100 protein-coding genes, 6 tRNA genes and 1 pseudogene (1 of these 107 running past the window's edge) are annotated in these 110,619 nt (G+C 24.8%); 62 read left to right on the top strand and 45 right to left on the bottom strand.

The annotated features are described in order from the left end of the window. The first annotated feature begins 163 nt into the window (after positions 1-163). The 15 genes from H0H50_RS03075 (at position 164) to H0H50_RS03005 (ending at position 12,679) form a co-directional block, all read left to right on the top strand. A complete protein-coding gene (locus tag H0H50_RS03075; RefSeq protein WP_185867145.1) occupies positions 164-1,441 on the top strand; it encodes a mechanosensitive ion channel family protein in 1,278 nt (425 codons plus the stop codon). Further along, on the top strand, positions 1,435-2,166 hold the full coding sequence (locus H0H50_RS03070; RefSeq protein ID WP_185867144.1) for a pyridoxine 5'-phosphate synthase: 732 nt from the start codon (positions 1,435-1,437) through the stop codon (positions 2,164-2,166). Before H0H50_RS03075 ends, H0H50_RS03070 begins: the two co-directional genes overlap by 7 nt. Continuing rightward, positions 2,163-2,933: an alpha/beta fold hydrolase gene (locus H0H50_RS03065; RefSeq protein WP_185867143.1), complete on the top strand. Its 771-nt coding sequence runs from the start codon at positions 2,163-2,165 to the stop codon at positions 2,931-2,933. Before H0H50_RS03070 ends, H0H50_RS03065 begins: the two co-directional genes overlap by 4 nt. Before the next feature lie 12 nt (positions 2,934-2,945). Next, positions 2,946-5,213, top strand: coding sequence for an aconitate hydratase (locus H0H50_RS03060; protein ID WP_185867142.1), 2,268 nt, complete (start codon positions 2,946-2,948; stop codon positions 5,211-5,213). A 1-nt stretch (position 5,214) separates the two neighbouring features. Beyond that, on the top strand, positions 5,215-5,424 hold the full coding sequence (gene yidD / locus H0H50_RS03055) for a membrane protein insertion efficiency factor YidD (RefSeq protein ID WP_185867141.1): 210 nt from the start codon (positions 5,215-5,217) through the stop codon (positions 5,422-5,424). 11 nt (positions 5,425-5,435) lie between these two features. Further along, positions 5,436-6,323: a prolipoprotein diacylglyceryl transferase gene (gene lgt, locus H0H50_RS03050; protein ID WP_185867140.1), complete on the top strand. Its 888-nt coding sequence runs from the start codon at positions 5,436-5,438 to the stop codon at positions 6,321-6,323. Next, on the top strand, positions 6,320-6,835 hold the full coding sequence (locus H0H50_RS03045; RefSeq protein WP_185867139.1) for a DUF192 domain-containing protein: 516 nt from the start codon (positions 6,320-6,322) through the stop codon (positions 6,833-6,835). The genes lgt and H0H50_RS03045 overlap by 4 nt, the downstream gene beginning before the upstream one ends. Before the next feature lie 62 nt (positions 6,836-6,897). Continuing rightward, positions 6,898-7,227: a HesB/IscA family protein gene (locus H0H50_RS03040; protein WP_185867138.1), complete on the top strand. Its 330-nt coding sequence runs from the start codon at positions 6,898-6,900 to the stop codon at positions 7,225-7,227. Then, entirely contained in the window at positions 7,227-8,669 is a 1,443-nt protein-coding gene (gene sufB, locus H0H50_RS03035; protein ID WP_185867137.1) for a Fe-S cluster assembly protein SufB, read from the top strand. Before H0H50_RS03040 ends, sufB begins: the two co-directional genes overlap by 1 nt. 15 nt (positions 8,670-8,684) lie before the next feature. Further along, on the top strand, positions 8,685-9,437 hold the full coding sequence (gene sufC / locus H0H50_RS03030) for a Fe-S cluster assembly ATPase SufC (protein ID WP_185867136.1): 753 nt from the start codon (positions 8,685-8,687) through the stop codon (positions 9,435-9,437). A gap of 32 nt (positions 9,438-9,469) precedes the next feature. Further along, on the top strand, positions 9,470-10,768 hold the full coding sequence (sufD, locus tag H0H50_RS03025; protein WP_185867135.1) for a Fe-S cluster assembly protein SufD: 1,299 nt from the start codon (positions 9,470-9,472) through the stop codon (positions 10,766-10,768). A gap of 5 nt (positions 10,769-10,773) precedes the next feature. Further along, complete coding sequence (locus H0H50_RS03020; protein WP_185867448.1) at positions 10,774-12,009, top strand: aminotransferase class V-fold PLP-dependent enzyme; 1,236 nt, start codon at positions 10,774-10,776, stop codon at positions 12,007-12,009. A 14-nt stretch (positions 12,010-12,023) separates the two neighbouring features. Further along, positions 12,024-12,344: a 50S ribosomal protein L21 gene (gene rplU, locus H0H50_RS03015; RefSeq protein ID WP_185867134.1), complete on the top strand. Its 321-nt coding sequence runs from the start codon at positions 12,024-12,026 to the stop codon at positions 12,342-12,344. A gap of 6 nt (positions 12,345-12,350) precedes the next feature. After that, positions 12,351-12,614 carry a 50S ribosomal protein L27 gene (rpmA, locus tag H0H50_RS03010; protein WP_185867133.1) on the top strand — a complete coding sequence of 88 codons (264 nt, stop codon included), beginning with the start codon at positions 12,351-12,353 and terminating at the stop codon, positions 12,612-12,614. Continuing rightward, positions 12,605-12,679 (top strand) — tRNA-Arg (locus H0H50_RS03005). Before rpmA ends, H0H50_RS03005 begins: the two co-directional genes overlap by 10 nt. Positions 12,680-12,690: 11 nt before the next feature. Here H0H50_RS03005 and H0H50_RS03000 read toward each other — a convergent pair. Next, a tRNA-Ile gene (locus H0H50_RS03000) sits at positions 12,691-12,764 on the bottom strand. 140 nt (positions 12,765-12,904) lie between these two features. On the opposite strand from H0H50_RS03000, the gene H0H50_RS02995 reads away from it, so the two are divergent. Further along, the gene (locus H0H50_RS02995; protein WP_238784198.1) at positions 12,905-13,204 is read left to right on the top strand and encodes a ribosome-binding factor A; all 300 of its coding nucleotides are present in this window, start codon (positions 12,905-12,907) and stop codon (positions 13,202-13,204) included. A 13-nt stretch (positions 13,205-13,217) separates the two neighbouring features. Beyond that, entirely contained in the window at positions 13,218-14,414 is a 1,197-nt protein-coding gene (locus H0H50_RS02990) for an ABC transporter permease (RefSeq protein WP_185867131.1), read from the top strand. Here the strand turns inward: H0H50_RS02990 and H0H50_RS02985 are convergent. Together H0H50_RS02985 and H0H50_RS02980 are read right to left on the bottom strand one after the other, a co-directional pair. Then, complete coding sequence (locus H0H50_RS02985; protein WP_185867447.1) at positions 14,405-15,325, bottom strand: ribonuclease Z; 921 nt, start codon at positions 15,323-15,325, stop codon at positions 14,405-14,407. The two genes, H0H50_RS02990 and H0H50_RS02985, sit on opposite strands and share 10 nt — an antisense overlap. 77 nt (positions 15,326-15,402) lie before the next feature. Continuing rightward, positions 15,403-16,194 (bottom strand): CPBP family intramembrane glutamic endopeptidase, encoded by a 792-nt coding sequence (locus H0H50_RS02980; RefSeq protein WP_185867130.1) that lies wholly within the window; start codon positions 16,192-16,194, stop codon positions 15,403-15,405. Positions 16,195-16,380: 186 nt separating this feature from the next. Here H0H50_RS02980 and H0H50_RS02975 point away from each other — a divergent pair, with 186 nt between their 5' ends. Beyond that, positions 16,381-17,559: a M14 family zinc carboxypeptidase gene (locus H0H50_RS02975; protein ID WP_185867129.1), complete on the top strand. Its 1,179-nt coding sequence runs from the start codon at positions 16,381-16,383 to the stop codon at positions 17,557-17,559. Between the two features lie 9 nt (positions 17,560-17,568). Here the strand turns inward: H0H50_RS02975 and rpmH are convergent, their stop codons facing one another. After that, complete coding sequence (gene rpmH / locus H0H50_RS02970; protein ID WP_185867128.1) at positions 17,569-17,718, bottom strand: 50S ribosomal protein L34; 150 nt, start codon at positions 17,716-17,718, stop codon at positions 17,569-17,571. A 337-nt stretch (positions 17,719-18,055) separates the two neighbouring features. Between rpmH and fabZ the strand changes: the two genes are divergently transcribed. From fabZ to gap, 7 genes are all read left to right on the top strand, one after another. Further along, a complete protein-coding gene (gene fabZ, locus H0H50_RS02965; protein WP_185867446.1) occupies positions 18,056-19,345 on the top strand; it encodes a 3-hydroxyacyl-ACP dehydratase FabZ in 1,290 nt (429 codons plus the stop codon). Between the two features lie 37 nt (positions 19,346-19,382). Beyond that, complete coding sequence (locus H0H50_RS02960; RefSeq protein ID WP_185867127.1) at positions 19,383-19,952, top strand: elongation factor P; 570 nt, start codon at positions 19,383-19,385, stop codon at positions 19,950-19,952. Between the two features lie 39 nt (positions 19,953-19,991). After that, complete coding sequence (gene sucD, locus H0H50_RS02955) at positions 19,992-20,873, top strand: succinate--CoA ligase subunit alpha (RefSeq protein ID WP_185867126.1); 882 nt, start codon at positions 19,992-19,994, stop codon at positions 20,871-20,873. Between the two features lie 5 nt (positions 20,874-20,878). Beyond that, positions 20,879-21,475 carry an aminoacyl-tRNA hydrolase gene (gene pth, locus H0H50_RS02950; protein WP_185867125.1) on the top strand — a complete coding sequence of 199 codons (597 nt, stop codon included), beginning with the start codon at positions 20,879-20,881 and terminating at the stop codon, positions 21,473-21,475. Positions 21,476-21,483: 8 nt separating this feature from the next. Beyond that, positions 21,484-21,556 (top strand) — tRNA-Arg (locus H0H50_RS02945). A 32-nt stretch (positions 21,557-21,588) separates the two neighbouring features. Continuing rightward, the gene (gene lepA / locus H0H50_RS02940) at positions 21,589-23,385 is read left to right on the top strand and encodes a translation elongation factor 4 (RefSeq protein WP_185867445.1); all 1,797 of its coding nucleotides are present in this window, start codon (positions 21,589-21,591) and stop codon (positions 23,383-23,385) included. Between the two features lie 26 nt (positions 23,386-23,411). Next, positions 23,412-24,422: a type I glyceraldehyde-3-phosphate dehydrogenase gene (gene gap, locus H0H50_RS02935; protein ID WP_185867124.1), complete on the top strand. Its 1,011-nt coding sequence runs from the start codon at positions 23,412-23,414 to the stop codon at positions 24,420-24,422. Between the two features lie 29 nt (positions 24,423-24,451). Here gap and H0H50_RS02930 read toward each other — a convergent pair whose 3' ends face one another. Next, positions 24,452-24,886, bottom strand: coding sequence for a type I restriction enzyme HsdR N-terminal domain-containing protein (locus H0H50_RS02930; protein WP_185867123.1), 435 nt, complete (start codon positions 24,884-24,886; stop codon positions 24,452-24,454). A gap of 69 nt (positions 24,887-24,955) precedes the next feature. Here H0H50_RS02930 and trxB point away from each other — a divergent pair, with 69 nt between their 5' ends. Together trxB and H0H50_RS02920 are read left to right on the top strand one after the other, a co-directional pair. Then, positions 24,956-25,897, top strand: a complete 942-nt coding sequence (gene trxB / locus H0H50_RS02925) for a thioredoxin-disulfide reductase (RefSeq protein WP_185867122.1) — start codon at positions 24,956-24,958, stop codon at positions 25,895-25,897. A 9-nt stretch (positions 25,898-25,906) separates the two neighbouring features. Then, on the top strand, positions 25,907-27,358 hold the full coding sequence (locus tag H0H50_RS02920; protein ID WP_185867121.1) for a glycine--tRNA ligase: 1,452 nt from the start codon (positions 25,907-25,909) through the stop codon (positions 27,356-27,358). A gap of 10 nt (positions 27,359-27,368) precedes the next feature. On the opposite strand, the gene pheT is transcribed toward H0H50_RS02920, so the two are convergent. The 3 genes from pheT to H0H50_RS02905 all read right to left on the bottom strand — a co-directional run bounded on the left by pheT (position 27,369) and on the right by H0H50_RS02905 (position 30,674). Further along, positions 27,369-29,423, bottom strand: coding sequence for a phenylalanine--tRNA ligase subunit beta (gene pheT, locus H0H50_RS02915; protein ID WP_185867120.1), 2,055 nt, complete (start codon positions 29,421-29,423; stop codon positions 27,369-27,371). After that, a complete protein-coding gene (locus H0H50_RS02910; protein ID WP_185867119.1) occupies positions 29,420-30,565 on the bottom strand; it encodes a DNA polymerase III subunit beta in 1,146 nt (381 codons plus the stop codon). Before H0H50_RS02910 ends, pheT begins: the two co-directional genes overlap by 4 nt. A 32-nt stretch (positions 30,566-30,597) precedes the next feature. Continuing rightward, positions 30,598-30,674, bottom strand: a tRNA-Met gene (locus H0H50_RS02905). A gap of 64 nt (positions 30,675-30,738) precedes the next feature. Here H0H50_RS02905 and pdxH point away from each other — a divergent pair. Next, positions 30,739-31,395 (top strand): pyridoxamine 5'-phosphate oxidase, encoded by a 657-nt coding sequence (pdxH, locus tag H0H50_RS02900; RefSeq protein ID WP_185867118.1) that lies wholly within the window; start codon positions 30,739-30,741, stop codon positions 31,393-31,395. 54 nt (positions 31,396-31,449) lie between these two features. Here the strand turns inward: pdxH and H0H50_RS02895 are convergent, their stop codons facing one another. Both H0H50_RS02895 and fmt read right to left on the bottom strand, forming a co-directional pair. Next, positions 31,450-31,716, bottom strand: coding sequence for an HU family DNA-binding protein (locus H0H50_RS02895; protein WP_185867117.1), 267 nt, complete (start codon positions 31,714-31,716; stop codon positions 31,450-31,452). 106 nt (positions 31,717-31,822) lie between these two features. After that, on the bottom strand, positions 31,823-32,797 hold the full coding sequence (fmt, locus tag H0H50_RS02890; protein ID WP_185867116.1) for a methionyl-tRNA formyltransferase: 975 nt from the start codon (positions 32,795-32,797) through the stop codon (positions 31,823-31,825). A gap of 136 nt (positions 32,798-32,933) precedes the next feature. On the opposite strand from fmt, the gene H0H50_RS02885 reads away from it, so the two are divergent. The 3 genes from H0H50_RS02885 to H0H50_RS02875 all read left to right on the top strand — a co-directional run bounded on the left by H0H50_RS02885 (position 32,934) and on the right by H0H50_RS02875 (position 37,109). Continuing rightward, on the top strand, positions 32,934-33,167 hold the full coding sequence (locus H0H50_RS02885) for a DUF2795 domain-containing protein (protein WP_012821710.1): 234 nt from the start codon (positions 32,934-32,936) through the stop codon (positions 33,165-33,167). A gap of 50 nt (positions 33,168-33,217) precedes the next feature. Continuing rightward, positions 33,218-36,511 (top strand): preprotein translocase subunit SecA, encoded by a 3,294-nt coding sequence (gene secA, locus H0H50_RS02880; RefSeq protein WP_185867115.1) that lies wholly within the window; start codon positions 33,218-33,220, stop codon positions 36,509-36,511. 160 nt (positions 36,512-36,671) lie between these two features. Continuing rightward, positions 36,672-37,109 (top strand): SanA/YdcF family protein, encoded by a 438-nt coding sequence (locus tag H0H50_RS02875; protein WP_238784197.1) that lies wholly within the window; start codon positions 36,672-36,674, stop codon positions 37,107-37,109. Here the strand turns inward: H0H50_RS02875 and menD are convergent. The 6 genes from menD to prfB are packed head-to-tail and all read right to left on the bottom strand — an operon-like array spanning position 37,106 to position 43,624. Continuing rightward, positions 37,106-38,764, bottom strand: coding sequence for a 2-succinyl-5-enolpyruvyl-6-hydroxy-3-cyclohexene-1-carboxylic-acid synthase (gene menD / locus H0H50_RS02870; RefSeq protein ID WP_238784196.1), 1,659 nt, complete (start codon positions 38,762-38,764; stop codon positions 37,106-37,108). The two genes, H0H50_RS02875 and menD, sit on opposite strands and share 4 nt — an antisense overlap. A gap of 37 nt (positions 38,765-38,801) precedes the next feature. Further along, positions 38,802-39,536, bottom strand: a complete 735-nt coding sequence (fabG, locus tag H0H50_RS02865; protein WP_185867113.1) for a 3-oxoacyl-[acyl-carrier-protein] reductase — start codon at positions 39,534-39,536, stop codon at positions 38,802-38,804. Next, positions 39,533-40,234 (bottom strand): (d)CMP kinase, encoded by a 702-nt coding sequence (cmk, locus tag H0H50_RS02860; RefSeq protein WP_185867112.1) that lies wholly within the window; start codon positions 40,232-40,234, stop codon positions 39,533-39,535. The genes fabG and cmk overlap by 4 nt, the downstream gene beginning before the upstream one ends. Before the next feature lie 16 nt (positions 40,235-40,250). Then, on the bottom strand, positions 40,251-41,123 hold the full coding sequence (gene speB / locus H0H50_RS02855) for an agmatinase (protein ID WP_185867111.1): 873 nt from the start codon (positions 41,121-41,123) through the stop codon (positions 40,251-40,253). Continuing rightward, a complete protein-coding gene (locus H0H50_RS02850; RefSeq protein ID WP_185867110.1) occupies positions 41,120-42,511 on the bottom strand; it encodes a type III PLP-dependent enzyme domain-containing protein in 1,392 nt (463 codons plus the stop codon). The genes speB and H0H50_RS02850 overlap by 4 nt, the downstream gene beginning before the upstream one ends. A gap of 12 nt (positions 42,512-42,523) precedes the next feature. Further along, positions 42,524-43,624: a peptide chain release factor 2 gene (gene prfB / locus H0H50_RS02845; RefSeq protein ID WP_185867109.1), complete on the bottom strand. Its 1,101-nt coding sequence runs from the start codon at positions 43,622-43,624 to the stop codon at positions 42,524-42,526. An 86-nt stretch (positions 43,625-43,710) separates the two neighbouring features. Here prfB and clpB point away from each other — a divergent pair, with 86 nt between their 5' ends. Then, positions 43,711-46,317 (top strand): ATP-dependent chaperone ClpB, encoded by a 2,607-nt coding sequence (gene clpB, locus H0H50_RS02840; RefSeq protein WP_185867108.1) that lies wholly within the window; start codon positions 43,711-43,713, stop codon positions 46,315-46,317. Between the two features lie 67 nt (positions 46,318-46,384). Here the strand turns inward: clpB and tyrS are convergent, their stop codons facing one another. Further along, positions 46,385-47,659, bottom strand: a complete 1,275-nt coding sequence (tyrS, locus tag H0H50_RS02835) for a tyrosine--tRNA ligase (protein WP_185867107.1) — start codon at positions 47,657-47,659, stop codon at positions 46,385-46,387. Positions 47,660-48,076: 417 nt separating this feature from the next. Continuing rightward, entirely contained in the window at positions 48,077-49,636 is a 1,560-nt protein-coding gene (locus tag H0H50_RS02830) for a hypothetical protein (protein WP_185867106.1), read from the bottom strand. A gap of 145 nt (positions 49,637-49,781) precedes the next feature. Between H0H50_RS02830 and H0H50_RS02825 the strand changes: the two genes are divergently transcribed. From H0H50_RS02825 to leuB, 4 genes are read left to right on the top strand one after another with little or no spacing between them, the layout of a single operon-like run. After that, on the top strand, positions 49,782-51,002 hold the full coding sequence (locus tag H0H50_RS02825) for a 2-isopropylmalate synthase (RefSeq protein WP_185867443.1): 1,221 nt from the start codon (positions 49,782-49,784) through the stop codon (positions 51,000-51,002). A 2-nt stretch (positions 51,003-51,004) separates the two neighbouring features. Continuing rightward, positions 51,005-52,411, top strand: a complete 1,407-nt coding sequence (gene leuC, locus H0H50_RS02820; RefSeq protein ID WP_185867105.1) for a 3-isopropylmalate dehydratase large subunit — start codon at positions 51,005-51,007, stop codon at positions 52,409-52,411. After that, the gene (gene leuD, locus H0H50_RS02815; protein WP_185867104.1) at positions 52,386-52,979 is read left to right on the top strand and encodes a 3-isopropylmalate dehydratase small subunit; all 594 of its coding nucleotides are present in this window, start codon (positions 52,386-52,388) and stop codon (positions 52,977-52,979) included. The genes leuC and leuD overlap by 26 nt, the downstream gene beginning before the upstream one ends. Next, the gene (leuB, locus tag H0H50_RS02810) at positions 52,976-54,034 is read left to right on the top strand and encodes a 3-isopropylmalate dehydrogenase (RefSeq protein ID WP_185867103.1); all 1,059 of its coding nucleotides are present in this window, start codon (positions 52,976-52,978) and stop codon (positions 54,032-54,034) included. Before leuD ends, leuB begins: the two co-directional genes overlap by 4 nt. Here the strand turns inward: leuB and H0H50_RS02805 are convergent. After that, entirely contained in the window at positions 54,028-56,679 is a 2,652-nt protein-coding gene (locus tag H0H50_RS02805; protein WP_185867102.1) for a PD-(D/E)XK nuclease family protein, read from the bottom strand. The genes leuB and H0H50_RS02805 overlap by 7 nt on opposite strands. Next, positions 56,663-57,613, bottom strand: a complete 951-nt coding sequence (locus H0H50_RS02800) for a bifunctional riboflavin kinase/FAD synthetase (RefSeq protein ID WP_185867101.1) — start codon at positions 57,611-57,613, stop codon at positions 56,663-56,665. Before H0H50_RS02800 ends, H0H50_RS02805 begins: the two co-directional genes overlap by 17 nt. A gap of 81 nt (positions 57,614-57,694) precedes the next feature. Here H0H50_RS02800 and atpD point away from each other — a divergent pair, with 81 nt between their 5' ends. Next, on the top strand, positions 57,695-59,197 hold the full coding sequence (atpD, locus tag H0H50_RS02795) for a F0F1 ATP synthase subunit beta (protein WP_185867100.1): 1,503 nt from the start codon (positions 57,695-57,697) through the stop codon (positions 59,195-59,197). Positions 59,198-59,205: 8 nt separating this feature from the next. Further along, complete coding sequence (locus H0H50_RS02790) at positions 59,206-59,442, top strand: FoF1 ATP synthase subunit delta/epsilon (protein WP_185867099.1); 237 nt, start codon at positions 59,206-59,208, stop codon at positions 59,440-59,442. On the opposite strand, the gene pdxA is transcribed toward H0H50_RS02790, so the two are convergent. Then, positions 59,434-60,480: a 4-hydroxythreonine-4-phosphate dehydrogenase PdxA gene (gene pdxA / locus H0H50_RS02785; RefSeq protein ID WP_185867098.1), complete on the bottom strand. Its 1,047-nt coding sequence runs from the start codon at positions 60,478-60,480 to the stop codon at positions 59,434-59,436. The two genes, H0H50_RS02790 and pdxA, sit on opposite strands and share 9 nt — an antisense overlap. Before the next feature lie 48 nt (positions 60,481-60,528). Here pdxA and H0H50_RS02780 point away from each other — a divergent pair, with 48 nt between their 5' ends. Next, positions 60,529-61,146 carry a riboflavin synthase gene (locus H0H50_RS02780; RefSeq protein ID WP_185867097.1) on the top strand — a complete coding sequence of 206 codons (618 nt, stop codon included), beginning with the start codon at positions 60,529-60,531 and terminating at the stop codon, positions 61,144-61,146. Here H0H50_RS02780 and H0H50_RS02775 read toward each other — a convergent pair. Beyond that, on the bottom strand, positions 61,138-62,721 hold the full coding sequence (locus H0H50_RS02775; RefSeq protein WP_185867096.1) for a phosphoenolpyruvate carboxykinase (ATP): 1,584 nt from the start codon (positions 62,719-62,721) through the stop codon (positions 61,138-61,140). The two genes, H0H50_RS02780 and H0H50_RS02775, sit on opposite strands and share 9 nt — an antisense overlap. A 90-nt stretch (positions 62,722-62,811) precedes the next feature. Between H0H50_RS02775 and H0H50_RS02770 the strand changes: the two genes are divergently transcribed. The 5 genes from H0H50_RS02770 to yihA are packed head-to-tail and all read left to right on the top strand — an operon-like array spanning position 62,812 to position 66,528. Continuing rightward, on the top strand, positions 62,812-63,081 hold the full coding sequence (locus H0H50_RS02770) for an acyl carrier protein (RefSeq protein WP_185867095.1): 270 nt from the start codon (positions 62,812-62,814) through the stop codon (positions 63,079-63,081). A 23-nt stretch (positions 63,082-63,104) separates the two neighbouring features. Further along, positions 63,105-64,364, top strand: a complete 1,260-nt coding sequence (gene fabF, locus H0H50_RS02765; protein ID WP_185867442.1) for a beta-ketoacyl-ACP synthase II — start codon at positions 63,105-63,107, stop codon at positions 64,362-64,364. After that, positions 64,354-65,097: a ribonuclease III family protein gene (locus tag H0H50_RS02760; protein ID WP_185867094.1), complete on the top strand. Its 744-nt coding sequence runs from the start codon at positions 64,354-64,356 to the stop codon at positions 65,095-65,097. The genes fabF and H0H50_RS02760 overlap by 11 nt, the downstream gene beginning before the upstream one ends. 32 nt (positions 65,098-65,129) lie before the next feature. Beyond that, positions 65,130-65,924 (top strand): alpha/beta fold hydrolase, encoded by a 795-nt coding sequence (locus H0H50_RS02755; RefSeq protein WP_185867093.1) that lies wholly within the window; start codon positions 65,130-65,132, stop codon positions 65,922-65,924. Then, complete coding sequence (yihA, locus tag H0H50_RS02750) at positions 65,899-66,528, top strand: ribosome biogenesis GTP-binding protein YihA/YsxC (RefSeq protein WP_185867092.1); 630 nt, start codon at positions 65,899-65,901, stop codon at positions 66,526-66,528. Before H0H50_RS02755 ends, yihA begins: the two co-directional genes overlap by 26 nt. Here yihA and H0H50_RS02745 read toward each other — a convergent pair. The 3 genes and pseudogenes from H0H50_RS02745 to H0H50_RS02735 all read right to left on the bottom strand — a co-directional run bounded on the left by H0H50_RS02745 (position 66,495) and on the right by H0H50_RS02735 (position 68,579). Next, positions 66,495-66,917, bottom strand: a complete 423-nt coding sequence (locus tag H0H50_RS02745; protein WP_185867091.1) for a type II 3-dehydroquinate dehydratase — start codon at positions 66,915-66,917, stop codon at positions 66,495-66,497. The two genes, yihA and H0H50_RS02745, sit on opposite strands and share 34 nt — an antisense overlap. A 4-nt stretch (positions 66,918-66,921) precedes the next feature. Continuing rightward, positions 66,922-67,641, bottom strand: a complete 720-nt coding sequence (locus H0H50_RS02740; RefSeq protein ID WP_185867090.1) for a pseudouridine synthase — start codon at positions 67,639-67,641, stop codon at positions 66,922-66,924. Between the two features lie 12 nt (positions 67,642-67,653). Then, positions 67,654-68,579: pseudogene (locus H0H50_RS02735) on the bottom strand (GHMP family kinase ATP-binding protein). A gap of 145 nt (positions 68,580-68,724) precedes the next feature. On the opposite strand from H0H50_RS02735, the gene H0H50_RS02730 reads away from it, so the two are divergent. From H0H50_RS02730 to H0H50_RS02715, 4 genes are all read left to right on the top strand, one after another. Continuing rightward, positions 68,725-69,609, top strand: a complete 885-nt coding sequence (locus tag H0H50_RS02730; protein WP_185867089.1) for an NAD kinase — start codon at positions 68,725-68,727, stop codon at positions 69,607-69,609. Between the two features lie 57 nt (positions 69,610-69,666). Beyond that, positions 69,667-70,398, top strand: a complete 732-nt coding sequence (locus H0H50_RS02725; RefSeq protein ID WP_185867088.1) for an isoprenyl transferase — start codon at positions 69,667-69,669, stop codon at positions 70,396-70,398. Positions 70,399-70,467: 69 nt separating this feature from the next. Continuing rightward, on the top strand, positions 70,468-72,939 hold the full coding sequence (locus H0H50_RS02720; protein WP_238784195.1) for a BamA/OMP85 family outer membrane protein: 2,472 nt from the start codon (positions 70,468-70,470) through the stop codon (positions 72,937-72,939). Between the two features lie 34 nt (positions 72,940-72,973). Next, the gene (locus H0H50_RS02715) at positions 72,974-73,486 is read left to right on the top strand and encodes an OmpH family outer membrane protein (protein WP_185867086.1); all 513 of its coding nucleotides are present in this window, start codon (positions 72,974-72,976) and stop codon (positions 73,484-73,486) included. Between the two features lie 12 nt (positions 73,487-73,498). Here H0H50_RS02715 and H0H50_RS02710 read toward each other — a convergent pair. Then, positions 73,499-73,571 (bottom strand) — tRNA-Phe (locus tag H0H50_RS02710). A gap of 123 nt (positions 73,572-73,694) precedes the next feature. Between H0H50_RS02710 and H0H50_RS02705 the strand changes: the two genes are divergently transcribed. From H0H50_RS02705 to H0H50_RS02695, 3 genes are read left to right on the top strand one after another with little or no spacing between them, the layout of a single operon-like run. Next, entirely contained in the window at positions 73,695-74,123 is a 429-nt protein-coding gene (locus H0H50_RS02705; protein ID WP_238784194.1) for a hypothetical protein, read from the top strand. Position 74,124: 1 nt separating this feature from the next. After that, positions 74,125-75,396, top strand: coding sequence for a hemolysin family protein (locus tag H0H50_RS02700; protein ID WP_185867440.1), 1,272 nt, complete (start codon positions 74,125-74,127; stop codon positions 75,394-75,396). 1 nt (position 75,397) lies between these two features. Then, positions 75,398-77,515, top strand: a complete 2,118-nt coding sequence (locus H0H50_RS02695) for a SurA N-terminal domain-containing protein (protein WP_185867085.1) — start codon at positions 75,398-75,400, stop codon at positions 77,513-77,515. A gap of 7 nt (positions 77,516-77,522) precedes the next feature. Here H0H50_RS02695 and H0H50_RS02690 read toward each other — a convergent pair whose 3' ends face one another. Both H0H50_RS02690 and secD read right to left on the bottom strand, forming a co-directional pair. Beyond that, positions 77,523-77,789 carry a Sec-independent protein translocase subunit TatA/TatB gene (locus H0H50_RS02690; RefSeq protein ID WP_185867084.1) on the bottom strand — a complete coding sequence of 89 codons (267 nt, stop codon included), beginning with the start codon at positions 77,787-77,789 and terminating at the stop codon, positions 77,523-77,525. Next, positions 77,786-80,539, bottom strand: a complete 2,754-nt coding sequence (gene secD, locus H0H50_RS02685) for a protein translocase subunit SecD (RefSeq protein ID WP_185867083.1) — start codon at positions 80,537-80,539, stop codon at positions 77,786-77,788. Before secD ends, H0H50_RS02690 begins: the two co-directional genes overlap by 4 nt. 113 nt (positions 80,540-80,652) lie before the next feature. On the opposite strand from secD, the gene H0H50_RS02680 reads away from it, so the two are divergent. Continuing rightward, positions 80,653-82,485, top strand: coding sequence for an ABC transporter ATP-binding protein (locus H0H50_RS02680; protein WP_185867082.1), 1,833 nt, complete (start codon positions 80,653-80,655; stop codon positions 82,483-82,485). Positions 82,486-82,489: 4 nt separating this feature from the next. Further along, positions 82,490-83,209 (top strand): DUF475 domain-containing protein, encoded by a 720-nt coding sequence (locus tag H0H50_RS02675; protein ID WP_185867081.1) that lies wholly within the window; start codon positions 82,490-82,492, stop codon positions 83,207-83,209. On the opposite strand, the gene H0H50_RS02670 is transcribed toward H0H50_RS02675, so the two are convergent. The 6 genes from H0H50_RS02670 to folP all read right to left on the bottom strand — a co-directional run bounded on the left by H0H50_RS02670 (position 83,206) and on the right by folP (position 88,418). After that, entirely contained in the window at positions 83,206-84,360 is a 1,155-nt protein-coding gene (locus H0H50_RS02670) for a dihydrolipoamide acetyltransferase family protein (RefSeq protein WP_185867080.1), read from the bottom strand. The genes H0H50_RS02675 and H0H50_RS02670 overlap by 4 nt on opposite strands. An 18-nt stretch (positions 84,361-84,378) precedes the next feature. After that, entirely contained in the window at positions 84,379-85,383 is a 1,005-nt protein-coding gene (pdhA, locus tag H0H50_RS02665) for a pyruvate dehydrogenase (acetyl-transferring) E1 component subunit alpha (protein ID WP_185867079.1), read from the bottom strand. Between the two features lie 79 nt (positions 85,384-85,462). After that, positions 85,463-85,840 carry a glutamate ligase domain-containing protein gene (locus H0H50_RS03095; RefSeq protein WP_238784193.1) on the bottom strand — a complete coding sequence of 126 codons (378 nt, stop codon included), beginning with the start codon at positions 85,838-85,840 and terminating at the stop codon, positions 85,463-85,465. 203 nt (positions 85,841-86,043) lie between these two features. Then, a complete protein-coding gene (locus H0H50_RS03090; RefSeq protein ID WP_238784192.1) occupies positions 86,044-86,757 on the bottom strand; it encodes a UDP-N-acetylmuramoyl-tripeptide--D-alanyl-D-alanine ligase in 714 nt (237 codons plus the stop codon). Between the two features lie 13 nt (positions 86,758-86,770). After that, positions 86,771-87,529, bottom strand: a complete 759-nt coding sequence (locus H0H50_RS02655) for a diadenylate cyclase (RefSeq protein ID WP_394798959.1) — start codon at positions 87,527-87,529, stop codon at positions 86,771-86,773. Between the two features lie 55 nt (positions 87,530-87,584). Next, positions 87,585-88,418 carry a dihydropteroate synthase gene (gene folP / locus H0H50_RS02650; protein ID WP_185867077.1) on the bottom strand — a complete coding sequence of 278 codons (834 nt, stop codon included), beginning with the start codon at positions 88,416-88,418 and terminating at the stop codon, positions 87,585-87,587. Between the two features lie 47 nt (positions 88,419-88,465). Here folP and H0H50_RS02645 point away from each other — a divergent pair, with 47 nt between their 5' ends. The 3 genes from H0H50_RS02645 to H0H50_RS02635 all read left to right on the top strand — a co-directional run bounded on the left by H0H50_RS02645 (position 88,466) and on the right by H0H50_RS02635 (position 89,846). Continuing rightward, positions 88,466-88,969, top strand: a complete 504-nt coding sequence (locus tag H0H50_RS02645) for a nucleotide modification associated domain-containing protein (RefSeq protein WP_185867076.1) — start codon at positions 88,466-88,468, stop codon at positions 88,967-88,969. 34 nt (positions 88,970-89,003) lie between these two features. After that, entirely contained in the window at positions 89,004-89,762 is a 759-nt protein-coding gene (gene tpiA / locus H0H50_RS02640; protein ID WP_185867075.1) for a triose-phosphate isomerase, read from the top strand. 10 nt (positions 89,763-89,772) lie between these two features. Then, positions 89,773-89,846 (top strand) — tRNA-Arg (locus tag H0H50_RS02635). 2 nt (positions 89,847-89,848) lie between these two features. On the opposite strand, the gene H0H50_RS02630 is transcribed toward H0H50_RS02635, so the two are convergent. From H0H50_RS02630 to ubiE, 5 genes are read right to left on the bottom strand one after another with little or no spacing between them, the layout of a single operon-like run. Continuing rightward, positions 89,849-90,712, bottom strand: a complete 864-nt coding sequence (locus H0H50_RS02630; protein ID WP_185867074.1) for a sigma-70 family RNA polymerase sigma factor — start codon at positions 90,710-90,712, stop codon at positions 89,849-89,851. Continuing rightward, positions 90,709-92,856: a polyribonucleotide nucleotidyltransferase gene (locus H0H50_RS02625; RefSeq protein WP_185867073.1), complete on the bottom strand. Its 2,148-nt coding sequence runs from the start codon at positions 92,854-92,856 to the stop codon at positions 90,709-90,711. The genes H0H50_RS02630 and H0H50_RS02625 overlap by 4 nt, the downstream gene beginning before the upstream one ends. 46 nt (positions 92,857-92,902) lie before the next feature. Then, positions 92,903-93,166, bottom strand: a complete 264-nt coding sequence (rpsO, locus tag H0H50_RS02620; RefSeq protein WP_185867072.1) for a 30S ribosomal protein S15 — start codon at positions 93,164-93,166, stop codon at positions 92,903-92,905. Positions 93,167-93,201: 35 nt separating this feature from the next. After that, positions 93,202-94,722, bottom strand: coding sequence for a GH3 auxin-responsive promoter family protein (locus H0H50_RS02615; protein WP_185867071.1), 1,521 nt, complete (start codon positions 94,720-94,722; stop codon positions 93,202-93,204). Between the two features lie 38 nt (positions 94,723-94,760). Next, entirely contained in the window at positions 94,761-95,495 is a 735-nt protein-coding gene (ubiE, locus tag H0H50_RS02610; protein ID WP_185867070.1) for a bifunctional demethylmenaquinone methyltransferase/2-methoxy-6-polyprenyl-1,4-benzoquinol methylase UbiE, read from the bottom strand. A gap of 115 nt (positions 95,496-95,610) precedes the next feature. Here ubiE and H0H50_RS02605 point away from each other — a divergent pair, with 115 nt between their 5' ends. The 6 genes from H0H50_RS02605 (at position 95,611) to H0H50_RS02580 (ending at position 102,395) form a co-directional block, all read left to right on the top strand. Then, on the top strand, positions 95,611-96,753 hold the full coding sequence (locus H0H50_RS02605) for a 3-oxoacyl-ACP synthase III family protein (RefSeq protein ID WP_185867069.1): 1,143 nt from the start codon (positions 95,611-95,613) through the stop codon (positions 96,751-96,753). Beyond that, positions 96,722-96,976: a type B 50S ribosomal protein L31 gene (locus H0H50_RS02600; RefSeq protein WP_185867068.1), complete on the top strand. Its 255-nt coding sequence runs from the start codon at positions 96,722-96,724 to the stop codon at positions 96,974-96,976. Before H0H50_RS02605 ends, H0H50_RS02600 begins: the two co-directional genes overlap by 32 nt. Before the next feature lie 9 nt (positions 96,977-96,985). Further along, positions 96,986-98,176 (top strand): putative sugar nucleotidyl transferase, encoded by a 1,191-nt coding sequence (locus H0H50_RS02595; protein ID WP_185867067.1) that lies wholly within the window; start codon positions 96,986-96,988, stop codon positions 98,174-98,176. A gap of 61 nt (positions 98,177-98,237) precedes the next feature. Further along, complete coding sequence (gene metE, locus H0H50_RS02590) at positions 98,238-100,535, top strand: 5-methyltetrahydropteroyltriglutamate--homocysteine S-methyltransferase (RefSeq protein WP_185867066.1); 2,298 nt, start codon at positions 98,238-98,240, stop codon at positions 100,533-100,535. Between the two features lie 52 nt (positions 100,536-100,587). Then, the gene (locus tag H0H50_RS02585) at positions 100,588-101,031 is read left to right on the top strand and encodes a SufE family protein (protein ID WP_185867065.1); all 444 of its coding nucleotides are present in this window, start codon (positions 100,588-100,590) and stop codon (positions 101,029-101,031) included. Between the two features lie 11 nt (positions 101,032-101,042). Continuing rightward, positions 101,043-102,395, top strand: coding sequence for an aldehyde dehydrogenase family protein (locus H0H50_RS02580; RefSeq protein ID WP_185867064.1), 1,353 nt, complete (start codon positions 101,043-101,045; stop codon positions 102,393-102,395). Here the strand turns inward: H0H50_RS02580 and rpoN are convergent, their stop codons facing one another. The 6 genes from rpoN to leuS all read right to left on the bottom strand — a co-directional run. Beyond that, entirely contained in the window at positions 102,396-103,856 is a 1,461-nt protein-coding gene (gene rpoN, locus H0H50_RS02575) for an RNA polymerase factor sigma-54 (protein WP_185867063.1), read from the bottom strand. A 3-nt stretch (positions 103,857-103,859) separates the two neighbouring features. Beyond that, on the bottom strand, positions 103,860-105,269 hold the full coding sequence (gene asnS, locus H0H50_RS02570; protein WP_185867062.1) for an asparagine--tRNA ligase: 1,410 nt from the start codon (positions 105,267-105,269) through the stop codon (positions 103,860-103,862). 1 nt (position 105,270) lies between these two features. Continuing rightward, the gene (locus H0H50_RS02565; RefSeq protein ID WP_185867061.1) at positions 105,271-105,825 is read right to left on the bottom strand and encodes a ribosome-recycling factor; all 555 of its coding nucleotides are present in this window, start codon (positions 105,823-105,825) and stop codon (positions 105,271-105,273) included. Between the two features lie 4 nt (positions 105,826-105,829). After that, entirely contained in the window at positions 105,830-106,546 is a 717-nt protein-coding gene (pyrH, locus tag H0H50_RS02560; protein ID WP_185867060.1) for a UMP kinase, read from the bottom strand. A gap of 44 nt (positions 106,547-106,590) precedes the next feature. Further along, positions 106,591-108,012 (bottom strand): Glu/Leu/Phe/Val family dehydrogenase, encoded by a 1,422-nt coding sequence (locus tag H0H50_RS02555; protein WP_185867059.1) that lies wholly within the window; start codon positions 108,010-108,012, stop codon positions 106,591-106,593. A gap of 152 nt (positions 108,013-108,164) precedes the next feature. Next, positions 108,165-110,619 carry the 3' portion of a leucine--tRNA ligase gene (gene leuS / locus H0H50_RS02550; RefSeq protein ID WP_185867439.1) on the bottom strand. The gene runs 347 nt beyond the window's last position, so only the last 2,455 of its 2,802 coding nucleotides appear in the window; its start codon lies beyond the right edge, outside the window — the gene reads right to left on this strand; it ends in the stop codon at positions 108,165-108,167.

Here is a 110,619-nt window from a genome sequence, read left to right as displayed (position 1 = left end):
AAATATAAAATTTAAAAAATTGAGTCAAAATTTTTATCTTTCTATTTTTATAAATAAACTCAATATCTATTATATTATTCAATCTACAAAACGTAAGAAATAAAAATCTAAAAAATTATTGAAAATAACTTAAAATACAGTTAATTATTCGATTAATAATAATATGTATCATAATATTTTTTTTGAAAAAATAGTAGCATTTCAAATTCAAGGGATTTATGAGTTTATCCATAATTTAGATCTTAAAAAATGGGGGACTATAACTCTTATTATAATTGGTAAAATGTTGTTTTTTACCGTTTTGTTAATCATTTTAGAATTCATTTTTAATAGAGGAGTTCGTTTTATAGGTAGAAGAATAGTAAGTTCTACTCATTTTGTTTGGGATAACATATTATATGAAAATAAAGTTTTCGATAGTTTAGCACATTTTTTTCCATTGTCTATTGGTTTAATATTGATTAAACCATTTTTTAAAAACTATTATACCATTACCATTTATTTGGAAAAAATATTTGATATATTATTCGTTTTAATTGTTTTACAATTTTTAATTAGAGTAGTGAATTCTATCATGAGAATAGCTACAAGCGAAAATAATCATCAAACAATAGCAGTTCGTTCTTTCTCACAATTACTGAAAATCATATCCATAATATTTTGTATTTTAGTTATTATTGCTATCTTAACAAAAAACGATCTTATTACTGTTCTAACTAGTTTAGGAGCTATAACAGCTTTTGTTATATTGGTTTTTAGAGATACAATACTCGGATTTGTTTCAGGAGTACAAATGGCTTCCACAAAAATGATAAAAGTGGGGGATTGGATCAGAATACCTAAATACAATATAGAAGGAACAGTTATTGAGATAAATTTAACTTCTGCAAAAATAGAAAATTTTGATAAAACTATTACTAGTGTTCCTACTTATGATTTAATTTCTACAGCTGTGACCAATTTTGAGTTTATGCGTCAAAAAAATATACGTCGAATTAAAAGATCTATATTATTTAATATACAATCTTTTCATTTTTGTAATTCAGATCAATTAAAGAAATTTCAGCATGTTTATTTAATAAAAAAATATATACAGAAAAAACAAAAAGAAATAGATATTTTTAATAAAGAAAAAAATATTGATATGAGCGTAAATATTAATGGTAGAAGATTAACAAATATAGGTCTTTTTCGTCAATATGCATTAGCATATTTATCACAACATCCAAAAATATCGCAGTCAGAAACTTTAATGATTAGACATTTGGAGCCAACTCCTTATGGTTTACCTGTGGAATTATATTGCTTTACGAACACCTCTGAATCTATTAAATACGAACAAATACAAGCTAGTGTTTTTGATCATTTGTTAACAGCATCTAAAGAATTTGATTTAGAGGTGACACAAGTCACTAAAAAAGAAGTTTTAAAACAATGGTAAAATTAAGTGTAAATTTAAATAAAATAGCTACATTGCGAAATGCAAGAGGAGGGAATACACCTAATGTTTTACAGGTAGCAATAGATGTTCAAAAATTTGGATCTCAAGGGGTTACAATACATCCACGTCCTGATGAAAGACATATAACATATAAGGATGTTTATGAGATTAGTTCTGTTATTACAACAGAATTGAATATTGAAGGAAATCCTACAGATCAATTTATGAAATTAGTATTAGATGTTAAACCAACACAAGTCACTTTAGTTCCTGATTCTGAAGATGCAATAACATCAAATTCTGGATGGAATACTTTTTTATATCAAGATTTTTTGACTGATAAAATTAAAAAATTAAAAGATTGTGGAATTCGTACTTCCGTTTTTTTAGATCCAAAACCGGAATTGGTTTCATCTGTTGCTAAAACGGGAGCTGATAGAATAGAATTATATACTGGATATTTCGCTATAGAATATGCATTAAAAAAATGGAATTGTATCTATCCTTATGTTCATACAGCAAAAGCTGCCATGAATCATCATATGTTAGTAAATGCTGGACATGACTTGAATTTAGATAATATTTCTTTTCTAATTGAAAAAATACCAAATATATCAGAAGTATCAATTGGACATGCTTTAATTAACGAATCTATATATATGGGATTGGAAAATACAATACAAAGTTATTTAAAAAAAATTGACAAAGTAAGTATAAGGAAATGATACTAAATTCTAAGATTTATGGGTTAGGTCCCCCTATTTTAGTTCTTCATGGTTTGTTTGGAAATGGAGAAAATTGGATTTCTTTTGCTAAAGAATTTAAAAAATTTTATCAGATTCATTTATTGGATATAAGAAATCATGGAAAGAGTTTTTTTTCAGATAAAATGAATTATGATATCATATCGGAAGATATATTAAAATATATTAATTATTATGGATTAAATCATCCTATATTATTAGGACATTCTATGGGAGGAAGGGCCGTTATTAAATTTTCTATAAAATATCCTGTTATTCCAAAAAAAGTTATAATTGTGGATATTAGCCCTAAAGCTTATCTTAATACAGATCAAGAAAAATTAATTCATATTTTAAAAAAAGTAGATTTCAATATTATTAACACTAGAAAAGATCTTGACTCTTTTTTAAAAACATGGATTTCTGATATAAAAATCAGATCGTTTTTCTCTAAATGTACTCAAAGAAAAAAAAATGGGAAACTACGTTTTTCTTTTTCTTTATTAAACATTGAAAAAAATTATAGTTTTTTAATTCATAAAGAAATAAAAAATGGTTTGTATCATGGTCCTACATTGTTCTTACGAGGAGAATTTTCTAATTATATTATTCCTGAAGATTATAATTCTATACGTAAATTATTTCCAAAATTTAAAATTTGTACGGTAAAAAAATCTGATCATTGGGTTCATATAGATAACCCTATTGATTTTTATAAAAAAATCAGTATTTTCTTAAATAAAACATAATTTCAAAAATTTATGGTTTTTGATCTTGATATCATTCGAAATTTTTATTCAAATTTTCCGGATCGAATTGAAAAAATTCGAAATGTGATAGATCATCCTATGACTTATTCGGAAAAAATTTTGTATTCTCATTTAGGTAAAAATATAGAAACTAATTCTATAAATTTTATAAAAAAATCTTATATGAATTTTTTACCCGATCGGATTGTGATGCAAGATGCTACAGCTCAAATGAGCTTACTTCAATTTATGCAAACTCAAAAAACTAAAACGTTTGTTCCCACTTCTGTTCATTGTGATCATCTTATATCTGCTGAATATGGATCTAATTTAGATTTAAAAAATGCGATAGCTAAAAATGAAGAAATATATAATTTTTTGAAATCAGCATCTCATAAATATGGAATAGATTTTTGGGGACCTGGATCGGGAATCATTCATCAGGTTTTTTTAGAAAACTACGCATTTCCTGGAGGTATGATTATAGGAACAGATTCTCATACTCCTAATGCTGGAGGTTTGGGAATGTTAGCGATAGGGATTGGAGGATCTGATGCAGCTGAAGTAATGTCTGGATCATTTTTAGAATTGAAATTTCCTAAAATAATTGGAGTAAATTTAATAGGTAAAATTAATGGATGGACTTCTCCTAAAGATGTGATATTGAAATTATCTGGCATGATTGGAGTATCAGGAGCTACAAATCATATTATTGAATATTTTGGAGAAGGAACGGATAGTATTTCTTGTGCTGGAAAAGCTACCATATGTAATATGGGTGCAGAAATAGGTGCTACAGCATCCTTGTTCCCTTATGATGTTCAAATGCAATATTTTTTGAATAAAAATGGGAGAAGTAAAATTTCAACCATGGCAGAAAAAATAAAATACTTTTTGAAAGCGGATCCAGAAGTTTATCAAAAACCATGTAACTTTTATGATAAAGTAATAAAAATAGATTTAAATATTTTAGAACCATATATTAATGGTCCTTTTACTCCAGATAAAGCTATACCTATTTCTCAAATGAAAAAGGAAGCAGCTAAAAATAATTGGCCAACTCAAATTGAGGTTGGACTAATTGGTTCATGCACTAATTCTTCTTATGAAGATTTATCAAAAGCAATATCAATAATTCAACAAGCAAGAAAGAAAAAATTGAAAATTCAATCAGAATATATGGTATCTCCAGGATCCAAAAAAGTTTATTCTCTTATGAAAGAGAGTAGATTTTTATCTATTTTTAAGGACATTGGAGGGAAAATTTTTTCTAATGCTTGTGGTCCTTGTATTGGACAATGGGTTAGAAAGGAAAATAAAAAAAACGTAAAAAATACAATTATTCACAGTTTTAATAGAAATTTTTCATCTCGCAATGATGGAAATCCAAAAACACATGCTTTTATAGCTTCTCCAGAAATTGTCACAGCTTTAGTTTTTTCTGGAAATTTGACTTTTGATCCTAGAAAAGATATGTTAAAAAATGAAATAGGTGAGTATGTAAAATTTGAGGTTCCTAAATCAATGGAAATTCCTAATAAAAATTTTAGTCTAGAAGAATTAGGCTTTGAAAGTTTTTCAAAAAAAGAAAATAAAAAAAATTTATCTGTTATTATAAAAAAAAATTCTGAAAGATTACAAGTTCTATCTCCATTTTTAGCATGGGATGAAAATCATTTGTTTAATGTTAGGCTTTTGATGAAAACTAAAGGAAAATGTACTACAGATCATATTTCAATGGCTGGTCCATGGTTAAAATATCGAGGACATCTTGAAAAGATATCTGAAAATTTATTAATGGGTGCTATAAATGCTTTTAATCATGAAAAGAATAAGATAAAAAATCTTATAACAGGAAATTATGAAACGGTTTATAATGTTGCTAAATTTTATAAATCAAAAAATATACAATCTCTTATTGTAGGAGAGGATAATTATGGAGAAGGTTCTTCAAGAGAACATGCAGCTATGGAACCTCGTTTTTTAGGAGTTCGTGTAGTGCTTGTTAAATCTTTTTCTAGAATACACGAAACTAATTTGAAAAAACAAGGAATTTTAGCTTTAACTTTTTTAAATTCTGATGATTATTACAAAATTCAAGAAGAAGATATATTTCACTTTTATATAAAAAATATATGTTCTGGTAAAAATATAAAAGTAGAGTTAATTCATAAAAATGGAAATAAAGAAAAAATTATAGTTAATCATTCTTATAATGAAAAGCATATTCAATGGTTCAAAGCAGGTTCTTCCTTAAATTTTATAAAAAATCAAATATAGTATGAAAATTATATTGATAAATATTATCATATTATATCAAATAGGAATATCTCCATGGATAGGAAATAATTGTAGATATATACCAACTTGTTCAAATTATATGATTATTTCATTGAAAAAATGGAATATTTTTAAAGCTATTTACATAAGTATAAAAAGAATCATCAGATGTAATCCTTGGGGTTCATCGGGTTATGATCCTGTAAAATAAGTAAATAAATTATGAAAATATTAGCATATATTAATTGGAATCCTGTTCATAAATTCAGTTTATGGAAAGGTTTTTTTATTCATATTTATAGTCTAATGTTTGTTATTTCTTTTTTACTAGGATGGTATATCATGAAATATATTTATAAAAACGATGATATACATAAAAAATATTTGGATCCCTTATTCATATACACTTTTTTTGGTACTCTTGTAGGTGCGAGATTAGGACAAGTTTTATTTTATGATTTTTCATATTTTTCAAACCATTGGATTGAAATTTTACTTCCTATAAGAGAAAATAAGCATAATTTTTTATTAGGATTTATAAAAGGTTATGAATTTATTGGTTATAGAGGTTTATCTAGTCATGGTGCAACTATAGGAATTATTTTATCTAATTTTTTTTACTGTAAAAAAATATTACAGGAAAAATCTTTTATTTGGTTATGTGATAGACTATGTATTCCCGTGTCAATATCTGCTGTTTTTATTAGAATAGGAAATTTTTTTAATTCTGAAATAGTAGGAAAACCATGTAATGAAAAATTGCCTTGGGCAGTAAAATTTGTACAAATGGATACAGAATATGGAGAAATAATCCCTAGGCATCCTACACAAATTTATGAATCTATTAGTTATCTAATAATTTTTTTATTGCTTTGGTATTTATATAATAAAATAGGAGCAAAAAATTACGATGGGTTTTTATCTGGAATTTTTTTTATTTTACTTTGGTCTGTACGTTTTTTGGTCGAATTCATGAAAGAACCACAAGGAGAAGAGTTTATAAACTTTTTATCTATAAATACAGGACAATGGCTCAGTATTCCCTTTATTATTTTTGGATTTTTACTTATTAATCTATCAAAAATTAAAAAATACTTTTTTTCATTATGAAAAAAATAAACATTTTTTTTTATTTGATAATAATAATAATATGTTTTTTTATAAACTCTTCTGAAAGAATTTATTATAATTCAGATATATTTTTCGATATTGGAAATCTACTAGAAATAGAATTTCTGAAAGATGGAGAACTATATTTAAAAAATAATAATGATATCATAAAAAAAATAGAAATTGAATTAGCACACAGGGACACAGAAAAAAGAAATGGATTAAAATATAGGACCCTTCTAAAAGAAAATAGAGGTATGTTATTTATCTTGACAAATCAAGAAGAGTATAGACAAATCAATATGAGGGATGTACGTATTCCTTTAGATATTGTATATATAAATCAATTGGATACTGTTGTTTTTGTGAATAAATATGTGAGTCCTATGAAAGATATAGATACAATAAATTTACCTTCAACAATAAAATATATATTAGAAATTAATGCTGGTATGTCTGATAAATGGAGGATAAAAGAAGGATTAACAAAAATTACTTGGTTTTTGAAATGAAATAATTAATTCCGAAAAAAAATTATCTTTATCTTGCCTGTATAATTAAAATTGTAAATATCATGGTTTTTATATCTGAAAAAGCTAAAAATCAATTAATTTCTCTTATGGAAAGAGAAGGTCTTACACATGATGTTTCTTTCGTTAGATTTGGAGTAAAAACTGGAGGGTGTACAGGGATGTCTTATGAACTTACTTTTGATCAAAAAAAACAAGAAGGGGATCAACTTTTTCAACATAAAGAAATGAAAATACTTGTAGATCAAAATAGCATTCCTTATTTGGAAGGAACAACCTTAGAATATTCAGATGAATTAAATGGAAAAGGATTTTATTTTAATAATCCTAAAGCAAAACATACTTGTGGTTGCGGGAAAAGTTTTTCATCATAATGAAAAAAAATAATAAAATTCTTGAAAATTTTGCTAAATCTGAATATAAATACGGATTTTATACTCCAATAGAATCAGATAAAATTCCAGTAGGTTTAAATGAGAATATTATTCGTAAAATAACAGAAAAAAAAAAGGAACCTAAATGGATGTTGAATTGGAGATTAGAATCTTTTCAGATATGGAAAAAAATGATACCCCCAAAATGGGGGAATATTAAATATAAAATTCCAGATTTTCAAGAAATAAGTTATTATTCTGCTCCAAAAAAAAGAATAGATTTAAATAATTTGGAAAAATCAGATCCAGAATTAATAGATACGTTCAATAAATTAGGAGTTCCTATAGAAGAAAAAAAACTCTTTTCAGGAGTAGCTACAGATATAGTATTAGACTCCGTTTCTTTAATCACTACATTTCAGAAAAAATTGAAAGATCAAGGCATAATATTTTGTTCAATCAACGATGCTTTGAAGGAATATCCCGATATTGTAAAAAAATATTTAGGTTCAGTCGTTTCAAAAAAAGATAATTTTTATGCAGCTTTAAATTCAGCTGTATTTTCAGATGGATCTTTCTGTTATATTCCAAAAGGAGTACGTTGTCCTATGGAATTATCTACATACTTTCGTATTAATGAAAATAATACAGGTCAATTTGAAAGGACCTTAATTGTTGCAGATAAAGAATCCTACGTAAGTTATTTGGAAGGGTGTACCGCTCCACAAAGAAAAGAGAATCAATTACATGCAGCTGTTGTAGAAATTATAGCTTTGGAAGATTCTGAAATCAAATATTCCACCGTTCAAAATTGGTTTCCTGGAAATAAAAAAGGAGAAGGAGGTGTTTTTAATTTTGTAACAAAACGTGGTTTATGTGAAAAAGGAGCAAAAATATCTTGGATACAAGTGGAAACTGGTTCTTCAATCACCTGGAAATATCCATCTTGTATTCTCAAAGGAGATTTTTCCATGGGGCAATTTTATTCTTTAGCTTTAACTAAAGATTTTCAACAAGCAGATACAGGGACTAAAATGATACATATAGGAAAACATACTAAAAGTGTTATTATATCGAAAGGAATATCCGCTGGAAAAGCACAAAATAGCTATAGAGGATTGGTTAAAATTACTTCTCAAGCTGTTCATTCACGTAATTTTTCTCAATGCGATTCTTTATTAATTGGAAATCAATGTGGGGCACATACTTTTCCATATATTCATGTATATAATTCTAATTCTAAAGTTGAACATGAAGCAACAACTTCAAAAATTGGAGAGAATCAAATTTTTTATTGTAATCAAAGAGGAATAAATACAGAAAAAGCAATTTCTTTAATTGTATATGGTTTTAGTAATGAAATTTTGAAAAAGCTTCCCATGGAATTTGCTGTAGAAGCTAAAAAACTTTTAGAAATTTCTTTAGAAGGATCTGTAGGATAATAATAAAATTATGTTATGTTAAGTATAGAAAATTTACATGCTTCTATAGAAAATAAAAAGATTCTTAAAGGAATTAATTTAAAAATAAATATAGGAGAGTGTCATGTTGTAATGGGACCTAATGGTTCTGGAAAAAGTACTCTGGCTTCTATAATAGCAGGGAAAAAAGAGTATACAATAAATGAGGGAAATATTTATTTCTTAAATCAAAATTTAAGAAATTTTTCACCAGAAGAACGGGCTCATTTGGGAATTTTTCTTTCTTTTCAACATCCAATAGAAATCCCAGGAGTTTCTATTATGAATTTCATAAAAACAGCGATTAATTCAATTCGTGAAGCAAAAAATATAAATAAAATGTCAGCTAAAGATATTTTATTAAAAATAAAAGAAAAGTCTTCTTTATTAAAGATTGAAAAAAATTTTTTTTATCGTTCTTTGAATGAAGGTTTTTCGGGAGGAGAAAAAAAACGTAATGAAATATTTCAAATGATGATGTTAGATCCTTTATTATCTGTTTTAGATGAAGTTGATTCAGGATTAGATATAGATGCTTTACGTATAGTTGCTCAAGGAATTAATACTTTTAGAAACAAAAAAAATTCTGTTTTAATTATTACTCATTATAAAAGATTATTAGATTATATTTTTTCAGACTATATCATCCACATCCTATACAATGGAAAAATCATTCAGTCAGGAGATCAAAAATTAGCTGAAAAATTAGAAAAGGAAGGATATGATTGGATCGTGAAAAACAAAGTATAAAAATTGTTTAACTAACATATATAATTAATTAAATGCAGTTAAGAGAAAAAATAACTTTATTAATTAATAAATTTTCTTATGCAAGAAAAGAAGACACTTATATATCTTATTTGAAACGAAAACACTCTGATTCTTTCCATGAAAAAGGATTTCCTTCTTCTATAAATGAGGAATGGAAAAATACGGATATTGATTCAATTATTAATCAAGATTATAATGTTATCTCAAAAAGCGGAAAAATAAAGAATATAGAATATAGAAAAATAAAAGAATTAACTTTTCTTAAGAAAAAGAAATCTTTGATTTTGATTTTTATAGATGGGAAATACAACCCTGATCTTTCTTATGTTCATGCAAAAAATATTATTTTATCAAATATAATATCATTAAAAGAAAATGAAATTAAAAACTATTATGATAAACTATCACATCAATATGATGCTTTTTATACTTTAAATACGTTTTTATCAAAAGATGGGGCATATATTTATATTCCTAATAATATCATTTTAGATGATCCCATAGAAATATTGCATGTTTCTACAGGTGTAAAATCTAAAATTATGTTAAATAACAGAAATTTGATTGTAGTAGGGGAACATTCCTATGTTAAAATTATAGAACATTATAAATGTTTAAAAAAACATTTAGCTTTTATAAATTCTGTAAGCGAAATTTATGCTATGAATCATAGTATAATTGATTATTATAAAATGCAAAATGATTTAGAAGAAACTTCTGTAGTAGACAATACATTTTTTCAACAAAAAAAGAATAGTAAATGTACCGTTTATACTTTATCTTTTAAAGGAAATTTTATAAGAAATAATTTAAAATTTTATTCTGTAGGAGAAAAAACTTATTCTTATTTATATGGTATTTCTCTTTTGTCAGGAAAACAATTTGTAGATCATCATACTTATATAAAACATTTATTTTCAAACTCTTATAGTTTTCAATGGTATAAAAATATTTTATGTGAAAAGTCAAGAGGAATTTTTAATGGAAGAATAAATATTAATGAATCTATAAAAAACATAAATGCTTTCCAAAAAAATCAGAATATTCTTCTTTCTGATGAAGCATATATATATGCCAAACCTCAATTAGAGATTTATTCTGAATCTGTAAAATGTTCACATGGTTGTACCGTAGGTAATATTCAAGAATCTGAGTTATTTTATCTTCAATCAAGAGGAATTCCTGAAAAAAAAGCTAAGATTTTATTATTATTATCATTTTTAGAGGAAATGTTGGTTTCTATTCATATTTTTGAATTGAAACAATTTATATATAAAAAAATGAAGGAAAAATTAGTTAAACATTTATGAAATATATGTTTTCAGAAAAAGAAATACAAAAAATAAGAAGTCAATTTCCTATCTTGAAAAAAAAAATATATTCCAATCCTTTAGTTTATGTGGATAATGCAGCAACTACTCAGAAACCTATAGAGGTTATTCAAGCATCCCAAAACTATTACTATACTATGAATTCAAATGTTCATAGAGGATTACATTACCTTAGTCATAAAGCTACTCTACATGTAGAAAATGTAAGAAAAAAAATTCAAAAATTTATTAATGCAAAACATTCTTCTGAAATTATATTTACAAAAGGAACTACGGAATCGATTAATTTGGTAGCTTCTAGTATGGACGCTTTTATAAAAAAAGGAGATGAAATTATTATTTCTCAGATAGAACATCACTCAAACATAGTTCCATGGCAGATTCTATGTAAAAAAAAAGGAGCTATTTTAAAAATAATACCCATTTACGAAAATGGTTTTTTGAAATTAAAAGATTTTGAATTTTTAATTTCAAAAAAAACAAAAATAGTATCTATCAGCCATATATCTAATGTTTTAGGTATTATTAATCCTGTTAAAAACATTATTGACAAATCTCATGAGTATGGAGCTATAGTTCTAATTGATGGAGCTCAAGTTCCTTCTAATTTAGATTTAGATGTACAAGATTTAAATGTAGATTTTTATGTTTTTTCTGCGCATAAGATGTATGGCCCTACTGGAATTGGTATATTATATGGAAAAAATCAAATATTAAATAAATTAGATCCTTATCAATTTGGAGGCGAAATGATTAAAAATGTAAGTTTTAATAAAACAACTTATTCAGATTTACCATTTAAATTTGAAGCAGGAACACCAAATATAGAAGGAATTATTGTATGGGGATATGCTATAGATTTTATAAAAAAAATAGGAGTATCAAATATTCAATCTTACAAAAAAAAACTTTTAATGTATGCTATTCAACGTTTAAGTTCAATAGATGGAATTCAATTATATGGAGAGACCAAAGATCTTTCAAAAAGATCTGGTATTATTTCATTTAACTTAAATCAGTTACATTGTTTTGATGTAGGTAGCGTTTTAGATCGTTTAGGAATTGCGGTAAGAACAGGACATTTATGCGCACAACCTCTTATGAATTTTTTTAAAGTTTCAGGAATGATTCGTGTTAGTTTTTCTGTATATAATACTTTTAAAGAAATAGATTATTTATTTGAAGGAATCTTAAAAGCAAAAAAAATATTATTAAATTAAAGTAAATTATATATATGATATATGCTATTGTTAATATAAATGATAAACAATTTAAACTTATTGAAAATAAATATATTTATGTTCCTCATGTTTCTGCGAATGTGGGAGAAAAAATATTATTAAATCAAGTTTATTTCTTTTATAAAGAAGGAAAAATTTTTTTAGGAAATCCTTATTTAGAAAAAATAAATGTCAAAATAGAAATTTTACAACATATAAAAGGGAAAAAGATTTTTATTTTTAAGAAAAAAAGAAGAAAAGGATATAAAGTAAAAAATGGATTTAGACCTTTATTTTCTAAAATAAAAATAATTTCTTTTTTGGAAAAAAAATAAAATAATATGGCTCATAAAAAGGGTTCTGGAAGTTCTAGAAATGGAAGAGATTCAGTAGGAAGAAGATTAGGAATTAAAATATACGGAAACCAATACGCAAATTCTGGTAATATCATAGTTCGTCAAAGAGGAACAAAACATCATCCTGGTAAAAATGTGGGAATAGGAAAAGATCATACCTTGTACGCTATAAAAAATGGCTATGTTTCTTTTAAAAAGATAAGAAATAATAAATCTATTGTTTCTATTATAGAAACTCAGACTGGGTAGTTCAAATAGGATAGAACAACAGTTTCCTAAACTGTAAGTTGTGGGTTCGAATCCCTCCCCGGTTACTAAATTTGAATGGTCCCAGCTGGATTTGAACCAGCGACACCCTGATTATGAGTCAGGTGCTCTAACCAACTGAGCTATGGGACCTATAAAAAATGGAAACTGTGCAAGTTTACAACATTATTTTTCCTATTACAAATTTTTTTATAAAATTTTTTGCATTTTATATTTGCAAAATAAATAAAAGTTGTTTTTAATTTAATTGACGAAATTATGATATGAAAAAAATGAGTTTAATTAAAAATGATAAATTATCTTCAATATTTTTTGTAGAAATAGCAGAAATACTTAATGAAGAAATCCGTTATAGTCAAAGGAAAAATAAATTTTTAGTTACTTTGATTAAAGTGTGTATTACTCCTAATATGAACTTAATAAAAGCATATATTAGTATTTATCCTTTTTCGGATAAAAATATATTGAGATTTATCCGTTCTAAATCTAAATTTTATAGAAAATTACTCTCTGAGAGATTGAGATATCGTGTTAAAAAAATTCCAAAATTGGATTTTTGTGCTGCTATATAAAATTTAATAATTTTTGAGTACTTCTTTTTATATATCTATACGTTATTTTTTTTATAAAAAAAAAAATAATATTGTTAATTTTATTGTTTTTTTATCAATTTTATCCATTGGGGTATCCACTTTTTCTTTATCCACAATTTTATTTATTTTTTCTGGATTAGAAGATTTAAATAAAAAATTTTATAAAATTCATTATCCTGATATTACTATTTCCTATTTAAATGAAAAAAATTTTTTTATTGATAATAATATCATAATAAAAAAAATAAAATCTATACAAGGAATTAAAGCCTTTTCTAAGACCATGGAAAAAAAAGTTTTTTTACGTTATAAAAATCATGAATATTTTATTTTTTTAAAAGGAGTGGATTTAGAATATGAAAAAGTGATGAAAAAATTTAAAAAAACAAATTTAAAAAACAGTAAGATTGATTATTTAAATATATATGTAGGATGGTCTTATATAGCTTCATATTTTCCAATATTACTATATCATGTAATAAATATGCCTTTGCAAATATTTATTTTCGATTATAAAAAGAATAATAAAAATACTTTGAGTTTATTTTTTATGAAAAAAAAGGCATTTGTACAAGGAATTTTTAATTTTAGTCCTAAAGTGGATAGAGAATATTTTTTTTGTGATTTATCTGAACTTCAGAATGTCATGAAAAAAAAAATTTTTCATGCATTGGAAATAAAAGTTCATGATAAAATGAACATAAACAATATGAAAAATATTTTAGTAAAAAAATTAGGTCCCAAATTTAATATAAAAACACGGATAGAAAAAGAAAAAATTTTCTATAAAATTCTGAATACAGAAAAAATATTTGTATATTTTTTGTTTGTTTTAATGACATTAATTACTGGATTTAATTTATTTAGTGCTATTTATATTTTACAATTAGATAAATTTAAAGAACTTTTTACATTATGGAGTATAGGTTTTTCTTTACATAGAATTAAAATAGTATTTTTATATATTGGATTTTTAATTACTATTTTTGGATGCTTAAGTGGTTTATTGATGTCTTATACTATTTCTTTGATACAAGAAAAATATAAAATATTTAAGGTGGCAAAAAAAATTCCTTTTCCTGTTAAAATTACAGGAAAAGATTCTTATATAGTTATATGTATTATTTTAATCATAGGATCCATCATATCTTTTTATTCTTTAAAAAGAATCAATAATATTTATAAATAATATGTTTTTAAAGATTCAGATGCTTCTACATTAAAGAATATTTCTTTTGCTTCTTTTTCAAATTCTTTAATATTAGGAAATCTGTTGGAATAGTGTCCTAATAACAATTTTTTGACTTGAGCTTTTTTAGCTATATATGCCGCTTGATTTGCTGTAGAATGTCCTGTATTAATAGCTCTCTTTTCTTCCGTTTTTAAAAAAGTGGATTCGTGATACAATAAATCTACATATTTTATATGCTCAATTATAGGTAAATAGAAAGAAGTATCTGAACAAAAAGCATAAGATAATATTTTGGGAGGATCAAATGTTAATTGGGAATTAGGAATAATTTTTCCATCATTGGTTTGAAAATCTTTTCCTAATTTTAAATTTTTAAAATACCCGATATTAATATCGGGTATTTTTTTAATTTCTTCCATATTTAATTTTCTATGACTAGGTTTTTCTTTAAAAAGAAATCCATTTGTATAAATTCTATGTTTTAATGGAATAGAAAAAACTTCTATTTTTTTATTATCCATGATTTTTTCTAATTTTTTAGATGATAATTCAATGTGATCTATGCAATATTTAAGTTTGGTATAAGACCATTTAAAATGAATATCTATTATCTCTTTTAATCCTTTTGGGGCGTAAATACTCACTGATTTTTCTCTACCTAATAGATGAAACGTAGATAACAATCCAATCAATCCAAAAAAATGATCTCCATGTAAATGAGATATAAATATGTGTATTATTTTATTAAACTTTATTTTTGCTTTTCTTAATTGAACTTGCGTTCCTTCACCACAATCAATGAGAAAAGAATATCCTTTCATTTCCAATATTTGAGCAGTGGGATGAAACTTTTTATTGTTAGGTATAGAAGAATGACATCCCAAAATAGTTAATGAAGGCTTTTTCATCATGAAAAGTTTTTTTCAAAAAAATTTTTAATTCATGTGTATAATCAATATTCTTTTTAGTAAAAAATTGAATTCATTTATGTTTTCTTTCTTTTTTTTAAAAGAAAAATACCACCAATAACTATTATAATAAAAGCTATTATTAAGATGAATTCAATATTCATATTTACTTTTTTTGTAGTATTTCCATTTTTCATAAAGAAAAACATCGTTAAAATAGCGAAAGCATTATTAAAAATATGTAACAATATACAATCTATAATAGAAGAAGTTATAAAATAAATGAATCCTATAAAACTTCCAATGATAATCCCCCCTACAAATTGCCATGGATTCATATGAGTTAATCCAAATAAAAATGAAGAGAATAAAATAGCTTTTATAGGATGTATTTTATTTTTTAACATTCCATTCAAAATAATACCTCTAAAAAGAACTTCTTCACATATAGGAGCTAGCAATACTGTAGTGGAAAAAAAAGGAATTGGATTTTTAATTTCTTCTTTTAGAAATTCTTCGATTTCTTTGTACATATTTCCTAATATAGGTCCTTCTCTAGGAACCAATGAAGAAATATATTCATTGAGAATAATCATGCAAAACATCATACAAAAAATAATAAAATAAGTATACCATGTAGATAATTTCATGGATAAATCTATAATGAGATTTTTTTTTTGAGCTTGATGAGATATAAAAATAAATAAAAAAATGAAGGGAAGAGTATATGATATGGAAAATATCATGCCTTCAGGAACATTAATAGAAATTAATAATTTTCTAAGAATTGCATTCAAAAAATTTAAAGTAGTAAATGCCACTATTAATAAGATAGATTCTATATAATTTATTTTAAAATAATTCTTCATAATAAATGTTAAAAATTCGTATTTTATTTTTATGTTTAATATGATTCTGTTATTGCTTCCTACATTATAAAAATATTTAATTTAGTGAAAGTTGATTTTATTTTTTACATGTTTTTGAAAGATAAAAACAATTTTGTTATTAATCATGAATAGTAGAATGCTTTGTAATAAAAAATTAAAATTATTATGTTGTATTTAGATATCATATCTCTATTTCAGAATTATGAATCTTTTAAAGATAGTAGTATCAGTTATTCAAAAATTTTTAGATATTCTGAATTATTACAAGTTATAAATAAGTACAAAGATATATGTTCTGTTGTTCCTATAGGATTCTCTATAGAGAAAAGAAAAATTTTCAAAATAAAATGGGGTATAGGAAAAATAAAAATATTAATTTGGTCTCAAATGCATGGAAATGAAACTACAGGAACAAAATCTATGTTTGATATTTTTCATTTATTCTTAATAAAAAAAAATAGTGATTTAGTTCAATTTTTAAATAAAAATTTGACTATTTTATTTATTCCTATGTTAAATCCTGATGGATCTGAAATATTTAAAAGAAGAAACGCTATAAATATAGACTTAAATAGAGACGCGATTCGTTTACAATCTCCAGAAATACAAATTTTATTTCAGGAAATAGAAAAAAGTAAACCTGATATTTTATTTAATTTACATGATCAAAGAAGTATTTATAACGTTGGTCATAAAAATTTTAATCCTGCTATTTTATCTTTTTTATCTCCTTCTGTATCTACAAAAAAAGATGTTTACTCTATGAGTAGAAAAAAATCTATGGGAGTTATAAATTTTATAGCAAAAAAACTTCATAAAATTTTACCTAAAATCGGATCTATAGGAAGATTTTCTGATAAATTGTATCCTACGGCAACTGGAGATAGGTTACAAAAATTAGGTTATCCTTGTATTTTAATTGAATCAGGAAATTATCCTAAAGATTATCAAAAAAGAACTGTTAGAAAATATAGTGTATTATCTATTCTTACAGGAATTTATTTTATTTCTTATAAAAATTATAAAGGAGAATATATTGAAAAAAATTATAAATCTTACTTTTCCATTCCAGAAAATGAAGACATCTTATTTGATAAGATATATAGAAAAGTGCAAATAGAAAAAAATAAAAAAAAATTTTTTGTAGATATAGGATTAATGAATTTTGAAAAATTTGATTCAATAAAACAAAATATTTCTATTTATACTAAAATAGTAGATATAGGTGACTTATCCAATTTTTTTGCCTATGAAGAATCTATTGTCATAGGTAAAAATTTTTATGGAGAAAAAGGAGAAAATTTTCCTGAAATTGGAAATGTAGAATATTTTAAAATTTTATAATTGATTTTTTTATTTTTTAAAAATAGATACTGTAAGTCTTTTTCTTCCTTTTTTTCTTCTTCTGGATATAATTGTGCGACCTGTTTTTGTTTTCATTCGTTTAATGAATCCATGAACGTTAACTTTTTTTCTATTCGAAGGTTGATAAGTTCTTTTCATATTATTTAAATAAAGTACATTTTTTTCTAATATTTAGAACATTAGAAAAAATATTTTTCATCTTTTTTTTTCTACTATTTTTTTCTTTTTTATATTCAGTAATCTTTTTTGAAAGGTATGAGAAAAAAAAAGTAATATCAAAACACCAATAATAAAACCTGTAAAAAAGAAAATCATACGTCTTGAAAAACTCATGAATATAATATAATAAGAAACATTCGTATAGAACATAAATTACGTAAAGTTTTTGATTTTTTTGTATTTTTTTTCTGAAAATTTATATCCAATATGATTTCTAATTTATAAAAAATTAAGTCTTTAATATATATATATGGATATGCTTGAAAAGCAAAAAACTATTGCAGGAAAAATTTCCTTACAAGGATTTGGTTTATATACTAAAAAAAAAGTAACTGTTACTTTCAAACCAGCTCCAACTCATACAGGATTTATTTTTATTAGAACAGATATAAAAGAAAAACCTCATATCAAAGCTCATTATTCTTTTTTGATAAAGGAAAGTATAGATAAAGGTATTATTTTGGAAAAAAATGGATTAAAAATTTATACTATTGAACATGTTTTAGCTGCTTTGACAGGTATGGATTTAGATAATGTAATCATAGAATTAGATAATATTGAAATTCCTATCATGGATGGTTCTTCTAAATTTTTTGTAGAAGCAATTCAAAAAGTGGGAATTATAGAACAAAACGAAAAAAGAAAATATTGTTCAATAACGGAAATTATTTCTTATGAAAATATGAATACGGGAGGAGAAATTATTGCATTACCTGCTAACAAATTTGAGATTATGACCGTTATAGATTTTAATTCTAAATATACAAAAAATGCTATTTTTAAACATCTGTATCAATTTCATAAAATCGCAAATTCAAAAATTTTTTGTATTCTTTGCGAAAAAAAAAAATTTAAGGAAGTTAGAAAAAATTCTATATATTCTTTTTTTCATGATACATTTATCTATCCAGATCAAGCCTTTAATGAAATAGCTCAACATATTCTTTTAGATATTATAGGTTTCATAACTTTAATGGGAACTAAGTTAAAAGGTAAATTCATTTTTTATAATCCAGATAATTATATTATTATGCAATTTTTAAAGGAATTAATGAATAAAATTCAAACATTAAAAAAAAATGATATTCCTGAATTTGATTTAAAAAAGAAACCTTTTTTAGATATAAAAAGTATTATGAAAATTTTACCTCATAAACCTCCGTTTCTTTTAGTAGATAAAATTATCGATTTAACAGAAAATAGTGTTGTAGGAGTGAAAAATGTAACTATGAATGAATATTTTTTTATAGGACATTTTCCTAGAGAACCAATAATGCCCGGAGTATTACAAATAGAAGCTATAGCACAAGTTGGAGGTATCCTAGTATTAAATAAACTAAGTCATCCTGAATTATATTCTACCTATTTTTTAAAAATAGATAAAGTAAAATTTAAACAAAAAATAGTTCCTGGAGATATAATTGTTTTCCAAGTTTGTTTGTTAAAACCTATGAAAAGAGGAATAGTTCATATGCAGGGGAAAGGTTATGTTAATAACAAACTTGTAGTAGAAGCAGAAGTTGTAGCCAAAATAGTTAAAAATTAAATGATGATAAATCCTTAAAATTTTAATTTTAAATCAAATGAATATCAAAAAGGGCTTATATATACAATGGAATAAAGAAATATATAAAATTATTGATTTTCTTCATGTAAAACCAGGAAAAGGATATGCTTTTGTTAGAACAAAATTGAAAAATTTGATAACAGGTCATATATTAGAAAACAATTTTTCAGCAAAACATAAATTGAAAGAGGTAACAATAGAATCTAGTTTATATAGATATTTGTATAAAGAAAGAAATATTTTCTGTTTTATGAGTGAGAATACTTATGAACAAATACAAATAGAAGAAAGGTTAATAAAAAATATAAATATAGAATTTTTAAAAGAAGGCATGAAAATAACTATTTTTTTTCATGTTATAAATGAAAAAGAAAAAATTTTTTTATTTTTAAAAATGCATTCCACTATTATTTTAAAAGTGGAACATACAGAATATGTAAAAAAAGGAGATACTATTAATAATTCCAATAAAATTGCTGTTTTAGAAACAGGAGCTAGATTATTGGTTCCTTCTTTTATCGATATAGGAGAACTTATTAAAATAAACACAGAAAATAGATCTTATATAGAAAGAGTAAGAAAATAAAATTCAAATTATTTTACATAAAAACTAATTCAGAATTATATGAGTATTTTGATAGATAAAAACATTAAAGTTCTTGTCCAAGGATTAACAGGTAAAGAAGGATTATTTCATACTGAACAAATGATAAATTATGGAACTAGTATAGTAGGAGGAATTACTCCAGGAAAAGGAGGGCAGATTTATTTAGGAGTTCCTATTTTTAACACTATAGAAGAAGCTGTAAATAATACAGGAGGAAATGTAAGTGTAATTTTTGTTCCTTCTGCTTTTGCTTCGGATGCTATTTTAGAATCCATTTATATGAACATACAAGTTATTGTATGTATAACAGAAGGAATTCCAGTTTCAGACATGATTAGAGTTAAACATTTCTTAAAAGGAAAAAAATCTCGTTTAATAGGACCAAATTGTCCTGGGATTATTTCTCCAAAAGAGTCTAAAGTAGGAATAATGCCTAATTCAGTTTTTAATAAAAAAGGAAATGTGGGTATAGTTTCTAGATCAGGAACACTCACTTATGAAGCCGCAGATCAAATTGTAAAGTTTGGTTATGGAATTTCGACTGCTGTTGGTATAGGAGGTGATTCCATTATAGGAATGAATATAAAGGAAATTATGAAACTCTTTTTAGATGATTCAGAAACTGAATGCATTGTTATGATTGGAGAGATAGGGGGTAGATTGGAGATTGAGGCTGCTGAATGGATGAAAAATATTGAAAATAAAAAACCGGTAATAGGTTTTATAGCAGGACAAGCTGCTCCAAAAGGCAAAACAATGGGACATGCTGGAGCTATTATAGAAAAAAAAATAGAAACAGCACAAGAAAAAATGAGAATAATGGAACAAACTGGAATACATATTGTTAAATCGCCGGACGATATAGGAAAAATGGTATATGAAGTTCTTTATGAATCATAATCAATATGATTCATTTACATCCCATAGAAAAATTTTTGATTATCGGATTAGGAAATCCAGGATATTTATACAAAAGAAATAGACATAATTTAGGATTTATGGTTTTGGATCAAATATCAAAAAAATATCTTTTTTCTTTTTCAAAAAAAAAATTAGGCTTCATTTCTCAATTTATCTATAATAATAAACTACTTTTTTTTTTAAAACCTTCTACTTATATGAATCGCAGTGGTTTAGCTGTTAAATATTGGATGATCAAAGAAAAAATTATATTAGAAAATATTCTTATAGTATCTGATGATATTTATTTGAATTTTGGGAATTTACGTTTAAGAGGTAAAGGAGGAAATGGAGGACATAATGGATTAAAAAATATAGAAAAAGAAATAGGAACATCTTGTTACGCACGTCTACGTTTTGGGATTAAACCAAATCATTTTGATAGAAATAATCAAAGGATAGATTCTTATGTATTAGAAAATTGGAAAAATGAAGAAATAGATTATCTATTTACAAAATTAGATATAGGTATAAAAATAATATTATCATTTGTAACAAATGGACTACAAAAAACGATGAATATGTTCAATTGTCATCCTTAATAAATTATAGCCTTGTAGTTTAATAGGATAGAATATAGGATTCCGATTCCTATGGTATGGGTTCGATTCCCTTCAAGGTTATTATTATTATTTTTTAAACTTAATTAATTATGATTCATTATATTCGTAATTTCTGTATTATAGCACATATAGATCACGGGAAAAGCACATTAGCTGATCGTTTATTAGAATTTACAAAAACAGTTTCAGAAGGAAAAAAAAAACGAAATCAGTTATTGGATGATATGGATTTAGAAAGAGAACGTGGAATAACGATCAAGAGTCATGCTGTTCAAATGGAATATCAACATAAGAATCAAATATATATTCTAAATTTGATAGATACACCTGGACATGTAGATTTTTCATATGAAGTATCACGTTCCATTGCAGCTTGTGAAGGAGCACTACTTGTTGTAGATTGTACAAAAAGTGTACAAGCACAAACAATATCCAATCTTTCTTTAGCATTAAAAAATCATCTGGTCATTATTCCTATTTTAAATAAAATTGATTTGTCGGATTCCATTCCCGAAGATGTAATGAAAGAAATCATGGAATTAGTAGGATGTAAAATGAAAGATATTATTCCTGTTAGCGCCAAAAATGGATTAGGAATTAATAATGTTTTAGATCAAATAGTAACACGTATTCCTGCTCCAAAAGGAGATCCAAAAGCCCCTTTACAAGCCATTATTTTTGATTCTTTATATAATCCATTTACAGGTATTGAAGTATTATTTAGAATAAAAAATGGTTATATACGAAAAGGACAAAAATTACGATTTATGTCCACAGGAAAAATTTATTCAGCTTATGATATAGGAACTTTGAAGCTAAAACATATTTCAAAGAATCAAATCAATACAGGAGATGTTGGGTATGTTATTTCTGGTATAAAGAATACAAGTGAAGTAAAAGTAGGAGATACCATAACAGATGCGAAAAAACCAGCTAAAAAAGCGATACAAAAATTTGAAGAATTTAAACCTATGGTTTTCGCCAGTATTTATCCAATTAATTCTGATAAATACGAAGAATTACGTTCTTCTATAGAAAAATTACAGTTAAATGATGCTGCACTTTCTTTCAGTCCTGAGTCTTCTCCCGCATTAGGGTTTGGTTTTCATTGTGGATTTTTAGGATTTCTTCATATGGAAGTAGTAAAAGATCGTCTGGAACGTGAATATGGCATTTCTGTAATACTTACGATCCCTAATGTTTCTTATAGAGTTTACAAAAAAAATGATCAAAAAGTTTTAATTAATAATCCTTCAGATTTTCCAGAAATGGAAAAATTAAAAAAAGTAGAAGAACCATATGTTTTAGTTTCTATTATTACTAAAGATAACTATATAGGAAATGTAATGTCGTTATGTATTGAAAAAAGAGGAAACATGATTGGAAATCATAATTATTTAACTTCAAAAAGAATCAAGCTTATATTTGAAATGCCTTTATCGGAAATTATATTTGATTTTTATGATAAATTAAAAACCATTTCTAATGGATACGCTTCTTTTGATTACAATTTTATCGGTTATAGAAATTCGGATTTACAAAAAATTACTGTATTGATTAATCACGAAAAAATAGAACCTTTATCTCTTTTAGCTCATAAAACCAAAGTTTTTTTTTTAGCGAGAAAAATATGTCAAGAATTATCTGTTTTAATTCCAAAACATCAATTTAGTATTCCTATTCAAATTTCTGTATCTGGAAAAATTATAGCAAGAGAAACTATTAAAGCTTTCAGAAAAAATGTTACAGATAAATGTTATGGAGGAGATGTTTCTAGAAAAAGAAAACTTTTGGAAAAACAAAAAAAAGGAAAGAAGAAAATGCGTAAAATAGGAAAAGTTGAAATTCCATCATCTGCTTTTATAACTTTTCTCAAAATCAAAAATTAATTTTATAACAAAAAAAATTATTAAATATGTCTATCAAAATAGGAATTAATGGAATTGGAAGAATAGGAAAGCTAGTTTTATTAGCTGCTTTAAATAGAAATAATGTTAAAATAATATCTATTAATGATTTGGTCTCTATAGAATATTTAGCATATATATTAAAATATGATTCCATTCATGGTTTTTTTCCAGGAAATGTTCGCATAGAAGATAAAAATTATCTAATATTGGATGAAAAACGGATAAAGGTTACTAATGAAAAAGACCCTGAAAAATTAAATTGGGGAGATTTGGATGTAGAATACGTTGTTGAATCTACTGGACTTTTTTTAACTAAAAATTTAGCTAGTGCTCATATAAAATCAGGTGCTAAAAAAGTGATATTATCAGCACCTCCTAAAGATGATATTCCTATGTTTGTTATGGGAGTAAATCATAAAAATATGAGACAAGATCAAATTATTGTATCTAATGCTTCCTGTACTACAAATTGTTTATCTCCAATAGTTAAAGTTTTAAATGATAATTTTGGTATATCTGAGGGTTTGATGACTACTATACATGCCTCTACTGCCACTCAAAAAGTGGTTGATTCTGTTTCCGCTAGAGATTGGAGAGGAGGAAGATCTTCATTGGTTAATATCATACCAGCATCAACAGGTGCAGCTAATGCAGTAGGTAAAATTATTCCTAGTTTAAACGGAAAATTAACAGGAATGGCTTTTAGAGTCCCTGTAGCAGATGTTTCCGTTTTAGATTTTACGGTTTATCTGAAAAAAAATACCAATTTTGATAAAATTAAATACTGTATGAAGCAGGCTTCTGAAACTACATTAAAAGGTATATTAGGATACACGGAAGATCCTGTAGTTTCATCTGATTTTATAGGAGACAAAAGAATTTCTATTTTTGATGCAAATTCTAGTATTATGTTAAATTCAAATTTTTTAAAAATAGTTTCATGGTACGATAATGAAGTTGGTTATTCTACAAAATTATTAGATCTTATTGATTATATGCATTCTTTATCATCATAATTAGTATTCAGTTAATAGTTCTGTTTATGTTATGGAATATACTTTAAAAAAGTAAATTTTTTTTTTTTCTTGTCAACTTTAAAAATAAAATTTTTTATTCCATTACTAATCATTAAAAATGGAGCTTTTATTACCTTATTATATATGGAAATTTGATCAAAAGTTTTTTGTGTGATAGAAATTTTAGGCGGTTTACATTCGATGAGTATATGTGGTTTTCTGTTAAATTGAACTAAAATATCTAGTCGTTTATTTAACATATTTATTTTCATAGGATGTTCTACCCATATGTTAGAGCATTTATAATTTTTTACTTCTTTTAATAAAAAAATTATATATTGACGTATTACTTCTTCTTGAGTAAAGAGATAAAATTTTTTTCTTATTACACAAAATATATGAATTTTATTTTTTATTTTTTTCAAATGTAAATATTTTCTTATAAAAAAGTTTAAATAATACATAATTTATTAAATAATAAAATATTTTTACAAAATATTAATATATAATTCTTTATAAGAAAAAAATATTTTATGTTAAAAAAAATATATAATTGTGTAATTATTGGATCTGGTCCTGCTGGTTATTCTGCTGCTATATATGCAGCCAGAGCTGATATGAATCCTATTCTTTTTAGTGGATTTCAACCAGGAGGGCAATTGACTACCACAAGTATTGTGGATAATTATCTTGGATTTCCCGAAGGAGTTAATGGGATAGATTTGATGAATGATTGTAAAAAACAAGCAGAACGTTTTAATACTCAAATAATCAATGAATCAGTCAATCAAGTTATTTTAACTGATAAAAAAGGAGGAATACATAAAATTTTTTTTGAAGAAAAAAAATATATACAAAGTAAAGGATTGATTATTGCTACAGGTTCTAGGCCTAAATTTTTAGGAATTAATAAAGAAAAAAAATTTATAGGATTAGGAATTTCTTTTTGTGCTACTTGTGATGGTTTTTTTCATAAAGATAAAAATGTAGCTGTAATAGGAGGCGGAGATACAGCTTTAGAAGAAGCAAATTATTTGGCAAAAATTTGCAAAAAAGTATATTTAATAGTTAGAAAAGATTATTTTAAAGCATCCAAAATTTTGCAATATCATATTTCAAAAAAAAATAATATCAATATTTTATTTTGTTCTCATGTTACAGAAATTATTGGAGATAATTTTTTGGAAGGAATTAGAATTTTTAATCATAAAAATGAAACAAGTAGAATTCTTTTCATTAATGGTTTATTTATTGCTATAGGTCATATTCCTAATACAGAAATTTTTAAAAATGAATTAGATTTGGATAAAAGAGGATATATTCTTGTAAAAGAAGGAAGAACTATAACTAGTAAACCTGGAGTATTTGCTGCAGGAGATGTACAAGATCCTGATTATCGTCAAGCTATTACATCTGCTGGTACCGGATGTATGGCTGCATTAGATTTGGAAAAATATTTATCTTTATGTGTATAAAATAATAGAATGAAATGCAGTCATTTTTTTGATTTTTTAATTTCTCACGCAAAAATTTATGGTTTTATTTTTCCTTCTAGTGAAATTTATGGAGGATTAAATGCCGTTTATGATTATGGGCCACATGGAGTAGAATTAAAAAATAATATAAAAGAATTTTGGTGGAAATCAATGACACAACTTCATGAAAATATAGTAGGAGTGGATTCTTCTATACTTATGCATTCTGATGTTTGGCGTGCATCCGGTCATATTGATGAATTTAACGAGTTATTAATTGATAATAAAGATTCTAAAAAAAGATATCGTCCGGAAATTTTAATTCAAGAGTATGTAGAAAAAAATTTTTCTAATGATCCTAAAAAAAAAGAAAAAATATTATCTCGTTTACATCAATCTTTAAAAAAAAAAGATTGGATAGATCTCAAAACTTTAATTGATGAATTAAGTATTTGTGATCCTATTTGTAAAACAAAAAATTGGACAAAAATTCGTCATTTTAATATGATGTTCAGAATTAAAAATAAAAAAGATTTATTTCTTCGTCCTGAAACAGCTCAAGGAATATTTTCAAATTTTCAGAATATAATAAAATCTACTAGAATGAAAATTCCATTCGGAATTGCACAAATCGGAAAATCATTTAGAAATGAAATTTTTGCAAGAAAATTTATATTTAGAATGCGGGAATTTGAACAAATGGAAATGCAATTTTTTATTCTTCCTGAAGAAGAAATAAAATGGTATGAATATTGGAAAAAAATTCGTTTAAAGTGGCATTTAGAATTAAATTTAGGATATAGAGAACACTATAAATTATGTAATCATAACCATTTGGCTCATTATGCTAGTGCAGGATCAGATATAGAATTTCATTTTCCCTTTGGATTTCAAGAAATAGAAGGGATTCATTCTCGTAGAGATTTTGATTTAAAAAATCATGAATTTTTTTCGAAAAAGAAGTTAAGAGTTTTTGAGTCTTTTTTTGAATCAGAAAGGAATTATATTCCTTATGTTATAGAAACATCTTTAGGATTAGATCGTCTTTTTTTAGCTATACTTTCTTCTTCCTTAAAAAAGGAAAAATTAAAAAATGATAAAACTCGTGTGGTATTAAAACTTCCCTATCATTTATCTCCGATTAAAGCTGCTATATTGCCTTTAGTTAAAAAAGATGGATTGCCAGAAATAGCAAAAAAAATATTTAATGATATTAGAATTCATCATAGACTAGTTTACGATCAAAAAGCAACTATTGGAAAATTGTATAGAAGACAAGACGCTATAGGAACGCCATTTTGCTTTACTGTAGATTACGATACTATAGAAACTGATACAGTAACTATGAGGAATAGAGATAGCATGGAACAGAAAAGAATTCACATTAAAGAAATATCACAAATTATAGAAAAAGAAACTGGATTAAAAAAAGTTTTAAAAAAATTATCTTATTTCATTTAATCAAATAATTTTATTTTTCTCTTATTTCAGCTTTTAATTCTTTTTTCAAAAAGAATTCAATTTCTTTCATTGAATTATTAATAATTTTATCGGTTAATGTTTCTTTTTGACTTTCAAAAAAGAAACTTATAGTATAAGATTTTTTGGAAGCAGGGAAATTTATATCTTCATATAAATCATATATTTTAATTCTTTTAATTATATAATTTTCTTTTCTTTTAATTAATTGATTTATTTTTTCAAATGAAAGAGATTTATCTACTAATATAGATAAATCTCTTTTCGAAGAGGGATACTTAGAAAACGGAACATAAATCATTTTTTTTTCTTGAATAATAGAAACTAAGTACTTCCAATCAATTTCTGCATAAAATATTTCATTTTTTTTTAAAACATTATTTTTTAATTTTCCTATTTCGACTAAACTTTTATGATTATATAATATAGAAATACTATTTTCTAATAAAGGATGATTGGAAAGAATTTGTGTATAATTATATATTCCACTTCTTTGAAAAATTTGTTCAATAATTCCTTTCAAATAAAGAAAAGGATAATTTTTAGATTCAATTTTTTCTTTTTGTGAGATAGCTAATCCAAGATAAGTTTTTTCAAAAAATTTATGATTATTTTTATAATATATTTTTCCTAATTCAAAAAATTTTATATTGTAGTCAATTCGGTTCTTGTTATAATTAGATTTTATGCAATCTATCATACTGAATAATAAGCTAGAGCGCATAAATTTACAATTTTGGTTCACAGGATTGACAATTTGAATTTCTTTTCTTTTAAAAAAAGAATTGAGTAAAAAAGAATATTTATCTTCATTTCTCATAGTAGAAGAAATAATTTCTTGAAATCCATAATTAATTAATTGTTCAAAAAGTATTTTTTGTATTTCATATTCTGTTTTATAGTAAAATTTAGGAATTGTATAAATTTTTATTTGATTATATATTGGAATATTATGAATTCCATAAATTCTGAATATTTCTTCAATTACATCTATCTCTCTTTGCACATCTATTCTATAAGTAGGTATATGAATCAATAAATATTGATCATTTTCATAGTAAATCATTATTTCTAATAATGATAAAATTTTTTTAATTTCTTTTTTTGATATTTTTTTTCCTATAACATTTGTAATTTTATTATAACGAAGTTTTATTTTTGAAAAAGATATAGGATTAGGATAACAATCTACAATATCAGAACATATTGTTTTACTTTTTATTATATCTTTTATAAGAAATGCTGTTCTTTGTAAAGCATATATAGTCTGATTAGGATCCGTTTCTTTTTCAAAAAAATGTAAAGGTTCTATTTTTATTGAATGTTTTTTTCTTATATTTCGGATAATATTGGAATTAAAACAAGCACTTCCAATAAAAATATTTTCGGTTTTAACATTTATATTGGATTGAACATGATTTATCATTCCAGCTATAGATAATGGTTTAACAGCATCATATATAACTAAATCTTCTTCATTAAGTTTTATTATCACGTTATCTGAAAACTGAAATTTTGTGTTTTTTTCCGCATTTTTTATTATAATCTTTCCATCCTCTATTTGATCCATATCAAAAATATGTATAGGTTGTCCTAACTCATACATGACAAAATTCTTTATATCTATAATATTATTTATAGATTTTATCCCTACAGATTTTAATATAGAAATTAACCAACATGGTGAGGGGCCTACTTTTATTTTAAAAATAAACATTCCGGAATATCTTATACATTTTTCATGTGTTTTTACAAAGATTTGAATATTAGATTTATTAGAATTTATCCTTTCATATATTACTGGTTTTAATAAATGAACTTTATATCCACGAAATTTTAAAACAGCATGTAAATCACGTGCTACTCCATAATGACTCATAGCATCTGTACGATTAGGTGTAATTTCCAGATCCAAAATAAAATCCTTATTTGTATTATTAATTTCTTTTACTGTTAGTCCAATATCAGTTAATATATTAGATATTTCGTTTTCATCCATGTTAAGAGGAAATACATATTTTTTAAGCCAATTCAATGATATTTTCATATTTTTATTGTGGACATAATTAATATAAAAATTGATTCTTCTTTTTTTTTATTATATAAAGGTTTTAAAATTCCCATTCTATTATAATAAAGTTCAAAATAAACAAAATCTTCATTTAAAGAAGACAAAACTTCAATTAAAAATTGAGAGTTAAAACCTATTTTCATATTTTTTATATTGTTAAAAATAACTTTACACTTAATTTCTGAAATAGAATTATTAATATCAATCGTATTTTGATTACAAATTTTTAACTTATTATGACTAAAATGAAAATCAATAAAACTTTTTTTATTTTCTTTAGAAAAAATAGAAACTCTTTTAATAGTGTTCAATAAAAGAAATTTGTTAATAATGAAAGATATATTACATTTATTATGGGGAACAACAGAAAGATAATTTGGATATTTTTCATTTATTGGTTCACATGAAAAAATATAATTTTTTGTTTTAAAAATTATATTTTTATTTTCATTATATTTAATAAAAATATTACTTTCTTTATCATTTTTTATAATTTCTTTAACTATATTTAGATATTTTTTAGATATAGTAAATTGTACCCTTCTATTTATTTTAAAATTTTTTATAGTATATTTAACTAGTTTATAAGTATCTGTTGCTACAATATTTGCTTCATGAGAAAAAAATTGAAAAAAGACACCATTTAATATAGGTTTCGATTCTTCATTTCCGGTAACAAATAAAGTTTTATTCAAGATTTTTAGAAGAACATTTGAATATAAGGATATTTTTACGGAATAAAATTTTCTTAATATATTAATATTCTCATGATTATGATTTGAATCATAAAAAATAGGAATTTTATAAATTCCCTGCTTAGAATAAATATTGAGTGTATTTTTTTTCTTCTCTATGAAAAGTTCTTCATTTGAAAATGTGGTTAAAATATCTACCATAAATTTGGTAGATACTGTGACTTTGTCTTGGGTATATTTTTTTACATTTATTTTAACATATGTATGAATTATACTTTTTGAATCTAATCTCCATATGATTTTTAATTGATTTTTTTTAAAAATTGTAAAAGTAATTGAATTCGATAAATTATTAATATTTATAATTTTATATAAAGTATGTAATTTTCTTAATAGAAAATAACTAGAAACAGAAAAATACATATTTTGTAATAATGATAATTCATTTTTATAGATGGTAGCGTGAGGGGGATTTGAACCCCCGACCTCTGGGTTATGAATCCAACGCTCTAACCAACTGAGCTATCACGCCTAAATATTGTATTAGATAAAGTTAAAGTTAGTATATTTTTATTTTATATTAATATCATAATATTATGACAGTTGATTTGAGTAATTTTAGAAAAAATTATACAAAAAATTCATTACTGGAATCTGAAGTTCCACAAGAACCTTTTCAATTATTTGATAACTGGTTTAAACAGGAAAAATCCTTTTATAAAGAAAAAAATAATGAAGAAATTAACGCTATGTCTATTTCTACTATAGGAACAGATGGAGGCCCAGAAACTAGAGTCGTTTTATTAAAAGAGTACTCAAAAGATGGATTCGTTTTTTATACAAATTATTATAGTATAAAAGGAAGATCTATTCAAAATAGACCAAAAGTATGTCTTTCTTTTTATTGGAGAAATACGGAAAGACAAATTATTGTTAAGGGAATTACATCAAAAATTAAAAGAAAAAAGTCAGATGAATATTTTTCTAATAGACCTAGAGGAAATCAAATTGGAAGTTGGGTTTCTCGACAAAGTAGGATTATTCCATCTAAACAATATTTGCTTAAACAATATAATAAATGGAATAATTTTTTTAATAAAAAAAAAATAAAACGTCCTTTTGATTGGGGAGGATATATTGTAAAACCTTACCAAATAGAATTTTGGCAAGGACAACCTAATAGACTTCATGATAGATTAGTTTATCATTCAGAAAAAGAAAATAAATGGATTTTATATAGACTATCTCCATAAAAAAAGAACAGATAGAACTTAAACTTTTTAAGTTCTATCTGTTCTTTTGAAAGATCACAATTTTGTCAATTCTGCCCCTATCTTAAATTTAGCTACTTTTTTTCCTGGAATATGTATTTTTTTTCCTGTTCTAGGATTTACTCCACTTCTAGGATGTCTTTCTACCACAGAAAAGGTTCCAAATCCTACTAAGGTCACCTTATCTCCTCTTTTTAAAGATTCAATGACTGTTTCAATAAATGCATCGGTTACGTTTCTAGCTTTTATTTTTGTTATTCCAGTTTTTTCAGCTATTGAATTAACTAATTCTGTTTTGTTCATGAATAATTAATTTAGTTTTTAGTTAACTATAAAATAATCTTATAATTAACAACAGCAATAGCAAATATATAATATATATCCATAAAGGATAAATAACTAAATTTTTTTATCTAACAAAAAGATTTTTTCTTATTTTCAATCCGTTAATCAAATTTTTTACATCCATTCTTTTTTTTCCTTCTACTTGCCCTTCAACAATAGATATAAAACCTTCTTTAACGGAAATTCTCATTTCATATTCATACGATGAAACTATGAAGATAAAACCAATTGGAAAAGTATGTGTTTCTCTTATTTTTTTAGTGAAAAAAATTTTAAATCTAACGAATCTTTTATTATTAAAAAATAACAAAGTCCATGCTGTAGGATAAGGACTCAATCCTATTATTTTATTATGAATAGATTCTATAGATGGATTTTCCCATTGTATTCTACAATCTTTAGTAGATATTTTTGGAGCATATTTTAATAAAGAAAAATCAACATTTTTTTGGGAAATAGGTTTTATTTTATTTTTTATAATACTTTCTAAAGTTTGAATAACCATATAGCCACTAATTTTTTTTAACTTATTCTCTAATTCCCCTGCAGTTTCTCCTTTTTTTATTTTAATTTCTTTTTGTAAAAGAATTTTTCCAGAATCTATTTTTTCTTCTATGAAAAAAGTGGTTAATCCAGTTTTATTCTCTCCATTAATAATTACCCAATTAATAGGAGCAGCTCCTCTATATTGTGGAAGAAGAGAAGCATGTAAATTAAAAGATCCCATTTTAGGAAAATTCCACACTTCTTTAGGTAGAACTCGAAAAGAAACAACAATTTGTATGTCTGCATTCCATATTTTTAAAGTTTCTAAAAAAGAATGATTCAGAAGATTTTTAGGTTGTAAAAAAGGAATATTTTTTTCTAATGCATATGTTTTAACAGGAGAAAATGCTTTTTCTCCTTTATTTTTAAAAAAAGGGTTATCAGGACTTGTGATTATTCCTACAATGTTGTATTGTTTAACATATAATTCTTTTAAAGAATAAAGAGAAAAATGATTTGAACCTATAAACACAATTTTTGGAAACTTTTTCATGTAATTTATTTGTAATTTAAATTCACTAATTTTATCTTGTGATTTTTATTGAAAAAGTTCATTGATTTTTGAAAATCAAATATATAAAAATAAAATGTCATTTTTTTGATTTTTTAATAATTAAAAATATCAATATATGTATTGGACTTTAGAATTAGCTTCTCATTTAGAAGATGCTCCTTGGCCTGCAACAAAAGAAGAATTGATTGATTTTGCTATTCGTACTGGAGCTCCTTTAGAAGTCGTTGAAAATCTTCAACAATTAGAAAATGGAGAAGGAGAAGTTTTTGAATCTATAGAAGACATATGGGCAGATTATCCACGTGATGATGAAGATTTTTATTGGAATAGAGATGAATATGAGCTTTAAGTTATCTATTTTTTTTTTGTGTATGACCGATTAATATATTTTTTACTTTAATGAGTTTTATAAAAAACATTTTAAATAAATTATTAGTAAATAAAAATGATAGAGACCTTAAAGAGGTTAGAAAATATTTGATTCAAATCAAAAAAGAAGAGGAAAAAATACTTTTATTATCTGACGATGAATTAAGAAATCAAACTCAGTATTTAAAAAATATTATAAAAAAGTCTACAAAAAAATTTCATGAAGAGGAAAAAAAATTATTGAAAAGAATACAAGAAAAATTTTATTCTATTAGCGTTTTAGAAAAAATATATTCAAATGTAGAAAATGTTCAAAAAGAATGTTATAAAATAGAACAAAAAGTATTAATAGATATTTTACCTAGAGCTTTTGCTATAATTAAAGAAACAGCCAAACGTTTAAAAGAAAAAAAAGAACTTATAGTAACTTCTACTTTTTTTGATGAAGAATTATCAAAGATAAAGCCTTATGTACACTTAAACGGAAATCAAGCGATTTGGAAAAATGAATGGGATGCATATGGAAAAAATATAATTTGGGATATGGTTCATTATGATGTTCAACTTATGGGAGGAGTGGTCTTACATCAAGGAAAAATAGCTGAAATGGCTACAGGGGAAGGAAAAACTTTTGTAGCCACTTTATCTGCTTATTTAAACGCTTTATCTGGAAGAGGTGTACATATTGTTACAGTGAATAATTATTTATCTAGAAGAGATACAGGTTGGATGGCCCCTTTAATGGAATTTCATGGATTAAAAGTGGATTGTATTGATAATTATTCATCTTCTGATGTAAAAAAACGTAAGAAAGCTTATCAAGCAGATATTACTTATGGAACTAATAATGAATTTGGTTTTGATTACTTACGTGATAATATGGCTTGTTCCAAAGAAGAGTTGGTTCAAAGAGAATTGAATTATGCTATTATAGATGAAATAGATTCTGTATTAATAGATGAAGCACGGACTCCTTTAATTATATCGGGACCTGTTGATTTAAAAAAAGATAATAAAGAAGAATTTGAATTATTTAAAGGAAAAGTAAAAACTTTAGTAAACAAGCAAAATATAATCGTTAATAATTTTTTACAAGAAGCAAAGAATTTAATAAAGAATGGAGATAAAAAATTGGGGGGATTAAAATTATTTCAATCCTATCGTGGATTACCTAAAAAAAAATCTCTAATAAAATTTTTAAGTGAAGACAATATTCGTTTAATTTTACAAAAAACTGAAAGTCAGTATTTACAAGATTATGGGAGAGAAATGTATAAAGTGGATAAAGATCTTTATTTTGTTATTGATGAAAAAAATAATACTGTAGAATTAACAGATAAGGGAATTGAATTTTTATCAAAAAATGTGGAAGATATAGGTTTTTTTGTTTTACCAGATGTCAATCTAGAACTAACTGAATTAGAGAAAAATAATTTATCTAAAGAAAAAGAAAGAAAGGAAAAGGAAAAACTTTTGAAAAATTTTTCTATAAAATCACAAAGAATTCACACTATAAATCAATTACTTAAAGCTTTTACTTTATTTGAGATAGATGTAGATTATGTAGTTCTAGTAGGGAAAGTTAAAATAGTAGATGAACAAACTGGTCGAATCATGGAAGGGAGACGTTATTCTGATGGCTTACATCAAGCTATAGAAGCGAAAGAAAATGTTCAAATAGAATCTTCCAGTCAAACTTTTGCTACAATAACTTTACAAAATTACTTTAGAATGTATAGAAAAATATCTGGAATGACAGGAACGGCAGAAACAGAATCTGGAGAATTTTGGCATATCTATAAATTAGATGTGGTAGTAATCCCTACACATAAAAAAATACAAAGAAAAGATTTGCAAGATCTTGTTTTTAAAACAAAACGAGAAAAATATAATGCTATTATAGAAAAAATTATTTTTTTATCTAAAAATGAAAAACGTCCCGTTCTTGTTGGAACAACTTCTGTTGAAATTTCAGAATTTCTAAGTAGAGCATTGAAATTTAAAAAAATACCACATAATGTTTTAAATGCTAAATTACATGAAAAAGAAGCAGAAATCATAGCAAAAGCAGGATTACCTGGATCTGTTACTATAGCAACTAATATGGCAGGTCGTGGAACAGATATAAAACTATCAAAAGAAGTCATTAAAAATAGAGGATTAGCAGTATTAGGAACTGAAAGACACGATTCTAGGAGAGTAGATAATCAATTAAGAGGAAGGGCAGGACGTCAAGGAGATCCGGGAAGTTCTCAGTTTTATGTATCTCTAGAAGATAATTTAATTCGTTTATTTATTGATTCTGAAAGACTTTCTAAATTAATGGATAGATTTGGGCATAAAGAAGGAGATATAATACAACATCCTTTATTGACAAAGTCTATTGAAAAAGCACAAAAAAAAATAGAGGATAATAATTTTAGTATACGAAAACGCTTATTAGATTATGATGATGTTATTAATCAACAAAGAGAATTTATTTACAAAAAACGAAGAAATGCATTGTGTGGAAACGAATTAAGTTTAGATATTTCTAATATGATCTATATTTTATTAGATGTAATGATTACTGTAAATAAATCTATCAATGATTTTAAAAATTTGGAATATGAATTTTTTCAAATTTTTGGTATTAAATTTCCTATGCAAGAAAATGAATTTTTTTATTATAAAGAATGTGATTGTGTTAACAAATTTCATGATATGATTATGAATTTTTATGATAAAAAGAAGAAAAAAATGATTGATTACGACATAAAACCCATTATATCTAACATATTAGATAAAAAAAATCATGAATTGTATCAAATACGAGTTGCTTTAACTGATGGATATCAAAATATAGTGTCTATATTAGATTTGAAAGAATTGTATAAAACAAAAGGAAAATCTTTATTATCCATGTTTGAAAAAAAGACTATATTGTGTTTTATGGATGAAAAATGGAAAGAACATTTACGTGAGATGGATAGTTTACGTTATTCAGTACAAAATGCTGTTTTTGAACAAAAAGATCCTCTTATTGTTTATAAGCAAAATGCTTTTAATTTGTTTCAAGAAAAAGTTTATGATATCAATAAAAAAACTGTTTCTTTTTTACTCAAATCCGTCATCATAACAGGAGATATTTTATGCTTTCCAAAAGAAAAAAATAATTTTAGAACGAATCTTTTTATGAAAGGAAAAGATAAGAAAAAATTAGGAAGAAACAATAGAATTAATATTCGTCATTTAATTACAGGAGAAACTAAAAATATTAAATTCAAACATATAGAATTTTTTTTAGAAAAAGGAGAATGGGTCATAGAAGATGAATCTTTTTAGATTGTGTTAATTAAAAATAAAACATATATTTTTCATCATAATTTCATTTATTATATTCTGTTATATTGGAATAAGTTTCTGGTCAATAAGAAAAAGTTATGATTCTGCTGACTATATTCCATATAATACATTTGGCGTAGTTTTAGGTACTTCTAAATATTTGCATGGAGGAGGAATTAACGCTTATTTTAAGTATAGAATAGATGCAGCTTGTTCTCTTTTTCGTCATAAAAAAATACGTTATATCATTGTGAGTGGAGATAATAGAGAAAAAAATTATAATGAACCAAAAATGATGAAAAAGGAATTGATTAAAAAAGGGATCCCTTCTAATTTTATATATGAAGATTTTTATGGAATTAGTACTTTACATTCTATTGTTAGGGTTCATCAAATTTTTAAACAAAAAAAATTTACAATTATATCTCAAAAATTTCATAATGAAAGAGCTATTTTTATTGGAAATTGTTTGGGTTTAGATGTAATAGGCTTTAATGCTAAAAACATTACTTTTGATAGTAAGATACAAATTCGCGAAATTTTTGCAAGAATTAAAGCTTTATGGAATATTGTTTTATATTCTATACAAACAAATTAGGATAGATAAGATAAATATTTTCTTAAAATTTTAGCGTTATTATATTTTTTGGTATCTATTTCTAGCAAACAAGGTTTTTTTGATCTTTTCCAAAAAAATGATAAACTTTTTTTTAAAGTATATTGATCGTATACTCTTTCGTATTTCCAATTATACATTTCGCATATCTTTTCTGCATTAAAAATATGCTTTGTTTCAAAAAAATTGAATATTTTTTCAGGAAGCTTTTTTTCTGAAATAAATCTAAAAATATTTCCTCCTCCATTATTAATCAGTATAATACGAAAGTTTTTTGGAATATAATTGTTCCACAATGCATTACTGTCATAAAAAAAACTTATATCTCCAACAATTAATGTTACAGTTTTTTTTATAGTTATAGCAGAACCTATAGCAGTTGAAACACATCCATCTATTCCTGAAGTTCCGCGGTTACAATATGATTTAATAGAATATTTTTTTTCATAAAAAAGTTGATAATATCTTACAATCATACTATTTCCTAATTGTAGGATAGTATTATTGGGTATGCTTTTGAATACAAAAAATAAAACTTTTAAATCTGAAAAACTTTTTTCTTTTTTTAAAAAAAATTTATGTTTTTTAATTCTTTCTTTTCTCAATTTTTCCCATTTTTTTCTGTAATCTGAAGTGGATATCAATATATTATTAGAATTATAAAAAATTTCAAAAAACGATTCTGGATCAATTGGCCAATAAGTCGTTAACTTATAATAAGTATCCGGATAATTTTCGTAATTTGTTCCTATATGCCAATGATATATTGGAGGATATTTTCTTAAAAGAAATTTTATTTTTTTGGATATAATATTTGTTCCAACAGTCAATAAAATATGAGGTTTAAAACTTATCCATTTTTTAGGGTTCATATTAAAAATAAGAACATCTATATTTGAGAAAAAAAATTGTCCATATACATGAGATGTAGTTTCTGTAAAAATTACGATAGAAGGATCCAAGCTTAATTTTCTTAAAACTTTTTCCATATTTTTTTCCGGATAATATAATCCTAACAAAATCATTTTTTTTTCATATTTTTTCCATATATCCTGTTCTTTTTTATAATTACATGTTTCAATATAATTTTTGACAGGTACAGTTTTTATAATTTTTGGCTTTACTTGTAAATGATCTATGGTATTATAAAGTGGTTCTGAAAATGGAATATTAATATGTATAGGTTTATTTTTTAAAATACACTTGTTAATAGATTCATTGATTAATCGATCGTTATACCATATTCCTAATTCAGAATCATCTTCTGTCAATTGAACAGAAACTTCTACATGTTTTTGAAAAATATTTTCCTGTTTAATTGATTGTCCTTCAAATACATCTATAATTTTTTTGGGTCTATCTGCCGTTACTAAAATAAGTGGAATATTTTGAAAAAAAGCTTCCGTAATTGCGGGATAATAATTTACAACAGCAGATCCAGAAGTGCAACTAATCACTACAGGTTTTCTTATTTGTTGAGCTATTCCTAAAGCAAAAAAACCAGCACATCGTTCATCTACAATACTGTAAGTTTTAAAGTTTTTATATTGAGTAAAATGTATAATAATTGGTGCATTCCTAGATCCTGGAGATATGATTATGTTAAATATAGATTTTGCTTTTAAAATCTCCCCCAAACTTTGTACAATTTTTTTATTTGAATACATTTATAATTTAAATTAATCCTCCATTTACATTTAATACAGTACCAGTAATATAGTTTGATAAATCTGAAGCGAGAAATAAAGTGGAATTAGCTATATCTTGAGGCGTTCCTGGTCTTTTTAATGGAATATTTCTTATCCAATTTTCTTTTATTTGAGATTTAAAATGAGAATTCATTTTTGTTACGATATATCCAGGAGCTATAGCATTACAACGGATATTTTTTTTTCCTAATTCCCTTGCTATTGATTTTGTAAATCCTATAATTCCTGCTTTAGATGCTGCGTAATTGGACTGTCCAATGTTTCCTGTTAATCCTACAATAGAACTCATATTAATAATACTTCCTTTTTTTTGTTTCATCATAGGAGGAATAGTATGTTTAGTTAAATTAAATATAGAATATAAATTAGTTTTTATAACATCATCCCAATCTTTTTTAGATATTTTAAGTAAAAAATTATCTTTTATAATACCTGCGTTATTCACTAATATATCTATACGATTATATTTTTTTATAACTTCTCGCACTAAATTCTCTGATGAATAAAAATCTGAAAGATCTATTTTATATGCTTCTACTAAATTTTTAAATTCAAATTCCAATTTTGTTGCTTCCTTTTTTGAGGAAAAAAATGTAAAAATAACATTAGCTCCATGCTGTACAAAAGTTTTTACTATAGATTGACCGATATCACCTGATCCTCCTGTAACTACAGCTATTTTTCCATTTAATAGTTTCATATAATAATATGATTATTTTTTTTATTTATCAATTGATAAATAAAATTTAATTGTTTTTCTATACTTAAAAATGTGTTATCTATTTCTATAGAATCTATAGATTTTTTGAGGGGATAAATATTTCGTGAAATATCCATCATGTCTCGATGAATGAGATTATTTTTTACTTCTTCGTAAGAAATTTTTTCCCCTCTTTTTTTTAGATCTTTATATCTTCTGTAAGAACGTATTTCTATAGATCCTTTGATAAATATTTTTAATTCTGATTTAGGAAATACATGAGATCCTATGTCCCTTCCATCTATAACAATTCCTTTATTTTTTCCTATATTTCTTTGCATAAGAGTTAATTTTTCTCTAATTTCCGGAATTTGAGCTATTAAACTAACTTTATTCGTTACTTGTTCTGATCTTATTTTATATTGAATATTTTCTTCATTTAAAAAAATGTCTGTTCGATTATGTTTTTTGTTCCATTTAAATTTTAAGTTTATCTCTTTTAAAAGAGGAATAAAATTTCGTATATTCCATAAATCACTATCAAAAATTTTTTTTTGAATAGCAAATAAAGCTACACTTCTATATATAGCTCCACTATCTATATACTTATATTTTAATTTTTTTGAAATAGCTTTTGCTAAAGTGCTTTTACCTGATGAAGAGTATCCATCTATAGCTATAATAATTTTTTGATTCATATTAATTTTTATATAATTAATTTATATTCATATATTTATATGATAATAATTTATAATAAAGTTTTACTGCTAAAAAATCTGTAGAAGATTCCTTTTTATTAGGTAAAAGTTCAACAATATCAAATCCTATTACATTTTTTTTTTTAAAAACTTTTTTCAAAAATTTTAAACTTGAATACCAGGATAAACCTCCTGGTTCTGGAGTTCCTGTCGAAGGAGCTATACCAGGATCAAAAACATCTATATCTATACTAATAAATACATTAGTAGATAATTTATGAATAGCATCTTGCATCCATAAATCATTTTTATAAATTTCATGCATATAAAATATGTTTTCTTTTTGAATATATTTTTTTTCTATTATATCCATGCTACGAATTCCTATTTGTATTAAGGGATGTTTTTGAGATGCTTCATACATAGAACATGCATGATTGTAAGGACTTCCTTTATATGTAGGACGCAAATCTGTATGTGCGTCCATATGAAGAATACTTAAATTAGCGTATTTTTCTCCGAAAGCTCTAATACTACCTATTGATATAGAATGATCTCCTCCTATAAGTGTTATGAATTTTTCTTTAAAAAGAAACTTTTTTGTAATATGATATACTTTATCAATCATTTTTTTTATAGGAATTGAAGAATTTACAAAAGAGGGAACAAGAAAAATTCCTTTTTTATAGACTTCTGAATTAGTTTCAATATCATATAATTCCATGTGTTCTGATGCGTCTAAAAAAGCTTTAGGTCCTTGTTTAGAGCCTTTTTTCCATGTTTGAGTATAATCATATGGAACTGGAATAAGTACCGTTAGAGATTTATCAATTGTTGCATACTTTTTAGGAATTCCTGCAAAAGTTTTTTTCTTATAATTAAAATTCAATAACCTAATATTTTTAAAACTTCTTCTGGACTTTGTGAGTTACGAAATATTTTATATACAAAATTTTTTTTTTCATCATGATCTATCAATATATGAATAGGTTGAGGAATTAAACAATGATGCACCCCTCCATATCCACTAATTGTATCTTGATATGCTCCAGTATTGAAAAAACCAATATAAAGCGGAGTTTTTTGATGAAAACAAGGAAGATATATGGCATTCATATGTTGTTCTGAATTATAGTAATCATCACTGTCACATGTTAATCCTCCTAAAAAAACTCTTTCATAACAATCATTCCAACGATTAATTGCCATCATAATAAATCTACGACTTATAGCCCAAGTGTCAGGAAGTGTAGTCATAAAAGAACTATCTATCATATTCCATTTTTCTCTATCATTTTGACGTTTTTGACTAAGTATTTGATATAAAATCCCTCCACTTTCTCCTACTGTATAAGCCCCAAATTCTGTGTAAATATGGGGTTCTGAAATATTCTCCTCTTGACAAAATTTTTTTATTTGATATACAATTTCGTTTGTCATATATTCATAATCATATTTAAAAGACATAGATGTTTTAATGGGGAAACCTCCTCCTATATTTAAAATTTCTAATTCCGGTGCTATCTTTTTTAATTTAGCATAAATATGTAAACATTTAAAAAGTTCATTCCAATAATAAGCAGTATCTTTTATTCCTGTATTTATAAAAAAATGTAACATTTTTAATTCTACTTTGGGATTATTTTTTATTTTGTTTAAATAAAAAACAATAATATCTTTATATCCGATTCCTAATCTAGAAGTGTAAAATTCAAATTTAGGTTCCTCTTCAGAAGCAATTCGTATTCCTAGTTTAAAAGGATAATTAATAACTAAATTCAATTTTTCTAATTCATCTGAATTATCTAATATTGGTATTGTGTTATAGAATCCGTTATTAATAAGTTCTGATATATTTTCAATATAATTTTTGGGTTTAAATCCATTGCATATAACTTCAATACTTTTAGTAGCCTTTCCTTTTTGATAAAGATTTTTTACAATTTCTATATCATAAGCATATGAAGTTTCAATGCTTATATTATTTTTCAAAGCTTCTTCTAATATAAAAGAAAAATGAGAGCTTTTTGTACAATAACAATAAGTATATTTGTTATTATATTGATTGGAATGAATAGCTTTTTCAAACCATTTTCTAGCTTTTTGTATATTTTTGGATATTTTGGGTAAATATGTAAATTTCAATGGGGTTCCATATTTTTTTATAAGATCCATCAATGGAATTCCGTGAAATTCTAAAAAATTATTTTTTATAGAAAATTCCTCAGTGGGGAAATCAAAAGTTTGATCTATAAGATCAGCATAACGGATTTTCATTAAATAAGAAAATTAACTTGTGTTTCTATTTTCTTTGTTATAGATTAAGAATGTTTTTAAAAAAACGTCTATTTCTCCATCCATTACAGATTGAATTTTGGAAGTTTCATATCCTGTTCTTAAATCTTTCACTAATTTATAAGGATGCATTATATAATTTCTAATTTGAGAACCCCATTCTATTTTTTTTTTTGTAGATTTTATCATTTCTTTTTTCTCATTTTTTTTAATCATTTCTATTTCAAATAATCTGGATTTCAATAACTGTAAAGCTTTTTGTCTATTTTTTATTTGAGAACGAGATTCTGTATTTTCTACGGTAATCCCTGTAGGATTATGACGTAATCTTACACCTGTTTCGACTTTATTTACATTTTGACCTCCTGCCCCACTAGAACGGAAAGTTTCCCATTCTATATCTGACATTTTAATATCTATGTTAATATTATCATTTATCATAGGATAAACATATACAGAAGAGAAAGATGTGTGACGTTTTGAATTACTATCAAATGGAGATATGCGGATCAATCTATGTACACCATTTTCTCCTTTCAAATATCCAAAAGTATAAAATCCATTGATTTCTAAAGTAATGGATTTAATTCCAGTAATATCTCCAGGTACATGATGAATTTTTTTAACCAAAAAATTTTTTTTTTCTGCCCACATAAAATACATTCTCATTAACATGGAAGTCCAATCACAACTTTCAGTTCCACCAGCTCCAGAAGATATTTGTAATATAGCATTTAAAGAATCTTCTTTTTCTGAAAGAAGATTTTTCAATTCTATATTTGAAAGTAATTCTTTAGTTTTATATAATTGAATTTCAAATTCTTTATCTAAATTTTCTTCTTTTGAAAGGGAAAATATTATTTCTAATTCTTCAAAAGCCTTTTTTAATTCTGTAAAATCTCTTATACATGTTTTCATATCATGTATATACTTGATAAAATCTTGATACTTTTTATAATCTTTCCAAAAATTAGGATTTGATATTTTTTCTTGTTCTTTGTTTATTATATCTGCTTTTATTTGATCTATTTTAAGAATATCATAAATTTTATGAATTCTTTTTGAAATAGATTGTATTTCTTCTTTTTTTATCATAGTACGAAAATAAATATTTTGAAGTAATTAATTTTAATAACTATGTTGATCATAAATTTTTTATATTATAAAAATTTTATTTTTGCATGAATTATAATAAGTTTACGATCAAATCACAAGAAGTGATACAAGAAGCGCAACATATTGCGTTAAAAAATAATCAACAATCTATAGAAAATGCACATATTTTAAAATCAATTTTAAAAATTGAAAAAAACATAATCCCTTTTATTTTAAAAGAATTAAAAGTATATTCTCAATCAATAAACATTGGATTAGATCGTATAATTTCCTCTTATCCAAAAATTCTTAGTGGACCTTTAACACAACATTTCAGTTCACATGTAACAAAAATGTTAAATATAGCAGAAAATTATGCTAATCTATTAAAAGATGAATTTATTTCCATAGAGCATATTTTTTACGGAATTTTTATGAGTTTAGATCATGCTTCGCAATTATTGAGAGATCGAGGGATTACAGAAATAAAAATCAAAGAAGTTATTGAAAATATAAGAAAGAAAAACGGAAAAATAATTTCTGCTACAGCAGAAATTATTTATAATGCTTTGGATAAATATGCAAAAAATCTTAATAAATGGGCTTATAAAGGAAAATTAGATCCTGTTATTGGACGTGATGAAGAAATACGTCGAGTTTTGCAAATATTATCTAGAAGAACAAAGAACAATCCTATATTGATTGGGGAAGCAGGAGTTGGAAAAACGGCTATTGCTGAAGGATTAGCCCATCGTATTATTAGTGGAGATATTCCAGATAATTTGAAAAATAAACAAGTATTTTCTTTAGATATGGCTTCTTTAATTGCAGGGGCTAAGTATAAAGGGGAATTTGAAGAACGACTTAAAGCTGTTATCAAAGAAGTAATATCTTCGGATGGAGAAATTATTTTGTTTATTGATGAAATTCATACTTTAGTTGGAGCAGGAGGTGGAGAAGGTGCTATGGATGCAGCAAATATTTTAAAACCAGCATTAGCTAGAGGAGAACTTAGAGCTATAGGAGCTACAACTTTAAATGAATATCAAAAATACTTCAGAATAGATAAAGCTTTAGAAAGAAGATTCCAACAAGTATACGTCAATGAGCCTTCTATAGATGATGCAATATCTATATTACGTGGAATTAAAGAAAAATATGAAAGTCATCATAAAGTAAGAATAAAAGATGAATCTATTATAGCAGCTGTGGAATTATCTAAACGTTATATTAACGAACGTTTTTTACCAGATAAAGCAATTGACCTTGTAGATGAAGCCGCTTCAAAGTTGAGAATGGAAATAAATTCGAAACCAGAAAAATTGGATGTATTACATAGAAAAATTATGCATATGGAAATACAAATAGAAGCTTTAAAAAGAGAAAATGATGATAAAAAATTAATTCCTTTAAAAAAAGAATTATCTAAATTGAATAAAGAGAAAATGCAATTGCAAACTCAATGGCAAAATGAAAAAGATTTAGTTGAAGGAATCCAAAAAGCTAAAGATAAAATAGAAAGTTACAAGTTTGAATCCGAACAAGCAGAAAGATCAGGAGATTATGGAAGGGTAGCAGAATTAAGATATGGAAAAATAAAAGAAGAAGAAAATAAAGTAAAAGCATTAGAAAATGAATTAAAAAAACAAGAAGATCAGGGTAAAAAAATGATACAAGAAGAAGTTTATAGAGAAGATATAGCTCAAGTAGTATCTAAATGGACGGGAATTCCGGTTACCAAAATGTTGCAAAGTGAAAGAGAAAAATTATTATTTTTAGAAAAAGAATTACATAAAAGAGTAATAGGACAAAATGATGCAATTCAATCTATAGCAGATGCTATACGAAGATCTAGAGCAGGATTACAAGATGAAAAAAAACCTATTGGATCTTTTCTTTTCATAGGGTGTACAGGTGTAGGAAAAACAGAGCTAGCTAAAACTTTAGCAGAATATTTGTTTGATGACGATAATAATATGATTCGGATAGATATGAGTGAATATCAAGAGCGACATTCTGTAAGTAGATTTATCGGAGCTCCGCCTGGATATATAGGATACGAAGAAAGTGGACAATTAACAGAATCTATACGTAGACGTCCTTATAGTGTCATTCTATTAGACGAAATAGAAAAAGCTCATTCAGATGTTTTTAATATACTTTTGCAGATTTTGGATGATGGTAGATTAACTGATAATAAAGGGAGAACGGTTAATTTTACAAATACCATTATTATTATGACTTCCAATATAGGATCAGATGTCATTCAGGAAAATTTGGATCAAGAAATTTCTTCTAATAGAATAGAGGCTACAAAAAAAGCTTTAATAGATTTATTAAAGAATATTGTAAAACCTGAATTTATTAACCGTATAGATGAAATCATTTTGTTCAAACCTCTTTCTAGAAAAGAAATAAGAGATATTGTTAAGTTACAAATGAAAAAATTAGAAGATTTATTATATGATAAGAAAAATATTTGTATAAAATCCACTCATGAAGCTATAGAATATTTAGCTGAAAAAGGATATGATCCATATTTTGGAGCTCGACCTTTAAAAAGAGTTATTCAACATGATATTTTAAATAATCTTTCTAAAGAAATTTTAAAAGGTAAAATAAAAAAAAATCATCTAATATTAATAGATTTTTTTAAAGAACAAGGGATTGTATTTAGACAATCAGAATCATAAAAAAAGTAGAAATTTATGAAAATTGGCGATATGATTCCAAAAAATTAAGGAATTTTAGATATTAAATTCATTCAATTTTTATAATAAAAAATTCTTTTTTTCCAAATTGAAATAAAATATATTTTTTTCCTATTATGTTTTCTTTTTTAATCAGAATATTTTCTTTTATAAGAATTTTATTTAAATGAATTGAATTTGCTTTTAAAGCTCGATTTGCTTCACTTTTGGAAGAAAAAAAGCCACTTTTTTTTAAAATATCTAATAAAAAAATACCTTTTTCAAATTCCTTAAAAGGAAGAAACATATGTGGAATATGATCATATATAGAAATAAAAGTTTCTTCATCCAAAAATTGAAAAATTTCTTTTTTTTTTTCGAATAATACATTTGTAACTTTTATTACTTTTTTTGAAATTTCATTTCCATGAATCCATTCAATCATTTCATTAGCTAGTTTTTTTTGCAACAATCTTTTACTTGGATGTTCTCTATGCTTAAAAATTAAATTTTTAATTTTTTCTTTAGAAAAAAAAGTATATATTTTTATATATTTTTCAATATCAAAATCAGAAATATTCATCCAAAATTGATAAAACTTATATGGAGATGTTTTTTTTTCATCCAACCATATATTTTCTCCTATATCACTTTTTCCAAATTTCATTCCGTTAGGTTTTATTATTAAAGGAAAAGTAATTCCATACGCTTTTTTTCCTGTTTTTTTTCGAATTAATTCTACACCTGCAGTGATATTACCCCATTGATCAGATCCTCCAACTTGTAATTGACAATTTTTTATTTGGTTTAAATATAAAAAATCATATCCTTGTATTAAGGAATAAGAAAATTCAGTAAAAGATATTCCATTTTTATTATTATTAATTCTTTTTTTTACAGAATCTTTAGATATCATATGATTTACAGTAAAATATTTTCCTATTTCTCTAATAAAATCAAGAAAATAGATCTTTCTAAACCAATCAAAATTATTTAATAATTCTATTTTTTCTGAATAGAACTTAAGAAGTTTCAATATCTGATTTTTTATAGATTCCGTATTTTTTTGCAAAATTTCTTTTCTTAAAAAGATTCTTTTATCTTTTTTTTCAGAAGGATCTCCTATAAAACCTGTAGCTTCACCAATCAATGCTAAAGATTTATGTCCCTTTTTTTGAAAATGAATTAATATAATAATAGGTAAAAGACTTCCTATGTGCAAAGAATCAGATGTAGGATCAAAACCTACATAGATGGTAGTAGGTTTTTTTAATTGACATTCTGTACCGGAAACTTTGTTTTTAATTAAACCTCTCCATGAGAGTTCATCAATAATATTTTGCATAGGAAAAATAGTAGTAAATTTATGATTTTTTGATTATGATAAGGAAAATAGTAGCATACAATTTATTTACTTTTTTTTTTAGTTTAGTTCATATTATTTTCACTTCCATTTTTTTTAAAATGGATTTTTCTTTCATATTAAAAATATATGTTTTTTTATTTCCTGTAAATAGTTTTTTTTTTCTTTTTTGTTTATTTATAAAAAATAAATATAAATACACTACATATATTTATATATTATGTGGTACGATAAAATTATTTTTTAGTATTTTCATTTTTTTTCATTCGATTATTAATTCTTATAATGTTTCAAATTTATCTTTTTTATTGAAAGCTTTAATTCATTTTATTTTATCATATTTTATGATTCTTTTTTTCAGGGTTATATTTTTATTGAGTTAAATAATTTTTATTTCAATTATTTTTGATTGTTTTTTAAAAATTTATCTTTTATAATTAATTCTACAGATTTATTTTCTATTTTTGAATTTAGCCAAGAAATAATATCTAAATAGAGAAAAGTTCTTTTTTCATAAGGATGATCATAATATTTAACTAATTTATCTCTTAATTTTTTAAATTGACTTTTCATTTGATGTGGATATACATTTCCTAAATTTTTAAAAAAATGAATAATTTTTTTTTGCACAATATACCAATCATCCATTTGAATAAAGAATTTATATGTTGATTTAATTTTTTGATCCATATTTTCATCTAATCCACTTTCGTAACAAGCGATTAAATGTAAAAGTCTTGCAAAACATTGTAAATCTTGTCGTAAATTCTTTTTTTTATTTTCCATAATTTTTGATAAATAAAGAATAGCATTTTTATTATCTCCACTACCAAAGTATAAACAAGCAATTTTATAGTAAAGGATCATGATATAATGAGAATCTAAATGATTAAAAATTTTATTAAAATCCATAAATAATAACGGAATTATTTTTTTAACTCCTTCAGAAAAACTTCCTTCCATATAATGTTTGTTGATACGGTTAGTATATGTATACATAAAAATTAATATTTTAGTATTCCCATTTATCAAAATTTCCCCATTTTGCACTTCTTGTTCAAATTTTTGAAATACATGAATAAATTTTGAGTAATGATTTAAATAAAACAAAGTATCTAATAAATAATGATATCCTTTTAAATAACTTACAGGAGCTATTTTTTTTGCTTTTGTATGATTTTGAAATAATTCCACCCATTTATAAGATGATCTATAGCACATTATGAAATCTTGTCGTATATAATGATACCACACTTGAGCTTGATATAAAAATAATTTTTCGTAAAAACTAAGTTTATCTATATCAAATTTTGGAAGATTCGTACGAAAATATGTTTCTATAAATATTCTATCTTTTTCGTTTCTAACATATCCTACTTTTAAATATAAACCGTATAGTTCTAAAGAAAGGCTAGATAAAGCATTATTGCATTGAATTTTTTCAATTAATTCTTTTGATTCTGCGGATAATTCTCCAGATCTAGAATAAAGACTTCTAGTTATATGTTGAGACTCTATCATTTTTTCAAATTCTACTAATTCTAAAAGAATAGTATTAGATTCATAACATCTGGCAATAATTTTTGCTTTTTCTAATAATTTTAAGCTTTGTATATATAATCCTTTATTATATAAAATTTTAGCAAAATCTAAATATTCACGTATTTGAATATCATGGTTTTCTACAGTATACTGTAATTTCTTTAGACTAATTAAAATTTGTTTATATAAATGAGCTTTTATATTAGATAATTGTTTTTTTTTTATAGGTGTTTTTTCTAATATTTTTCGTTCATTATAAGAATTCATGTTATTCATAATTTCAAAAAGTCTTATAAACTTAGCGTATTTATTTTGTTTTATACGATTTACATAAAGTCTAAAATTTCTTTTTTCTGATTTTGATAGAGTTTGAATTAATAAAAAAAGATGATCTGATTTATTATTGTTATTAGACATTGTAATTTTATAATAATATTTAATTTGATTAACAGAAAAATATAAAATAATTTTAATAATTAGATACTGTAAATTTTACAATAATTTATTTCTGTTTTTTTTTGGGAAAAAATAGTTTTGATGAAAAAAATCCAATGATATGGAAATAAAAAAAAATAGAATACAAATTTTTGATACAACTTTACGAGATGGAGAACAGGTTCCAGGATGCAAATTGAATACTAAAGAAAAAGTAAGAATAGCTAAGAAATTAGAAGTTTTAGGAGTAGACGTGATAGAAGCTGGGTTTCCAACTTCAAGTCCAGGAGATTATAAATCTGTTCAAGAAATTTGTAAATCGATATCACAAACTGTAGTTTGTGCCTTATCTAGAGCCATAGAAAAGGATATAGAAATGGCAGGTTTAGCTTTAAAATATGCTAAAAGACCGAGAATTCACACGGGAATAGGAACATCTAATTGTCATATTCGTTATAAATTTAATAGTACTCCAGAAAAAATTATAGAACAAGCTGTATATGCAGTTAAGTATGCAAAAAAATATGTAGAAGATGTAGAATTTTATGCTGAAGACGCAGGACGTACGGAAAATGAATTTTTAGCAAAAGTTTGTGAAAATGTAATAAAACATGGAGCAACAGTAATTAATATTCCTGATACTACAGGATATTGTTTACCAGAAGAATATGGATCTAAAATTCATTTTTTAAAGGAAAATGTCAAAGGAATTCATAAAATAATATTATCTACTCACTGTCATAATGACTTAGGATTGGCTACAGCTAATTCATTAGCTGGAATTATAAATGGAGCGGAACAAGTAGAATGTACTATTAATGGAATAGGAGAAAGAGCAGGGAACACTTCTTTAGAAGAAATTGTTATGATTATCAAGCAAAATTCTCATTTAAATTTATTTACTAATATTAATACTAAATTAATTTCTTCGACTAGTTATTTAGTATCAGAATGTACGGGGATGAAAGTCCAAGCTAATAAAGCTATAGTAGGGATTAACGCTTTTTCTCATTCTTCTGGAATCCATCAAGATGGAATTATAAAAAAAAGAGAAACTTATGAAAGTATTAATCCAGAAGACGTTGGAATAAATCAATCTTCCATAGTACTTACAGCTAGAAGTGGAAGAGCAGCTTTAGCTTATAGATATAAAAAATTGGGTTATTTTTTAAACAAAAATTCTTTGGATTTAATTTATTCTATTTTTTTAAAGTATGCAGATAAAAAGAAAGAAATTACTGATATGGAATTAAAAATAATATTAAAAAAAGCTAATTTGAATGGAAAAAATAATAAAATATTGCATACTAATACGAATAGTAGTAGTAGAAGAATAAATGTTGTATAACAATGTTAAAATCATTATTTGATAAAATTTGGGAGGCTCATATTATTAAAAAATTAGAAAATGAAATATATGTTCTTTATATAGATAGACATTATATACATGAAGTAACCAGCCCTCAAGCATTTCTAGAACTAGAAAGAAGGAATTTACCCATTTTTAGACCGAATCAAATTATAGCAACTGCAGATCATAATGTTCCTACAATTAACCAACATTTACCTATATCAGATCCTTTATCTAGAAAACAAATTAACTTATTAACAGATAATTGCAATAAATTTGGTATAACATTATATGGACTAGGTGATCAAAATAATGGAATTGTTCATGTAATTGGCCCTGAATTAGGTCATACTTTACCTGGCATGACTATAGTTTGTGGAGATAGTCATACTTCTACTCATGGAGCTTTTGGCTGTATAGCTTTTGGAATTGGTACGAGTCAAGTCACTATGGTTATGGCCAGTCAATGTTTATTGTTATCCAAACCTAAACAAATGAAGATACAATTAAATGGAAATTTAAGAAAAGGAGTGACTCCAAAAGATGTAATTTTATATATTATCTCAAAATTAGGAGTAAATGTTGGAATTGGATATTTTGTAGAATATACAGGTTCTACTATTAAAAAGATGAGTATGGAAGGGAGAATGACTATTTGTAATATGAGTATTGAAATGGGGGCAAAAGGTGGATTAATAGCTCCAGATCAAATTACTTTTGATTATGTAAAAAAAAGTAAGGGGTTTCAAAAACTTAAACTTAAAAGAAAAGAAAAAAAAATCATAGAATATTGGAAATCTTTAAAAACAGATGATAATACAATATTTGATAAAGAATATGTATTAAATGCTGAAGATATTGAACCTATGATAACTTATGGAACAAATCCTGGAATGGCAATTAGAATAGATGAAAAGATACCTAAATCAGAAAAACATCGTAAATCTCTGGATTACATGGGTTTTTCTTCGGATGAATTTTTAATAGGAAAAAGAATTAATTACATTTTTATAGGAAGTTGCACCAATTCTAGAATAGAAGATTTAAGATTAGTGGCTTCTGTCATAAAAGGAAAAAGGAAAGCTAATCATGTACAAGTCATGATAGTCCCTGGATCAAACCAAGTAGTAAAACAAGCTAAAAAAGAAGGATTAGATAAGATTTTTAAAGATTCTGGATTTGATTTTCGTCAACCAGGATGTTCTGCTTGTTTGGGAATGAATGAGGATAAAATTCCTGTAGGAGAATATTGTATTTCTACATCTAATAGAAATTTTGAAGGAAGACAGGGTCCAGGATCTCGTACTTTACTTGCTAGTCCTTTGACAGCAGCTATTATTGCTATTGAAGGAAAAATCATAAATATTAATAAATATATTCATGAAAAAATTTACGATATTAATTAGTCAGGCAGTTCCATTATCTATAGAAGATGTAGATACGGATCAAATTATACCTGCTCGTTTTTTAAAAGAGATTAAACGTGAAGAATGTGGAAAAAATATTTTTATGGATTGGCGTTATCAAAAAAATGGTTCTTTAAATAAAAATTTTATATTAAATAATCCTAATTTTCATGGAAAAATTCTTTTATCAAGAAGAAATTTTGGTTGCGGATCTAGTCGTGAACATGCTGCATGGGCTATTTTTGATTATGGATTCAAGGTGATAATATCTAGTTTTTTTGCTGATATTTTTAAAGAAAATGCATTAAATAATGGATTATTAACTGTGGAAGTATCTGAATTTTTTTTAGATAAATTATTTAATGTAGTTGAAAAGAACCCAAAAGTAAAAATAAAAGTTGATTTAATTAATCAAAGGATTACAATTCTAAAAACAAAAGAATTCGATAAATTTCATATACATCCATACAAAAAAAATTGTTTTATCAATGGTTATGATGATATAGATTTTTTGATTTCTATTAAAGATGATGTAGAAATTTTTGAAAAAAATAGAATTTTAATATGATAAAAAATATTTCTGTGATAGAAGGAGATGGAATAGGACCTGAGGTTATAAAAGAAACTATTAAAGTTTTAAATTCTATAGCTATAAAATATGGACACGATTTTCATTATAAAAATGTTTTAGCAGGATCTAAAGCTATAGAAAAATTAGGAGATCCCATGCCAGAAGAAAGTATAGAGAATTGTTTAAAATCAGATGCTGTTTTATTTAGTTGTATCGGAGATCCGAAATATGATCATAATCCAAGAGGAAAGAGGCCTGAAGATGGATTATTAAAATTAAGAAAAAGAATGAATTTATATTGTAATATTCGTCCTATAATAGTATTTTCAATATTAGATAAATCTCCTGTAAAAAAAGAATTTTTAAATCAAGTTGATTTTGTTATATATCGAGAATTAACAGGAGGAATTTATTTTGGAGAAAAAGGTCGTAATAAAAATGGAGAAGAAGCTTATGATTATTGTATTTATTCTAAAACAGAAATCGAAAGAATTGGAGAAATGGCATTCAAAGCAGCTCTTTCTCGTAAAAAAAAAGTAACGCTAGTGGATAAAGCTAATGTATTAGAAACTTCTAGATTGTGGAGAGAGGTTATTAAAAATATATCCTTGGATTATCCAAATGTAGATCTAGATTTTTTGTATATAGATAACGCAGCTATGCAAATTATTATGAATCCTAAAAAATTTGATATCATTTTAACGGATAATATGTTTGGGGATATTCTTTCAGACGAATCTAGCGTTTTAACAAGTTCTTTAGGATTGCTGCCTTCGGCTTCTATAGGAAATAATAAATCCATGTTTGAACCTATACATGGATCTTATCCTCAAGCGAAAGGAAAAAATATAGCAAATCCTTTGGGATGTATTCTTTCAAGTTCTATGATGTTAGAATATTTTGGAATGCATAAAGAAAAAAATATTTTAGAAAAAGCAGTTAAAAATTCTATTGAAAAAAAAATATGTACACCAGATATTATTGATTCAAAATTATCTTCAACTACAGAAGAAGTAGGGAATTATATAGAAAAATATATTTTAAATCAATAGATTTTTTCTATAATAGGGATCCTAGGATCTAGGATATCATAAATTCTTTGAATAAGAAATGGAAGAACCTTTATTTTATAATTGACATATGTCATATTTATTTTTTGAATATGAAAAATATTTACAGGAACTTGTAATATATTTCCATTCATTGCGGGAGAAACAATTCCAATGATAGGAGATTTTTTTTTGCTTCCTTTAAATGTGGAAGATTTAAACCATAAATAAACATAAATAAGTAATTGCATAGTATTTGCATAATTTATATCGTAAAAAACATTTTCAATATTTTTTAAAGGAATATTGATTTTTTTAGTTTTTGAAAATCCTATTTTGTAATCAAGAATACGAGTAGTTCCATCACATTCATCTATACGATCTATAATCCCATGTAAATTGACTTTTGTTGATCCGATATTTAATTTTGCAGAAACTTTACATTCTATTTCTTTGATAAGAATTTTATGTCCATTTTTAACAAATTTTTCATCCCATGAAATAAAATTTTCTATATAATTTTTTATGATACAATAAAAAAACATGTTGTTTCCTTCAATAATTTCTTCTTTTCCTAAAAGAACTTTTTTTATAGTGGATTCATAATTATTTCTCATTTTATGAATACAATTGGTAGTTATTAAATTTTCTTTTACGGGATCATATAATATTTTTAGTATTTTGTGAATAATTTTTCCTATTTCTTTTTTATAAGATGTTTTTTCTGGTTCATTTAACTTAAGTATTTTTTTATAATAGAATAAAATAGGATTATAATTATATAAATGAATGGATGAAGGGGATAATCCTTCATGAATTAATTTATATAAACATTGAATTATAGATTTTGTTTTATGAATTACAATAGGTATTCTTTTTGAATTTATAGGAAAAGATGGTTCGCTTATTTTATTTTTTTCAATTTTATAAATTGCTTCTATTTTATGAATAAAACGGCTTTTTTCTCCAGAACTAATTTCATCCGGCTGATCTTTATATATTAAATATACTTTTTTTGAAGACTGAACAATTCTTTTAAAATGATAAAAATAAAAATCTTCGTTAAGATTATTTATCTGTAGTTTTTTTTCTATCTCAAAAGGAATGAAAGAACTATTTTTATTATCATGATTTGTAGGAATGATTCCATCATTAAAAGATGTTATAATCACAATATCAAAATTGTCAAAAAAAACATCTATAAAACCTGTTAAATATAAACCTCTTCTATTTTTATTTATATATCGTATGCTTTCTGTATGAGTAAACTGTTCATATATATTGAATACATCATTTAGTGAAAAATTTTTAGTTTTCCTAACTATTATTCTTAATTTTTGTATATAAATTTCTAGTTGATAAATGAATTTTAGTTCCAAAAAATGTTTTTTAATATTTGTAAAAAGCAGTTTTTTAAATTTTCTAATAAACCCAATAAGGCTAATAAGAATTATTTTTATATTATTAGTTGGAATTTTAAAAATAATCCACAAATTATTTTTATATAAATATTTTTTTATTGTATCTTCACAAACAAAATCCGAATCACTTTCTACATTTAATTTTTTTAAAATTGAATTTTGTTTTAAAAAAAATTTTTGAATATATCCATTAGATAATACTTTTATAACATCTTTTCTAATGAATTTTTTGAATTTATTTTTTTTTACTAGCAATTGTAATATGGAATAAAAAGTATAATAAATAGGGATATTATTTAATGAATAATCTATATTAATTGATATATTAATTCCTAATTTTTTTATAGAATTTATTAATGGTAAAGTCAAATGCTTATCTCCTGGTATTAATAGTATTTTATTAGTTTTTTGGTCTTTGTTTATCAATTTACATATTATATTTTCCACCGTTTTCACTTGTTCTATTTCTTTTGAAACAGGAATAATTTGTAAATTTTTACATTGTAATTGTAAACATGTTTTTGAATCCAAAACTCTCTTTTTATTCAAAGATTCTAGAGTTAGAATTGAAGTATCCTTTTCATATAAATTATAAACTAATCCTTTTTGAATAATTTTTTTAGTAAAAATTTTTTCGCATTCATTAAATGCAATACAATCAAAAAGAAATAATACAATTTTTGTATTTGAATTTTGACAGAAAAAGGAATCTAAACGAGAAATTGCTGTTTTGAAAAGCATTCCATAATAAGAGATTCCTTTTTTTAAAAGTTGAGATTGTAAAATGTAATAATATTCATGAATTTTTTCCCAAAAAAAAAATTTTTCTTGTTTTAAAAGATGAAGATTCCATTTGTTGATTTTTTCTGTAGAAATAACATAAGAAAAAAAACGTTCAATATCAATCATATTGAAATCTATATTCTGAAAATCATTTAATATTTTAGGACCCCAATTAAAAAAATCATGAAATTTTTTTTCCATAAAATCATCTTTTTTCAATAGATAAAAAAACTGAATAAGTATTGAGTAATTATCCACAATTTTCAGTCCAGAAATATTTTCAAGAAATTCTTCTATTGTAAAAAATTTAGTTTTTGAACTAAATTTTGAACTATACTTAGTTTTAATATATTCTATAACTGTAGAAGCTTTTGATATGAAAATAATTTTATGATTCAAGTCTTTCAATAGACATTGAATAATTTTGTCAATTTTTTTTTTCACAAGAAAAAAATTTTTGCACATTTATTTTATCTATGCATATTTGTTTTCTTAATTCTTGAATAGAGTTAAATTTTTTCTCTTCACGTATTATATGAATTATTAAAATATCTATTTTTTTTCCATATATATTATCAAAAAAATCGAAAATATGTACTTCTATCTTTATTTTTTTATTTTCTTGATCAATAGTAGGATTAATTCCTATATTTAACATTCCTAAATATATGTTATTTAAATAATTAATTTTTACAGCATAAACACCTTTTTTGGGAATCATTTTTTTAGAATCTACTTGTAGATTTGCAGTTGGAAAATTAATCATTCTTCCTATACCTTTTCCTTCTATAACATAACCAGATAATGTATAAAAATAACCCAAAGCTTGGTTCGCCCATTGGATATTTCCTAATGATATAGATTCACGTATTTTAGTAGAACTAACTATTTTTTTTCTTAATTTGTAAGGACGAACTTGATAAACTTTAACTCCATAAATATGTGATAATTTTTTTAATTCTTCATAAGAGTTATCTCTATTTCTTCCAATATGCGAATCGTATCCAGTAATAATTTTTTTAATTTTAAATTTAGGATGTAAAATTTTTTTTAAAAAATCTTTTGTTCTTAACTTTGAAAATGTTGTAGTGAAAGGATGAACAATCAAGTGTTCTATTCCTGTTTTTTTTAATTTATATATTCTTTCAGGAAGTGTATTTAAATATAAAAATTTTTTATCTGAATTTAATATTTCTTTTGGATGCGGATGAAAAGTAAGCAGAACAGAACAGTACTTTTTTTGATTCTGATTATGAGATCTGAAAATTAAATTTTCAATAATTTTTTTATGACCTACATGAACTCCATCAAAAATTCCAAGTGTTAATACACATGGAAAAAAAGAATAAAATTCATCAATTAACGAATAAATTTTCAAAATTTTTATCTTTTTCTTTTACATTTACAAGTACAAATATAATTGTAATTGTATAAAGATTTAAAAAAAAGGAATTGCAGAATGCATAAAAAAAAATTTAAGGGAATAATTACTCAAATCATAGGACCAGTGATAGATGTTTCTTTTAAAGAAGAATCTTATCTTCCTAAAATTTATGATGCTTTAGAAGTATATTTATCTAAAAAAAATAAAATTGTATTGGAAGTTCAACAACATATGGGAGGGAATAATGTTCGTTGTATATCTATGGAAGTTACGGATGGCTTGCAAAGAGGTCAAGAAGTTTATGCTTTAGATAAACCAATTTCTGTTCCTATAGGCGAATCTATTAATGGAAGGATTTTTAATGTATTAGGAGATTGTATAGATGGATTAGGAGATGTAGATAGATCTAAAACTAAACCTATTCATAGTGAACCTCCTGCATTTGTAGATTTATCTACTGAAACAGAAATTCTATATACAGGAATTAAGGTTATAGATTTAATAGAACCTTATCCTAAAGGAGGTAAGATAGGATTATTTGGTGGAGCAGGAGTTGGAAAAACTGTATTAATCCAGGAATTAATTAATAATGTAGCGAAAGAACATGGAGGACGATCTATTTTTGCCGGAGTTGGAGAAAGATCTAGAGAAGGAAATGATTTATTAAGAGAAATGTTAGAATCTGGAATTATAAAATATGGAAAATCTTTTATGGAATCAATGAAAAAGGGATATTGGGATATTACTAAAGTAGATAAAGAATCTTTGAAAGAATCTAAAGCTGCTTTTGTTTTTGGTCAAATGAACGAACCTCCTGGAGCTAGAGCAAGAGTTGCTTTATCTGGGTTAACATTAGCTGAATATTATAGAGATCAGTATTTAGAAGGAAAAAAAGGACAAGATGTCTTATTTTTTATAGATAATATATTTCGTTTTACTCAAGCGGGATCAGAAGTTTCAGCCTTATTAGGTAGAATTCCTTCTTCAGTAGGATATCAGCCTACTTTATCTTCTGAAATGGGGACTATGCAAGAAAGGATTACTTCTACAAAAACAGGATCTATTACTTCAGTGCAAGCTGTTTATGTCCCTGCAGATGATTTAACAGATCCCGCTCCTGCAATCACATTTTCACATTTGGATGCAACTACCGTCCTTTCAAGAAAAATAGCATCTTTAGGAATTTATCCTGCAGTAGATCCTTTAGATTCTACTTCACGTATGCTATCTATAGATATAATAGATCAAAACCATTATAATTGTGCACAAAAAGTTAAAAAAATATTGCAAAAGTATAATTCATTACAAGATATTATAGCTATTCTTGGTATAGAAGAATTAAGTGAAGAAGATCAATTAATAGTTTCTAGAGCTAGACGGGTTCAACGTTTTTTATCTCAACCATTTCATGTTACAAAACAATTTACAGGAATAGAAGGAGAATTTGTAAAAATTGAAGATACTATAAAAGGTTTTAATATGATAATAGAAGGAGAATTAGATGATATACCAGAAGTCGCTTTTAATTTAAAAGGAACAATTGAACAAGTTATAGAAAGTGGAAAAAAAATGTTATAAATCAATTCATGAAAATAAAAATTATTAGTCATCATAAAATTTTTTATCCAGAAGATACAATTTCTATTATAGCTCCTGGCTCCTATGGATATTTTCAAGTACTAAAAAATCATGCTCCATTTATCTCTATATTAAAAAATGGTTTTTTAAAATTAGAATCAAAAAAAAATGAAAAAAAAAAAATTCAAATAGAAGGTGGACTTTTACAAGTAAAAAAAAATTTAGTTGTTATAATTTTATGGTAATTTAGATGAACTAAGTTTTAGTTTCATATATTCTTTTCTATTTTTAAATATTTTTATAGCACTAAAAATGGCTTCTTCAAATGAATTTTCATTAGCAATTCCTTTTTTAGCTATATCATAGGCTACTCCATGATCAGGGGATGTTCGTATATGAGATAGACCAGCTGTAAAATTAACGCCCTGATTAAAGGTTAGAGTTTTAAAAGGGATTAGTCCTTGATCATGATACATAGCTAAAACTGCGTCAAAATAACGATAATTTCTATTTCCAAAAAAACTATCGGAAGGATAAGGACCAAAAACTAACCATCCTTGGTTATGAAATAAACTCTCAATAGCAGGTCTAATTTTTATTCTTTCTTCATTTCCTATTAATCCATTATCACTTGAATGAGGATTACATCCTAATACCGCAATTTTTGGTTTTTCTATAGAAAAATCAATAATGAGTGATTGATGTAAAATTTTAATTGATTTTATTATTTTTTTTATATTTAATTCTGAACTTACCTTTTTTAAAGGTAAATGATTAGTTACTAAAGCAATTTTTAAAATATCGTGAATCATTAACATTAATGATTCACCTTCTAAAACATTTTGTAAATATTCAGTATGACCGATAAATGAAAAGTTTTTGTAATTCATACTGTTTTTATTAACTGGAGCCGTTACGAGTACATCTATTTTTCCTTCCTTTAAAGATTTTACAGCTTTTTTTAAAGATAAAATAGGATATTTTGCTGATTCTGTATGATTTATTTTTAGATATTCAAATTTAATATCTTCTTTATATATATTCAATACATTGATTTTATAATCAACTACTTCTTTGAAATTTTTTATTTCTCGTATATTGTTAACCTCTATATTCAAAATTTTCTTATAATAAAAACATAATTTAGTAGATCCAAATAATATTGGGGTGAATAAATCTAAAAGTTTTTTTTTACAACATACTTTCAAAAAAATCTCAGTTCCTATTCCATTAATATCGCCCATTGTAAATCCTACTTTTATTTTCTTTTTTCTATAATTCATAAAATACAATATTTAATTAATTTAAAGAAAATTACAAATCACTATATTATGTTTACTGGAATCGTAGAATGCACTGCAAAAGTGCATCAATTAAATCGTGATAAAAATAATCTTCATATAATTTTAAATAATCCATTTTCTAATAAAGAAATTAAAATTAATCAAAGTATTTGTCATAATGGAATATGTTTAAGTGTTATGAATATTTATAAAAAAACTTATTCAGTTGTAGCTTCTGAAGAAACATTATTATGTACTAATTTAAATTTTTTAAAAATTCAAGAAGAAGTAAATCTAGAAAGAGGGATAATATTACATGAACGATTAGATGGACATATAGTTCAAGGTCATATAGATACAATTGCTAAAATTATTAAAATTGAAAATAGAAATGGAAGCTATCTATTTTTTTTTAGATCTAAAAAAAAATTGGATCATATGGTTATAAAAAAAGGTTCTATTGCCATTAATGGAATAAGTCTTACTATAATAACATCTAATCAATATGTATTTAACGTTTCTATCCTTCCTTTTACTTATGAAAAAACCAATCTTCACCTAATGAAAGTTGGTGATATTGTCAATGTAGAATTTGATATTTTAGGAAAATATATTAAAAAATTAATACAAAAGTCTAAGTATAGTAGTAGTAGTAACTTAGACTAAAATAGGTTCTCCAGATAAAATATTTTTGTCTGTATATTGTCTGTATATATCAAAATGTTGAATAAATTTTTTAGCAAGTATTTTGATTTGATTTTGATACATTTTTTCATTTTTCCATGAATTTTTTGGATTTAATATGTTAGAGGATACTCCTGGACAATATTTTGGTATTTGAAAATTAAAAATAGGATATTTTTCATAAGGAACTTCTGATAAAAAACCATTCAACACATTTTGAACAATTTTACGTGTATCATTTAATTTGATGCGATGTCCAGATGAATACTCTCCCGATATCAAACCAGTATTGACCATCCAAACATTTATATCAGTATTATCTAATTTTTTCATTAACATTTTTGTATACTGAACAGGATGTAGAGGCATAAACGGAGCTCCAAAACAGGAAGAAAAAGTAGTTTTCGGTTTGTGAATATTTAATTCGGTACCAGCTACTTTAGATGTATATCCTAATAAAAAATAATAAGAAGATTGTGCTCTATTTAGTTTAGCTATAGGAGGGAAAACTCCAAAAGCATCATATGTTAGAAAAAAAATATTTCTTATATTAGAAGACAAAAGTTTTTTTTCAATATTTTTTACAAAATAAATAGGATAACTTATTCTTATATTTTGAGTGATGGAATCATCCAAGAAATCTACTTCTTTAGTTTCCTTTTTTAAAATTACATTTTCCAACATAGCTCCTTTTCTTATAGCACTATAGATCATAGGTTCATTTTTTCTAGAAATGCCTAATATTTTAGCATAACATCCTCCTTCAAAATTAAAGACAATATTATCATATGTCCATCCATGTTCATCATCCCCAACCAAATTCCTATTTATATCATTAGAAATAGTAGTTTTTCCTGTTCCAGATAAACCAAAAAAGAGTGCTGTATCTTTTTTATGTTTTCCTACATTTGCAGAACAATGCATAGGAAAAACATTTTTATACATAGGAAGTATAAAATTTAGAACAGAAAATATAGATTTTTTAATTTCTCCTGTGTATCCTGACCCTCCAATAAGAATTATTTTTTTAGAAAAATTTAATATAGAAAAATTTTTTTTTCGTGTTCCATCTTTTGCCGGATTAGCCTGAAATCCTGGGGCACACAATAATAACCAATCCGGTAAAATTTTTTCCATTTTAGAAAATCTAAAAAATAGATTATGAATAAACAGATCAGACCATGGATATTCACTAATAGAACGAACATTTAACTGATAACGTTTATCGGAACAAAGATATCCATCTCGGATATATAACGTTTTTCCAGATAAATATTGAACTACTTTCTGATATAAACAATCAAATTTTTTTGAATCAAAAGATTGATTAAATTTTTCATCCCACCAAACTTTTTTTTCTGTAATACTATCCTTTACAATAAATCTATCATCAGGAGATCTACCTGTGAAAAAGCCAGTATTTATAGCTAAAACTCCTGATTTTGTTTCAACTCCCATTTTTTTTTGAATAATTATTTTTTGTAGTTCATAAGGCGTAAGTTGCCAATTATTTGAAGAATTCAAAATTCCATAGTTCTCTAGAGAAAAAAAAATCATATATCATGTACTATTTATGCGTCAAGCAAATTTATATATGATTTACAAAAGTTTACTAATTTTGTATCATAAAAAAAAAATTATGAAACTATGTCTGATATTGCATCCAAAGTCAATGCTCTTATTGTAGAAAAATTAAGTGTAGAAGAAAGTGATATAACTCGTAAAGCTAGTTTTACCAATGATTTAGGAGCAGATTCCTTAGATATAGTAGAGCTAATTATGGAATTTGAGAAAGAGTTTAATATTAGTATTTCGGATGAAAAAGCTGAAAAAATAACTACAGTAGGTGAAGCTATAGAAGCTATAGAATTTCTTTTAATGGATAAAAAAAATGCAGAAAAAAAAAGAGCTGATTAGACAGATATTTTTTATGTATGGATATGGATAAATTAAAAAAAGTAGTGGTAACTGGTCTAGGATCTATTACTCCTATAGGTAATAATATAGATGAGTATTGGAGTTCTCTTGTTATAGGAAAAAATGGTTGTGCTCCCATTACTTATTTCGATACTAAAAAATATAAAACTAAATTTGCTTGTGAATTAAAAAATTATGATCCAAATATTTTTTTTAATAAAAAAGAAAAACGAAAATTAGATCCTTGTGCACAATATGGCATTATAGCTTCTGAAGAAGCCATAAAAAATAGCGGAATCAATTTTTTAAAAGAAAAAAGAGAAAGAGTAGGAGTGATTTGGGCATCTGGAATTGGAGGTCTTTTAAATTTAGAAGAGTCTATTTCTGATTATATACATGGCGATAAATATCCTAGATTTAGTCCTTTTTTTATTCCAAAAATGCTGATAGATATCACTGCAGGTTTTATTTCTATGAATTATGGTCTTCACGGTCCAAATTATGCAACGGTATCTTCTTGCGCTTCATCTTCTAATGCTATTGTAGATGCTTATCATTTAATATGTTTAGGAAAGGCTGATATTATGATTACTGGAGGATCCGAGGCTGCTATTACGCCAAGTGGAGTTGGAGGGTTTAATGCTTTACATGCATTATCTACCAGAAATGAAGATTATAAAACGGCATCACGTCCTTTTGATGAAGATAGAGATGGTTTTGTATTAGGAGAAGGAGCAGGATGTCTTGTTCTTGAAGAATATAAACACGCTCAAGAAAGAGGAGCTAATATATATGCTGAAATAGGAGGAGTAGGTATGTCTGGAGATGCTTATCACATTACAGCGCCTCATCCAGAAGGAAAAGGAATAGTGTTGGCTATAAAATCAGCTATTAAAGATGCAGGGATCAAATATGAAGAAGTTAATCATATTAATTCTCATGGAACATCTACTAGGTTAGGAGATCTTGCAGAAATTAAAGCTATTCAAAAAGTATTTTGTGAAAATATACACAACATAGATATTAATTCTACAAAATCTATGACGGGACATTTGTTAGGTGCATCTGGAGCTATAGAAGCAATCGCTTCTATTCTTCCTTTAACCAAAGAAATTATTCCTCCAACTATAAATTTGTTTCATATAGATAAAAATATAGATCCAAAAATTAATTTAACTCCAAATAAAGCTATAAATAAAAAGATTCAAATAAGTATATGTAACACTTTTGGTTTTGGAGGGCATAATGTTTGTATTTTATTTAAAAAAATAAATGTTGTCTGAAAATAGTACTATTACTGATAATAATGAATATTCTATTTTAGTTGATAGACTAATAAAAATATTAGGTTTTTATCCAAAAAAAACGAAATTTTTAAAGGAGACATTCATATATAGTTTTTCTACAAAAAAAAGAAATTTAAATCAAAATTATTCTATTAATTTTCAAAGATTAGAATTTTTAGGAGATGCTATATTAAATTCTATAATATCACATTTTTTATGTAAAAAATTTCCTGAAAAAAAAGAAGGAGAATTAACTCAAACACGATCAAAAATTGTATGTAGAAGAAATTTAAATGAAATATCTAGAAAATTGACTATTTCAGATATTTTTTTAGATAAATCTATAATATCTGATAATATACTGGGAAATACACTTGAAGCTTTGATAGGGTTTATTTATTTTGAAAAAGGATATCAAGGATGTGAAGATTTTGTCCATAAAAAAATATTACATACTCATGTAAATCTTGAAAAAATACAAAATGAAATTTTCAGTTATAAAGGATGGATCATCGAATGGTCTCAAAAAAATAAATTTTTTATAAATTTTAAAACTTTTAGAGAAAAAAAAGAAGAAGAAAAAAATCAAATTATCTATTTATCTGAATTTACAATATCGAAGTGCGGAATTCAAACTAAAGGTAGAGGTTTTTCTAAAAAAAAATCAGAAGAAATGGCAGCTAAAGCCGCTTATTTTATTGTTCAGAAACAATATAAAAAAAATATTTAAAAACATAAAAATAAAGAAAATCGTATGATGTTATGTTTAATCTTATTAAGAATAAAGAAAAAAAATTTTCTCATATAAAAAAAGGAAAAGGTCATCCTTTGATTTTACTCCATGGATTAATGGGAGGATTAAGCAATTTTAAAGCTCTTTTAGATTTTTTTCCAAAAAAAGGTTATCAAGTTATCATCCCTTCATTACCTCTTTATAATATGCCATTGTTTTTGACTAATATTTATAACATATCTAAATATGTAACTCAATTTTTAATGGAAATAGGGATTAAAAAAGCTACTTTAATAGGAAACTCTCTTGGAGGACACATTGCTTTAATCATAGCCAAAAAAAGAATAGACTTAGTTCATTCTGTGGTTTTAACAGGAAGTTCAGGTTTGTTTGAAAAAGCTTTTGGAGATGCTTTTCCTAAAAGAGAAAATTATGAATATATTAGAAAAAAATCACAAGAAGTTTTTTATGATCCTAATATTGCCACTAAAGAATTAGTAGATGAAGTTTTTCATATTGTAAATGATAAAAAAAAAGGAATTAAAACTTTATATATTGCAAAAAGTGCTATGAAATATAATATGTCTAAAGATTTATCTGTTATTCATCAACCTATTTGTTTAATTTGGGGAAAACAAGACCATGTTACTCCTCCAGAAGTAGCTAAAGAATTTCATAGATTATTACCTCATTCAGAATTACATTGGATAGATAAATGCGGACATGTTCCTATGATGGAACACCCTAAAATATTCATAAAAATATTAGAAAAATGGCTTTCTAAATTTAATTTTAATCATGAAAATTTTTTCTGCAAAATTTAAAGAAAGTTTAAAAAATATAAATAAATTATTGGTTCATAATTTTCCTGAATATGCTTTTATAGGACGTTCTAATGTTGGAAAATCTAGTTTAATAAATAGTATAGCCAAAAAGAAAATAGCTAAAGTATCCTCTTGTCCTGGAAGAACACAATGCATCAATTATTTTTTGATAAATCACAAATGGTATTTGGTAGATTTACCAGGATATGGATTCTGTTCTGTAAAAAGAAATAAAAAAGAGACGCAAAAATTAATAAATAATTATATTTTTGATAAAAAAACGTTTTTTTTTTTATTTTTATTGATAGATTGTAGGTTTTTCATACAAAAAATAGATTTAGATTTCATACAAAAATTAAACTATTTTAAAATACATTTTTGCATTGTTTTCACAAAAACGGATAAATTAAAAAGTCATAAATTTCTTGATAAGAATATTTCTTTTTGTATTAAGGAAATTGAAAAAAATGGTTTTTCCATGCCTATATGGTTTAAAATATCTGTAAAAAACAAATATGGGATTGATCATATAATTCAATATATCAAAAAATTAAATGATTCTTATCAGTTTCATAAACAAAAACTCATTATTCCTAATTCATAAGACTTGAATCCGAATCCAAAAATTGTTCCATTACAAACAGGAGAAAGAAACGATTTTTTTCTAAAAGATTCTCTAGAATAAATGTTGGATATATGAACTTCTATTACAGGAGAAGTGATAGATTTTACTGCATCAGAAATTCCTATAGAAGTATGAGTATAAGCCCCTGCATTGAGTATAATTCCATCGGATTGGAATCCTATAGAATGTAAAATATCTATAATTTTTCCTTCACTATTATTTTGATAATAAAGAATTTCTATATTAGGAAATAGTTTTTTTTTTAATTTATTAAGATAATCTAAAAAATTTTCATTTCCGTACAATTCAGGTTCCCTTATTCCTAAAAGGTTTAAATTAGGACCATTAATAATAGTTATTTTTTTCATGTTATTATTTAGTAATATTTTCTATCTCTTCTTTTTTTAAAAAACACCAGTTTCCTATTTTAAGATTTTTTTTGGTAATCCCCCCAAAATTTACCCTATCTAATCGAGTAACTTGATAATCCAGTTTTTTAAATATTCGTTTAATGACTCTATTCCATCCTAGATATAATCCTATTTTAACTTGATTTTTAACATTCCTTTTATTGACAAAAATAACTTTTACTTTTCCTTCTTTTAGATAAATTTTTCCTTTTCTTATTTCATCTAAATCTTCATTTTTAATTTCTTTATTTAATGATACATGATATATTTTTTTTATATGATATTTAGGATGAGTTAATTTTTCAGTTATGTATCCGTCATTTGTTAGAAGCAAAACTCCTGTAGTAGAACAATCTAATCTACCAACAGGAAAAATTCTATATTCAGATAGATATAGATAGGGAACTAAATTCATGACTGTTTTTCTATTAAGTTGATCTTGTGTAGTAGTAATAAAACCTTTAGGTTTATTGAGAAGTATATAAATTTTATTTTTATATTGTATTTTCGATCCATGAAATTTAACAATATCATCTGTATGAATGATAGTTCCTAATTTGAATACTGGTTTTCCATTCACTTCTATGGCTCCAGATTGAATAAGTTGATCCGCTTTTCTTCTGGAAGAAACTCCTGCGTTCGATAAATAATGATTTAGTCTAATTTTATTTTTATGATGCATAAAAAAAATGAATTAAAAACGAAAGATAATTTCCATTGTATATTTTTTAAATTTTATCCTAGATAAATCATAATTTTGTGTAAAACCTAAAATAAAACCTCCACCTCCAGAGCCACATAACTTTAAATAATAAATATTATTGAATATTCCATCCTCCCACATTTTACAAAAATTTTTAGAAATCATAGGGCGAAAATGATTAAAAACCCAAGTAGACAATAATTTTACATTTTTTAACAAAATTTTAAAATCTTCTTTTAAAAAAGATTCAATACATTTTTCATTATATTTTATAAACTCTGAAAAGATAATTTTTTTAAATTTATCATGTTTTAATTTTTTCATAAAAAATTTGATCATAGAATCAGTTTTATTAGGAAATCCAGAATTTAATAAAAAAATTGCTCCTTTTCCTTCATTTTTTTTTGGAATTTTGACTATAGAAATATCCGTTTTGGATCTAATGAGTAAAGGTCGATTTAAATAACAAATTAATGGATCTATTCCAGAACTTTTTCCATGAAAAAAAGACTCCATTTGACTGAATATTTTTTTTAAAATTATTATATGTTTTTTTAAACATCCCTTTAATTTATTTTTTGCGTATTTATCATAAATAGCAGCTACTAATGCTCCAGAACTTCCTACACCATATCCTTGAGGTATGTTTGAATGAAAAAACATGCCTTTTTGTATATCTTTATATAATTTATTTAAATAAAATTTTGTTGAAATTTGTTTTTTTTTTCTAGAATAGATAAAAAATTATGAAATTTCTTAATTTCATGATTGGAACATAAAATATTTTTATTAGATTCAGAATGAATTTTTAAAGTTCCTTTGTAAATGTTATGAGGGATAGAAAGGGCACTTGAATTTTCTAAAATTCCATATTCTCCAAATAACAATATTTTTGCAGGAAACAAAGACTCTTTCATTTTATATTTATCATTATTTTAATTTCATTTTTTTTCAAAGAAAAAACAAATTTAATAAAAACTATTTATTTTAATTTTAGATATTTATTTGAATAAAATAATTAATTTAGTAATTTTCCGATTTCTTGATTAAGAAAATATAAAAATGAAAATAGCCATATATGGACAAAAATTTTGCAAAAAAAATATACCATATTTGAATCGGTTCATAGGCTATGCTTCTAGTCATTCAATAGAAATACATATTGAGAAATCATTTTTTAATGTTTTATCTTCTTTTAAAGAATTCAAAAATTTAAATTTTCCTCTATTCTCTCATCATAAAGAGTTAACTAAAGATTTTAGTTTAATGTTTACTTTTGGAGGAGATGGGACCATACTTTCAGCTATTACATTAATCAGAGATTCTGGTATTCCTATTGTTGGAGTTAATACGGGTAACTTAGGTTTTTTAGCTACTTTTAATAAAGATGTTTTTATAGAAAAAATAGATAAAATTTTTAATAAAAAACTTCATATAATGCCTAGAAGTTTACTGTACTTAGAAACCTCTATAACAGATCATAATAAATTTTTCAATTTTGCATTGAATGAAATTGTTATTCTTAGAAAAGAAACGGTATCTATGATTACTATAGATGCTTATATAGATAATGAATTTTTAACTTCTTATTGGGCAGATGGCTTAATAATTTCTACTCCTACTGGATCAACTGGATATTCTCTAAGTTGCGGAGGTCCTATTATTAGTCCTGATAATAAAAATTTTGTTCTTACACCTATTTCTCCACATAATTTATTTTCACGTCCATTGATCATATCAGATCATCAAAAAGTTTATTTAAAAATACATAGTCGTGTTAAATCCTATTCTTTATCCATGGATACAAGATTAACTTATTTGAATCAAGATGATGAATTATGCATTCAAAAAGCTCCTTTTTACATATATCTTATTCAAGAAGGAAAAAATACATATTACAAAACATTGAGAGAAAAACTTTTATGGGGTATGGATCAAAGAAATTGAATGTAAAGATCTTTATTTTTATTTATATCTTTGTACAAGATGTATTTGTGGTTTTTTATGAAAAAATTATTAGAAAAAATAGATTATAATAATATTCCTCATCATGTAGCTGTTATTATGGATGGAAATGGTCGTTGGGCAGAGAAAAGAGGAAAAATGAGAACATTTGGTCATGAAAAAGCGATACAGTCTGTAAGAGATACTATAACTGGATGTAAAGAATTAGGGATTCCTTATATAACTTTATATGTATTTTCTTCAGAAAATTGGAATAGACCTAAAGAAGAAATAGATAACTTAATGCATTTATTTCACACTAATTTAAAAATTCATTTAGAAGAAATTCATGAAAAAAATGTGAAAATTATTACTATAGGAGAAATAGAAAAATTTTCTGAAATAATTCAAAAAGAACTATTTTTTTTCATGAAAAAAACAAAACATAATACATCTGGAACTTTGATTTTGGCATTGAGTTATAGTGCTAGAGAAGAAATTTTAAGAGCAACAAAAAATATTGCTAAAAAAGTATGCAATGGTTTATTTTCTATAAAAGATATAAATTTTTCTTTTTTTAAAAATCATTTATACACTAAAGATTTACCAGATGTAGATTTAATTATTAGAACAAGTGGAGAACAGCGTATTAGTAATTTTTTACTTTGGCAATCTGCTTATGCAGAGTTGTATTTTACAAAAATTTTATGGCCTGATTTTCGGAAAAAAGATTTTTTCGAAGCTATAATAAATTATCAAAAAAGAAAACGTCGTTTTGGAAACGTAGAATAATTTATTGCATTCATGAAAATAAACCTTTTTATCTTTATAAAAAATATTTTTTATTGTTTACTAATAATAATGCAAATCCAACAAGGATTATCATTTTATGTTAAAAACAATAATGATACCATTACAAATAATTATAAAAATAATTTTTCTTTTGTTGTAAGAAAAATACATGTTATAGGAAAAACTAAATATGATAGGAGTTTTATTTCTGAATTATCGGGTATTTCTATTGGAGAATTAGTTGATATTTATGGAATAAAAACAGATAATGCTGTAAAAAAATTATGGAATAGTAATCTTTTTAAAAATATATCCATTTATAAGAAAAATGTGCATAAAAATGAAATTGATTTGTTTTTTGAATTGGAAGATTTGGAAGAAATTCATGAAATAAAAATAGAAGGTAAAGGTATTAAAGATGATCAGTTTCCTAACATAAAAAAAATAAAAGTTGGAGATAAAATTTCTGGTGATTTTATTCAAACTATAAAAAATGATATACAAGAATATTATACAAAGAAAGGATATCATGAGATAGATATAAAAAGCGAAATTAAAAAGAATAATTACAATAAGAATGTTTTATATTTATATATAAATAAAGGAAACAAAATTGAAATAGAAGAAATATTGTTTGATGGAAATCAAATCATTCAAGATAAAGAATTATTTAATTTAATAAATAAAAATAAAAAAAACTTTTTTTATTTTATTTCAGTCATCAAAAAACCTCTTTTTGTTCAAGAAAATATAAAAGAAGATTTAAAAAACATAATCAATCAATATAAATCCATAGGATATCTTGATATTCAAGTATTTTTAGATTCTGTATGGAAAAAAAAATCTGGAAACTATGGAATAAAAATAAAAATTATAGAAGGTAAAAAATATTATTTAGGAAACGTTAATATATTAGGAAATAAAAAATTAAAAACAAATTTTTTGAAAAAAATTTTTTGTTATAAAAAAGGAGATGTTTATAATCAAATTGGAATTAATAAAAATATTTTAAATCCTTCTTATTCTGATAGTATTTTATATGCTTATTTAAATTTAGGCCATTTATTTGTTAATATCTCTTTTACAGAAAAAAGAATTTTAGATAATAAAATAGATTTAGAAATTAAAATAGAGGAAAATAAACCTGTATACATAAATAAAGTTATCATATTAGGGAATTCAATAACTAAAGATCATGTTATTAGAAGAGAATTAAAAACTTATCCAGGAGATCTTTTCTCTATTGAAAAAATAAAATATAGTTTATTAGATTTGGAAAATCTAAATCTTTTTGATAAAATATATCATGAAATTAAACCTAACAAAAAAAATGGTTGGGTAAACGTAGAATGGCATGTAGTTGAAAAAAATACTAATGAATTTCAGTTTCATGGCGGATTTGGAGGAAAAGATTTTAGAAAAACTATTGGAAATTTTAAGTTGAACTTTGGAAATTTTTCTATCAAAAATATTTTAAAATATAATTCATGGAATCCTATTCCTCAAGGAGATGGACAAAAATTAACTATTCATAGTCAATTAGGAAAAGATTTTACATCTTATGGATTTACTTTCACAGAACCTTGGATAGAAAGAACTAATCCTACTTCTCTTACTTTTAAGAGTCAATATTCAGTCATAAAAATTAAAAAAGAAGAGGATTTAGATTTTTTATCTCAAATATATAAAAATACTAAAATATCACAAGAAGAAAAACAATTTTTAGAAAAAATAGGAATATCTATTTATTTAAACAAGTTTTTAACTTTTTTAGATCCTTTTTCTAAAATTTTAACATCTATAGATTACGAAAAACTTCTTTATAAAAAAGAAATTTCTTCTAACTTATATCAAAAACGTAAATTTAATAATCTCAGTTATTTAATTTCATTACAAAGACTTTCAACAGGACCAAACATTATTTTTCCATTCCAAGGATCCAAAATACAGTTGAATAGCATATTCACTTTTCCATATTCCATAATTTTGAAGAATAGTGGAGATAAGGAATGGATGGAATATTTTAAATTGAAAATGATTTTATTTTGGTATCGAAAAATTATAGATAATATGGTGTTGAAAGTAGGAGGAGAATTAGGTTATTTAGGAAAGTATAAAAATTCAAAAGAATTATTACCGTTTCAAAAATTTTATATGGGTGGAGTAGTGCAGAGTAATTTATTAGGACCGAAATTATATGATAAAGATCATATTCCATTAAGAGGATATTCTTTTCAACATCAAAATAATGGAGGAACAATTTATAATAAACTTATTTTGGAGATACGTTATTTAATTAAGGATTTATCAAATTTGAAAGTTTGGACTACCTGTTTTATAGAAGGAGGAAATATTAGTGATTATTATAAAAAGTTTAATCCACTAATTATGAATAAATCTTTTGGATTTGGATTTCGTTTGTTTTGGCTTCCAATAGGTTTTTTAGGAATAGACTTTGGTTATCCTATAGATAATGATATAATTCATGGTTTAAATAAATCAAAATGGAAAACACATTTTATAGTAGGAAAAGATTTGTGAGACAAAACAAAAAAAAATACCAAATTAAAATTATATGAAAAAAAATACAATTTTTTATTTTCTATTATTTCTCTTTTTATTTGGATATTCATATTCCTATTCTAATTCTTTGAAGGAATGTCATAAAAAAATAGTTTGTCTTAATAGCATAGTTATAATAGAAAGAATGCCAGAGTTTTTTGCTGCTCAAAAAGAATTAGATAGAATTAATAAAATTCATGAAAATATTTTAGATAAATTAGCAAAAGAATTTCATAAAAAAGCAGACAAATTTCAAAAAAGCAAAAATCCAGTTCTTAAAAAAGAATTAGAAATTTTACAGGCAAGAGCTCATGCCTATCAGAAAACAGCTTCAGATGATTTAACTAAAAATCAAAACAAGTTATTAAATCCTATATATAAGAAGATAGAAAATGCTATTCATAAAGTAATAGATAAAGATAAAAATATTATAAGAGTTGATGATTGTAGTCCTGGAAAAGGAGTTTTGGTAAATAAAGGAGAAGACATAACTGAAGAAGTTAAAAAAGAATTAGGATTAAAATAAAACATAAGAATATGGTATCTCCCGGAATCGAACCGGGGACACAAGGATTTTCAGTCCTTTGCTCTACCTACTGAGCTAAGATACCATATAAAAACAAAAGTACAATAAAATAGTTAGTAATAAATTTCATCATCATATTTTTTTATTATTTTTTTTTCTGTTTTCTTGTATAAACAGAGAACCTATAATAAAAAAAAATAAAAAAGAAGTGCCCAAAAACATTTTTATTAAAACAAGTATTTTATATAAAGAAAAAGGATTATTAAAATTTTTGATTTATTCTTCTGTTATTAAAGAATATGATTTTTATACTTTGTTTCCGAATGGTTTAAATTTATTTATTTATAATAATAATGCTAATAAATATACTTATCTTAGTGCTGATTGGGTTAAATCAATCGATAAAAGATTTTACCACATTAAAGGAAATATCGAAATTATGAGTCCTAAAGGTAGTTTTTTAAAAACGGAGGAAATTTTTTGGGATATAAAAAATAAAAGAATATTTAATAAAAAATATACAACCATATCTAATTCAGATGGAATGATGCTGCATGCAGCAAATGGAATTGAAGCTTCTGAAGATTTAAAAGAAATTAGATTAAGAAATATTAGTGGGACTTTACCTATTAAATAGTATAATATTTCATATTAGTATCGTGTTTATCACGATACTTGTATCTGCTTTTTTTTCTGGAATGGAAATGGCTATGATTTCTTCTAGCTTGTTTCAAATAGAATTAGAAAAAGAAAAAAAGAAAGGATCTTTTCATTCTAAACTTCTTTCAAAAAGTATTAGTAATTCCAAAAAATTTATCACTACAATGCTCATTGGGAATACCATATCTTTAGTTATATATGGTATTTATATGGGAAAATTATTTTTATCTATTTTTCCAAAGGAATTTTTGGATAATTCTTTGTGGATGATTTTTTTAGAATCAGTATTCTCAGCTACTATTATTTTGATCATTGGTGAATTTATTCCAAAAATAATATTTAGTGTGTATTCAAATGAATTATTGAGTTTATTCATTGTACCTGTATATGTAATATATAAAATATTTTATCCTGTTACCAATTCCATTATTTGGATTTCTAATGTTTTTTTAAAGATTTTAGGAGAACAAGAACATGATAAAAAGAAATTTTTTGATAAAGAAGATTTAATTTATTTTTTATCAGAAAATATAGAGAATAATGTCAAAGGAAAAGAAATTGTAGAATCTGAAATTGAAATTTTTCATAAAGCTTTGGATTTTTCTGAAAAAAAAGCAAGAGAATGTATGGTACCTAGAAAGGAAATAGTTTCTTCTAACTTGGTATTTTCTTCTATAGATAATGTTAGAAATATTTTTACTGAAAGCGGATTATCTAAAATAGTAATTTATAAAAATAATATAGATAATATTATAGGTTACATTCATTATTCAGAATTACTGAAAAAACCAAAAAATATTGAGTCTATAATTAAATCAGTAGAATTAGTTTATGTGACAACTCCTGTTAGAACAATTATGGATCTTTTAATTAAAAAAAAAAGAAGTATTGCTATAGTATTAGATGAATACGGTGGAACAGCAGGGATGATAACTATAGAAGATATTTTAGAAGAATTTCTTGGAGATATAAAAGATGAACATGATGAAAATTTATTATTGGATAATAAATTAAATGATCATGAATTTTTGTTTTCTGCACGTTTAGAAATCGATTTTATTAATGCTAAATATAATTTAGATCTTCCTAAATCTGATAAATATGAAACTTTAGGAGGTTTGATAGTTACTTATACAGGGAATATTCCAAAAAACGGAGATAAAATTATCATCAATGAAAATTTTTATATTGAAATTAAAAAAGTATCTAAAAATAAAATAGAAGAAGTTTTTCTTAAAAAAAATTTTTAAAATGAGTTTTTTAGAAAAGATCAGAAAAAATACATGGTTAATTTTCTTATTTATAAGTATATCTTTGATTTTTTTTATATTAGATCCTAATATTCTAATGAAATTTATTACTAAAAATTCCACTATCATTGGAAAAGTAAATGGGGATAATATTTTTTCAAAAGAATATCTTGATTATTTTCAATTCTTGAAACGATTTCGTGAAAATGAGGCAGATCATTATTTGAAAAATGATGCCTGGAAATTATTAGTTCATGAAAAAGTATTGAATCAGCAAGCAAAAAAATTAGGAATACAAAGTACAAAAAAAGATTTTTGGAAAGCTATAGAAAATCAATCAATATATAGTAAAATAATCGATTTTCAAGATGAAAAAGGAAAAATGGACATGGAAAAATTTAGATTGTATTTGAAAAATTTAGAAAAATCATCTTCAAATTTAACTCCTCAAATAGAAGCAGAGAAAAATATTTGGTATTATGAAAAAAATAATATTCCAAAAAGGATTCTTGCGAAAAAATATGTAGAGATGTTGATGTATGGGCTCAATACATCTTTTATGGAAGCTCAATTAAATTATAGAGATAAAAATTTATTTTCCATAATTGATTATGTATTTATTCCTTATTCAGAAATAGAAAAAAAATATTATAAAATAAAAAGTCATGAAATTTATGACTATATTAATAAAAATAAATTTCTATACAAAAAAGAGAATTTAAGAAATCTTAGTTTTGTATTTTTCCGTTCTTATCCATCATTGGATGATGAAAAGAACATGGATATTGAAATAAAAAAATTATTTAATAAATTTAAATTTTCCAATTATAATTCTACAATTGTTTCTAATCAATCTGAAAAACCTTTTGATGAAAATTTTTATTTGAAAAAAAATCTCCCTATTGTTTTGCAACACTTTGTTGAAAAACAAAATAAAGTTGGGAGTATGTTTGGTCCTATTAAAGACAATAATATCTATATTATGGCTAAATTGACGGGGAAAAAAATGGTATATAATTCCGTTTTATTGAGCCACATATTAATATCTCATAAAGAAGCTATACGTTATTCCAATAATAGATCTAAAAAAAAAGCTAAAAAAATAGCAAAAATGATATATGATATTGTGGTTAAAAATCCTGATAAATTCAATTCTTTAATTATGGAAAAATCTGATGATTTTATTAAAAAAAATAAAGGAAATTTAGGATGGATAAAATATGAAGAACAAAATGAATCTTTTAAAGGATCTTTTGATTTTTTTTCTTCAAAAAATAAAAAAGGAACTATAGGTTTTACTGAAACTAAATTCGGATATCATATCATCAGAATTGACGAAATAAAAGATATAAAACCTACTTACCAATTAGCCATAATAATCAAAACATTGAATCCATCAAAAAAAACGGAAGAGATACTTTATCAAAAGGTAGTTCAATTTATGAAAGAAAATAAAAACTCTGATCTTAATACATTTATTAATAATGCAAGAAAAAAAAGGTATGAAACTATCTTTTTGAAAGAAATAAAAAATTATCAATGGAATATTAACGATTTAAATACAGAATTAGATAAAGAAATTATAAACTGGTCTTATGAACAAAATAGAAAAGAGGGAGATATTAATATTTTTTCTACTTCAAATAAAGATTATATCATAGTTTTTTTATCTAAAATTCAAAATAAAGGATTTCCCATTGAAGAAATAAAAAATAATTTAATCCCTTTTCTTATTAAGAAAAAAATGGATCATTATATATCTAATGTAATAAAAAATAAACATAGAAATTTGGAAAAAATAGCTTCTCATTTTTCTAAAAAAATAAAAAAATCTTATAAAATTAATTTTTATCAATCTATGATTGAAGGATACAAAGAACCTAAAGTAATAGGATATACTTTTTCATCAAAATTACATGAGACTTCGAAACCCATATTAGGAGAAAAGGGTCTTTTTTTTATAAGACCATTAAAACGTTTTAATATATCTAAGAAACCTTCTTATTTTTATCCTGAAATAGAATCTTTAAATGGAGACTTAAGAAAACATGTTTTAGAAAAATTAGGAAATGTATTAATTGAAAAATCTGAAATTAAAGATTATAGAAAAAATATATAATTGATATCTAATTATTCCGTTTTATAGAATAAGGAGGTATGTATTTTTTTATTTTTTTCTTTTCATAACTAGAAATTTCTTTTTTTTTTACAGATGAATCTATATTATTTTGAATAATTTCATTTTTAATTTTGGTTTTGGCTTCTTTTAAATATCGTATTCCTTCTCCTAATCCACGAGCTATGTCGGGGATTTTTTTAGGCCCAAAAACAAGGATAGCTATAAAAATGATAAAAAAACTTTCTTCTATACTAATAAACAAAAAATTTTTCATTTTTTTATATTTTTTTTACAACAATCGTATACTATGGATGGGGCTATAAATATAGAGGAATAAGTTCCAATACTAATTCCAACAAATAAAGCGAACATAAAACCATGAAGAATTTTTCCTCCAAAAAAGAAAATGATTAAAATTACTAATAAAGTAATAAAAGAAGTATTAATAGTTCTAGTTAGAGAACTATTAATACCTTGATTTATAGTTTCTTTCATCATAATTGATGTTTTTTTTGAAATTTGTCTAATTTTATCATAAACTATTACGGTATCATTAATTGAATAACCTATTATCGTTAATAAAGCAGCTATAAAAGTTTGATCTATTTCCAAAATAGAAAGTTTTTTATGAAAAAAAGAAAATATTCCAAGCACAATAATTGAATCATGAACTAAAGAGGCCACTGCACCTAAGCCAAATTGCCATTTTTTGAATCTCATAAAAATGTATATAAAAATTCCTATCAAAGAAATAATAATAGATATGAACGCCTTATGAGTTATATCTATAGCTACTATAGGTCCTACTTTTTCGATAGATAAAAGACCTAAAGATTTATCTTTTTTTATATTTTTAAATTCATTGAAATTTATAGGAAAAAAAGCTTTCAAAGCTGTATACATTTTTTTCAAAATCATTTCATCTATTTGATCGTTTTCTTCCCATATTTTATATTTTGTTACTATTTTTAGTTGATTTTCATCTCCGAATGTTTGTACTCTAGGAAAGGAAGGTATCCCATTTTCCATAAATGTTTTTGATAAAATTTCAGAAATTTTTTCAGGAACTATTTTTCGATCAAAAAGAATCACATAAGAACGACCTCCAACAAAATCTAGTCCTAGATTGAATCCTTTTAAAAAAAAAGATAGTATACTAATAATTATCATAATACAAGAAATCATATAAGCCCATTTCCTTTTGGATAAAAAATCATATTGCATACTTTGAATTTTATTCAAATTTTTAAAAAAGATCTTTTTATATTTTTTTAAATGCCATTCTAAAAATAATCTTCCTAAACAAGTGGAAGTAAACATAGATATCATAATTCCAATAATTAAAGTAGTTGCAAATCCTCGTATTGGTCCTATTCCAAAATAAAATAAAATGATTCCACATAATAAAGTTGTGATTTGTCCATCTATAATAGAAGATAAAGCTCCCTGTAATGTGTAACTATTATTGATAGATATTAATATAGAAATTTTATTTCTAAGATTTTCTTTAATTTTTTCGTAAATAAGGATATTAGCATCCATGGACATAGCTAATGTGAGTATAATTCCTGCAATACCAGGAAAAGTTAATACTGCATTCATAGAAATGAGTATACCAAAAATAAATATTATATTAAAAAATAGAACAATATTTGCGTATAATCCTGGAATTGAATAATAAAAAAACATCCAAATAAATATAAAAAAGAAAGCTATTAAAAAAGATATGATTCCTTTTTGAATAGATTTTTTTCCCAAATAAGGTCCTATTATATCAGTTTGAATTACTTTGACAGAGGTAGGTAATTCGCCTGTACTTAATACATTGATTAAATCATTAGATTCTTGTATTGAAAAATTTCCATATATTTGAGACATTCCATTTGGAATTACAGATTTTACTACAGGAGCTGCATATACTAAATTATCAAGTACTATTGCTATACTTTTTCCCGTATTTTTCTCCGTAAATATTTTCCATTTTTCAGTTCCTTCTTGATTCATTTTAATATTTATAGAGATCTCGTTAAGTGGGCCAAAAGTTTTATAAGCATGAGTAACCATATCTCCATTCAAAGAATTATATGTTTCATGATTATCTATTTTTACAGCAAATAATTGCAAAAAATTATCTAAATTTTTATATCCCCATAAAAATTTTACATTATGTAAATGATATGGTAAAGAATTTATAACCCTAGAAGAATTTAAAAAATCAGAAATAATTTTTTTATGTTTTATATGAACTAATCCCACTGTATTTAAAGATTTAATAAGAGGTAGATTCAAAAAATCTATGAAGGATTTTTTTCTTTCGTTTTTATAATATTTTTTATCATAAAATTTATTTATTGTATTAAAATATGAAATAATTTCTTGTAAATTATAAGTTTCAAAAAAATGCAATTCCGCTTTTTTTTCTAAAATATTTTTTATTCTATCTATATCTTTTATCCCAGATAATTCTACTAAAATTCGATTAGAATTTTTAATTCTTTGTATATTAGGTTGTATAATACCAAATCTATCTATTCTAGATCTTAAGATATTCTGAATAGAAATTAGAGATGATTCTATTTTTTTTCTTAAAAATCTTTCCACTTTTAAATCAGAACTATTCAAATCGATATCTTCGATGTTCGATTTATTACCAAATAAATTTGGAGAAGATAAACTTATATTTAATTTTTGACTTTTTACCTCTTGATTAAAAGAATTAATGAAAAATGATAAATAATCTGTATTTGGATATTCTTTTTTTTTCTTATCTGCATTTTCTAATGCTTTTAGAAAAAAAAAATTTTGTGAATTTTCAGAAAATTTTTTCAATAAATCTTTTTCAGATATATCTAAAATCATACTGATTCCTCCTTTTAAATCTAATCCTAGATTTAAAGTTTTTTTATTATCTTTTAAATTTGTATAATTTCTAGAATGTATGATTATACTATGTGATATATAATATAAACAAATAGTAGTCAATATTATAGTTACAAAAATCGTAAAAAAATTTTTTATACGCATTTTATTTTCTATCAATTTGCATAAAATAACATAAAATTTATATGTGAAATTATTATTTTATTAACAGATTAAAAAATTTTTATAACTATCTTTATTGGGATTAAGAAAATTAAATGAATGCACTTGAAAAAATTTTGGCTTATTCGAAACCTTATAAATATTATTACATCATCAATATATCATGTAATTTTTTATATTCCTTATTTTCAGTTATATCCATTATATCTATTTCCCCTGTATTAAGTATTTTACTTGAATCTTCTGAATACAAAAATAAAACAACATTTTTTAATTCTTTTAATGTTTCTTTCGATTTTATTATAAAATACTTCCATGATTATGTTAAAATATTATCATATGAATATGGAAAAATAAATACTTTAGCTATATTTTGTATTTTCATTATTTTACTTTTTTTAAGTAGAAATATTTTTCGATATTTAGCAGAATATTTCTTAATAGAAATAAAAACTTCTATAGTTCGAAATATTCGAAATGATTTTCATAAAAAAATACTTTCTTTACCCATAATTTTTTTTTCAAATAAAAGAAATGGAGATTTGATGTCTAGATTGTCTAATGATGTTAATGAAATAGAAATTTCTATTGTGAGTTCTTTGGCTAACTTAATAAGTTCTCCTATCATGTTAGTATTCCATTTACTTACTTTGTTTTTGATGAGTTATCAACTAACATTATTTGCTTTTTTGTTACTTCCTTTAATGGGAACTTTTATATCTATTATAGGAAGTAGTTTAAAAAAAGATGCAAGAGGAGCTCAAAATCAATTAGGAAAATTATTTTCTGTTATAGAAGAAACTTTAAATTCTACTAAGATTATAAATATTTTCAACGCTGAGAATCAAATGCAAAAACGATTTGAACAAGTATCTGAATACCAGAAAATGCTTTCTGCTCGTGTTAATAGAAAAAAAGAATTAGCTTCTCCTATAAGCGAATTTTTAGGTTCTATTACAATGATTATGATCATTTGGTATGGAGGAAAACTTTTTTTGGAAAAAAAAGGAATGGGACCAGAAATTCTTTTACCTTTTATAGGGCTATTTTTTCAAATTATTAATCCAGCGAAAAGTTTAGTTAATTCTATATCTAATATTCAAAAAGGAAAAGCCGCTGCGGAACGTATTGTAGAAATATTGAATACTAAATGTGTATCAAATGAAAAAATTAGATATAAACCTATTTTTCATTTTGAAAATGAAATTTTATTTCGTAATGTATCATTTACCTACAACAAATTGATATTAATTCAAAATTTAAGTTTTTCTTTAAAAAAAGGAAAAACTGTAGTTTTAGTAGGTAGATCTGGTAGTGGAAAATCTACTATCGCCAATTTACTGGCTAATTTTTATGATGTAACATCTGGAGAAATTACTGTAGATGGAACTAATATTAAATATTTAAAAATTAAAGATTATAGAAAATTGTTAGGAATTGTAACTCAGGAACCAGTTCTTTTTAATGATTCTGTTTTTAATAATATAGCATTAGGAGTAGAAAAAGAAATATCTATAAATTCGGTTATACAAGCAGCTAAAATTGCTAATGCACATTGCTTTATAAAAAAACTTCCAAAAGGATATGGGACAATTATAGGTCATAATGGAAATAAATTATCCTTAGGTCAAAAACAAAGAATTAGTATAGCTCGAGCTGTATTTAAAGATCCTCCAATTATGATTTTAGATGAAGCTACTTCTTCTTTAGATACAGAATCAGAAATTTCCGTTCAAAAAGCCTTAAATGAAATGATGAGAAACAGAACATCTCTTGTTATAGCACATAAATTATCTTCTCCTATTATACAAAATGCTGATCATATTATAGTCTTGGAAAAAGGAAGAATTATAGAACAAGGAAAACACAAGACTCTAATTTTAAAAAAAGGGACTTACAGTAAGTTAATAGCTCTACAAAGCTTTTAAAAAAATGAACATTGAAAAATGTATTACAGAAATTATTCATAATCCTCTTTTATCTATTTCTATTATAATAAATTTATTTTTATTGGAAAGTCTATTATCTATAGATAATGCTGCCATTTTAGCTTCTATGGTTATGAACCTTAAAAAAGAAGATAGAAAAAAAGCTATAAAATATGGAATTATTGGAGCATATTTTTTCCGAGGTTTATGTTTATTATTTGCTTCTATCTTAATAAAGATATGGTGGTTAAAACCATTAGGGGGAATATACTTAATTATTGTAGGATTCCATCATTTTTTGATAAAAAAAAATAATTTATCAAATAATTTAAAAAATAAAAAAACACGAAATTCTTTTTGGAAAATTGTTATTATCATAGAAATGATGGATTTAGCTTTTTCTATTGATAACATTTTTGCTTCTGTTGCCTTATCAGAAAATTTTATATTAATTTTTTTAGGTGTATGCATAGGAATTTTATCAATGAGACTGATTGCACAATTTTTCATTCAACTAATGGAAAAATTTATAGAATTAAAACATTCTGCTTTTTCTGTAATCATTATTCTCGGAATTAAACTTATTTCTTCTTTTTTCAAGAAAAATACACCTGATTTTCTTTTATTTTTTTTTTCAGAAAAAATATTTTCTCTATTAACTTTTTCAATATTTATATTTCCCATTTTTTTATCATATATAAAAAAAATAATAAATAAAAATTAAAATAATATTGTAATAGGATCTTCCAAAAACTTCCTAAGTGAATGAATATATTCACTTCCTTTAGCCCCATCTATAATTCTATGATCACAAGATAATGTAATTTTCATTACATTTCCTATTTCAATTTTATAATTTTTAACAATTGGGCGTCTCATAATAGATCCTACAGATAATATGGATGTATTAGGTGTATTAATAATAGAAGTAAAAGATTCTATGCCATACATTCCTAAATTTGAAACTGTAAAAGTACTATTTTCTATTTCTTCTGGTTGTATTTTTTTTGATTTTGAACGTAATGCTTTATCTTTAATTTCTTTAGAAATTTGCAATAATGATTTTTGATCTGCATTTTTAATAACTGGAACTATCAATCCATCTTTTATAGCTACAGCTATTCCTATATGTACATGCGGATGTATTATAACTTCTTCATCATTCCATGATACATTCATATCAGGATGTTTTACCAAAGATTTAGCAACTGCTTTGATGATAATATCATTGAATGATATTCTTTCTTCTAAAGAAAGTTTATCATTTAAATTTTTCCTAAATTCAATTAATTTATCCGCATTTATTTCACTAAATAAATAATAATGTGGAGCCGAAAATTTGGAATGAGTTAAATGTTCTGCTATTTTTTTTCTTATAGAAGAGTGAAGAGTTCTAACTGTATTTTGATCTTCACTTTTCTTTAATTTTATTTTTTCGTAAAACTCTATATCTTTTTTAATAATTCTTCCATATTCTCCACTTCCCTTAATATTATCTATAGGAATTCCTATTTCTTTAGCCATTTTTTTTGCTACAGGAGAAATAAATATTTTTTTTTTCTTTTCCTTAAATTCCTGATTTTTTTTCTCTTGTTTTTTATATTCTAATTCATAAATAATATGACTTATATCTTCCCCTTCATCTCCTATAATTGCCAATACATCATTTACACGTGTAGTTTCTCCTTCTTTAACCCCAATAAAAAGTAAAATACCACTAATATCTATCTCAAAATCTTGAGTCGCTTTATCCGTTTCTATTTCAGCTAAAATATCACCTTCTGAAACTTTATCTCCTATTTTTTTATTCCATTTAATTACAGTCCCCTCTTTCATTGTATCACTTAATTGGGGCATGGATATTATTTCTGCCATTCTTTTTATTTTAAATTTTTACGAAGGTAAAATTTTATCTAGAAAAGGATAATTTGTTTCGTGATAAACAACATTATACATTTTTTCTAAAGAAGGAAAATCTGATTTTTCTGCAAATTCAACGCAAGATTCTACCTTTTTCTTAACTTCATTTTCTATAATATTCAAATTTTCTATGGTTTCCCATTCATTTTCTATGATAATATTTTTTAATTTTAAAATAGGATCTTTCTTCTTATATAAAGAAACTTCCTCTTTAGTACGATATAATTCAGAATCAGACATAGAATGTCCTCTATATCTATATGTTTTAATTTCTAAAAAACTAGCCCCTTTTCCTTTTCTAGCTCTTTCTATAGCTTCGAATGCTACTTTTGCTATTTTTTCTGGATCCATTCCATCTACAGGATAAGAAGGGATTCCATATGATTTTCCTATTTGGTATATTTCTTCCATATTACTACTCCTTTTAACGGAAGTTCCCATTGCATATTGATTATTTTCACATATAAAAACAACAGGAAGTTTCCATATCATGGACATATTAAATGTTTCATGTAAAGATCCTTGTCTTACAGCTCCATCTCCCATAATAGTTAGAGTAACTTTTTTTCTATTAAAATATTTATCTGCAAAAGCAATTCCAGCTCCTAATGGAATTTGTCCACCCACAATTCCATGTCCACCGTAAAAACGGTGTTTTCTACTAAAAATATGCATAGATCCTCCCATTCCATGAGAAGTACCAGTTTTTTTTCCTAATAGTTCCGCCATTACTTTTTTTGGATCTACTCCCATAGAAATAGGAAAAATATGACATCTGTAAGCGGTTATTATATTATCTTTAGACAAATCCATTGCATGCGTCAATCCAGCAGGGATCGCTTCTTGTCCATTATACAAATGCAAAAATCCTCTAATTTTTTGTTTTAAATATAGAGAACGACATTTATCTTCAAATTTTCTCCAAAAAGACATATCCTTAAACCACTTAATATAGGTTTCCGTGGTTATTTCTTTCATTACATTATAAAAATTTTATGAAATCATTACATACAAATTTAATCTTTAAGATTCAATAAACAAAGAAAAGAAAAATAATTTAAATCAAATGAATAAGGCTTTCTAATGCAATTTTTCTAGATCCTTTAATAAGAATATAGTCTGTTTTTTTAATAGAAAATTTTTTAATCCAATCAACAAAATTTTTTTTATTGGTAAATTTTCTTATCTTATTAGAAGTTTTTTTGGTGTTAAAAAAAATATTTCCAATTAAAAAAGCAATATCAATATTGCTTTTTTTTATAAAAGAAATAATCTTTTCATGTTCATTATTAGAAAATAAACCTAACTCTAACATATCACCTAATATAACTATTTTTTTTCCTTGTATATTATTAAAAAAGGTCAGTGCTTTTTTCATACTAGTTGGATTGGCATTATAACAATCTATAATAATTTTTACATTATTTTTAATCAAAACTTGAGAACGATAATTATTAGGAACATATTTTTTTACTGCTTCTTTTATTTTCTTTAAAGGAACTTTAAAATACGTTCCTATAGTTATAGCAGATGCTATGTTGTGTAAATTGTAATCTCCTATTAAAGAAGAAACAATTTTGGTATTTTTAATATATAAAGTGGATTTTAAATTGTTTTTTTTATATAAATATTTAATATTTATATCCGATTTTTTTTTTTTTCTGAAAAAATGTATCTGTTCATTCCCATACTATTATTCATTTGTATAGGATCATCTCCATTTATAAATACTACCTTTTTATTCTTATTTAAAAAATCATATAACTCTAACTTACTACGTATGATCCCTTCCATATTTTTGAATCCTTCTAAATGAGCTTTTCCAAAATTAGTTATATATCCATAATCTGGATTAATAATATGACACATTTTTTCTATTTCTTTTTCATGATTTGCTCCAATTTCTATGACAGATATTTGTGTATCCATGGGCATGGAAAGTATAGTTAACGGAATTCCTATATGATTATTTAAATTTTTTTTTGTGTAATGAATTTTTTTATATTTCTTAGCAAGAATAGTTGCAATAAGTTCTTTTGTAGTAGTTTTTCCATTACTTCCAGTTATAGCAATGATAGGTATATGATGTAATCTATATCTGTGAAATTTTGCTAATTCATGCAGAAAATATAAGGTGTTATATACAAAAATGATTTTATTACAGGTAACATATTTTTTATCATCAACTATGGCTATTCTTGCCCCATTTGAAATGGCTTCATGTGCAAATTGATTTCCATCAAAATTTTTTCCTTTTAAACCTATAAAAATAGATCCTTTTTTAACTTTTTGACTATTTATTTCTATTCCAGAAGAAATAGAATATAATTGATATATATTTATAATATTCATAAACCATATATAATTAAAGTAAATCTTCTTCAAGTTTCATTTTTAAGTTATTAATATTAGTAATTACAGTTCTTTTTTGATCTTTTATATAAGATATATAACCTGTTTCTTCGGATATAACGAGACATATAGCGTCCGTTTTTTCAGATAATCCAATAGCAGCTCTATGTCGTAATCCTAAACGGGATGGTATTTCTTTATTATAAGAAACTGGAAGAATAGCTCTTGTTTTTATAATTTTATTTTCTATAATAACTACAGCTCCATCATGTAATGGACTATTTTTATAGAAAATGCTTTCTAAAATAGAAATATTTACTTTAGCATCCATTTCATCCCCATTTTGGATAAATTCTTTCAAATCTTGATGTAATTGAATGACGATTAAAACTCCTGTTTTATCTCCTGAAAAAATAGCACAAGCATTGACTATGCTATCTATAGTTTCAGTTTTAATGGATACTCCTGATTTTTTGAAAAGAGAAAATATAAATTTTTTGAAAAAAATTTTGCTCCCTACTATAAGAAGAAATTTTCTAATTTCTGGTTGAAATACAATAATTAAAGCCAAAAAACCTCCTTTAAAAAAAGCACTTATAACTATGCTAAGAAATTTCATTTGATAAATTTCTACTACTTTCCAAAAAATAAAAGTAGCTATGATCCCGTAAAAAATATTTAAAGCAGCAGTTCTGTAAACCAGTCTGTATACTTGAAATAAAATAATGGTTACTAAAAAGATATCTAAAATATCAATGAAATAAATTTTCAATGAATATAATAATGAAAAAAAAGCTTTACGCAAAAATAATATAAGTATTAGTGAATTATAAAATTTTTTTATAATATTGTACTAATTTAATGCATTCTACAGCTTCTTTTACATCATGTACACGTAAAAATTTGGATCCATTTAAAAGTGCTATAGTATGAATGATGGAAGTTCCATTTAATGAATCTTCATAAGAAGATTTTAAAATAAGTTTGATCATAGATTTTCTGGAAAGGCCAACTAAAATTGGATAATCCTGAAATCCTAATAAAGATAAGTTTTTTAACAATCTAAAATTTTGTTCTAGTGTTTTTCCAAAACCAAATCCAGGATCCAAAATAATATCTTGAATTCCATATTTTTTTAAATAAAAAATTTGTTCAGAAAAAAAATTGTTTATTTCTATTATTATATCTTCACAATAAGAAGGATTTTTCTGCATATTTTCAGGTATTCCTTTTATATGATTTAATACATATGGAATCTTAAGTTTTCCTAGCAAAGTAAACATATTTTTATCAAATTTTCCTCCTGATATATCATTTATCATTACAACCCCTTCTTCCACTGCTATTCTAGCTACTTCACTACGAAAGGTATCTATAGATATTCTAACATTTGGAAAATTTTTTATAATAGTACGAATAGGTTTGATTACTCTTTTTATTTCTTCTTTTTCTGTTACTAATTTGGATCCTGGACGTGTGGAACAACCTCCAATATCTATAAAATCAGAACCTTCACTTAATAAAATTTCTATATGTTGTAAAATATTATATTCAGAACATAACTTACCTCCATCATAAAAAGAATCAGGAGTTAAATTAACGATTCCTATTATTTTTGGTTCTTCTAAATGCAATAAAGTCCCTGCACAATTAATCATCATAGAACAAACTATTTATTGTAATTTGTTACAAAATTAAATGAAATGACATGAATCTTATTCATATTGATTTTATTATTCAAAAATGTAGAAAACTTTTTTCAGAAAAATTAATAGATTATGGATTATCATGGAAATTTTTACATAATTATTCCATAATAGATCAGATTTTAATTAAAATAATACGTATAAAAAATATTCAATTAAAAGGAAATCAAAAAATTAAAGAAGAAAAAATAATAGATACGTATATAGATATCATAAATTATTTAATAATTATATTAATTAAATTAGATATTTATTTTACATCAAATTTTAATAAAATATCACATCATGATGTGATATTGATTTATAATCAAAAATTTATAAGTATAAAAAATTATATAGATTGCACAAATATAACTTTTAATAAATTTTCTATAAATGATCTTTTGAAAAATATTTCATATATAAAAAAAAATAAAAAAAAAATTTTATTCAAGGAAAAGGAATTAGAAAAATTTTGTTTTCAAATACTTATCGAAAGCATTTTTTTATTAAAACAAAATTTTTAATTTTATATTTATATTACATCGTACAAAAAAAATAATGAAAAAAAAGGTTGTCATTGCAAATTGGAAAATGAATTATGACTTTCATGAAACAACTTCTTTTATTAGAAATTTATTAAAATTTGTTTTCGAGAAAAAAATAAATCATAATAAAGAAATTATTGTTGCTCCTTCTTTCCCTTTTTTACACATTTCAAATCAAATTTTACAAGGAACAACTTTAAATATTGCGGCTCAAAATATTCATCAAAAAGATAGAGGTTCTTATACAGGAGAAGTATCAGCTTCTATGCTAAAATCTATAGGAATTCAAAAAGTTATACTGGGACATAGTGAACGTAGAAAATTTTTTTTAGAAAAAAATAATATTTTATTAGAAAAGATAAAAATAGCATTGAAATATGGTTTAAATATTATTTTCTGTGTAGGAGAATCGCTGAATGAAAGATATAATAATCAACAATTTAAAATTGTTAAAGATCAATTGGAAGAAACAGTTTTTCATTGTTCTTCAGAAGATATAAAATCTTTTTATATAGCATATGAACCCATATGGGCTATTGGAACAGGAAAAACGGCTACATTTGAACAAGCTCAAACTATGCATGAATTTATTCGTTCTTTATTTCTAGAAAAATATGGAGAAAAGATTTCTAATAATATATCTATTTTATATGGAGGAAGTATTAATGATCTAAATGCAAAAGATCTTTTTTATCAAAAAGATATAGATGGAGGACTTGTAGGAAACTCTTCTCTTAAACTTGAAAAGTTCTTAGATATTGTTCAATCATAAATGTATTAAAGGCCTCGTAGCTTAATTGGATAGAGCATCTGACTACGGATCAGAAGGTTATGGGTTCGAATCCCTTCGAGGTCGTATTATCCTAAATAAGGTTTAAGTATTTTGCTTCTGGAAGAATGTTTTAGTCTTTTTAATGCTATACTTTCAATTTGTCGAACTCGTTCTCTCGTTAAATCGCAAGATTGTCCCACTTCTTCTAAAGTCATAGGTGGAGATCCATTTAATCCAAAATGTAAAATGATAACACGACGTTCTCTTTCACTTAAAGTTTCTAGAATCCTTTTTATATCTTTACGTAAAGATTCTTTTTCCAAATGTTCATCTGGACGAGGAGATTCGTCTGATCTAACTAAATCATATAAATTGGAATCTTCTCCTTCTATTAATGGAGCGTCCATAGATACATGTCTTCCTGAATTTTTTATGGATTCTTCAACATCTTTTTCACTCATATCTAAATATTCTGCTATTTCTCTTACGGAAGGTGTTCTTTGCAATTCTTGCTCAAGTTGAGCAAGAGTTTTTAGTATTTTATTTAATAATGCTAATTTATTTGTAGGTTGTCTAATAGAACGTGATTGTTCAGCGATAGCTTGCAAAATAGCTTGTCTAATCCACCAAACAACATAAGAAATACATTTGAACCCTCTTGTTTCATCAAAACGTAAAATTCCTTTTATTAAACCTAAATTTCCTTCATTAATTAAATCACATAAACTTAGTCCTTGATTTTGATATTGTTTTGCTACAGAAACAACAAAACGTAAATTTGCATTCACAAGTTTATCTATAGCCGAAGAGTCTCCTTCTCTTGCTCTACGAGCGTATTCCACTTCTTCTTCTGGAGTTAATAATGGAATTTTACCTATTTCATGAAGATACTTATCTAACGATTCAGATTCGCGATTTGTTACTTGTTTAGTAATTTTAAGTTGTCTCATATTTTTTTTATATTATTTTCTTTCTTAGGACGTGGTAAAAGTACTTTTCTAGAGAGTTTCATTTTTTTATTTTTTTCATCCATTCCCATAAATTTTACATCAATAATATCACCTATATGCAACTCTTCTTCTATATTATTCAATCTTTTCCATCCTATTTCCGAAATATGTAACAAACCTTCTACTCCTTTGGAGATTTCAACAAAAACACCAAAATCTTTTATAGATTTTACTTTTGCTTTATAAACTTTTCCTAATTCAGGAACAAAAGCAATTTGTTTAATTCTGTTAATAGCTTTTTCTATTTTTTCATAATCTTTTCCAACGATTTCAATGTAACCTAAATTCCCTTTTTCTTCAATTAATATATTTGTATTTGTACATGATTGTATTTCTTGAATCACTTTTCCACCGGTTCCTATAACTGAACCTATAAAATCTTTTGGAATATTAAAAGTATATATTTTTGGAGCATTAGGTTTCATTTTTTTTCTATATTTAGGTAAAACTTCCAACATTTTTTCTAAAATAAAAATACGACCTTCTAGAGCTTGCATTAAAATTTGATTTATAAGATCGTATGTTACACTTTGCATTTTTTTTACATCCATTTGACAAGCTGTAATTCCACATTTAGTTCCTGTTATTTTGAAATCTAAATCTCCAAAATGATCTTCTTCTCCCATTATATCTGAAACAATAACTTTTTTATTATGTTCGATAAACAACCCCATAGCAATTCCAGAAACAGGATTTTTTATAGGGATCCCTGCATCCATTAATGCCAAACTACCAGCACAAACTGTAGCCATAGAAGACGATCCATTAGATTCCATAATATCAGAAACGACACGAATTGTATATGGATTATTGGGGATAACATTTTTTAATGCACGTTGAGCTAAATTTCCATGACCTACTTCACGTCTAGAAACTCCTCTTATAGAACGTATTTCTCCTGTAGAAAAAGGTGGAAAATTGTAATGTAAATAAAATTTTTCCTGATTTTCCATAATAACATTATCAATTCTATTAGCATCTAAAGAAGATCCTAATGTGACTGTAGTTAAAGATTGAGTTTCTCCTCTTGAAAATAAGGCAGAACCATGCACTCCAGGTAAATAATCAACAAAACTAGATATTGAACGTATTTGTTTATTAGTTCTTCCATCTAATCGAACACCTTTTTTTAAAATTAAATTTCTAATTATCTCTTTTCTAATTTCTTCAAAAAATTGGTCAACAATAGCTTCTTTTTCTTCTGTTATAAATTTTTTTTTAAAATCGTTGAGTATAATTTTTTCTTGAATAGATCTATTTTTTTTATCTAAAAAGTTTTGATAAACTTTATCTATTTTTTCATATGAGAATGAAATAAGTTCTTTTTTTAATATTCTATTTTCTTCTTCTTGAGAAGAATTTATTGATTTTTCATTATCAAAAATACAAAAATTATTTTTTGACAATTTACCCACTAAACGTATTTGAGCTTCTATTTGTGTTTTTATTTCTTTATGAGCTGTGATAACAGTTTCTAAAAATTCATTTTCTTTTATTTCTTTCATTTCCCCTTCTATCATAAGAATAGAATGATTAGAAGCTCCTACTATCAAATCTATATCGGCTTCTTTTAACTGATCTAAACTAGGATTAATAATAAACTTTCCATTCATACGTATGATACGAATTTCTGATATAGGACCATTAAAAGGGATTCCTGCCACTGATAAAGCTGTAGATGCAGCTAATCCAGCTAAACCATCTGGTAAAACAGTTTTATCATATGAAAGTAACGAGATCATGATTTGTATTTCTTTTTTAAACCAATCTGGAAATGTAGGTCTCAAAACACGATCTACTAATCTCATCGTTAATATTTCTTCATTAGAAGGTCTTCCTTCTCTTTTAATAAAACCACCAGGAATTTTACCTCCTGCAGAATATTTTTCTCTATAATCTACTGTTAAAGGCAAAAAATTAGTTTCTTTTTTTGTTTCTTTAGAAACGACCACAGTTGCCAAAAGCATTGTATCTCTTGCACGTACTATAGCAGCTCCATCTGCTTGTTTTGCTAAACAACCTGTTTCTATAATGATAGTACGACCATCTTTCATGGAAATGGTCTCTTTTACTATGTCTGGCATATTTTTTTTTTGTTTTCTATATAACTATAGAAATATTTTATTAATTTTATTTTCTTAATCCTAAATGTTTTATTATATTTTTGTAACTATCAATATCATGCTTTTCTATATATTTTAGCAATTTTTTTCTTTTTCCTACCATTTTAACTAAAGCTCTTTCTGTATTAAAATCCTTTTTATTATTTTTAAGATGGTTATTTAAATGATTAATCCTATAAGTAAATAAAGCAATCTGAGCTTTGGAAGAACCTGTATCGTAAACAGATGTTCCATAAGTTTTGAATATTTCTTTTTTTTTTTCTACTGTCATAATAAAACTATAAAGTTAAAAATATTTTTTTGAAATTAATTTCTATTTTTTTCCATTTTTAGAATAGAATCAATATATCTTCTGTCATTGGATAAACGTGGAACTTTATTTTGTCCTCCTAATTTTTTATGTTTTTTTAGCCAATCATAGAATAAACCATTTCTTGCAACATATATAATAGGAGGACCTAAAATTATATTTTTGTATCGTTTAATTTCGTAATCCGAATTCAAAGATTTTAATTCATTATCCAAAATATTTCTAAAATCACATAAATTTTTTGGACATTTTTTAAATTCTATAATCCATTCATGAGCTCCAGAATTTTTTTGATTCATATATATAGGACCTGCAGTATATTCATGAATAATGGAATTTGTTTTCATGCAAGTTTTATTTAAAGCTTTTTCTGCATTTTCAACAATTAATTCTTCTCCGAAAGAATTTATATAATGAGTAGTTCTTCCTGAAATAGAAATTCTATATGGAGATAAACTAGTAAACTTTACAGTATCTCCAACTATATATCTCCATAGTCCTGCATTAGTAGAAATAACAAGTGCATAATTTTTATTTAATTCTACCTTATCAATAGTAAATATTTTAGGATCTGTATTGTTTATTTCTTCTGTAGGAATAAATTCATAAAATATCCCATGATTTAATAATAATAAAAGATCTTCAACATTTTTTTGATCTTGTACAGCAAAAAAACCTTCTGAAGCACTATACACATCATAATAGTTAATAGATGTATCGAACAATTTTTGATATTGATAAATATAAGGTTTTAAACTTACCCCTCCATGAAATATAACTTCTATATTAGGCCATATTTCATTTATTTTTTTTTTGTCAAATTCTTTTAATAATTTTTTCAAAAAAATCAATAACCAAGAACAAACACCTAATAAAATTCTAACATCTTGATATCCTGTATTTTTTACTATATTTTCTAATTTTCTTTCCCACTCACTCATTAAAGCTATTTTTTTACTAGGTACACAAATATTTTCAGCCCAAAAAGGCATGTTTTTAATCAAAATGGAAGATAAATCCCCATAAAACGTATTATATTTTCTATGTAATTCATAACTTCCACCTAAACGAACCGTTTTTCCAAAAAATATTTTTGTTTTGGGATGATTATGAATGTAGATAGATAACATATCTTTTCCTGCTTTGTAATGACATTTATTCATAGATAATTTGGTTACAGGAATGTATTTACTTCTACTGTTAGTTGTCCCAGATGATCTGGCAAACCATTTAACTTCTCCTGGCCATAATATATTTCTTTCTCCTTTACGAATTCTTTTAATATTATATTGTAAATCGGAATATTTACATATGGGTATTCTTTCAGAGAATTGTTGATACTTTTTAATTTCACGAAATCCATATTTTTTTCCAAATTCGGTATCTTTTGCATACCAAATTAATTGATTTATTAATTGATTTTGTATTTCTATTGGATAACGCATAAAAAACTCTATATTTTTAATTCTTCTTTTAAGAAAAGCAGATGTAAAATATCCAGATAAATACTTTATCATTACGAAAAAATATATTAGTTAAATATTAAAAAATTGTATCATTTATTTTTTTTGGCTAAGTAAAGAGAAACAATTCCAAAAGTTAATTTTTGTGTATAAATCGGATTTAATTTATGATATTTTAAAAGATTATTCATTTTTTTGTTGCAATAGGGAAAAGATAATATAGATTCCTTTAAATAACTGTAGGCAAAATGGTTTTTTGATATAAAATTTCCGATTTTTTTTATAAAAAATAAATAAAAATAATAAATTTTTCTTATCCAAAAATTGGAAGGTTTGGAAAATTCTAAAATGGCTAAAATACCTGAAGGTTTTAGAATTCTATATATTTCTTTAACAGAGTGATGAATATATTGGAAATTTCTAATTCCAAAACCAATAGTTACTATATCAAAAGTTTCATTTTTGAACGGAATATTGTTTGAATATCCTTGTATTGTTTGAATTCTTTTTTCCAAAAAATTGTTTTTTATTTTTTTTTCAGCTATTTTCAGCATTTTATCAGATGGGTCTAATCCTATAATATAGGGATATTTGAATTTTTTAGCTAATAAAATAGCTAAATCTCCAGTACCAGTAGCTAAATCAAGTATTTTTTTAATTTTTTTTTTCCTAAAACTAAATTTGTATAATAAATGAATTACTTTCTTTCTCCATATAAAATCTATTCCAAAAGATGATATATGATTGATTAAATCGTATTTATTAGCAATATGATCAAACATATTTTTTAATTTTCCTTCTTTTGAAGAAAGAGAATATTTATTCATAATATTTGAAATTTACTTCTTAAATTAAGAAAAATAAGAAGAAAAAGAATGATTCTTTATATTGTTTTTTTACTTTATTATTATTTGATTTAATTTTTCAATTAAAAGAAAAGAAATGATTCGATCAATCATTACAGGTACGGGACATTATTTACCCAAGAATATCATAAAAAAAGATCATTTTCTAAAACAAAAATTTTACGATAAAAGAGGATTAAAAATTAAAAAATCTAATGAAGAAATCATTAATAAATTTCAAAAAATTACGGAAATAGAGGAAAGAAGGTATATAAATAAGGGGTTATTTAATTCTGATATAGCGGCTATGGCCGCAAAAAAAGCTTTGGTTAATTCTAAAATTAATAAAGAAAAAATAGATTATATCATATCGGCTCACAATTATGGAGATATTCATCCTATATCTTATCAATCTGATTTTATGCCTTCTATAGCTGCTAAAGTAAAAAATAAACTTCAAATAAAAAATAAAAAATGTCGACCATATGATATGATTTTTGGTTGTACAGGATGGATAGAGGGAATGATTCTTTCGGATCAGCTTTTACAAGCTAAATATGCTAAAAATATATTGATTACTAGTTCTGAAACTTTATCTAAAGTTATAGATCCACATGATAGAAATGCAATGATTTTTTCAGATGGAGCAGGAGCAGCAGTTCTATCTTCTATAGAATATTTAGAAGATGAAAAATATGGGATCATTCATTATGATACTCAATGTGATAATAATGATGAATTATATTATTTGACTAATGGTCCTTCTTTAAATCCCAATTATAAAAGATCTTTAGTTAATATTAGAATGAATGGAAGGAGAATTTATGAGTATGCGTTAACAGAAGTTCCAAATATGCTAAAAAATATACTTGATCACGCTAATTTACATCTTAAGGATATTAAAAAAATTCTCATACATCAAGCTAATGCTAAAATGGATTATGCTATTTTAAAAAGATTATTGAAATTGTATAATTATAATATCCTAAGTAGGAAGGATTTTATTTCAAAAATAATGCCTATGACAATACAAAAATTTGGAAATTCTTCTGTTGCTACTGTTCCTACTTTATTAGATTTAATTCTTAAAGGAAAAATGCCTCCTCATGAAATTAAACCTGGAGATATAATTCTCATGGCATCTTTAGGAGCTGGAATGAATATTAATGGAATGATTTACCGTTTTCCAATTTCCAAAAAAAATAAATATGAAAAAAAAAATACATCCAAAAAATTATAGACTTGTTGTTTTTAAAGATATTAATAACGAAAAAATATTGATTTGTAAATCAACAGTTACAACAAAAGATTCTATTCATATAGATGGAAGTGATTATCCATTATATAAAATGGAAATATCTAGTTATTCACATCCATTTTTTACTGGGGAAAAGAGATTTTTAGGTAAAACAGGTCCTGCAGAAAAGTTTAAGAAAAAATACGAAAAGTATAAAAAATTATAAAATATATATATGAATTTCATATTATATGATGGAATAGAATGGAAAAAATTATTTCCTATAACGCTTACTAGACCTGTATCAGAAATTCGATTAGGATTATTTACAATAAAAGAAAGATGGGAAAAATACATTGGAAAAAATGTAAATCATATTATGACACAACCTTTTCTTTCAAAGAAATATTCAAAAAAAAAATATTCATTTTTTGAGAATGTATTCTTGATCAATTCTTCATTTCTTCCTAATGAAGAGTTAATTAAAATTCTTCTTTCTTTAAAAGAAAATGAAACCATTTTTTTTAAAGAAAAAATGATTGCTATAAAAAAGAATTTTTTTTCAGAAAAAGAAGATCTTCTTCCTTTATATTTAAATAAATGTCAAAAAACATATCATGTAAAACGAGTTATTCATATTCAATATCCATGGGACATATTTATAAACAATGAAACTATATTAAAAAAAGATTTTATGTTTTTCACAAAAGGAAAAAAATCTTTCTCTTTATTGGGAAAAAATTATGTTCTTTGTAAAGAAGAAATTTTTTTGGAAGAAGATATAAAAGCAAATAATGTTGTATTAAATGCTAAACTTGGCCCCATATATATTGAAAAAGGAGTTAAAATTATGGAAGGATCCATAATCAGAGGGCCAGTAGCTATTGGAAATAACACTATATTAAATATGGGATCAAAAATATATGGAGGTACAACAATAGCTGCTTTTTGTAAAGTAGGAGGAGAAATTTTCAATTCTGTGATTTTTTCCTATTCTAATAAGGTTCATGATGGATTTTTAGGAAATTCTATTTTAGGAGAATGGTGTAATTTAGGTGCTGGAACTAATATTTCTAATTTGAGAAATGATTATCAAAAAGTAACAATTTGGAATTATGAAAAAAAAGATTTTGTTCCTACTAATTTACAATTTATTGGGATAATCATGGGAGATCATTCTAAATCAGCAATAAATACTCAATTTAATACAGCTACGATTGTAGGTGTTGGTGATAGTATTTTTGGATATGGATTTCCTTCCAGATATATTCCTTCTTTTTGTTTAGGAGGTATTCAAATGAAAAAAAGAATTTCTTTTAATAAAGTTTGTGAAACTGTTGAAATTGTAATGAACAGAAGAAATATAAATTTTTCTATTTTAGATAAAAAAATTTTAGAATATTTATATCAATTGTTGGATATTTAATTAATTTTTATTTATATCATATCATACATATGAAAATAAAATTTTCAATAAAAGTTATTTTATGCTGAAACATAATTTAGGGTATCCTCGTATAGGAATACGAAGAGAGTTAAAAAAAGCTAGTGAAGCTTATTGGTCAAATAAGATTGATTCTAATTCTTTATTTGAAGTAGGGGAAAAAATAAGAGAGGAAAATTGGAAATTACAAGAAGAGGCTAATTTAGATTTAATTCCATGCAATGATTTCAGTTTTTATGATCATGTTCTAGATATGTCCTTATTGTTGGGAGTGATTCCAGAGTCTTATCATTCTATTCCAGTAATTCATAATAATATTGATTTATATTTTTCTATGGCTAGAGGGTTTCAAAGAAATGAATGGGATATTAAAGCTATGGAAATGACAAAATGGTTTAATACTAATTATCATTATATAGTACCAGAATTTGATAAAAATCAAAAATTTTCAATTTTTTCAAATAAAATTTTTGATGAATTAGAGGAATCTAAAAAAATATTGAAATCTATAAAAAAAATTAAACCTGTATTAATTGGACCTGTATCCTATTTATTTTTAGGGAAAGAAAAAGAAAAGTCTTTTCATAAAATGGATTTAATAGAAAATATAATTCCTATTTATATAAAAATTATAAAAAAATTAAAAAATGAAGGAATTAATTGGATTCAATTAGATGAACCTATTTTAGTTTTAGATATGTCTGAAAAAGAAAAAGAGGCTTTTAAATATGCTTATGGTGAAATATCTAAATTTTGTTCTGATATCAATATTATGTTAGCTTCTTATTTTGATGGAATGTCAGAAAATATGTTTCTTTTTCAGGATATGTCTATTCAAGCATTGCATATAGATTTAGTGGAAGATTCAGAACAGATGGAAAAAATCCTCTCTTTTTTTTCAAGAGAATCAAAAATGATTTTATCTTTAGGACTTATTGATGGAAGAAATGTATGGAAAAACAATTATGCTAATTCTGTTCAAAAAATAGAAAATGCGATAGAATCTATAGGAGAAGATAGAATTATGATAGCTCCTAATTGTTCTCTTATACACGTACCTATAGATATAGAGTATGAACATTCTATTCATATAGCAATCAAAAATAGAATGTCTTTTGCAAAACAAAAAATTTACGAATTAAATGATTTAGTAGAAATTGTAAAAGGAAATAAAAATATTTTATTCAAAAATTCTTCTTTATTAGAAAAATCATCCTCTATTTTTTATGATCAAAAAATAAAGGAAAGAATGACAAAAATAACAGACCAAGATATACAAAGAAATAATCATTTTTATATTAGACAAAAAAAGCAAAAAAATAAGTTTCGTCTTCCTCTATTTCCTACTACTACTATAGGATCTTTTCCACAAACGAAAGAAATTCGTAGTTTGCGTAACAAATTACGAAAAAAGGAGTTGAGTCAAGAAAGTTATAATGAAAAAATTAAAGATTTTATTGTAGATGTTATTAAAAAGCAAGAAAAAATAGATTTAGATGTCCTGGTTCATGGAGAGTTTGAAAGAACTGATATGGTAGAATATTTTTCCGATAAATTAAAAGGAATTCTTTCTACTAACAATGGATGGGTTCAAAGTTATGGAAGCCGTTGTGTTAAACCTCCTGTTATTTATGGAGATGTTGGTCGTATTAGCGATATGACTGTTGAATGGATATGTTTTGCTCAATCTAAAACAAAAAAATTAATGAAAGGCATGCTAACCGGTCCCGTAACAATTCTACAATGGTCTTTTGTGAGAAATGATCAACCTATATATCATACTGCTTATCAAATAGCTTGGGCTATTCGAGAAGAAGTTTTATCCTTGGAAAAATCTGGGATTCAAATTATTCAAATAGATGAACCCGCCCTAAGAGAAGGATTACCTTTGAAAAAAAAGAATTGGAAGTCTTATTTTGATTGGTCTATTAAGGCCTTTCGTATTTCTTCAAGTGGAGTAAAAGATGAAACTCAAATACATACACATATGTGTTATAGTGAATTTAACGATATATTTGAACATATAGCAGATCTGGATGCAGACGTTATCACTATGGAGACATCTAGATCTAAAATGGAATTGTTAAAAGCTTTTTCAGTTTTTTCTTATCCTAATGAAATAGGTCCAGGAGTATATGATATTCATTCTCCAAGAATTCCTACCGTAGAAGAAATATTTGACTTAATCAAAAAAGCTTCAAATAAATTACCTATAAAAAATATTTGGGTTAATCCAGATTGTGGATTAAAAACTAGAAAATGGGAGGAAGTATTGAAATCGCTTCATAATATGACAAAAGCAGCAAAAATAGCTAGAAAAAAATTAGTTAATTCATCTTGAAATTTGAAAAAAAGAAATGTGTATATTTTCATGTTGACCTAAAAATTTATAAATGATTTTACATAAAAAAGAAGAAATAATAAAAAAGGAGTTTCAATTCCTTAAGAATTGGGAGGAAAAATATGAATATTTGATAGATTTGGGAAATAAATTGCCTAAAAAATCTTATAAGTTTAGGTCAGAGGAAAAATTAATTCATGGATGTCAATCTAAAGTTTGGTTAGAAGCTAAATTTGATGGATCACGTATTTTTTTTGAAGCAGATAGTGAAGCGTTATTACCCAGAGGGATGATTGCTATTATGATTCGAGTATATTCAGGTCTTTTTCCTTTTGAAATTATTTATTCTAATGCTAATTTTATTTATGAAATAGGATTTCAAACTTTCCTATCTCCTATTAGAGCTAATGGAATGTTTTTATTTTTAAAAAAAATAAAGTTTTACGCCATAGCTTTCCATACCAAAACTTCTATTAGATCAAATGGTAGAATTTAAAAAAAAGTGATATGTTTCAAACCATTAATCCTGTAGATAACAATGTATTAAAAACTTATTATTTTTTATCAGATAAGAACATTAATATTAAATTATCAGAAGCTCAAAATGCATATAAAGAATGGAAAAATTTTTCCTTTGATTCTAAGATTAAATGTATCATGAAACTCTGTTTTTGCATGCAGAAAGCCATAGATATTATAGCATATTCCATTACTAAAGAAATGGGGAAGCCCATTACTCAATCTTATGCAGAGATCAATAAAAGTATTAATTTGTGCCAATACTATTCCAAATTAGAAGAATCTATTTTTACTAAAAAAATTCATACTGAATATGAAATTTCTTATGTCAAGTTTGAATCTATAGGTGCTATATTAGGGATTATGCCTTGGAATTATCCTATTTGGCAAACAATTAGATCTACTATTCCTAATTTATTATTAGGAAATATAATTATCATTAAACCTGCTCTTAATACAACAGGATGTTCTCTTATTTTAGAGAAAATATTCTTAGAATCTGGTTTTCCTAAAGGAGTTTTCCAGGTTTTATTAATAGATGTTAATAAGATAGAATCCGTTATTGCACATTCTATTATACAAGGAGTTACTTTTACAGGAAGTACTTTAACTGGGAGCATTATAGGATCATTATCGGGAAAATATGTTAAAAAATCTGTTTTGGAATTAGGAGGAAATGATGCTTTTGTAGTTATGAAAGATGTAGAAAATATAAAAAAGATAGCAAAATTAGCTACAGAATCTAGATTAAATAATACAGGACAAACATGTATTTCTGCAAAAAGATTTATTGTAGATAAAATGATCATGGATGATTTTATAGATGCAGTCATGCAAGAGATGAAAACATATCATAAAGGAGATTTGTATGATGAATTAACCAAAATAGGCTATATTTCTCGTAATGATTTATCTGATAAATTACATCAACAATATAAAAATATTATATTAAATGGAGGTAAAATATGTTTAGAAATTACCAGAAATGGTAATTTCTTTTCTCCTTCTTTATTGAAAATAGAAAATGATAATTCCATAGTGAATAAAGAAGAGATATTTGGTCCAATAGGAATAGTTTATTCTTTTTCTCAAGAAAAAATAATTCCTGATATTGTCAATAATACACCATACGGACTTGGAACTTCTATTTGGACAAAAGATTTAGAAAAAGCGGAAAAAATATCAAGAGAAATAGATACTGGAATGATTTTTATTAATGAAATTGTAAAATCCGATCCACGTTTTCCTTTTGGAGGAGTTAAAAAATCTGGATATGGTAGAGAATTATCAGCTTTATCTATAAAAGAATTTTCTAATTGTAAAACTTTAATTATAAAATAATTATAAATTTTTTCGCATCCTTGCAACAGGAATATGCATTTGATCTCTATATTTAGCGATAGTTCTCCTAGCTATTAAATATCCTTTTTCTTTAAGTATATTGGATAATTTTTCATCTGTAAGAGGTTTTTTTTTATTTTCTTGAGCTATTGATTCTCCTAATAGTTTTTTGATTTCAATAGAAGAAATTTCTTCTCCTTCTTGATTTATCATTTTTTCAGAAAAAAAGCTTTTTATTAAAAAAGTACCATATGGTGTATTAACATATTTACTATTAGCTACACGTGAAACAGTAGAAATCCCTACTCCAATTTTTTGGGAAATATTTTTTAAAATCATAGGTTTTATTTTAATTGGATCTCCAGTTAAAAAATATTCTTTTTGATAATTCATAATAGCATTCATAGTTAACATTAATGTATTTTGACGTTGTTTGATTGCATCCACAAACCATTTTGCTGAATCTATTTTTTGCTTTAAAAACATAATGGTTTTTTCATCTTTTTTTACATTTTTTTCTGATTTATTTTTATAAGATTTTAATATATTTAAATATAAAGATGACACCTTTAATTCTGGTATATTTCTTTGATTTATAGAAAGTTCTAATTTTTCATCTGAAATATATATATTAAAATCCGGAATAATATGATCCAAATTTTTAGTATTATCAGAATAAATTTTACCTGGTTTAGGATTTAATTTTTTTATTTGATCAATGGCTTTTCTTAAATTTTTTTTTGTTATTCCCAATTTCATTTGTAATTTTTGATAATGTTTTTTTACAAAAGATTCAAAATGATATCGTATAATTTTTTCTGATAAAAAAATTTCCTGATTCATTTTTTTTTTATCTAATTGAATTAATAAACATTCTTGTAGATTTCTGGATCCTACTCCTATAGGATCTAATTTTTGTATATAATCTATCAGTAATTTTTCTATTTTCTCTGTAGATACTGATATTCCGAGTATTAAAAAAATATCATCTGCTATAGATGTTATTTTTCTTCTAATAAAACCATCATCATCGATATTTCCTAATATAAAATCAGCAATTAATAAATCTTTTTCATTCAAACGAAATGTATGCAATTGACTTTTTAAATAGTCTTGAAAAGAAATTCCAGAAATAATAGGAATATATTTTTGCACACTGTAATTTGGATTGTTTATTTTAAAATCTTCAAATTCGTCATCACTTAAATATTCATCCATATCAGAAAAATCTACAGTTTGATCTTCCGTAAGGTCATTTTCTAATTCTAATATATCTGAAGACTCTTCTAAATCTAAATCCGAACTATTTTCTTCTTCTAATTCTAAAGCGGGATTTTCTTCTAACTCTTGTCGAACTTTTTGTTCAAAATCTAAAGTAGATAATTGGACTAATTTCATTAATTTGATTTGTTGCGGAGAAAGTTTATGTTGTCCTTTTTGCAATAACTGTTGTTTTAACATATCTTAAAATTCTGCATTTTTTGGAGTTCTTGGATATGGAATAACATCACGAATATTATTCATTCCTGTTACAAATTGAACTAAACGATCAAAACCTAAACCAAAACCGCTATGAGGTACAGATCCAAAACGACGTGTATCTAAATACCACCAAAGTTTATTTTTATCAGTATTTGTATCTTTCATACGTTGTAATAACATATCATAACGTTCTTCTCTTTGAGATCCACCAATAATTTCTCCTATTTCAGGAAATAAAACATCCATAGCTCTAACTGTTTTTCCATCATTATTCATACGCATATAAAAAGCTTTAATACTACAGGGATAATCAAATACAATTACAGGAATTTTAAAATACTTATCAACTAAATATTGTTCATGCTCCGATTGTAAATCCATTCCCCAAATAATTGGATGCAAAAATTTTATATTTTTTTTCTTTTCTTCTTCATCAAGAATTTTTATAGCTTCTGTATAACTAATTTTCTTAAATGGAAATTTTAAAATAAGTTCTAATTTTTCTAAAAGATAATTTTTTTTCTTTTGGTTCCATTTTTCCAAATATTTATTTAAAAAAATAAGATCTTCCATGCTATTATCAATAATATATCTAATAATAAACTTTAGAAAATTTTCAGCTAAATTTATGTTTTCTTTCAGATGATAAAAAGCAATTTCAGGTTCAATCATCCAAAATTCAGACAAATGTCGTGAAGTATTAGAATTTTCTGCTCTAAATACAGGACCAAAAGTGTACACTTTTCCTAATCCTAGGGAAGCCGTTTCCGCTTCTAATTGTCCGGATACACTAAGATAAGTCTTACATTTAAAAAAATCTTTTTCATAATCTACTAGTTTTTTTTTTAAATCCATAGTTGTAATTTGAAACATTCTTCCAGTTCCTTCACAGTTTAAAGTTGTAATGATTGGAGTGTGAAGATAGAAAAAACCATGTTCATGAAAATATTTATGTATGCAAAAAGCTATATGATGACGTATTCGCATAATACAACTAAAAATATTTGTTCTAAAACGTAAATGAGCTTGTTCACGAAGTTTTTCTAAACTATGCTTCTTAGGTTGCAAAATAGATTTTTGAATAATTACTGGATCTACTGATTCATATATGGTTATTTTCAAAGATTGAAGTTCAATATATTGTTTTGTCCCTATACTTTTTTTTACTATTCCTATAACTCTAATTGAACTTCCAATTGTTATTTTTTTTATAAGTTTTTTATCCAGTTTATTGGATAAAATAATTTGCAGATTTTGAATGGTAGATCCATCATTCAAAGTAACAAAAATAGAATAACGAAAAGAACGTATCCATCCTTCAATTAATACTTTTTTATCTATAAATAATTTTCCTTTATTTAATAACTCTTTAACTGAATATTTTTTGACCATTTTATATTCTTAATATTTCTTTTTCCTTCTGAAGGAAGAAGTTTTCTATTTTGTCGATATATTCAATCGTCATTTTTTGTATACGATTTTCTCCTGTTTTAGAAACATCTTCTGATATTTTTAATCTTTTTATATATTTTTTGCTTTTATTGCGAATATTTCTAACAAGAATTTTTGCATGTTCTGTTTGTAACTTTATTTTCTTCATAAAATTTTTTCTACTTTCTTCTGTGATTATAGGTAAATGTATATGAATAGAATCTCCTTTATTAGTAGGCATAAAACCTAAATTAGCATTGATAATAGCTTTATCTATATCTGAAATAATAGAACGATCCCAAGGATGAATTGAAATATTCATATTATCTATAATAGAAATATTGGCAACTTCCATAAGCGGAAAAAAGGTTCCATAACATTTTATTTTGATTTTTCCTAAAAAAGAAGATACAGATTTACTACCCAATCGAATACGATGAATTTCTTCTTTTAGTTGTTTCAATATTTTTTCCATATCTATTTTACAACAGCAAAAAATGTCGTTTAATTCATCCATAATTTTATTTTTTTTTAGAAACCATAGTTCCTATTTCTTCTCCAGAAATTACTTTTTTAAAATTTCCTTTTCTATTAATATCAAAAATAATAATCGGTAAATTATTTTCATTCCCTAAAATGAAAGCAGTTTGATCCATAACTTTGATTCCCATTTTATATGCCATATCAAAAGATATATTTTTAAGTTTTTTAGCACATTTATTTTTTTCTGGATCAGTTGTATAAATTCCATCTACTCTAGTTCCTTTTAATAATACATCAGCCTTTATTTCTATAGCACGTAAAACAGCGGCTGTATCTGTAGTAAAATAAGGATTTCCTAATCCGGCTACAAATATTACGACTCTTCCTTTTTCAAGATGGTGAATCGCTCTATCTATACCAAAAGGTTCTGCAATTTCATCCATTCTAATAGCTGTTTGAATATAGGTACATATTCCTACATTTTCTAAATATGATTGAAAAGCTATACCGTTAATAACGGTAGCTAACATCCCCATATAATCTCCTTCAATACGATTTATAGTTTTTTCCTTTATTCTAGAAAATCCTCTATATATATTTCCACCTCCAATAACTATTGCTACTTGAGCTCCCATATCTACTACTTTTTTGACTTCTTCAGCATATTGTTGAAAACGAGTAGAATGAAGTCCAAATTCGTTATCTCCCATAAGAGCTTCTCCACTTAATTTCAATAATGATCTTTTGTACTTCATGAAAAATATATTTTAGCGTTTTTTTCGTAAAAAAATAAAGGATATTATGGAAAAATTCCTAATTTTTCATAAGAATCTATAATTTTATTTATAGCTAGTACAAATGCTGCAGTCCGCATGTTTTCTATCTTCGATGATTTTTTTAAATCACGAATTTTGTGAAATCCATTGATCATTGTATCTTCTAAACCACTACGTATCAAATCTATTTCTCTTGGACCTCTTAGAATGATTTTTTTTTCTTCTTTTGAAATTTTTTTATTACAAATTGTTTCTATAACTTGTAATAATTCTGCATTCATATTTTCGCTAAATTTTTTTTCCATACGTCCATAACGTACATGACTTAGATTTTTCAACCATTCAAAATAAGAAACGGTAACTCCTCCTGCATTTAAATAAATATCTGGAACTATAATCACACCTTTTTTTTCCAATATTTCATCGGCTTCAGGAGTAATAGGTCCATTTGCCGCTTCTCCAATAATTTTAGCTTTAATACGATTTGCATTATTTCTATGAATTACATTTTCTAACGCTGCTGGAATCAAAATATCGCATTCTAATTCTAAAGCTTTTTCAGTATTTTCTATATTTTTTGCTTCTGGAAAATTTAATATGGATCCAGTATTTTTTAAATGTAAAAAAACTTTTGATACATTTAATCCTTTTTCGTTATAAATAGCCCCTTCTCTTTCTGCTAAGGCTATTATAATAGCTCCTGCTTCATGAAAAAAAGTGGCAGCATGATAACCAACATTTCCTAAACCTTGTATTATAATTTTTTTTCCTATTAATCCTAGATCAAGACCAACAAAATCCATCTCTTCTTTAACATGACATAATTCTCTTATACCATAAAAAACGCCTAATCCTGTTGCTTCTTTTCTTCCTCTAACACCTCCTTGAGAAACAGGTTTTCCTGTTACACAAGCTAATGCATCAACATCTCCAGAACGAAGAGATAAAAAAGTATCAAAAATCCAACTCATCTCTCTTTCTCCAGTTCCATAATCAGGAGCAGGAACATCTATTCCCGGACCAATAAAATTTTTCTTAATCAATTCAGAAGTATAACGACGTGTTATCTTTTCTATATTTTCTGATGATATAGTTTGTGGATCAATTTTTATTCCACCTTTAGCACCTCCAAAAGGAACATCTACTATAGCACATTTATAGGTCATTAAAGCAGCTAAAGTCATAACTTCATCTTGATTCACTTTAATACTATATCGAATCCCCCCTTTACAAGGGAGTTTATGATGAGAATGTTGAACTCTATATGCTTCAATAACTTTGATTTCTTTTCCTATTTTTACTGGAAAATGAATCCGAAATACAGCATTGCAGGCTTTAATTTGTTCCAAAAGACCCTTTTCAATAGAAAGAAATCGTGCAGCTTTATCAAAATTTTTTTCTATACAATTAAAAAAACTATATGCACTAGTTCTATTTTGATTCATAAGAAAGAGTTTTTACACATTTCTATAAAATGAAAAAAATACAAAAAATGAATGCTACATTATCGAGTACAAATCTACGTTTTATGTATAAATTTTAATCACCATAACACAATATGAATTAAATATTGGAATGTGAGGTTATTTCATAAAATTTATTTAAACAAAATATTTATTATTTTTCTAGGTATTAAAATTAACTTTTGCAAAATTTTTTCTTTCAAAATAAATTTTATTTTAGGATGACTCAATATTTTCTTTTTTATTTCTTCTGTTGAAATCCTAGAATCAAACTTTTCTAAAAATTTTAATTTTCCATTAAACATAATCGGATATGTTATTTCTTTTTTTACTATATATTTTGGATCAAAAACTGGAATGTTATAAAATATAATAGATTTTTTTTTCCCTAATTTATACCATAATTCTTCGGCTACATGAGGAGCAAATGGAGCTATTAATTGAACTAAAGGTTCAAGTATTTTTCTTTTATTACATTTTAATGTAGTTAGTTGGTTAGTTAAAACCATCAGTAAACTAATAGATGTATTCCAAGAAAAAGATTGCATTTTATTTTGTATTTTTTTTATAGTACAATGTAAAATTTTAAACTCAAGAAATGTTGGGTTTTCTTCACTTACTTGGAAAGTATTATTTTTATGAAATAAATACCAAAATTTATTCATAAAATTTTTTATACCATTTACTTTTTCTTCATCCCAACATTTAGACTGATTAATAGGTCCCAAAAACATTTCATGAATACGAAATATATCTATTCCATGTTTTTTACAAAAATCATCAGGGTTTATTACATTATATTTGGATTTAGACATTTTTTCCAATTTTCTTTTGCAAAAAAAAGTCCCTCTTTCTAAAATAAAAATGGATGAATAAAATTCAGGTTTATATTTTTTTAACCTTTTAATGTCTAATTCATTGTTTTCTTTAATTAAAAAAAGATCTACATATATTTCTTGAAAAGAAGAATATGCATGTTTTTTATTCATTAATCCATAAGAAACAAAAATATTTTCTCCTATTACTTTGAGTATAATAGCAGAATAACTCAAAATCATTCCTTGATTTAATATTTTTTTGAAAGGTTCCTCAGTAGTTATCCAGCCTCTATCCAATAAGAATTTATGCCAAAATCTGGCATAAATCAAATGACCTGTACTATGTTCAGATCCTCCAATATACAAGTCAACATTTTTCCAATAATTTTCTTTTTCTTTATCAAGAAAAAATTTATCGTTATGAACGTCCATATATCTTAGAAAATACCAACTTGATCCTGCCCAACTAGGCATAGTACTAGTTTCTATTGGATATATGTATTTATAATCAATCAAAGTATTAGGAACAATTTTCATATTTTTTTCATCCCAAGCCCAATTTTTAGCTCTAACTAATGGAGATTTTCCATCTTCAGGATGAAAATTATCTATTTCCGGAAGTATAATAGGTAATTTTTCAACGGGAATTGTTTTGGGAATTTTATTTTTAAAATAAATAGGAATTGGCTCTCCCCAATATCTTTGTCTGGAAAAAATAGCATCGCGAATTTTATAGATGCTTTTAATTTCTCCTATTTTATTTTTAATTAAAATTTCTATAATTTTTTCTTGTGCTTGTTTACGATTTAACCCATTTAAAAAATCAGAATTAATGCATGTTTCATTAACATCTAAAACTGTTTTTATTTTTATACCAAATTTTTTGGCAAATTTTTTGCTTTTTTCATCATGTCCAGGAATTCCTATTATAGATTTAGTTTGATTATTTACATTAAAAAAATTACTGATATAAATAGGAATCTTTTCATTTTTAATAAATGGATGGAACACATAATTTCCTGTAAAAACACCCGAAATATTTTCCGTATTTTCATTTATGCAAAATTCTTGAGCAAGATATGCTAAAACATTTTTATGATGTATAGAAGAAATACTTATTTTATTTACGATAGGATGATCTGTAGATAATATGATAAAAGTTATTCCAAATATCATTTCTGGATGAGAAGTAAATAACTCAATTTCATTTTTATTGATATTGGGAGTATCATCATTGATAAGATGAACAATTTTTAATAAAATAGAAGTTCCTATTAATTTTCCTATCCAATTACATTGTAAATTTTTTAAAGATTGAGAACAATCAATTACATTCAATCCTTTTATGAGTCTTTCTGCATATGCAGAAATTCTTATATGCCATTGTAACATTTTTTTTTTGTAAACAGGGAACCCTCCTCTTTCACTCTTTCCATTTTTTATTTCATCATTAGCTAATACGGTACCTAAACTGGGACACCAATTAACAGTATTGTTACATAAAAAAGCAAGCCTATAATCTAAAAGAACAGATTCTTTTTCATATGAATTTAATTTTTTCCATGTTTTTGAATTGAATTTATAATTTGACGTAGAACTTGCATTAATGAATTTATTTCCGTTTTTATTAAATTCTTCAATTAAAAGATTTATAGGTTTAGCTTTCTCACTATTTTTATCGTACCAAGAGTTAAAAATTTGAATAAACATCCATTGAGTCCAACGATAATAACTAGGATGGCTAGTATATAGTTTTCTATTCCAATCAAAA

This window comes from Blattabacterium cuenoti (assembly GCF_014252015.1).
Taxonomy (GTDB): Bacteria; Bacteroidota; Bacteroidia; order Flavobacteriales; family Blattabacteriaceae; genus Blattabacterium; species Blattabacterium cuenoti_U.
This window is presented reverse-complemented; position numbering and strand designations above follow the sequence as displayed.

What these genes read in the sequence shown, in the direction of transcription:
- H0H50_RS03075 (WP_185867145.1), top strand. Translation starts at nt 164, where the DNA reads ATGTATCATAATATTTTTTTTGAAAAAATAGTAGCATTTCAAATTCAA.
- H0H50_RS03070 (WP_185867144.1), top strand. Translation starts at nt 1,435, where the DNA reads ATGGTAAAATTAAGTGTAAATTTAAATAAAATAGCTACATTGCGAAAT.
- H0H50_RS03065 (WP_185867143.1), top strand. Translation starts at nt 2,163, where the DNA reads ATGATACTAAATTCTAAGATTTATGGGTTAGGTCCCCCTATTTTAGTT.
- H0H50_RS03060 (WP_185867142.1), top strand. Translation starts at nt 2,946, where the DNA reads ATGGTTTTTGATCTTGATATCATTCGAAATTTTTATTCAAATTTTCCG.
- yidD (WP_185867141.1), top strand. Translation starts at nt 5,215, where the DNA reads ATGAAAATTATATTGATAAATATTATCATATTATATCAAATAGGAATA.
- lgt (WP_185867140.1), top strand. Translation starts at nt 5,436, where the DNA reads ATGAAAATATTAGCATATATTAATTGGAATCCTGTTCATAAATTCAGT.
- H0H50_RS03045 (WP_185867139.1), top strand. Translation starts at nt 6,320, where the DNA reads ATGAAAAAAATAAACATTTTTTTTTATTTGATAATAATAATAATATGT.
- H0H50_RS03040 (WP_185867138.1), top strand. Translation starts at nt 6,898, where the DNA reads ATGGTTTTTATATCTGAAAAAGCTAAAAATCAATTAATTTCTCTTATG.
- sufB (WP_185867137.1), top strand. Translation starts at nt 7,227, where the DNA reads ATGAAAAAAAATAATAAAATTCTTGAAAATTTTGCTAAATCTGAATAT.
- sufC (WP_185867136.1), top strand. Translation starts at nt 8,685, where the DNA reads ATGTTAAGTATAGAAAATTTACATGCTTCTATAGAAAATAAAAAGATT.
- sufD (WP_185867135.1), top strand. Translation starts at nt 9,470, where the DNA reads ATGCAGTTAAGAGAAAAAATAACTTTATTAATTAATAAATTTTCTTAT.
- H0H50_RS03020 (WP_185867448.1), top strand. Translation starts at nt 10,774, where the DNA reads ATGTTTTCAGAAAAAGAAATACAAAAAATAAGAAGTCAATTTCCTATC.
- rplU (WP_185867134.1), top strand. Translation starts at nt 12,024, where the DNA reads ATGATATATGCTATTGTTAATATAAATGATAAACAATTTAAACTTATT.
- rpmA (WP_185867133.1), top strand. Translation starts at nt 12,351, where the DNA reads ATGGCTCATAAAAAGGGTTCTGGAAGTTCTAGAAATGGAAGAGATTCA.
- H0H50_RS02995 (WP_238784198.1), top strand. Translation starts at nt 12,905, where the DNA reads ATGAGTTTAATTAAAAATGATAAATTATCTTCAATATTTTTTGTAGAA.
- H0H50_RS02985 (WP_185867447.1), bottom strand. Translation starts at nt 15,325, where the DNA reads ATGAAAAAGCCTTCATTAACTATTTTGGGATGTCATTCTTCTATACCT.
- H0H50_RS02980 (WP_185867130.1), bottom strand. Translation starts at nt 16,194, where the DNA reads ATGAAGAATTATTTTAAAATAAATTATATAGAATCTATCTTATTAATA.
- H0H50_RS02975 (WP_185867129.1), top strand. Translation starts at nt 16,381, where the DNA reads ATGTTGTATTTAGATATCATATCTCTATTTCAGAATTATGAATCTTTT.
- rpmH (WP_185867128.1), bottom strand. Translation starts at nt 17,718, where the DNA reads ATGAAAAGAACTTATCAACCTTCGAATAGAAAAAAAGTTAACGTTCAT.
- fabZ (WP_185867446.1), top strand. Translation starts at nt 18,056, where the DNA reads ATGCTTGAAAAGCAAAAAACTATTGCAGGAAAAATTTCCTTACAAGGA.
- H0H50_RS02960 (WP_185867127.1), top strand. Translation starts at nt 19,383, where the DNA reads ATGAATATCAAAAAGGGCTTATATATACAATGGAATAAAGAAATATAT.
- sucD (WP_185867126.1), top strand. Translation starts at nt 19,992, where the DNA reads ATGAGTATTTTGATAGATAAAAACATTAAAGTTCTTGTCCAAGGATTA.
- pth (WP_185867125.1), top strand. Translation starts at nt 20,879, where the DNA reads ATGATTCATTTACATCCCATAGAAAAATTTTTGATTATCGGATTAGGA.
- gap (WP_185867124.1), top strand. Translation starts at nt 23,412, where the DNA reads ATGTCTATCAAAATAGGAATTAATGGAATTGGAAGAATAGGAAAGCTA.
- H0H50_RS02930 (WP_185867123.1), bottom strand. Translation starts at nt 24,886, where the DNA reads ATGTATTATTTAAACTTTTTTATAAGAAAATATTTACATTTGAAAAAA.
- trxB (WP_185867122.1), top strand. Translation starts at nt 24,956, where the DNA reads ATGTTAAAAAAAATATATAATTGTGTAATTATTGGATCTGGTCCTGCT.
- H0H50_RS02920 (WP_185867121.1), top strand. Translation starts at nt 25,907, where the DNA reads ATGAAATGCAGTCATTTTTTTGATTTTTTAATTTCTCACGCAAAAATT.
- pheT (WP_185867120.1), bottom strand. Translation starts at nt 29,423, where the DNA reads ATGAAAATATCATTGAATTGGCTTAAAAAATATGTATTTCCTCTTAAC.
- H0H50_RS02910 (WP_185867119.1), bottom strand. Translation starts at nt 30,565, where the DNA reads ATGTATTTTTCTGTTTCTAGTTATTTTCTATTAAGAAAATTACATACT.
- pdxH (WP_185867118.1), top strand. Translation starts at nt 30,739, where the DNA reads ATGACAGTTGATTTGAGTAATTTTAGAAAAAATTATACAAAAAATTCA.
- H0H50_RS02895 (WP_185867117.1), bottom strand. Translation starts at nt 31,716, where the DNA reads ATGAACAAAACAGAATTAGTTAATTCAATAGCTGAAAAAACTGGAATA.
- fmt (WP_185867116.1), bottom strand. Translation starts at nt 32,797, where the DNA reads ATGAAAAAGTTTCCAAAAATTGTGTTTATAGGTTCAAATCATTTTTCT.
- H0H50_RS02885 (WP_012821710.1), top strand. Translation starts at nt 32,934, where the DNA reads ATGTATTGGACTTTAGAATTAGCTTCTCATTTAGAAGATGCTCCTTGG.
- secA (WP_185867115.1), top strand. Translation starts at nt 33,218, where the DNA reads ATGAGTTTTATAAAAAACATTTTAAATAAATTATTAGTAAATAAAAAT.
- fabG (WP_185867113.1), bottom strand. Translation starts at nt 39,536, where the DNA reads ATGAAACTATTAAATGGAAAAATAGCTGTAGTTACAGGAGGATCAGGT.
- cmk (WP_185867112.1), bottom strand. Translation starts at nt 40,234, where the DNA reads ATGAATCAAAAAATTATTATAGCTATAGATGGATACTCTTCATCAGGT.
- H0H50_RS02850 (WP_185867110.1), bottom strand. Translation starts at nt 42,511, where the DNA reads ATGAAAATCCGTTATGCTGATCTTATAGATCAAACTTTTGATTTCCCC.
- prfB (WP_185867109.1), bottom strand. Translation starts at nt 43,624, where the DNA reads ATGATAAAAAAAGAAGAAATACAATCTATTTCAAAAAGAATTCATAAA.
- clpB (WP_185867108.1), top strand. Translation starts at nt 43,711, where the DNA reads ATGAATTATAATAAGTTTACGATCAAATCACAAGAAGTGATACAAGAA.
- tyrS (WP_185867107.1), bottom strand. Translation starts at nt 47,659, where the DNA reads ATGCAAAATATTATTGATGAACTCTCATGGAGAGGTTTAATTAAAAAC.
- H0H50_RS02830 (WP_185867106.1), bottom strand. Translation starts at nt 49,636, where the DNA reads ATGTCTAATAACAATAATAAATCAGATCATCTTTTTTTATTAATTCAA.
- leuC (WP_185867105.1), top strand. Translation starts at nt 51,005, where the DNA reads ATGTTAAAATCATTATTTGATAAAATTTGGGAGGCTCATATTATTAAA.
- leuD (WP_185867104.1), top strand. Translation starts at nt 52,386, where the DNA reads ATGAAAAAATTTACGATATTAATTAGTCAGGCAGTTCCATTATCTATA.
- leuB (WP_185867103.1), top strand. Translation starts at nt 52,976, where the DNA reads ATGATAAAAAATATTTCTGTGATAGAAGGAGATGGAATAGGACCTGAG.
- atpD (WP_185867100.1), top strand. Translation starts at nt 57,695, where the DNA reads ATGCATAAAAAAAAATTTAAGGGAATAATTACTCAAATCATAGGACCA.
- H0H50_RS02790 (WP_185867099.1), top strand. Translation starts at nt 59,206, where the DNA reads ATGAAAATAAAAATTATTAGTCATCATAAAATTTTTTATCCAGAAGAT.
- pdxA (WP_185867098.1), bottom strand. Translation starts at nt 60,480, where the DNA reads ATGAATTATAGAAAAAAGAAAATAAAAGTAGGATTTACAATGGGCGAT.
- H0H50_RS02780 (WP_185867097.1), top strand. Translation starts at nt 60,529, where the DNA reads ATGTTTACTGGAATCGTAGAATGCACTGCAAAAGTGCATCAATTAAAT.
- H0H50_RS02775 (WP_185867096.1), bottom strand. Translation starts at nt 62,721, where the DNA reads ATGATTTTTTTTTCTCTAGAGAACTATGGAATTTTGAATTCTTCAAAT.
- H0H50_RS02770 (WP_185867095.1), top strand. Translation starts at nt 62,812, where the DNA reads ATGTCTGATATTGCATCCAAAGTCAATGCTCTTATTGTAGAAAAATTA.
- fabF (WP_185867442.1), top strand. Translation starts at nt 63,105, where the DNA reads ATGGATAAATTAAAAAAAGTAGTGGTAACTGGTCTAGGATCTATTACT.
- H0H50_RS02760 (WP_185867094.1), top strand. Translation starts at nt 64,354, where the DNA reads ATGTTGTCTGAAAATAGTACTATTACTGATAATAATGAATATTCTATT.
- H0H50_RS02755 (WP_185867093.1), top strand. Translation starts at nt 65,130, where the DNA reads ATGTTTAATCTTATTAAGAATAAAGAAAAAAAATTTTCTCATATAAAA.
- yihA (WP_185867092.1), top strand. Translation starts at nt 65,899, where the DNA reads ATGAAAATTTTTTCTGCAAAATTTAAAGAAAGTTTAAAAAATATAAAT.
- H0H50_RS02745 (WP_185867091.1), bottom strand. Translation starts at nt 66,917, where the DNA reads ATGAAAAAAATAACTATTATTAATGGTCCTAATTTAAACCTTTTAGGA.
- H0H50_RS02740 (WP_185867090.1), bottom strand. Translation starts at nt 67,641, where the DNA reads ATGCATCATAAAAATAAAATTAGACTAAATCATTATTTATCGAACGCA.
- H0H50_RS02730 (WP_185867089.1), top strand. Translation starts at nt 68,725, where the DNA reads ATGAAAATAGCCATATATGGACAAAAATTTTGCAAAAAAAATATACCA.
- H0H50_RS02725 (WP_185867088.1), top strand. Translation starts at nt 69,667, where the DNA reads ATGAAAAAATTATTAGAAAAAATAGATTATAATAATATTCCTCATCAT.
- H0H50_RS02720 (WP_238784195.1), top strand. Translation starts at nt 70,468, where the DNA reads ATGCAAATCCAACAAGGATTATCATTTTATGTTAAAAACAATAATGAT.
- H0H50_RS02715 (WP_185867086.1), top strand. Translation starts at nt 72,974, where the DNA reads ATGAAAAAAAATACAATTTTTTATTTTCTATTATTTCTCTTTTTATTT.
- H0H50_RS02695 (WP_185867085.1), top strand. Translation starts at nt 75,398, where the DNA reads ATGAGTTTTTTAGAAAAGATCAGAAAAAATACATGGTTAATTTTCTTA.
- H0H50_RS02690 (WP_185867084.1), bottom strand. Translation starts at nt 77,789, where the DNA reads ATGAAAAATTTTTTGTTTATTAGTATAGAAGAAAGTTTTTTTATCATT.
- secD (WP_185867083.1), bottom strand. Translation starts at nt 80,539, where the DNA reads ATGCGTATAAAAAATTTTTTTACGATTTTTGTAACTATAATATTGACT.
- H0H50_RS02680 (WP_185867082.1), top strand. Translation starts at nt 80,653, where the DNA reads ATGAATGCACTTGAAAAAATTTTGGCTTATTCGAAACCTTATAAATAT.
- H0H50_RS02675 (WP_185867081.1), top strand. Translation starts at nt 82,490, where the DNA reads ATGAACATTGAAAAATGTATTACAGAAATTATTCATAATCCTCTTTTA.
- H0H50_RS02670 (WP_185867080.1), bottom strand. Translation starts at nt 84,360, where the DNA reads ATGGCAGAAATAATATCCATGCCCCAATTAAGTGATACAATGAAAGAG.
- pdhA (WP_185867079.1), bottom strand. Translation starts at nt 85,383, where the DNA reads ATGAAAGAAATAACCACGGAAACCTATATTAAGTGGTTTAAGGATATG.
- H0H50_RS03090 (WP_238784192.1), bottom strand. Translation starts at nt 86,757, where the DNA reads ATGAATATTATAAATATATATCAATTATATTCTATTTCTTCTGGAATA.
- folP (WP_185867077.1), bottom strand. Translation starts at nt 88,418, where the DNA reads ATGATGATTAATTGTGCAGGGACTTTATTGCATTTAGAAGAACCAAAA.
- H0H50_RS02645 (WP_185867076.1), top strand. Translation starts at nt 88,466, where the DNA reads ATGAATCTTATTCATATTGATTTTATTATTCAAAAATGTAGAAAACTT.
- tpiA (WP_185867075.1), top strand. Translation starts at nt 89,004, where the DNA reads ATGAAAAAAAAGGTTGTCATTGCAAATTGGAAAATGAATTATGACTTT.
- H0H50_RS02630 (WP_185867074.1), bottom strand. Translation starts at nt 90,712, where the DNA reads ATGAGACAACTTAAAATTACTAAACAAGTAACAAATCGCGAATCTGAA.
- H0H50_RS02625 (WP_185867073.1), bottom strand. Translation starts at nt 92,856, where the DNA reads ATGCCAGACATAGTAAAAGAGACCATTTCCATGAAAGATGGTCGTACT.
- rpsO (WP_185867072.1), bottom strand. Translation starts at nt 93,166, where the DNA reads ATGACAGTAGAAAAAAAAAAAGAAATATTCAAAACTTATGGAACATCT.
- H0H50_RS02615 (WP_185867071.1), bottom strand. Translation starts at nt 94,722, where the DNA reads ATGATAAAGTATTTATCTGGATATTTTACATCTGCTTTTCTTAAAAGA.
- ubiE (WP_185867070.1), bottom strand. Translation starts at nt 95,495, where the DNA reads ATGAATAAATATTCTCTTTCTTCAAAAGAAGGAAAATTAAAAAATATG.
- H0H50_RS02605 (WP_185867069.1), top strand. Translation starts at nt 95,611, where the DNA reads ATGATTCGATCAATCATTACAGGTACGGGACATTATTTACCCAAGAAT.
- H0H50_RS02600 (WP_185867068.1), top strand. Translation starts at nt 96,722, where the DNA reads ATGAAAAAAAAAATACATCCAAAAAATTATAGACTTGTTGTTTTTAAA.
- H0H50_RS02595 (WP_185867067.1), top strand. Translation starts at nt 96,986, where the DNA reads ATGAATTTCATATTATATGATGGAATAGAATGGAAAAAATTATTTCCT.
- metE (WP_185867066.1), top strand. Translation starts at nt 98,238, where the DNA reads ATGCTGAAACATAATTTAGGGTATCCTCGTATAGGAATACGAAGAGAG.
- H0H50_RS02585 (WP_185867065.1), top strand. Translation starts at nt 100,588, where the DNA reads ATGATTTTACATAAAAAAGAAGAAATAATAAAAAAGGAGTTTCAATTC.
- H0H50_RS02580 (WP_185867064.1), top strand. Translation starts at nt 101,043, where the DNA reads ATGTTTCAAACCATTAATCCTGTAGATAACAATGTATTAAAAACTTAT.
- rpoN (WP_185867063.1), bottom strand. Translation starts at nt 103,856, where the DNA reads ATGTTAAAACAACAGTTATTGCAAAAAGGACAACATAAACTTTCTCCG.
- asnS (WP_185867062.1), bottom strand. Translation starts at nt 105,269, where the DNA reads ATGGTCAAAAAATATTCAGTTAAAGAGTTATTAAATAAAGGAAAATTA.
- H0H50_RS02565 (WP_185867061.1), bottom strand. Translation starts at nt 105,825, where the DNA reads ATGGATGAATTAAACGACATTTTTTGCTGTTGTAAAATAGATATGGAA.
- pyrH (WP_185867060.1), bottom strand. Translation starts at nt 106,546, where the DNA reads ATGAAGTACAAAAGATCATTATTGAAATTAAGTGGAGAAGCTCTTATG.
- H0H50_RS02555 (WP_185867059.1), bottom strand. Translation starts at nt 108,012, where the DNA reads ATGAATCAAAATAGAACTAGTGCATATAGTTTTTTTAATTGTATAGAA.